Origin of the sequence: Veillonella magna, assembly GCF_959600285.1 — a bacterium.
In the GTDB taxonomy this organism is placed as follows: Bacteria; Bacillota; Negativicutes; order Veillonellales; family Veillonellaceae; genus Veillonella_A; species Veillonella_A magna.
In genome coordinates this window covers 1-104,075 of record NZ_CAUGKU010000009.1, presented here as the reverse complement: position 1 = coordinate 104,075, position 104,075 = coordinate 1, and the positions used below count along the sequence as shown (strand labels likewise).

Below are 104,075 nucleotides of genomic sequence, written 5' to 3'. Positions count from 1 at the left end.
ACGAATTCTCCAGCGAATTGAACAACCTCGGTGTTCGCGTAGCTAACCTTGAAAATAAAGTTGGCAACGTTAAAGTAACCGGCGACGTTCGTTTGCGTTATCAGGGCTTTGAAAAAGAAGGCCAAATTAATAAAACTGGTGAACACCAGGATAAGAAGTCAGTATTCGACTATCGTGGACGTGTACAATTCAATGCTACTGTGAACGAAAACACTAACGCAGTTGTTCGTGTAAGCACTGGTAACACTGAATTTGGTGATGCATCTTCCAGCGACGTGGAATTCGATCGCATGTACGTAAACCATAAATTTGGTAAGGACTTTAATTTAACTGCTGGTCGTTTTGGCGCGTTCGTTGGTAATGGATTGGTATACGATGATACCTTCGATGGTGCTGCATTAACTTATGCTGGTGATAAAGTAACTGCTACTGTAGCACATGGCTATTTCATGGCTGGTGGCTTGTTTGATACCGAAGCAAATGATCGTGATTACGCTGATGGTTACAGCTTTGGTACTAAAGATGCTGATGACAATCTTTCCTTCACTTTGATGCAAGCTAATGCTAAATTGGGTACGCACGCAACCTTAGGTGGCTTCTATGCAATCGGTAACAAGTTAATTGACAACGATATCTATGGCGGTTCTTTAGATCTTAACTTCAACAAAGTATGGATTGGTGGCGAATATGCTACTTGGAAAGACGACTTTGCTAGCGAAGGCGATAAGGATGCATGGGTAGCAGGTATCGGTTATGGCGACTATGATATCGCTAAAGAAGGTACTTGGGGTGTTAAAGTTCAGTACTTCGACGAAGGAAAATACTCTCCGGTAATCAGCTCCACTTGGAACCAGCCGTACAATGCTGACTACAAAGCATGGATGGCTACTGTAGACTATGCATTAGCCAAGAATGTGGGTCTTTCCGCTTACGCAACCTTCAGCGGTGAAGATCAGCAGGGTAATGATGTATCTGATTACTACCGTGCAGAACTTAACTACAAATTCTAATCTTAGACTTGTAGCGTAAATAAAAACAGAGTCTCGAAAGAGGCTCTGTTTTTTGTATGTGAAGAGTCATAAATCTTTTATTAATCTATCAGTCTTTCCAAAATAGTAATGTAGCTACAAACATTCCTCTGCTATAATAAATATGAGAAAAGACTACACTGGCAGTCACAACTTTCCCACTGTTCATTTTGCAATTTCCTTTAGCGATGCTACAATGAGGAAAAGGAAGTGTATTCAAATGAACACAGCAAAGCCTATTGCTTCAATGCATGAAAATTGGGCGTATCAAACTTATGAAGCATCATCTCAAATTCTAGTACACGAAGGTACTAAACGCTACGGTACACATCAATACCTTATGCCATCATGGCAAGATGTGACGATTACAGAAAATTTTCTATTTGAAAAAGTAATGCATAACAAACGCATTTGCAAACGATTGATTGAAAAAATTTTAGGTATCACCATTCAGTCCATTGAATTCCCAGAAGCAGAAAAGTCAATCGTCATTCGTCGCGATAGTAAAAGCGTCCGATTGGACGTATACGTCACCGATAACACAGGACGTGTTTACGATATTGAAATGCAATGTTCCAATCCACTGGATGATGAACTCATCCGCCGTACTCGCTACTATCAAGGCATGATTGATATGGATCTGATCAATAAAGGTCGCAACTATGCAGAACTCAATTCTACATATATCATCTTTATCTGTACCTTTGATCTATTTGGATTAGGTCGTCCGATGTATACATTTCGGAACCTTTGTCTTGAAGATACAAACCTGGAACTCAATGATGGAACGACGAAATTATTTCTTAATAGTACTGCCGTCATTCCTTACGAGTCTCCGGATACATTTCCGTATTCGGACTTAGATGATGATATTTTTTATTTCTTACAATACATTAACGGTCATGCCCCGCAAGGAACGTTTGTAAATGAAATCAACGAAGAAGTAACTAAGGTAAAAGAGAACAAAGAAATGGAGAAATCATATATGACATACGCAATGGAAATCGAAAGACGTGAACGAATTGCCCGGAATATTGGACTTGAAGAAGGCATGAAAGAAGGGATACAGAAAGGGATACAAAAAGGCCTTAAAGAAGGAATGCAAAAAGGTATCAAGGAGGGCGTACAAAAAGAACAGCTTCGTTTTATAATTTCTATGATTAAGAAAAATTTACCCCTTGATGTAATCGCCGAGCTTGCAGAACTATCGGTAGATGATATAGAAAAAATAAAATGTGATTACAATTTATGAGTCGAGAGACTACTCATTGTAAATCTACCACTACTTAACAAGCCGTAGTAAGAGACCACATTCTCCTACTACGGCTTGTTTATATGACTCTATAGCGAAAACACTATTCTTAGTCTCTCTTCACATACAAAAAAACAGAGCCTCTTTCGAGACTCTGTTTTTATTTACGCTACAAGTCTAAGATTAGAATTTGTAGTTAAGCTGTGCACGGTAGAAATCACCAAGATCTTCACCATTCTGATCTTCAGCGTTGAATGCATAGTACGCAGAGAGGCCTACATTCTTAGCCAATGCATAGTTTACCGTAGCCATCCAAGCTTTGTAATCACGGCTATATGGCTGAACGAACGTAGAACTGATTACCGGAGAGTATCTGCCTTCATCGAAGTACTGAACTTTAACACCCCAAGTACCTTCTTTGGACATATCATAATCGCCATAACCGATACCTGCTACCCATGCATCATTGTCATTGCCATAGTCAGGATCGAAGTCTTTGAAGTCACTCTTGAATGTTGCATACTCGCCACCAACCCATACTTTGTTGAAGTTAAGGTCTAAGGAAGCTCCATAGATATCAAGGTCCTCGCCCCACTTTTCACCATTCTGATTTGCTAAGGCATAGAAGGCACCTAAAGTAGCATGAGTACCAATCTTACCATTTACTTGGAATACTGTAGCGGATAAATTCTTATCAGTAGTCAAATTTTCGAAATCGACAGTCTGTGCCTTATCTTTTTCGTTTACAATGCCTTTGAAAAGATTGCCTGCCATAAAGTAACCATGGGTTACACTAGCATTAACCTTTTCACCATTATATGCTAACGAAGCGCCATCAAATACATCGTCGTAAATCAAACCGTTACCGATAAAAGCATCGAAACGACCAGCAGTCAAACTGAAGTCTTTACCAAAGTGATGAGTTACATATGCATTATCGATTTTAGCATCGTTACCTTCAGCAGAGTTACCAAACTCACGATCATCAGTGGTTAAACGAACGGTAGCGCTGGTATTTTCATTTACTGTAGCATTGAACTGGATACGACCGCGGAAGTCAAACTTAGATTTTGCATCTTTATTGGAGCCATCTTCACGAGTAAAATGCCCTTCTTTTTCATAACCTTTATAACGCAAACGCATATCACCGGTTACTTTAACGTTGCCAACTTTGTTTTCAAGGTTAGCTACGCGAACACCGAGGTTGTTCAATTCGCTGGAGAATTCGTCAGCCAAACGGTTGATCATAGCCTGCTGTTCAGCATTAGCACGAGCTTCGTTAGCCATTGCTTTAGCTACCATCTGAGCCATTTCGTAACGAGTGATGTTTTTCTGGCCCTGGAAAGTGCCATCCGGATAACCGTTGATTACACCAGCGGCTGCCAACTGGGAAACACTCTGGTATGCCCAATCGGACGGAGTTACATCGGAGAACGGGTTAGCTGCGAATGCAGTAGTTACACCCAATACAGCAGTTGCTGCAAATACGGCTGCAAAACGTTTTTTCATTGTAAATACCCCTTTCGGAATGAAATAGAAAAAAACTAAATGTCGATTCCATTTCGCTCCCTACTCGCCGTCCATCGACTCGAGGTATTTCCTTAGATGGAGTGTCCACGTTTCCTCACAAATGTTGTACCTGTTATCAATATCTTGCTTTCGTTCGCTCATCGAATCTATACGTATATTACCATGAAACCAAAAGTTTGTAAAGAGTTTTCGTTTTTTACATATGCAACGTACGTCATTTTTGTCCATGGCGTTGGCAAAACAACGAATCCCTCTTCTGCATTTTTTAATTTATTTTGGGGTTGTTCAAGGATAGCTTCGCTACCTTTCTTTGTACTTTCTTTAGAGATGTTTAGTTTAGTTTCGTTTAGTTTAAGTATAGGTGCAAAAGTTTCGTAACTTTTTACCCTAACCTTTGCCGGTAGTATTGCCGGTACCTTTGCCGGTACATCTTTCGTATTGCCTATTTTTACATCATCATTACCGGTAAATTTTGCCGATTCTATTATCAACACATCTTACATTCACACACCGTACTGATGATTACGAAAGTACTATCTTATTGTTTCCCTTTGTATGAAGCGGCGAATCTATGTCCACCTCCATGTACTCTCCCATCAAGCGCGGTATATACACCGTCCAGCAAGAAAGCAAATACAAAGAATAGCTCATGTCACTCAACTCTTCCGTATCCACTTCATCGGCATTGGAAATCATCCCATCTAATTCTTTCATCCACCGCAAAGTATGAACCCCAAGCTTTTTCCCCGCTACTACTGCATAAGATATTTCTTTTGCCAAGTCTATTAACTTCACCGGCTCCGCTCGTTTGGTTGAGGCAAAGGCATTAAAACGTTTTGCTGCTTTTTCATATGCCACTAGTGGCTCCTCATCGATTTCTATGGGTGGTTGTTTATTCTGAATTTTATGCAAAATAGCCAAAACACGGTCTTGCATTTTCATAATTAATCCCATTATCCCTCTTACAACTAGCGCTCCCGGCATTCCTTCATACGTCAATACTTGTATCGACCACTCATCACTAATTGGTTCTTCATAATTGATGGGCAGCAAATGGTGTTTTCTCTCGTCCGGTTCATGTGTAAGTACATCAATTAATACTATTACTTCCATCAATAACAGATTGATATCTGTCCGTAAATCCCCATTATAAATGTGTGCCGTATCTTCAACATCTTCGACTAATCGTTTTACTAGTCTTTTTGTTGCTCCTAACAACAGATGGAATTTTTCTTCCTTTTGTTGTCGTTTTCTTTTAGTTAATTTCACGCTTGAAGTATTTAGTTCTGTTCCCAAACAACTGGCGTCTTCAATCAGTCTGAGCCACACGTTCAGATGCAGAATAAAATCAATCCCCGGTCCCAACTTTTCTTCACTACATAACCGGTTATCTGTTCTATATCTGTCTATGACTTCTTGCATCCTATCTATACAAGAAATAAGGTGATCTCCATATACATCCACTATAAAGTACCACCCTACAGCCCTAATTTTCTTTTCCATGACCCGTTTGTTTTTCTCGGAACCAGTCATCATACGACTTCCTTTCACAGCAACTCTATACCTATACTACAGGATTATTAAACATCAGCTTTCTTGATTCATCGTACTGAAGAGCATAGAAATTCCGGCTAATCCATAGCCGAGAATATTCGTATGGCTGTTAAGCATAGCCGATGCTTGTTCCAAATTATTTTCCTTATCCGCCGCTTCATCGAGTACACGAATAACTTTTAGCACCTGTTCGGCCAATTTATTTTGTAAGCCTACCATAGCATACCACTGCTCAAAAAGTTCGGCTGCCACTACGGCTGTCGGCGCATTAGATAATTTTTCTTCGATTTCTTCACAGGCTGTCTGCATTTTACCGAGAGCCGCTTTAATCGGGATACGCTTACCGGTAATTGCTTTTTTTACTACACTGTGTCGGATAATCATATCCATTTCATCCACAACAAAGCGAACACCGGCTTCGATACAATTCATCACACCGATTTGTTCTTCCTCTGTCATCGACAGGCGATAGCTTACGTTCCCTTGCTTTTTCAAAATTTCCCACATGTCGAGAGGCATATCGGTTTTAACACGCATCTCTTCTAAGTAAATCACCAGGCGGAATAAGAATCGTATCGTCATGTCTAAGCTTCGCGCCGCTTCATCCAAGAACATGCGCGTGCTTTCATTGCGGATGGTTGCAATGAGCTGCACCAATTCGTCCACATGTCCCACTACCGCATCAATCGCAGCGCGACGACGTTTTTCTCCTTCTTCGATGGCTTTTTTCTTAGACTCTCCAATGAGCATTGCTTCTGCATTAATCACCGTGCGCATAGCTTCGTCAATAACATCTACCTGATGCTCGATGACAGCAAAGTTTTCCTGCATCTGCACCAGTTTTTTCATCGCATCTACCCCATCAAGCACGCGATCGACGGCAGCGGCTACTACGACACCGCTAAATCCTAATAAAAAATGCATTTGGCTATCTATGCCACGTTGTAAAGAATACGCTACCTGCTTCACACAAATCTCCTATCTTAATCTCTTACTACCCAAACCAATTAACTGTTATCTGAACAAATTAAAATCATAGACTACATTGCCCAATACATGATCGATGGGAACCGGTCCGATAAAACGGCTGTCGCTCGAATGATTGCGATTATCCCCCATGACGAACACGCAGTTATCCGGCACTTTTATCGGAGTTGCCCGTGAAAAGTCCATCGTCACATCCTTTGTGTAAGGTTCTTCTAATTCCTCACCGTTACGCCATACATGACCGTTTTTAAATTCCAACACATCGCCGGGATGACCGATAACACGTTTTACCCACGCATTATGTTGTTCTGCTTTTGATGAAAAAATAGCCACGTAATTACCGGCTACATCGGTAACATCATCCTTCCAAGTGCGTGGTCGGTTAACACGGCTGTCGATAATAACAATCTGTCCGTAATCCGGCACTTTATTTTGCAGGTGACTCCATTTGGAAACAACCAAGAAATCACCGTTGTGCAAGGTGTTTTCCATGGATTCACCGGATACGCGCGTGATTTGTCCGACAAAAATATGGACAACCATGGCTACTGCCAGCGCGATGACAATGGCATAGACCCACTCCCAAATTTCATGCAAAATCTGACTGCCTACGGATTTATCCTTTTCCATATACGTTTGTGCTCCTTTCCGCACATGCTGTTAGTGAATCGTCTTTTTACCAAACTGACCACCGAATACATCATGTACGTCCGTAATAGTGATAAATGCATTTTCATCCTTTTCATACACGATATCTTTCAGCTTGGTAATTTCCAGACGCGTTACTACTGAGTATAACACTTTTTTAGGTTGTTTTGAATATCCACCTTCACCATACAACACCGTGACACCGCGCCCCAAGCGATGCATGAGCACTTCGCCGATAGCTTCCGGTTCATCGGTAATAATCATAACGCCCTTGGATTCTTCCAGACCGGTAATGGTAATATCGATCATCTTATAAGCAATGAAATAGGCAATCAATGAATACATAGCACTGTTCCAGCTATAAACAAAACCGGCGGCCCCTAAAATAAAAAGGTTGAAGCCCATTACAATTTCACCGACGGAAAAAGTACTTTTCTTATCCAAGATAATAGCTACTACTTCTGTACCATCCAAAGAGCCCCCGTTGCGTATGATGAGACCAACCCCGATACCGAGTATGATACCACCGAAGATACTTCCGAGGAAAGGATCGATCGTTACCGGATTGACCTGATGCATCAACAGCGAGAACAGGGAGATACATAAAATCCCGAACAAGGTGGCAATGGTAAATCGTTTACCGATGAGCTTATACCCTATATACAAGAACGGTATATTAATCAGGACTACAAAAAAACTGAAGGAGTATCCCGATAAGGTAGCTGCCATCAAGGATATACCGACTACGCCACCGTCGATAATATGATTCGGTACCAAAAATACATCCAGTCCGAATGTGTAAACCGCGGCACCAATGATAATCATAATGTATCGCAGTACATAGTCCTTCCATGTTAAATTTTTCGATCGTTTATACGTAGCTGCCATAGAGCCCCTCCTTTTGTAAAAATCGTTCTCCAATTATCCAAGCAGTGAAATCGTCTACCGGTTCCGGCGGATAGAGCATGCCGCGAGGAACAAATCGTTTTAATCCCTTCGGCGGATTATAATCCCAATACCGCTTGCGCGCTTCTTCCGTCGTATGTGCTTCATCGGTAAGTGCCGCCGGTAACTGCGCCTTAGCAGCTACTCGCTGCACTACGGTAAACAGCTTCTTATGATTGGTACCGTTACCGCACACCAAATGTGTTACCCCGTGATTATCCGATTGCGCTCGTTGCACCATAGCCATCAATGCGTCCTCTAAGGTTTGACTGGGAACAATCTTTTTTTCGTACAACGTGCCATCATAAGAAAGACAAGCTATCCCCGTTTTTTCATTACCCGGATCAACCGCTATAATCAGCATACTATCCGCTCCTTTCAAAAATCTGTGCTTTTCTATTGTAACATAAAATCTCGATACAAAAAAACCGTCATAGCTGTAGGCGTGATCGTTGTCGATCATCTGCTTACCGCTATGACGGCTCCCATCGTATTTCGTTATTAACTTACTATATCTTACCGATGAATTTTCAATTCGATTTGTACCGGTCCATCGGTGTACGTGTCCTCACGGGCAATCGCTTCTAATTTGACCGGCCCGTTTATGTCTTCCAACTGACGAATGGTTTCAAACAGTTCATCCCCCGGCAATGATCCTACATCACCGCTCAACGGATCCGGTAATACACCTTTCGATTTTGCTTCTGCATTGACTGCCTTTAAGAAAGACAACACTGCATACTGCGCATCATTTCCGCCTTGCACGACACTGCTGTATATAACATCGCCGCGGTGGAAAATCTGTGCATACGGATACGCACGAATCTCTGCTAAGGCTGCTTCGCCATATATAATATTGGCTGCCGCACTGATGCGAATCGTCATCGGTTCCTTCGATGCCGCAATCTGTTTCGCCACTTCTTGCACATTGGCACGGCTTACATAGATAACCGTCTTATCGTCATCAATGCCCAATCGTTTTAGGATTAAGCCATTCGTGTCGTTAAGAATATGCGCAATCGCCGCTTCGCTTTCTGCTTCCGTCAAATTCGGACGCACCAATGCACCGGACAGTACTTCACCAACGCGGAATAACACCGTGCCTTCACGCATTTGTGTAATCCCTTCTTCCAAGCTCTTCATCGTCACCTGTAGGTCGGATATGTGGGATTCCAAATTTTTACGTTCTTCTTCAAGCCCTTTAATTTCCGATTGAGAATTAGCCAGCTTTGCTTCGGCTTGGGCGTACGCATCCTGTACGGATACTAATTGCCCGCTCATGGCATCACGGGCTGCCCGCGCTTCGTCAAGTTCGGCTTGCGTAGCTTGAATATCTGCTTTCACGGTAGTTAATTCTTTTGTTTTCGCTTCGATATCCTTTTTACTTTGTTCCAATTCCTTATTCTTGGATTCAACACTGGCATTAAGGGCTCGCATTTCTTCCTTCAGCTGTTCCATCCCGAATAAAGCGGTGCGCACATTCTGGGACGCAATACTTAAAATTCCCAAGGTAGCCGCTGCGATAAGAATACCTGTAACAATCGTAACGATAATGGAGGTATGCTTAGGCCGCAGCCCGAATAGTGACATCCGTCGCTTGCCGATTTTAGTTCCTAATTTATCGCCGATAAAGGCAATAATACCACCCATAATCGCGACTATAATAATGATGCGTAAGCCTACAAGCATAGTAACCTCCTTTCGTTATTTAGAAACGCGCCAGTTAAGCCATAAACCGGCGATAACGCCCAAGGTGTCAGGAATGGCCGCCGCTACTAACGGCGGTAATACATTGCCTTTACCGAGAGCTGCCGTAAAGGTCATAACTCCGTAATACACAAATATAATCAACACACTGAGTCCAAATCCGATAGACGAACTGGATCGCTGTTTTTGTAATCCCAACGGCGCACCGACCAAAGCAAATACAAAGCTGGCAATAGGAATGCTAAACCGCTGATACATTTCCATTTCCAATTTAGTCGTGGATACATAATTGGATTTATACGCATCAATTTGATGACGCAATTCTTTAATGGTCATTTCTTCCGGATCCCGTTGCTCTTCGGAAATCTGTTTCGGATCCTTGGCAATGGGAAGCACCTGTTCTTTAAAGTTCATAGTGCGTTCGATGCCGGATCCGTTTTGCGCCAAATCATAGATAACGCCGTCGTGCATAATCCAATAGCGACCGTTCCAATTTGCCGTATTGGCACGTTCCATCTGTGCTACTTCGCCATTATTAAAGATTTGCGCTGCTATGCCCGTCAACTGCTTTGTCTTCGGATCATACTTCTGCGCATACACCAGCGTATTGATTTTATCGCCATCCATTGTTTTTAATACAATATGTGTTTGCGCTTGCGGCGTCACCTGCTTTTTGATTTCTTCCCGGATTATCGTCTGATACGCGTGCGTACATGCCGGCACTACATATTCATTAAACGCAACCGCACCGATGGAAATAAGAAACGCCGTAATATAGATAGGCATAGCTAATCGCAAAAAGCTAAGACCGCCGGCACGCATTACCACAATCTCACTAGTGCTGCTCAATCGCCCGAAAGTAAGCAGCGATGCCAACAACACTGCCATAGGGAAGGTAAGCACCACGATTGACGGCAACGACAGTACAAAGGCTCTCGTAACTGCCCAAATAGAGGCCCCGTATTCCGTAATATATTGTGCAATACGGAACAAGGTTCCGGTACCTACAAATATGCTGGTGAAGGCAAAGATACCGAATAAAAACGGTCCGATGAATGCCTTTAGCATATATTTATCAAGTATACGCAAAACTGTAATGCCTCCATTCCTTACATTCTAAAGTCCTTACCCAAATAGAATTCGCGAGCAATCGGGCTATCCGCTACTTCATCCGATGTGCCTTCCAATAAAATTTTACCTTCATTCAAAATGTATGCCTTGTCAACAATCCCCAATGTTTCCCGCACATTGTGATCCGTAATCAGCACGCCGATACCGCGCTGCTTAAGATGACGGATAATCGACTGAATATCGGCTACCGCAATAGGATCGACACCGGCAAAGGGTTCATCCAACAGAATAAAGCGCGGTGCCAACGCTATACAACGGGCAATTTCTACACGGCGACGTTCACCGCCGGATAGCTGCATACCCATGCGCGACCTTACATGATCGATATGAAACTCTTGCAATAAAGAATTCACTTGTTCTTCAATTTCTTTCTTCGATAGCTCCGTAGTCTGCAGCATAGCTCTTAAATTATCTTCTACCGACAATGACCGAAAGATAGATGCTTCCTGCGGCAAATAGCCGATACCTTGCCCAGCTCTTTTGTACATGGGCATCATAGTAATTTCTTTATTACTGATGAAAATATCTCCGGCACTGGGCTTTTCAATGCCCACAATCATATAAAAGGTAGTAGTCTTGCCGGCACCGTTCGGCCCCAACAAGCCGACTACTTCACCTTCCTGTACGCGAATACTAACGCCGTCAACTACATTACGACCCTTGTACGTTTTTACTAAATTCTTCGTTTCTATATACATGGCCATTCCTCTTATTGCGGTGTAATGACAAGCGTACTGCGACCACCCATGGTCTGTACGGAATTATCTTTCATTTCCAGCTTCAACTGCGGTGCATCAAGGACATTCCCGTTCTGTACGGCGTGTGCGTTGCCCGTTAAATAAGCTACGCCGTCTTCCTGTCCCGGCGTCTGCGTATATACAGCGCTGTCCGCCGTAGCATTCAAGTTATGCTTAGCACTAAACAAGGTAACATTTCCTTTAGCGTTGGCTTTAATTTGATTCATCCAACCTTCAATATAATCACCGGTCAGTACCGAATCCTCCATTACCAATTTGCCATTGCCATTAACCACACCGTAATCGGTAGAAGTATTATAGGTAACTTCATCGCCGTAGACTTGCTTATTATCCTTCTGTAAATGTACGTTGCCGGTTGCTTTGAATTCGTCATTATGATAGCTATGTACTTCTGATGCTGCCATAGACATATTCTGACCAATCATGCTAACACCGCCGGTAAGAATACCTTCTTCGGTTTTGGTATTGTACCACCCGGAAGCACCTGTCATAGTCTTATCTTCACGGGTAATAACAACGCTTCCTACCGCATCGGCACGGCCTGTCTTACCATCGTACGATAATGTATCGGCGGTAATTGTCAAATTCGTAGTCGCTGCCCATACCGGTAGCACCAAGCAGGAAGCCACTGCTACCACAGCAGCTATTTTATTTCGTTTCTTCACTGTTTTTCCTCCTGTTACTGCTTAACCAATTTTGCATGACCCAGCGCCGTTATTTTTTCCAACACCGTATCAGCTTTTACTTTATCACCGGTAATCGTAACATCTTTATTAACCAGTGTAAATGCACCGGCAGATGTCAACTCATGCTTTTTATTGTCAAAGACAAGGGAATCTGTCGTAAAATTCGCTCCCTCTGTATTGACAGCCTTTACCCCGCCGGCCAACTCAAAGGTGCTGCGATCGCCGGCCATATGACCGCGCGGTGCGGTTACTGTCATCACAGTATCTCCTTTATAATATTTGGCTTCCAAATCCGTTGCGTATAATTCGCGCGTTTGCGGGTTTAATTTCATACTTTTAGCTCGCAATGTCCAAACTAATTGATTGTTCTCTACCTCTTTTAACTCCGAACCGTCAAAGGTAACCAGGTTCCCCTTCGGTTGCGTCGGATCCTCATCCTGCGGTGTCGTGCCGCTCATGAGGTACCATATAAAGCCGCAGAGCCCAAGCAGTAGTATTACTACCAATGCTAGCATCTTTTTATTTTTTAGCATGTACGGCCTCCCTAACCTTCAGCTTGTGCTCAATATCTACAATTTCTGGAATCTTCGTGTTCCACCGATGCTGGAACCATAACCACTCATCGGGATGTTCACGGATAAAGGCTTCCGTTACCCGCACGGTCTCTTCCGTCAATCGATACATATCTTCCTCTTCATTTCCCGTATCCTCATAATACAAAGGCGGTAAAATATGAACGATATGTCCGTTTTCTTTGCGAGAAGTAAACACCGGTACTACCGGCGCTTTAAATTTTTGCGCAAAGGTAGCCGGTCCTAACACGGCCGACGAATCCTGTCCGAGGAACATAACCGGTACACCTTGGAATCCGCCGTCTTGATCGGCTAAGAAGCCTAATAATTTTTTCTGCTTCATTGCCTTTACGGCGCGAATCATTTCCGATCCGCCGCGCGCAAATACTTCAAGCCCTACCATTTCACGGTATTCATTCATAAGACGGGTAAATTGTGCATTCGGCTGCTTCTTTACAATAGTTGTCGACGGATAACCATGCGCAGCCAAGGCGGCCCCCATCCACTCCCAGTTACCCACATGAGCAGTGAGAATAACGACGCCACGCTTTTCCGCCAACGCTTTATCCAGGTGTTCCGTACCACGCATTTCAATATGCTCGTAAATAAATTCTTTCGTTAAATTCGGCATATATAAAATTTCCATAGCAGCACGGCCCATATTTTTGAACAATCGTTCAATTAATGCCGTTGCCTCCTGTTCATTCATGGAGAGCCCCAGCATAATATTTTTAATACCACGCTCTTTTTGCTTTTTTCCAAACAAAGAGTACATCGGTCCGATAGTAGCTCCGATGCGAAGTATCGTGCTGTAAGAAAGCTTACATGTCATACGACTTAGCCATTTCAACGTATTATATTGCCATTCGTTCGACATGCGGCACGCACCTCCTTCCACTATTGTCCATATGCATATATTTCTCGTTCATAATCCTCTACCAGGCGATTCCATACGCCTTCTCTTTTTAAGATATATTCTACCGCTTCACGCACGGCCCCGCAACCACCGGAAGCCTGTGTAATATAGTCGGCTCTATTTTTTACATCGGTCACGGCATTTGCCGGAGCAATGGCAAGACCTACCATGGCAAACGCTCCCAAATCATTAAGATCGTCTCCCATATAGGCGATAGCACTTGCATCAATACCGGTTTCTTTCATCAATTCACGGATAGCTTCACTTTTATTGCTGCTACCCATTCTGAGAAAATCAAATTTAAGTTCTCCTGCTCGGCGCTCCACCATCGGCGAAGTCCGTCCCGTAATAATCCCCAAGCGCAAACCGGAGCGTCTCGCCAATGCCAGTCCCAAGCCATCCTGTGCGTTAAAGGCTTTCATCTCTTCTCCGGAGGATGTATAAATTAATTTTCCATCCGTCAATACACCATCTACGTCTAATAATAAACACTGTATTTTCATCATACGATTCCTCGGCGCAACAAATCGGTAATATGTACAAGGCCTAAGCACATGCCATCATCGTCCACTACGGGAAGCACCGTAATCGGGCGCGGTTGATTCTTTTCCATACGATGCAACGCTTCTGCTGCCAGTTTATCCTTGGTAATCGTACGCGGCATAGACGTCATCATATCTTCTACGGGCCATTCCAAGAAATTGCTTCCCGAATCGAGACCACGACGTATATCACCATCAGTAACCAAGCCTATGAGACGACCTTCTTCATCCACAACATTAGCTGCTCCCAAGCCTTTATCCGTCATTACAAACAGAGCATCCTGCACCGTAGATCCTTTATGAACAACCGGATTATTATCACCGCTATGCATAATATTTTCTACGGTCAACAGTAATTTACGCCCCAAGGATCCACCCGGATGGAAAACAGCGAAGTTCTCCGGCGTAAAGTGGTGTCTGTCTAACAAGCATACAGCCAAGGCATCGCCCAGTGCCAAGGCCACCGTTGTACTGGTTGTCGGAGCCAAACCTAAAGGACAGGCTTCCTTTTCAACTTCGACTAACAAAACAATATCCGAATTTTTAGCCAAGGTAGAATTGCGATTTCCTACTACACTAATCAATTTGGCTCCGATGCGACGAAGCGACGGCAATAAGCTAACAACCTCTGCCGTTTCACCGCTGTTAGAAAAAGCAAGCACGATATCCTCGCTCGTTACCATGCCTAAATCGCCGTGCACACCTTCACCGGGATGTAAGAATAATGCCGGAGTACCCGTACTTGCCAGTGTAGCCGATACTTTTCTGGCGATGTGTCCGGATTTTCCCATACCGGTACACACTACACGACCTTTAGAGCCCAATATCATCGTCACTGCTTCTACAAAGCTGTTGTCCAACGTGTCAATGAGTTTTTCTATTGCTTGTGCTTCTTCATGGAGCACCTGTGCTGCTTGTTCTAATACATTCATGGAGCCAATCTCCTTTTAGCCTTTAACTATAGTATCAATTGCCTTTAAATCACGTAATATTGCTTCCAAATCATCGAGGCGAACCATATTCGGTCCGTCGGACAGCGCTTCTTCCGGATTATCATGAACCTCCATAAAGAGTCCGTCCACACCGGCACCTACCGCTGCACGGGAAAGGAAGGGAACAAATTCGCGTTGCCCCGAAGATTTTGTACCTGCCCCGCCCGGAAGCTGTACGCTATGGGTAGCATCAAAAATAACCGGATAACCAAAGTCGCGCATAATCGGGAAGGAGCGCATATCTACCACTAGGTTGTTATAACCAAAGCTTGCACCGCGTTCGGTAAGCATAAGGTTTTCATTTCCTGCTTCTTCCATCTTCTTTAATACGTTAATCATATCCTTCGGTGCCATAAACTGCCCTTTTTTCACATTAACGCATTTTCCTGTTTTAGCGGCACCGTACACTAAATCAGTTTGACGGCATAAGAACGCCGGAATTTGTAACACATCCAACACGTCTGCAGCCGGTTCGATTTGTTCCACCGAATGGATATCACTGACTACCGGGACCTGAAGTTCTTTTTTAATGTGCGCCAAAATTTTTAAGCCTTCTTCGAGTCCGGGACCACGGAAGGAGCTGTAGCTGGAACGGTTTGCCTTATCAAAGGAAGCCTTAAAAATATACGGGATACCCAGGCGATCACAAATTTCCTTTGTACGGTGACCAATCATCAATGTGCGTTCCGGATCCTCGATAACGCAGGGTCCTGCCAACAAAAACAGTCCTTTGCCACCGCCTACCGTTAAGTTACCTATTTTCACTTCTTTCATTCGTATCTACCTCATTTTCCGTTATTTATTATACCTGTTGTTCTTTAAAAATACGATTAACTAATGCTAAATCTTCCGGTGTATCAACACCAACAAAGCGAGACTGTGTAGGAATTACACGAATAGTATAGCCATTTTCCAAGGCTCGTAACTGTTCCAATGACTCTGTCTGTTCTGCCGGTGTAGGTTCCATCGTTGCGTATTGTAGCAAAAAAGGTTTGCTGTATGCGTAAATACCGATATGTTTAAGAGGGCTATTAACAAAATTATGTCGCGGATACGGTATAAGGGAACGAGAAAAATACATGGCATCCCCTTTTTTATTACAAACCACCTTTACTGCCGATGGCTCATTATATTCTTCCTCCGTCAAAAGAGCACCTACCGTCGCCATGTGCGGCGCATCGTCCGCAGCAAACAAATCGGCTAATTCGTCGATTAATGTAGGCTCGATTAAGGGTTCATCACCTTGTACATTGATGATGACATCCACATCCGCTAATCCTTCCGCGACTTCCGCCAATCGATCGGTACCCGTCGGATGATCGTTTCGAGTCATAACCACCTGTCCGCCGAAGGACACTACCGCATCATATACGCGCCGGTCATCGGTAGCTACAATAACCGCATCCGGTCGCTTCGCCTTACTTACTCGTTCGTAAACCCGTTGAATCATAGGTTTACCGGCAATATCTGCCAATGGTTTCCCCGGCAATCGTGTGGAACCATATCTAGCCGGAATTACGCATACAACCTTCATTAATCGTCAGCTCCTTTTATATTGTCCAGTACTTCTTGCACTGCTTTTTCATTGCTTGTAAATTGTATACCGATTGCTAATACGATAATCGGTAATTCGGTCTTACACTCGGAAAGTACGGCTGCTAATTTTACGGCATCTTTTTCCGTCACAGCTATCGCCTCTGCACCGGCTGCCTTCGCCTCCGTCACGGCTTGAAACACATCATCGCGACTGTAATCATGATGATCGCCAAAGGCCTTCATGCCGATTACATCATAGCCGGCTTCCTTTAAGGTACTCACAAAAGATTCCGGCTGACCGATGCCGCTGACGGCCCATACTTTTTTATCTGTATATGATTGCAAAGGAACCAAGGCTTCTCCCTTGGCCCATGCTTCTAGCTCGGAAACACCCACAGGACTGTGCACGGTTTCCGCCAAAGGAATCGTAGGAGCCAATTCTTGTAAGCGTTTTCTCAACACTTCTAATGTCGACGGAGAAACCTGGTTTGTCTTCGTCAAGATAAGCAGGCTGGCCCGCGTTAATCCGGTAAGCGGTTCACGCAAGAGTCCTCTGGGCAATACATGGTCATAGCCGAACGGATTGGCTGCATCAATCAAGACAATATCAACGTCTCTATGCAAGGCTCGATGCTGAAAGCCATCATCCATAACGATAACGTCACTATGTAATTCCCGTATGGCCAGTTCTGCGGAAGTCACCCGCGAACGGCCGATAAGAACGCTACCTTGTTGTAGTCCCCGAGCCAACAGCCAAGCCTCATCACCGGATATAGACGGCGTTACTCGGTATTCACCATTGTGTGCTACTACCATACTCTGCTTGTTATCTGCTGCTTTATAACCTCGACTGACAACAGCCGGATGAAATCCGCGCCGTTCCAACTCGCGGCATAAATAGGCTACCATCGGCGTTTTTCCTGTTCCGCCGGCGGTGATATTCCCTACACTGATGACCGGTGCATTTACACGGCTTACCTTTTGCCCCTTATCGTATGCGGCATTTCTTTTATTAACACCATAGGCATACAGCTTGCTAAGCAACAGTAAGCTTCCTCGAGCCAAAGCTCCCAAGGGGCCGCTTTTTTTACCACTAATAATTTGTTTAAATAGTGCTTCCCCTTCCATAGGTTGCCTCCTCCGATTCACATTCTTGTTATGGAATAATTTGATGCTCCTCAAAAAGCTTACGCAGCTCTTCCGTGTTTCGCTGTGTAGCTCCTCGATTTTCCCGTACCAGTTCTAAACAGTTACGACTCATTTCTTCACGCAATTCTTTGTTGTGACACAGTTCTAACATGGCATCTAACAGTTCTCGTTTATCTTTTACCATACGGCATGCATTGCGAGAGCTTAACAGCGCATAAATTTCTTTAAAATTGAACATGTGCGGCCCTACCAAAATCGGTTTCCCATGAGCAGCCGGTTCCAAAATATTATGACCGCCGGTGCGAACCAATGAACCGCCGACAAAAATAATATCACCTAAGCTGTACAGCCGACCTAACTCACCGATAGTATCCAATACAACTACCGGTGTGCCTTCATGGACCGGCTCCGTCATCTGACTGCGACAGATAGCTTTAAGCCCCTGCGCTTCGGCCAGCTCTTTTACATCATGTCCGCGCATAATTTCACGCGGTGCTATGAGAAGCCGAGCTCCCGGAAATTCCTTTAAAATAACTTTAAAGGCAGACAACACACTTTCTTCTTCCCCTTTATGGGTACTGCCGGCCACGATAATAGGATGGTTACATCCGAAACCGAATTCGTGCTGCAACGCTTCTTTGTCTTCCTTCGTTACCTGCGCGTAGGTTTGGTCATATTTAGTATTGCCTGTTACCGTGATGTGGTTCTTATCGGCTCCCAGAATATTAATATATTCCGAGTCAATCTTGGACTGCATACAAAATTTCTCTATGGATCCCAACATCTCCCGCGTAAACGATTTGATAAACATGTATCGATGCATACTGCGATCGCTGATTCGTCCGTTTACCATCATTACCGGAATCTTTTCTTTCTCTGCAATGCGCAAAAAGTTTGGCCAAATCTCAGTTTCCACCAGTAAAATCGTTATCGGCTTTATCAAATCAAGAATACGTCGGGTCAAAAACGGTAGATCCAACGGGAAAAATATAATTCCCTCTGCTTCCGGAATAATCCGATGCGCCATCGCATGTCCTGTAGCCGTAACCACCGAAACAACAACAACGGCTTCCGGGAATTTTTTCTTAATGTCCTTGACGATAGGGCTCGTTGCCACTATTTCTCCCACAGAAGCAGCATGCAACCATATAGCGCGTCGTCCTTCAATTTTCTTCATTAACGAATCCGGCATAAAACCGGCACTTTGTTTAATACGCTCATAAAAGCCTTCTTCGAATGTCAGTCGATACAAGATGACAGGAATCAGACCGATCCAATAAATAATGAGCAGTATATTATATATCCAATACATTCCCGTTACCCTTTACTCGCAAATTGAACAGAATAGAGATGTTGGTATAACCCGCCTGCCGCTACTAATTCGTCATGGGTACCGGACTCTACCAACTTACCTTCACGGAGTACAACGATTTGATCGGCATTTTTAATGGTGCTGAGTCTATGAGCAATAACGAATGCCGTACGTCCCTGCATCAATCGCTCCAATGCCTCTTGCACCAACTTTTCACTTTCCGTATCCAGTGCCGAAGTGGCTTCATCCAAAATCAAAATCTTCGGATTCTTTAAAATAGCTCTGGCAATCGCAATGCGCTGTCTTTGTCCGCCGGATAAGGAACTACCTCTTTCACCGACCAAAGTGTCCATGCCCTCCGGCAATCGTTCGATGAACTCCAACGCATTGGCGGCCTTTGCCGCTGCATATACCTCTTCATCCGTTCCGTCCAAGCGACCGTATAAAATATTATCTTTAATGGTTGCATTAAAAAGCATCGTTTCTTGCGGTACTACGCCAATCTGCTCGCGCAGCGATTGGAATGTCACATCCCGTACATCAATGCCATCAACGGTAATCGCACCTTCTGTAGCATCGTAGAAACGGGGCAATAAATTAGCAATCGTTGTTTTTCCCGCACCGGACGGCCCTACAATGGCCACCACTCTACCGGCCGGAACATCCAACGAAAAATCATCCAACGCTTTTTTCTCACCGTCGTAACTGAATGATACATGGTCAAATCGCACGCGACCATCTACTTCGGGTAATACAATGGCATTGGTTTTCTCCACGACTTCCGGTTTTGTATCAAGAATCGCAAATACGCGATCGCCGGCAGCCATAGCCTTTTGAATATTACCATACACCTGACTTAATCGCTTTACCGGATTGGAAAGGTTAATAGCATAAATCAAAAAGGCAATCAATGACCCCGCCGTTATAGCACCGGTGACAACAGAATAACCGCCGTACCAAAGTATTACGGTAACGGCTATTGCCGCTGAAAATTCAACTAACGGACTGAGAAGACTTGTAAGCTTCGTAGCTCGCATTACTGCTCGGAAATTACGTTGGTTTTCCCGTTCGAAACGCTGCACCTCATACCCTTCGCGGGCAAACGAACGCACCACCCGCGCACCGGATATGGTTTCCTGTAGTAAGGAGGTAATATCCGCTATACGCCCTTGCACGTCATGACCTGCTATGCGCAGCCGTTTACCGAAAATATTAATAATTCCCAGCACTACCGGCACGATGACCAAGGTTACCAAGGTGAGCTTCCAGTCTAAGTACAACATAGACACCAATGAACCGATAAGCGTAACCCCTTCGGTAATAAAGGACACCAAGTTGTCGACAATCGCCGATTGCAACGCCGCCACATCATTGGTCAAGTTACTCATGATGACGCCTGTCTTGCGTCTATCATAATAGGCTTGATCCAGTCGCTGCAGATGCTTAAACATAGCTTCGCGAATGTCGATAATAACACGCTGTCCGATATACGACATCGTATAGGTTTGTCCATACGTGGCAAATCCGCGAACCAAAAATACGACCAAAATAGAAATGACCACTAAATTCAGCATGTACATATTTTTTTCGGCCAATACCTTATCCACTACATTTTTTATAAGCCAAGGTACAACCAAGTAGGCGGCTGCCGCTATAATCATGCAAACCAGTCCAAAAATCATTCGGCCGATATATGGCCGTACATAAGTTAATAATCGTTTGTAGCTACCCATCTATCGTCCTCCGCCAGCAACTTCCGCAATTACCTGCGCTACGCGCAACACCGCTCCCGGTGCACCTAGGGCTTCTTTTACCTGCCGCAGTTCTTCTTTCATCGTCGAATAGACTTCGGGATTATCTACAATGCGACACAACTCGGTATGCACATTAGCGGCTGTCACGTCGCCTTGAATCAATTCCGGAATGACGCGATGACCGGCCACGATATTAGGCAGTCCTACATCGGGAATCGATACCAACAGTTTCGCCAATGCATAGGTTACGGCAGATAAGCGATACAATAACACGGTAGGCACATTCATCAATGCCGTTTCCAAAGTCGCCGTCCCCGAAGCCGCCAAGCATACATCACAAATTCCCATTAAGTCATAGGTATGGCCTTCCGTAATTGTAACCGGCAAATCAAATCGACAGATGCGCTCTTCCAATAGCTCTCTATCAATCGTATGCGCCCGCGGTACAAAGAAGCGAGCATTCTTATGCGTCGCATAGAAGCGAGAAGCACCGTCCAACATAATGTCCAACAGTCCTATTACTTCCTGCTTACGGCTGCCCGGCATAAGCAATACATTGCATGTATCCTCTGCAGTGCCAAAGTATTCATAAGCTGCCGCTTCGCTCATAGACGGCTGCACAATATCCACTAAGGGATGTCCCACAAACTCTACGGGCACATGGAACTCTTCATAGGCTTTGGCTTCAAACGGAAAAATCGAAGCCACCTTGCTTACATATTTCGCAATATCCTTGCCGCGACTTTTATGCCAAGCCCATATTGTCGGCGCTATATAGTACACCACGGGGATTCCCAGCTCATGTGCTACCTTAGCTAGCTTCATATTAAATCCCGGATAGTCAACGCAAACCACAACATCCGGTTTTTCACGCATCATAGCCTCTTTCAAAAAGCGACGAAGTTTAAAAAATTCCGGTAGTGCTTTCACGATCTCTACAATGCCAATATAGCCGAGATTTTTTATGTCATATATAATATCAACGCCTTGTGCTGCCATGAGATCGCCACCCATGCCGAACATGGTCACGTCGGGACAGATCTGGCGAAGTGCTTTTGCTACACTTGCCGCATGCGTATCACCGGAAGCTTCGCCGGCTGAAAACATTACCTTCATTCGTTACTCCTCATCCGGCCCTTCAACGGCACAAATAACAATACCTTTACGATTGGCTAATTTCAACACATCTTCCTGTTCTACAAAGATGGTGCGATGTGCCTCAATAGCTAGCACCTTACATTCTCCGGCAATCATGGATTCAATTGTTCGAAGGCCCACGGCCGGTACATCAAACCGTACGTCTTGCTCAGGCTTCGCCGTCTTAACCACTACGGCATCGCCACGTCCTAACTCACCGCCGCGGCGAATGCAGGCATCCGTACCTTCAATAGCCTCGATGGCCATAACCGCCAAATGCTTTACGACTACCGTTTGACCGATATCAAGGCCACCCATTTGCTTCGCCACTTCAAAACCAAAACGAATATCTGCCAACTGTTCCTCGGTAGGCTGTTTTTTGGTTAACACCCCCGGTGCCGGCATTAAAGACTTCATATATTTTGTTTGGTCAGCTACCTGAATGCCTTCCTTTGCCAACTCATCGACGATAGCCAGCATGATGGTGTCATCCTTTCGGTTACGCAAAGAGCTTAAAATTTTTATGGCTCGCATGTCAGGCATACGAAGTCCTTTAAAAAGTAATTCCTTCGTTACTTTCCCCAACATGGTAATTTCCGTAACACCTTCTGCATGAAGTGTTTTGAATATGGTATTTACTTTAGCAACATTGATTTCATAGTACGCCTGTGCTTCCTCCGCTAACGCAGGATCCGTATCGGGTATCAGGGCAATGACAACCACTTCGTAACCCGCTGTTTGTGCAGCGCGCATAAACTCTACCGGCAGCTTGCCAATCCCTGCCAACAAACCAACTTTTGCCATTTCAGCCTCCCAGTCATGTATCATCTAATTATATGAAAGCGCATTGCTTTCCATACGCAACAAAGCGTTACACTCTATTATATCAAATAATTATCTAATTTTTAATAATATTTCCCCTTGGCTTACCGTTCAACAAAAAAGGGACCACCAATGATTCACGTATTAAATCACTGGCTAAGCCCCTTAATGTTTAATCGCGACGCGTACGCATAATACCGCGATCGGCATTGCGCAAGAAGCGCAATAAATTTTCAATTTCAACCGATGAATTCAGTTGCAGTTCCATTTCTTCAATAGCCCGCGACAAACTGAACCCGGACCGGTAAATAATACGAAATGCTTTTTTCAATTCATGACGTACTTCTTCGGAAATACCGGCACGCGATAGCCCTACCGAATTGAGCCCGATAACACGAGCCGGCTGACCATCGGCAATCAAATACGGCGGAATATCCTGCACAACCTTTGCCATACCACCGACCATCGCATTGCGACCAATCTTTACAAATTGATGAATACCGGCAATCCCGCCGATGACAACACGATCCTCAACAACAACATGACCAGCTAAGCCTGCACAGTTACTCATGATAACATTATTACCAACAATACAATTATGAGCTACGTGAGTACATGCCTGAAATAGACAGTTGTTACCGATACGCGTTTCCTCACCTTCGCCGGTAGCTCGACTAATGGTAACAAATTCGCGGATCACCGTTTCGTCTCCGATATTACAAAAGCTCTTTTCACCTTTAAATTTTAAATCCTGTGGCTCCAACCCAACGGAAGCACTCGGATAGATTTCACAGTTCTTACCGATGGTTGTCCACCCGCCGATAACAGCGTTAGCACCAATCTTTGTGCCATCACCGATTACCACATTCTCGCCGATAACCGCACCGGGGCCAACGATAACGCCTTTTCCCAACTTGGCATCAGGATGAATTACGGCACTGCTATGTATATTTGAAGTAGCATTTTCCATGCCAACTACGATCATCTATGTCACTCCTTACTCTGCCGAGACGGCGACTTTTTACTCTTGTTTATAGAGTCGTGTAAAAGCTATAAAAAGTGAACTTCCAATTTAAGCTATTTCCCCGCAAAATAATCAAATTCTCAGTCTATTCATATACTTTTACTGATATTGTACTTTATTTCTACGTATTTCTTATTTATCTTCGTGTTTAACTAAAGCAAACATGTATTCGCCACTGGCTACCAGTTTGTCGCCTACATAAGCGCGGCCTTCTACCTTGCCCATGCGGCCTTTAATCTTAACGATATCCACTTCCATACGTACCGTATCACCCGGTTTAACAGGATGACGAAAACGTACCTTATCAATACCGGTAAACATCGGAGTCATTCCTCTGTTTTCTTCAGGATACAGAAGAGCAATGCCGCCTACCTGCGCAATCGCTTCCGTAAGCAATACACCAGGCATAACCGGATTGCCCGGAAAATGACCTTGGAAAAACAGTTCGTTAAAGGTTGCGTTCTTAATACCTACAGCGCGTTTCATCGGTTCCAATTCAATGATGCGATCCACCAATAACATAGGGTAACGATGCGGCAAAATCTCCATAATATCTTCAACAGTCAGAATCATTGTATTAGTCCTCCTTCATTTCATCCAGTATTTTATGTGCTAACGCCGAATTCAGCGCATGACTAGACTTTACAGCAATAATATGACCAGTGATAGGTCCCAGTAAAAATAAGTCCCCCAAGATATCAAGAATTTTATGGCGCACTAATTCATCATCAAATCGTGGCACGGACAAGCAAGTTTCATCATCATATACCAATACATTATCCGTATTGCCGCCCTTTGCCAATCCCATCGCCTGCAGTTGTTCGATTTCTTTAACAAAACCGATGGTTCGCGCCGATGCAATCTCCGTATCAAATACGTCCGGCGTCACCGTAAAATCTGCCTGCTGCGTTCCCAATAAAGGATGCGGATTAATAGACGTAAACGTAACGCGCAATCCATCGTAAGGCATAATGGCAATAAATTTATCACTGTCATATACGGCATGTGACTGTTTCACATGATATAAGGTTCGCTCTGCATCCAATGTTTTGATGCCGGCGTCCTTCATCAGACCTACAAAAACTTCTGCACTACCATCACCGACCGGTGGTTCCGGTGAATCGAGCTCAACATAACAGTTATCTATTTCCAACCCATAAAAGGCAGCTAACAAATGCTCCACAGTTACTACTTTGGCATCGCCGTTTTCCAGCGTTGTTGCTCGCATAGTATTTGTTACGTTCTCTGCTACTGCTTTTACGCAGGGAGCACCCGGTAAATCCGTTCGCACAAACACTATCCCCGTATTGGCTTCAGCCGGCTTTAATGTCATCGTTACCGGTTGGCCACTGTGAAGGCCGGTCCCCTTATACTGAATCTCCTTGCACAAGGTTTTTTGTTGCAGTATCATCAGGGTCCTCCTTTCTCCGAATTCATATCCATGTGATAATTCGTTCTCTATTATATCTCATATACATAGTCTTGTACAAGAAAAAAATATCGCAGCCCTCAGGGTCTATCTTTTATACCCTAAGAACTGCGATATATTTTTACATGTTAAACGGAAATGCTATCATCCATTCTCTATCATTTCATTGGATCTGGAGGAACCTCAATAGAGTCCGCATAATAGCGGCGCGTCCACTTCCATCGATTGTGAAGCCAGAACCAATCTTCCGGATAGCGACGTATGTAATCTTCAATCCATTCATTTAATTTTGTCAGCGTCACTGCGGTATCTCTTTTTTTATCGTCTGTATGCTCCGCATAAAACGGTGCCGATACCGTAATAATATGTTTCTTCTTGTATTCATCGTAATGAATCATCACCGGAATAATCGGCACATCCTTCATACGCCCCATCACAGCCGGACCGACCGGTGTCAATGTTTCATAGCCAAAGAACGGTACTAAGATGCCTTTATCTCCCGGGTCCTGGTCCATAATCAAGCCAATCATACTTCCCTTTTGAAGTTCCCGAACCATTTCACGCACACCCGTTTTATAGGTAACATGCTGATGCATAAGCTCTCTGTATTCATTAATGAAACGATCCGCATCGCCATTTTGCTTCATCGCTACAGAGATCAACGGATACCCTTCGGATGCTAAAATACCACCTAAAAGTTCCCAGTTACCACTGTGAATCGCCATCAACACAGCACCGCGACCGTCTGCCTTTGCATCGTCCAAATATTCGCGGCCCACCATTTCAAACATATCTTTGTATGCGCCGTCTTTAATTTCCGGGTAGCGTAAAACATCGATCATCATGCGACCAAAACGAGTTGTACTCTTCTTGGCAATGCGTTTGGCCTCTGCCGGATCCTCCGTGATTTTACAGAATAATATCTGACCGATAGCCAACCGACGACGCTTCGGCGGCAGCAGCAGCCAAGCAAGCTCGCCAATTATACTGCCGATAGCGTACTGCAAGCTATGCGGCAACATACATATGAATGCACTGAAAAGCTTCATAAACCTATACATATGTCAGTTACTTACCCTCCAATTGCTCCTTTAAGCGTGCCACTTCTTTTTCCAGTTTTTTAACCGTTTTTGCCATATCCGGCAATCTCGATTGATATGCTTCAATCTTAAGCCATTCCTTATGCGGCCTCATCGGGTACCCTGCATACAATCCGTCAGACGGTACATTACCGATAATACCGGTCTTGCCGGCAAAGGTTACATTATCACCGATCGTGATATGCCCGGTACAGCCGGTTTGCCCCGCAAAAATAACATGATTACCGCACTTCGTGCTGCCTGCAATACCGACTTGGGCAATCAAGAAGCAATCTTCACCGATTTCAACATTGTGGCCTAAGTGCACCAAGTTATCTATCTTCGTACCGCGACGCACCAAGGTAGATCCCATCGTTGCATTATCGATACATGAGCAAGATCCTACTTCCACATCGTCTTCCAAAATAACATTACCTACCTGCGGAATATGTGTATGGACACCATTCTCCGTAGCAAAGCCGAAGCCTTCACCACCGATAACCGCTTTTGCACGCAGTACTACACGTTTACCGATGACGCAGTTTTCGTGTACGATAGCCCCTGTATAAATAACCGTATCATCACCGATGCGCGTGTTGTGACCGATATACACATACGGATGCAATACCACATTATCGCCAATAATCGCATTATCATAGACTACACAATAAGGCCCGATGCTTACATTTTCGCCAATGGTAACATTTTTGCCAATAATAGCCGTTTCGTGAATCCCCTTTGGAAAAACTACCGGCGGGTGAAACATCTCCAAAATCTGTGCAAAAGCTACCTTGGCATTTTCCACCACGATAAGCGGCATCGGAGCACCTTCAACAGGTGCCTCTACTATAACAGCCCCGGACTTTGCCTGTGGCACAAATTCACAATACTCTCCAATGGCGAAAGAAATCGCCTGCGGCGCGCCTTGATCCAGGCTGCGCGTCTCTTCAATCACCTTAGCTCCATCACCGATGACGGATCCGTGAACCGCCTTTGCCAGTTCTTCTACCGTGTATTTCACCCTGAAAGTCTCCCTTCGATTCTACTGCTTATTATTTCTGCGCATTATCTGCATTACCACTTTGCCCATTGCTATCTGCTTGTTTCTGAGCATCGCCGTCTGCCTTCTGTCCATCGTCAGTCTTTACTTTACCCATTTTTTCCAACAATTCATTGGTCAAGTCAGTGCCACCGCTCATAATTGCACCCTTTTCCATGACTGCGGTCATACCTTTTTCTTTTGCCAAGGCATTTAAATTACTGTCCACAAACGTACGGAACTCTTTACCCATAGCCTGCTGGTAAATATCAAATTCTTGTTTAGCCTTCATCTGTGTCTGGGCGAATTCTTCTGCTGACTGAGATTGCTGTGCCTGTGCCAAGCGCTGTGAAATTTCTTCATACTTCGCTTTGATTTTAGCTTCCGCATCATGACCTTTCTGACTTTGTGTCATCAATGTCTGCATATCTACATAGCCGATTTGTTCCTGTGCTCCGCATCCGGCTACCAATCCTAAAGAAAGTACCATCATAGCTGTAGCTAACATTCGTTTCGTTCGTTGTGTCATTCTGTCTTACTCCTTTTATTCATAGGATGCGATAATCGCATCCGTAATATCTACGCCTTTAATATTGCTAACCTCATTTGTGACTACCAGTGTTAATCCACGTGACTCGGCTACTACCGCCGCCCGAGTTCTGATATCTTCCAGAATCGCCTCATGCATCGCATCTACGGCTTCCTTTTGTCTATCCAAACGAGTTTGCCATTCTGTATTCCAAGCCACCGGATCGGGCAATGCATTCTGCTGCATATAGGCATCGGCTTTTTCTTGAATCATAGATTGACGACGCTTTGCCAACTCTTCATGCAGTGACTTTGCGTACGCTTCCAATTCTTTTTGCCCTTCATCATGAAGTGGCTTGAGGGCCGCATTCACTCGCGCCTCCAACTCGTTAATCGCTGCGTTAGGTGCTATCTTTCGCTCCGCCAACAATCGATCAAGCTCCGCCTGTTTGGCGGCAATCGCCGCATCTTGCGCCGCTGCTTGTTCCTCATTCACCGTCGGCGCTTTTGTTAATGTAGTCAATTCCAACTGTAAATTAACAATCCGCAAATCAACTTCATTGGGCGCTACCTTCATTTCCTTTTGGTACGCTTCCAAAAGCTCACGTCGTTTGTGTGCCAGCTTCATATTAAGCGCTTCCTGTTTGGCCTCAATTTTTGCTGCCAATTCAGTATTCAAAGAGTCGGTCAGCGCTTGATCGCTTCCGATATTTCGCAATGCCAACGCCTGCTCCTGTGCTTTATCGGTCAGCCCCTGCTGCTGCGCCTTGTATTCCGCTTCGATTTTACTGTATTCATTTTTTAACGCTTCATACTGCGCATAAGAAGGATGCAGCGGGACCACCTTATCCAGCTTAACTACACCGACAACCACCGGCTTTGCATCATTTACTTGCTTTTTTCCTAAAAAGCCGTAAATAGCCATGGCCGCCACTAAAGCCAATACCACTACCAGTCCCAACAGCAACCATCGTTGTTTTAAGTTCATACTATCTCCTACCCGGCCGTAGGCCTGTTACTCACGATTGCTGTATGTGGTCAGTCTATTATTTCGCATCACTCTTGTCGGTAGTATCGGATGCATTACCGGAGCTGCTTTCCAGTTTTTTCTGCACCTGTTCCGTAATATCTACACCACCATACAATACGCTGTTCTTATCCATAACCACGGTAAGTCCCTTAGCATCGCCTACCGATTTAGCCGCCTCGGACACCTTAGTCTGAATGCCTTTTTGCAATTCCATCATTTTATTCTGCATTTTGCCCTGATACTCAGATGCTAATTTTGCTTTTTGCTGATCATCCATATTGGCCGATTCTTTTTGGAACTGCGTATTTAGTTCTTGCTTGTATGCATCCATCTGTTTGGTAGCTTCTGCGACTACCGGAGAATTGCCGTTCAACAGACGCGACGTATCCACAACACCAATATTGCTGGTGTCAGCTGCCATTGAAGGCGTAGCCATTTGCGTATACGCCAGGGCACCGACGCCAAGCACGAAAATCAAGGCTACCAAAAAGGAAACAATTTTTACATTTTTCTTGTTGTTAATTAAACGCATCATAGGAAAACTACCTTCTTTCTTTGTTATATACGGCCGATAACACGAAGCCAATTGTCATGCTCTGCCCATACGTATTCAAGCGTTAAATAGCTGTGCACATCATAGGACACGCCCAGCTCATTGCGATTCGGCTTAAAATCGTGTTGCAGACGCGCGTTCCAACGTCCGCCCAGCGCTTGATCCAAACGCAAACGGCCCGCACTATCACTTATATTATACTGATACGTAAGAGCTGTGTCTTCAGTTATAGCATATTTATATGAAGGGAAGATGTCCCAACTGTAATCCTCCGGATAAAAGTCGGCCTCCATATACCAACTGCCTTTGCCTTGTCGCACACCGGCATATAGGCGAAGCCCTACATTTTTCTCACTTCTGCCCGCATCGAGATAGGCTTCACCGCGGGCAATATACCGCGATGAGTCCGCAGTGATTACTACCGTTACATCCTCGCCGGCTTGCACCTTCGGTGTCATGGAAATACCGAACTGTGTCACTGCCCGACTACGATTTAATTTCATCTGCAGCTCTTCGTTTATATCCGGTACATGACGGGCAACAAATGCTACCGGCATACCTACCATCGCTTCCGCATATTGATCAAACTCACGCTTAGTAGACCAAAACACCGCCGCCGGCAATGTATTTGACACAACTTCAGCATGACCTTTCCGCACGGCTGCCCCTTGCGGAATCACATATATCGTTACCTGCGTCTCTACACCGGGATGCACTACCGTTTGCACGGCAAATTCCGGTAATCGACCGGCTAATTCATCACGTATTGTCTGCTGCGCCACTGTCGATGCCCAGTCCAGCGAATCCAACGGCAAACCGAGCAATAATTGCTCAGCCCGCGCATCAATACCATCCATATCACGCTTCACCAGCTGCCTCGCTTCCGATGAAAGCGTACCATATTCGACGGTCGTTGTAACCGACGTAACCGTATTTCCATACGGAGCAAGACGCAAATGTAACTCAGTTGTCGACCCGGGTGCCACGGTCAGCTGCCGCACATTATATCCGTACAATATGCGATCCACAATGTCTGTTGTAATTTGCCTGTATGACTGCGACTGAGACGTAATCGCATTGCTATCTTTCCCCACATAAATATGTTCGGCCGCCGCTTGAATTCCTGCTTGCATACGCTTCATGACCCCGGAGGGTATGCTGCCTCCCGCCGGTTCTATAGTAACATGAACGCGATGTATAGTTTCGGCCATCGTGTACGTGGGTATGGCGGCTATACACATAGCCGCCACTCCTATACATAATGCCTTTATTTTCATACTTAGAATTGTCCACCAAAGCTAAAGTGGAATTTTTTATCATCCTTACCGATACCATAGTCGAGACGAATCGGTCCGATAGGTGTAGTTACGCGAATACCGGCACCCACCGAAGCATTAAACGATTTATCATCATCATACCAGGTTACATGCGGTGCATCCCAAGCATCACCCACATCGGTGAATACTACGCCGGATACTTTATTCCAAATCGGGAAGCGGTATTCCAAGCTAGCGCTGTACATCTTCTTGCCGCGGAACTGATCATCTTCATATCCACGAAGGCTATCAGCACCACCTAATGTGTACAGCATGCTATACGGCACATCACCCTGCGCCCAACCTACGCGAGCACGGAATGCCAATACCTGTTTGCTGCCCACTTTTTTGTAGCTACGATATTCACCGGTAAATTTGTAGAAGTCAAAGTCACCGCCAAGGCCGTGACCTGCCCACTGGACAGTGGAGGAGATTCGTTTACCACGCGTCGGATCGTATACATTATCGCGGGAATCGTAGGTCTTCTGCCATGCGATACTGTTGGTACGACCGAAGTTATTGTCAATGTAATGATCTGTCGCAAAATTATGCCCTTGGTTAGGACCATAATCACCATCCAAATCATAACGGAAACCGCTCATTTCATCTTCGTCATACTTCCATTCATCTTTGCGGGTTTCCATAGTTACATAATCACGGGTATATTCACCGGTTTGGCGACCTAAGGAAACATTAAACCCTTTCTGTCCTTTTACGTATTCCGACACATCATTACCATGGGCATCATAATCTGTGTAAGAGTCTTCGCGGTCAAAAATACTTACGCCCAACGAAGTGGCTTTATCATCAATCCACGGACGCAAATACGATACGGAATAGTTTTTATACTTCGCCGTACCACCGATTTCCCAGTGTACCTTAATCTTATCACCGGTACCGCGCAGATTATCTTCACCGAGTTCGACGATACCAATCACACCATCGGAATCGGAATAACCGGCACCCAAAGTAATTGTCCCCGTCTTATGTTCCAGCACATCGACTTCAATAACAACACTATCCGGCGTTTTACCTTCCAAAAGGCGTACGTTAACATCATCGAAGAAGCCTAAGTTATATACTTTCTCTACCGAACGACGTACGAGGAATTTATTAAACGGCTGACCTTTCTTCTGATTCATTTCACGAAGAATTACATAATCCTTCGTCTTCTTATTACCGTGAACCGTAATGTCGTCAACAATACCTTCCGTGATATACACCGTCAACGTACCATCTTCAGCAACAGCAATATCCTTTACCCGTGCCAACATATAGCCATCGCGCTGGTAAGCCGCGTTAATCCCTTGAATGCGTTCACCGACGGCTACCGTATTCAATACGGTTCCGGGCTGTACATGAAGATAGTCCACCAAAGATTCCGTGGAGTACACCGTGTTACCTTCAAAATTAATCTTCTTGATTACCGGGTTCACCGTTACCTTATAAGCAACCTTCACGCCTTCCGGCACCTTTGTAAACACCGGATTTACTTCGGAAAATACGCCGGTACCACCGATAGCCGCAATATCCGCTTTAACGCCGTCTGCCGTTAAAGTGTCACCGATTTTTGTCACCAATACCTGGCTATATTGTTCCTGTGCTTCTGCCGGAATGCCTTCGATAGCAATACCCGACACAGTCTGTCCTACAAACGGAGCAATGTCACTATCCTGTACTGCCGAGTAGTATCTGGCTTCCGGCGTAGCAATTTCCGTCTGCACACCGGCTGCCTGCTGTTCTTCCAATTTGGCGCCTTCGCCCTTAGCTACCGTTAATACGGCCTTATCTTTAGTTGCCAAGGAGGAGTTATCCAATCGTTTTTGTGTAGCTGCTTTCTCATCGGCCTTAGCCGCTTCTTCTATACCGCCGCGTGCACGCGCAATGGCTTCTGCCGCTTGTGCATCACGTTCGGCCGCCGCTTTTTCCTTCGGCGTCATTTCTTTTGTCTGCTGGGCCTGCGCTTCGCTAACCGCTGTATTTTGCGTGGTCAAATCCGGCACTGCATTCGTTTGCGTTTGTGCATCGGCAGCCCATACGCTCGTACTGCCCATGGCCGTCAATACAGCGACCGCTAAAAATTTCTTGTAGGCTCTGCTTCGTTTCATTCTCCATCCTCCCAAACTAAATGTCGTTTTATTGGTTACTTACCGCGCAAGCTTCGTTCACCTTCGCGGATAGCTTGCTTAATTTGTGCCGTACTCACGGTCTGAGCACGTTCCGCCCTATGCGGCAATGAATCGTCTACTACAACCGGTTGCACCGGTTCGGCTACCGCATCATTGCGCTCTGTTTTTTCCTGAACCGCTTGTTCTACGGAAGAGTGTACTGCTCTCTCATCGGTTGCAGTACCCTTGTCTTCAACCTCCTTTTGTATCGGTTTCTCCACAACAACCGGCGACCTTTGTTCAGTCACTGTCGATGCTGTCGGCGGTTTAGATTCCGCCGCTGTCTCCGATTCGACGAATCGTATCGTCCAGGTGCCTCCTATGATGAGTAAGCACACACCGACTGCTATGGTCCATTTCGATAAACGCATATACGGTGATCGTTTCTTCTCACTCAAATGCTGCAACTCTGCTTTAGCCAACATCAGCTGCAATTCACCCTTCATGGAAGAATCATCCGCATATGACCGTTCAGCCTTATCAAGCCACGACTTAGCCGTGTGAATTCGTTTTTCAATAGGTCTTTCAGTACTCTTCATAGGTGCCTCCCTTCTTGCTTATACAATCGTAGGAAGCTCTCCTTTTTTGAACAACGAATTTAGTATTAAATCTTTATCATTATAGCATATGATACACATTACATTAAGTATTTCTTTTAATTTCACCTATTTTCGCCGATTATTCACGCCATGCTTTTCGTGTACGAGATAATATACCGCGCAATCGTTTTATTCCTTGCCGATGAAGGCGATAAATATAACTATGACTGGTCTCCATATCTCCGGCAACCTCTCCTACGGCTCTGTCCGCCATGTAAATTTCTTCCATGACACGACGTTCTTGCGCGGGAAGCTTGGCCAGCGCTTCCGTAACAAGGCCTTGGTAGGCGCGCTCCTCAACGGTTGCTTCCGTAGAAGGTCCCTCATCGGGAAGGCGTTCCCACCAATATTCCTCTTCATCCGGCGACCCGCCGAGCACAACACCGGAACGACCTTCTTTGCGAAGAAAATCCACAATGCGCCCTCGTATGCGATGCACTGCATAGAGCGAAAACGCAACGCCCTTTGTCACATCATACCTCTCTATGGCCTCCATCAAACCTACCGTACCTTCCTGTACACAGTCCATTACATCCGCCACCATATGACGATACTCCATGGCCTCGCGAAATACTAACGGTTGGTAATGTTCGATGATACTCATCCGCGCCTCTTCATCGCCCTCTTCATGATACCGCCGCCAAAGCTCATGCTCCTCTTCCGGAGTCAGTAATTTTATTTTTTCCAGTTCTTTCATATAATCACTGAGCACATTACCATCCTCCATTAGAACTCATATCGCCATGCTCCGCCAAAATAGGAGTGCGAATTACTATTATGCCAGCCGTTCAAGCTAAAGCTACGATTAATATCGTATCGTATACCGTACGATGTCAAATCGTTATTAATGCCGCGACTAACCGTTACCATTACATTAGGCAATAAATACTTGCCGATTTCTATATTGTAATATCCGTTTGTTTCCTTATTCGTCGGCTCGTTAGGATCTAATGAACCGGTAGTGATATTAACTAAATCCAATCCCAAGGTATTGCGTACGGCGCCTTCCACATAGCCCAGCGCCACCGATCGAAGACCGGCTGCAAGCAACGCATTGGCATCATCGGAATTAATGCTGCTATTGTTGCCGCCGCTGTAACCAAATGTTAAGAGAGAAATAATTTGTCGTTCTTCCAGGCGCGGTTCCGATGCTAATTTCAACTTCATTTCCGTAGCCGGACCTTCTACCTGTAACAGAATACGGTAGTTCTGTACATTGGCGAATGCCTTCACCTGTAAATTCGGCAAGAAGCTACCCGGAATAAATGTTGCTTTGCCTTCCATGATATTAAATCGATTATTCAAATATTTCACGGTGCCGTTGATAACTTCAAAACTGCCATCAATATCCGGTGACGCCGTTGTTCCGCCGATATGAGCACCGCCGCCGATGCGCAAATCGTAGAGCCCCGACGAATAGAGCTGTACCTTTTTACCCACATTGATAGTGAGATCCAAGCCAAACGGATTGCCCCCTTCGCTGGAAGTTAAATCCAGCGGAATGGCCATGGTCGTATTTTCTAAATCTACATGCCCTATAACGGTAGGCATACCATTAGCTTCGGCAATACCGATTTCACCATTCAAAGGTCCTTTGAAATAATCGTGCTCTACGTCCAGACCATTAAACTGTGCCAAGCCGTAGTAGTGATTAATCGAAGTCCCTTGCCAAGCCAATTCACCGGATAGCCCCATAGATCCTTTACCCATGGTGGCCGATCCCGTAAGCTCCGCTGCATGACCGTTAAATCGCAGAACGGCATTAATCGCTTCCAACGGTTTCTTCACACCTTTGATGCGCACCAAGCCATCCTTCACACCGATCGAACCTTTTACTTCCGGCTGTTCATAGCTACCGGTTATAGCCAGCTTTCCTTTGATAGGGCCTACCCCTTCACTGATGGCGGAGCTCATCATCGGTAAAACTGCTAAATCCGCTTCGCTCATATCCAAGGTAAGATTCATGGCATTACTGTCACCCGGCGGTAAATAGCCGGATGTATAAAAGGCAGCCAGCGGTACATCCCCGCTTAACCGAACCTTATATTCACCGCGCTGTCCTACCAACTGCTGAATATGAATTGTTTTATTTTCCATCGTCGCCAATGCATACGTCCGATCTACGGTTACCCCGTTAATAACAGCATTGGTTACATCCGTCGACAATTCCACTTTAGGATTTCGCGTTTCACCGGTTACGTTAGCAATGAAATTTAAATTACCTTGCAAAGGAATATTTTGGCCAGTCACCGGCGTTACCGCTTCGATTGGCACATTGCTTGCGGCAATTTGTATATCTGCCTCGCCGTCAAGATTGGCCTTGCCCTGTGCTGCCAACACGCCGTTGAGCACCGGAATGCGAAGCGTATTAATGGCTATCTGGCGATCTTGCAATGACAGATCCAAATCCGCTGTTCCCAGCACCGTATCCGCTACGGTAATATCCTTGACCGATCCTTTAACGGTAATATCCGGATTCTTAATCGTACCGCCAAAATCTACGCGGCCATGCAAGAATCCCGTCGTCTTATGTAGGGGCGCCTTCATCAGCTTGGCTAAATCGGCAATGTTACTGTTTTCTACCGTTGCATAGCCAAAGAGACGATGCTCGCCGGTAAGTGACATGCCGCCTTTAACCATAAAGTGCCCGCCATCACCGGCATCCAACGATACCTCGTTAAAATTCACTACCGTCGGATCTGCATAAATAGCGCCATGCACATTCGTCACCGGCGTGCCGTTAATGGCCACCTGTTCGGCACCTATGTTTCCTTGGAATACCGGATGCTGCAGCGTACCGCCGATATGACCTTCCGCCGTCATGTATCCGCGTACATCAGCATACTCTTTTAACCACGGTTCGAGCCAAATGGTTTCTCCTAAGAAATTAAAATCCAAGGCATTGCCTTTTACTGTACCTTCACCGGTGATGGTAGCACCGTAAGCAGATGCATTAAAGCGATGAATACGCACGCCTTGCGGGCCGTAACCGTAAGCAAATTTTATATCCGTAAAGAGCTTGCCGTATATCGATCCGTCCCAAGCGTGAACATAGCCGCGTACTACAGGCGAAGCCATTGTCCCCGTTATGTGGGTTTTCGCCGTCACCCATCCCGTAACAGGTACATCCGTTACTGCCTTGGCCACTTTTTCGATACGTGTCTTTTTCGTTTCCACGATCATGTCCATTGCTTTGTCACCGGTTAAATCAATATAGCCGTTACCTACGTAAGCACCACCGTCCGAAGTTTGTAGCGCTATAGGCGATACTGTTACTCGCTGATTTTTCAAATCGAATACAGCATAGGCACTGCTAAAGTCCATGCCGGCCGCGGAAATATCATGCACGGCCATATGCCCGTGCGCCGTAGGATTATCCATCGTGCCGGTAATGTCCGCATATACGCCGACGCGTCCTTTCAGAGGCTTACCCACATAGCCGGACAAGGCGGCTAACGGCAATTCCGATCCATTAGCGTGAATAGCAAGCTTCCTACCGTTAATCGTACCATAAGCAGTCAGTGCCCCTTCACCTAAGGTAGCATTGGCATAGGTAATGATGTAATTCCCTTGCCCGCCTGATACCTGCACATCGGCCGTATCAAATTGCAATTCTCCCGTTCCGACATGTTCGCCGTGCAAGGTAGCCTTCATAGCGGTAATATCCGCATGTTGCCCTTTCGCATACACACCGCCTGACACGGTGCCATACACCGGTTGTCCGATCACATCACTGAGTATACCTATCGGCAATGCCACTGCATTGGCGCGCACTTCAAAACTTGTATCCGTCGTATCATATAACGCCTGTCCAGTAACATGACCATCATTGATATCCGCATCAAATTCTTCGGCCTTAACTAAGCCATTCTTGTACGAAATATCTGCACCGACTTCGGTAATCGTGTATCCATCGTAACCGATATTTCGTCCTGTTACGCGCCCGTATATGTCAGGTGCTTCCGTTGTTCCTCGCACATATACCTCGCCACCGACGCGACCGGTGACACCTATATTGGCCAAGGCTGCCACATCAAGCTCATGTCCTTGTACACGCAAATTAAAACGAGGCGTATTGCCCTCCAGCGTAATGACCCCATTGGCAAACAACTGCTGATCATTAACGGCCATCCTACCGTTGGCAATCGTGACGGTATCGCCATCAAGCATAATTCGCGCATTGCCATTGCGTAGTTGATAGCTATCGTAATCAATAGCCACATCCTTAATGGTAAGCCCTCCACTGTAGCGATACACACCGTCTTCACGACGTACGGTAGCTGCTATATCGGTGGCCTTCCCGTCTGTAAGCTTGCCTTGCAAGGAAGCGGGCAACACATCATTTACATAAGAAAGCGCAATGCTCGGTGCATCGATGTACAACGAGAAGTCAGCCGCTTCATTTGCTGTATAGGAGCCTCGTAAATTTACTTTTTGTCCATCCGCAACAGCACTGATCCCGGCCTTCATTGTCGGATACTCACCAAAATCGACGGCACCATTAATCTCTTTGATAGGAAGTTCGCGACCATTGGCCAGCCGTAAATCCACTTCACTGTTTTTAACCGTCACCGTTCCTCTGTAATCCATAGAAGAGCTTTCCTTGTCCGAGCGAATTAACGACAAGATGTTCCATTCCGTTTCACTTTCTTGAACGATGCGCAGCTTAGCATCAGCTACCGTAACATCACTGATAAGCGATGCGGCCGGTGCTCCGGTCCAAAGCATAGAAACGGCCTTCCAAGGTGATACGGACACAGTGATTGACGGTACCTGCACAATCGACTGTTGCTTCCTGTCCTTCACTTCTACACCGGTAAGCTTCACCGTACCATTCCATTGGATAGCCAACGAATCATATGTCGCCGTACCATTAATAGCTGTATTTAATTGTTCTTCTATCATCGGCTTTAAATACGTTTCACCTACCGGCCTCAGTAGCTGACCGCCTCCGATAGTTAGTGCGGCGGCTGCCAACAGGGCCAAGCTGATTCGTTTTTTCTTGCTCATCCGCTAACCTCACTTACTATAAAAAAAGGTCTCCTCCTCTGGAGTCTATGCTCTTGACGGGAGGAGACCGCTAGTGAATTCGCTTATTATCTCATACTACTTAGTCTCATTTGTTACCATGTTAGCCAACTCTTGTGGCGCATTACTGTTTGCTACGATAGCAGCACCACCACCGATAGGCGTATCTACCGGTACACCCATCGCCTGTTCCAAGGTTGCTACTGCAATATTATAATTGTACAATGCATCGACGTAATTATTGCGCGCCGTGCTAAGTTTCGTTTCTGCATCGAGTACATCGAGGTTGATGCCCACGCCGGCACGATAACGAAGGGTAGCAATGCGGAAGTTTTCCTGACCTTGTTCAACGGCTACGCGCGTACTGTTAATGGTCTGTTCCGCTGCCTTCATATCAAGGTAGGCTTGATGAACCTGTAAAGCGACAGCATCAATCTGTTCTAAATTAGCTTCCTTGGCCGCTTCCAGATTTGCTTTCTGCACTTTGATGCTTTCGTTCGTAGCACCGCCGTCCCAGATACTCCATGTCACACCGGCACCGATCGTCCAGCTGTTGCTATCACCGGTACCGCTCCAGCTATCGCCGCCCCAAGATTTCGATAAGGAGCCGTCTACCGACGGCAAATGACCGGCCTTAGCCTTGTTTACATTTTCTTCTGCCTGTTTAACAGCCATGGCCGCTTCTACCAATTCTGCACGATGCAGCATCGCATAGGCACGAGCCTGTTCCAATGTCACATTGTACGGTGCATAGCCCAGTTCTCTGTCGGCCGTTTCCACCTTAGTAGCTACCGGCAAGCCAATATATTTATTCAATGTCGATTCTGCAATATCAGCGGCATTTTTAGTGCTAACCAAGTTCGTCTGCGCTTCTGCCAAGGACGTCTTCGATGCCAATACATCAGACTTAGCTACAATGCCCACCGCATACTGCTGATTAACATTCGTTAAATGTGCATCATAATCACGCACCGACTGCTGCGCAATATCTACCTTATTACGATTCATAATTAATCCGTAATAGTCCTTAGCTGCCTGCAATTTAGATGTTTGATATTGTGCTTCCAAGGCAGCACCTTTACCTTCACGGGTATAGCGAGCTGCTTCCACCGCCGCATCACGTGCTGCGCTGTAGATAGGTACCGTTACAGCAAATTGATTGCCAAAGGATTTACTAGTACCATTTTGTAACGCATTTTGCCCATTTACACTCGATCTTTTAGCATTATACTCATACCCAACACTCGGGTTCTTAGCCGCGGCCGCCTGACTCACACCGGCCTTAGCCGCTTCATAGGTCCACTGTGCCGATTTTACGCTGTGGTTATTCTGCAATGCCAAATCAATGGTGCGCGGCAAGTTAAGCGATACCTGTGTGGGAATCGCTGCATCATCGGCTATTTTAGCAGCCACCGTCTGCTGCGCCGTTGCTAATGCCTTTGCCTGATAGGATGCCAATTTACTGTCCTTTGCCTGATCGGCCGCAAATACGCCGGTAGTTGCCAGAGAAAGCACCACTGCCATGGAAAGTGCTTTTGTATTCATAGATTATTACCTCCATTATCTAAAACACACGCTTTATGCCAAAATAGTTTCCTCCGTTTTCGGCGCTATACGGTCGAACAAACTGAGCAACTGCATAGGTATCATCAAAAAGTTCAAATTCGCCACGAATCCGATACCTTTGATCGTTCGGATCCATAGCTGATAAAGAAATCATAAACGGTGAGCCGTAGCCATAATCAACGCCAATGCCTACATCGCCATCGAAAAGGCCACCGCGCAACAACCACTTATCCGTCAAGAACTTACCATAGGTAAGTTCTAAATTACCACCGTCACCAATATGCGTGCCGCCTAAGCTAACTGCCGATTGACCTGCACGAAGACGAAATTCAAAGTTGGGGCTGTATCGATCGGTTTGATTATTGTAGAGCATTTCCAGACCCGTCTGCGCCTGGAGTCCGAACTTTTTTCCCGAAGACGAGCCTCCGGATTTAGACTCCCCCGTGGCGGTATCCACCACATCGCCGCCGGTAAGGCGATTCAACTTCGTCGATAGCTGAGCCGTATTATGTAAGGTGGCTTTAATATCTGCCGCGCTTTGCGGATCCGTTACAACACCTTCCATCGAGCCGGCCATATGCTGAATGCTTTCCGTCGTTTGTTTTAAATTCGTCAAGATGGCCCGCATATCATTACCGGCCTGTCCGTCACTGTTAAACTGCTTCATGGACGAATCGAATTGGTTTGTAATGGATGCCATATCATTGGTAATTTTAACCATATTTGCCGCCATTTCATTGACATTGCCGCGATTATCCGACAGCATCGCATTCATTTGTCCCGTGAGGGCTGCCGTATTATTGGCGATCACCTCGGTGGTACGAAGCATATTTCGCAATGATGTTTGCGTCTGTTTATCGCCGATCACGGCATTGATGGAAGCCAACGTTTTATTGGCTTCCTTCATCAACTCCGATGCTTGCTGCATGGTCTTGTCAATGGCACTGTCGCCTTCACCGGTCACCGTCGCCCCGTCCTTCAGATAGGTTTGCGATTTCCCCGGTGTCACCTGTATGTACTTATCGCCTAAGATGCCGTCATTGGCCAAGGAAAACTGTGAGTCCTCCGGAATCTTTGTATCTTCTTTTATCTCCATTGCTACCGTAACACCTGTATCCGTTACGGTCATGTCCTTGATGCGCCCGATAGACACACCGGAATACTTAACTTGATTGCCCGGCTTGAGTCCGTTTACCGACTTAAACTCACCGGTAATATGCATTTGCGGTGGCTGGAACAATTCGATACGTCCCAAAAAAATGATGCACATAGCAAACAAGACGATACCGATAACTGTAAACAGCCCCACCTTAGCTTCTGTTGTCCACTTCATTTCACAAATCCCCCTACATCTTCTTCCGTTACCATATCAAGACCATGGATGAATTGCTGTACCAACGGATTCTTCGACTGTTTAAATTCTTCCGTCGGTGCCACCTCCACGAAATGGCCCTGATGAAGAAGAGCTACTCGATCGGCTACATAAAACGCCGACTCCATATCATGGGTAACTACAATAGAGGTGCAATGCAAGTGAGCCTGCATACTGCGTATTAAACGACTGATCGTGCCGGATGTAATCGGATCCAGCCCCGATGTGGGTTCATCGTACAAAACGATAGTAGGATTTTGTGCAATAGCCCTTGCCAAGCTAATTCGCTTTTTCATCCCGCCGGACAGCTCATTGGGCATGTATGCCTCTGTGCCCGGTAAACCGACTAACGCTAATTTTTCTTTTACAGCTGCCTGTATATCCGCTTCGGAAGCATCTGTATGTTGTCGTAAACCAAATGCTACATTTTCGCCGACTGACATCGAATCGAACAAAGCGGAGTACTGGAATACCATCCCCATCTTTTGTCGTACCCGATTAAACTCGTCCTCCGTCAAGGTAGTAATATCCACATCATCTACCCAAATGTGTCCCGCATTAGGTCTCTGCAATCCGATAATTAGCTTCAAGATGGTACTTTTTCCGGCACCGCTTCCGCCAAGCACTGCCAATGTTTCGCCGTCATTGATGGTTAGATTAACCTTGTCCAGTATGACGCGCTCATCATAGGCAACCACCACATCTTCCAATCGTATCATTCGTTGCTCCACCCTCGCATATGTTACACGCTTACATCATTACGGCTAACACCGTTGATGTTCATTACCAAATTCACTCTTCTATCTCATTATTAACCCGTCATTCCAAGTCCATAGCAGTCATTACCCGAGGTAGGAACCCCGTTAAGCTTAGCTAGAATACGTATATAAAAGCGTATGTAAACGCTTATATATTAATACAATAATAAGGATAAGAAATAATTTAATACAAACACTAATATAATGCTGGTCACTACCGAGCTTGTTGTCGCATTACCGACAGCGGCAGCTCCCATCTTAGTATACATTCCTTTATAAGAACCTACCAAAGCAATTACCGCACCGAACACGCTGGCTTTAATAAGGCCATAGGTGAGGTCACTCATAACCGCAAAGATTTGAATAGAGTCGGTATACGTCATACCGGCCAGTCCCTTCACCATGGTAGCTACGAAATAGCCGCCGCCAATACCAATGATAACACCGTAAAACGCCAAGATAGGAACCATGATCATACATGCAATAACGCGGGGAACTACCAGATAACCGATAGGATTCACCGCCATAACTTTTAACGCATCAATCTGTTCCGTGACGCGCATCGTTCCCAGCTCCGCCGTAATGGCTGCACCTACGCGTCCGGCCAAGACAACGCCGACCAATACAGGTCCCAGTTCACGTCCCATAGCAATGGCCATGATGCCACCGACGGTACCTTGCGCACCATACCGAATCAATATGTCCGTAATTTGCAACGTCATTACCGCACCGGCAAATAACAACGTCAACCCAATGATAGGCAGGGAGTCTACACCAAGATGAGCCATTTGTCTGATGACGTGCCACCAATTCACGTGACGCAACTGACGAAATGTTTGCCCAATCAAAATGACCGCTTCGCCACATTGTTCCAAACTATGAATAACAAAGCGACCGATACTCTCTAACAAATTCACGCCCCCTTCCTATAATTGCTACGTTTGATTTTACCACAAAACTACACCCCTTGTCACCAGTACCACAAGCAATTCACTGGCCTTACCGGCCCTTCTTACACTACCCCTATACCGGTTAATTTTATTATTCGCTTCTATTGTACACCATCTTAACTGAATGCTTAATGAAATTTTTTATAAATACTAAAAATTTACTACGCCCAATACAAAAAGACAAACTCTCTCTTCTATCAGACTACTATAGTATTAGCATTTTTTCATATACAAAATATCATATTGTCTTACATTTTTAGAATTTTGTCCGTACTTTTTAAGTCTACACTATGACATAATGGATAGAGTAGTAGTAGTTTTAAAGGGGAGTGTGTTCATGGATACAGAAAAAGAAGATCGTCGTTTATTACAGTCGGCACTGACCCGCGAAACAATAAAGGATGCATTTTTGAAATTACGGTCCACCATGTCTTTTTCTAAGATACGGGTAACCAACATCTGCTCGGAAGCGCACATCACGCGAACCACATTTTATTATCACTATTGTGATATTTTTAAAGCGGTAAATCAAAAATTATGTTGGGCCGATGGTGACGACTATTATAAAATCCAAATGGTATTATTGCGTTTTATCTTAGGTGGCTACAAAGCCTTGTTCTCTCACAATTCTAGTAGCAACAATGTCAGCATCGGAAAATTACTGCACACGTCATCACTCACTGCGTTTGATACAGCGAAGGATGACTCTTCCCCCAAAAAAAATAATAAAAAAGCAGTGATGCCCATCAGCATCACCGCTTTTTGTACGTTATTCCTCTTCTTCCGGAAGCTCTGCGTTGTGATATACATCCTGCACATCATCAAGCTCATCCAAAGCATCCAACAAGCGCTGCATCTTTTCGGCTGCTTCGCCTTCAAGCGACACATTGCTGTCAGGTACCATAGTAATCTTGCTTACTTCCGTTTCAATATTTGCTTCGGCCAATGCACTTTCAACGGCATCGTAATCTTCCGGAGCTGTATAAATGACAAAGGAGTCTTCTTCCGTTTTCAAATCTTCCGCGCCGGCTTCCAATGCCAAGAGAGTCAACTCTTCTTCGTCATGACCTTCCGCGTCGATAACGAATACACCTTTGCGCTGGAACATCCAAGCAACACAACCGGTTTCACCCATGTTACCGCCGTTTTTGGAAAATGCGTGACGCACATCCGCTGCCGTACGATTGCGATTATCTGTCAAACATTCAACCGTAAGCGCCGCACCGCCGGGGCCATACCCTTCATAGGTAATTTCTTCATAGCTATCCATATCCGTTGCGCCTACACCTTTGGCGATAGCACGCTGGATATTGTCCTTAGGAATATTATTTTCACGCGCCTTCTGCAATGCTAATTTAAGACGCATATTACCCACCGGGTCACCACCGCCCATACGAGCTGCTACCGTAATTTCACGGCTGATTTTCGTCGTAATCTTTGCTTTCAGCGCATCGGTTTTGCCCTTTTTGTGCTTAATGTTTGCCCATTTTGAATGTCCGGACATACGTTACCTCCTACTTCTTAGCCCACCAAGCCTCGCCGCGCAACCGATCCAAAATAATGGATACCGCACTGCGTACCGACAAATGGTTGTATTCGCCGGGACCGTAAATAGGCTCTAAAATATAATCAAACTCCTGCATGGTTTCTTTCGTCATACCATAACCGGTACCAAATAATACTAACACAGGGCGGTCGCCTTTTTCAAGCGTTTCCCGCATCCACGCATAACTTACCGTATTATCGTAGGTCCGTGCATCGGTAGTAACAATCAGTGGCTTTACCCCTTCGGCCGCTTCCACCTGTTCCACGGCACTACGAATGGACGATACTAATTCCACACCGGCAAAGGCATCCTTTCGATCCGGATTATAGGTGCTGCCAAATCCCGTCTGCCAATGAGACATAATCGTCTTAGCCAATTCGCGCTGCGCCGGAATATTGTGAACTACAAAATATTTTTTTACTTCGTAGGTTGTCGCCGCACGGGCAATGTCATGTATATCATAATTTGTAATGGCCGTAGTGATAACCTCATAGTGCTTGTTATAAATGGGATAATGCACTAACCCAATATATAAATTTGCCATATCCTTACCCCTGTTTCTGTCAAAAACAAGTTGAGGCTACATGGATAACCATGCTCCACACAGCCTCAACCTTTTTTTATGCCTTCCTCATCACTGCCATCCGCAGGCGACAACATCCGGCGTACTGCCTCCTCGCCGAGTTCTAGCTTCTTTGCCATTTTCGCATTCTCGCGCAATAGCCGAACCAAGCGTTCCGCTTTTTCCTTATCGCCGAGAACCGCTTGTAACGCTGCCAGCTCCTCTGTCGACATAGCACGGGCCAACAAATCCGGTCGACAGGTAATTGTTCGCTTGATTGCTTCTTGCAAACGCCAATCGGCAATATGTTTATGATGACCGCTGCGAAGCACCTCCGGTACCTCCCAATCTCGATACACCTGTGGTTTCGTATACTGCGGCCCTTCTAACATCGGACGATAGAACGAATCTTCCACCGCTCCGGAAGCCGCGCCCAACACACCGGGTATCATACGCGCCACCGCATCGGCTACTACCATAGCCGGCAATTCGCCACCGGTCAACACATAATCACCGATGGAAATCGTTTCATCCACCAAGTGCTCTTCTACGCGATAATCCACGCCTTCGTAGTGACCGCACACCAAGATAAGTTGATCATAGGTGGCCAGCTGGCGGGCCTTTTCCTGCGTAAACGGTACACCCGCCGGCCCCAAGAAAATTACGCGACGCCGCACCTTTTCTTCCTGCGTCACCGACTCGACAGCTTCAAAAATAGGCGGTGCCATTATAAGCATACCGGCACCACCGCCATACATCGTGTCATCTACCTGATTATGCTTATTGTGAGCAAAATCACGAGGATTTGTAACGGACATAGTCAGGCGATTGGCCGCAATAGCCCGCTTGATAATGGAGTGATCAAAAAAAGCGGAGAAAAACTCCGGAAATAATGAGATAATATCTATCTTCATGGCTTATATCCATTCGGGCGGATCGACTATCATCAGCTGCTTTTCCAAATCAATGGAAAGAACAACGTCCTTCAGCGCCGGTAATAATACATCCGGAACCCCTTCCTTGGCCACCACATATACATCGTTGGCACCCGGCTGAAGTACTTCTTTCACTTCGCCGAGGTAGTTCCCGTCCGTATCTTCTACGCGCAGTCCTTCAATCTCGAAAATATAATACCGCCCTTCCGGTAACGGCATTAATTCTTCGCGCGGCACCTTGATTTCCTTGCGTGCCAACAGCTCGGCTGCATTGCGGTCGGGTACTTCCTTAAACGTTGCCAACACAAATTGTTTATGAAAACGAGCAGATGCAATATGGTATTCCTTACCATCTATGTAGCAGGCATCCATCGTTAAAAACCGATCGGGAAAATCGGTTTGGGGCACTATACGAAGATCACCCCGCACACCGTGCGGGGCTACAATAGTGCCTATGGTAATGAATTCTTTCGTATCCATCACTTACTGACGGAACGCAATAATTTTGCCGTCTTCCAACAAAATTTCAGAGCCCATCAACGCATCAAGATTGTCGCCAACCTTAATGGTCACTGTCTGCTCCATCGTTCCCTGTGCAATTTCGGATCCGATTTCAAGCGCCTGCGCATCCTTCAATTTAGCTGCTACTTCTGCCTTGAAGTTCATGCGCTTTTGCTTTTCTTCTTCAATCTGCTGACGCAACTGGATTAATCCCTGTGCATCAATTTTGGCTTGCTCACTTAACAAGCGTTTTGCTTGGAACTCGATTTGCTGTAAATCTTGTTCAACCATGTCAAGACGCTGCTGAAGATCGGCGATCAGCTTTGCCTTCAGACTTTCCGTTACCTTAGACTTAATCGTCACCGGTACGCGTACTGTCATTTCTTCCATGTTTTCCACACCCTTCAGACAATATCCACGGATATTTTCTTATTTTCTTTAATAGCCGCCGCTTTGGCAACAGAGCGAATTGCCTTAGCAATTCGGCCCTGTTTTCCTATCACTTTGCCCATATCCTCAGGAGCTACATGGATTTCATAGACCTCCACGTTACCCTTGACGGTCATGGTAACAGAAACGGCTTCAGGCTGCTTAACCAATGACTTCGCAATTAATGTAATTAATTCTTTCATCATAGTATGCCTCTCTCCGAATTACTTCTTAGCTTCAGCGAATTTCTGCATTACACCGTGCTGTTTGAAAAGGGAGCGAACCGTGTCAGTCGGCTGTGCACCTTTACCCAACCAAGTCAACGCTTTTTCTTCGTCGATGTTTACGATAGCCGGATTTTTAGTGGCGTCGTACTGACCGATGGTATCAACCGGACGACCTTCACGCGGAGCGCGGGAGTCAGCCACAACGATACGATAGAAAGGAGCTTTTTTAGCACCTAAACGAGTCAAACGAATTTTTAACATTACTATTTCACCTCCTTATCAGGATTTCCATCTATAGACTAGCCCATAAACGGCAGCTTCGGTAACATACCGCGCTTACCTTTGCGCATAGACTGCATTTTCTTCATCATCTTTCGAGCTTCCTCGAATTGTTTCAACAAACGATTTACATCTTGCACCCGCATACCGGAACCTTCGGCAATGCGTTTGCGACGTGAACCGTTGAGGATATTCGGATTCGTCCGTTCCGCCTTCGTCATGGATTTGATGATGGCTTCGATACGGCGAATTTCCTTGCTATCCATATCTATATCCTTAAGCTGATCCTTAATCTTGCCCATCCCCGGCAACAAGCCAAGAATGTTTTGCAACGGACCAAGCTTACGAACCTGCTGCATTTGGCTGAGGAAATCATCTAAGGTAAAGTTATTCTTGGCCATCTTCTTGGCCATTTCCTTTGCCTCTTCCTCATCAATGGCACCCTGTACACTTTCGAGCAATGACTTGAAGTCACCTAAATCAAGAATGCGCGATGCCATTCGGTCCGGATAAAATACTTCGAGACCGTCCATCTTTTCACTGGTACCGGTGAACTTAATCGGTGTCCCCGTCACAGCCTTGATGGAAAGTGCGGCACCACCGCGCGCATCCCCGTCAAGCTTAGTAAGGATAACACCATCCAGACCCAGCTTTTCATTAAAGGTTTCTGCTGTCGTCACCGCATCCTGACCAATCATGGAGTCCACAACCAACAAGATTTCATGCGGATGTACGGCGCCTTTAATATTAACGAGCTCGTTCATCAACTCTTCGTCAATGGCCAAGCGACCGGCCGTATCGATGATGACAACATCCTTGAGCATATGCGTGCTGGCTTCAATCGCTTCCTTCGCAATATCCACCGGATTCGCACCGGCTTCTTCCTTGGCAAACACCGGCACATCGATTTGTGCCCCCACTACCTGTAATTGCTTAATAGCTGCCGGACGATACACGTCGGCGGCTACCAACATAGGATGCTTACCTTGTTTGCGAAGATACACGGCGAGCTTACCGGCCGTTGTCGTCTTACCGGCCCCTTGCAAACCGACAAGCATAATAATTGTCGGAGGCTTTGAGGCAATCATAATACGACTTTGCGTACCACCCAATAACTCAGTCAACTCATCATTAACGATTTTTACAACCGTTTGAACCGGGTTTAACGAACCGAATACTTCTTCACCCAGTGCTTTCTCCTTGATGCGAGCGATAAAGTCCTTAGCGACCTTAAAGTTAACGTCCGCTTCCAGCAAGGCTGTACGCACTTGGCGAAGAGCCCGGTTAACATCATCTTCGGAAATTTTTCCTTTACTCTTCAAGGATTTAAAGGCTTCCTGCAGTTTATCCGTTAAGCTTTCAAAAGCCATGTTATCCCTCCATCTGTGCTACTAATGCGCTTAGGCGATCCTTCGAAAGAATCGGCTTTGCCAATTCACTGCGAAACTCAGCAATGACTGCTTCCCGCCTTGTATACTGTGCTACCATGTGAAGCGTATCTTCATACCCTTCCAACAGTTGCATCGCCCGCTGCATATTATCGTGAACAGCCTGCCGTGAAATTCCCAGCTCCTCGGCGATTTCACCGAGTGACATATCATCTTCATGATGTAATACCAAGCATTCACGTTGCCGTTTCGTCAAGAGTGCCCCATAGAAATCGAGTAACAGGCTTACTGTAATTCTGTCTTCCATAAGGTCACCTCACTTCTCTTTACTGTCAAGCTAAAAAACTTTACACGTTATTCTAGCAAAGACAAGAAAGACTGTCAAGCAATTTTACTTAACAGCCATTTCTTTTTACTTTTTTTCTTTATTGGTCAATGCTATCCTTCTTACCTTTCTTTATAGAATTTCTTTAGAGATTGTTTTGTTTAGTTTTGTTTAGGAATGCGCTCGGTCTGTGGCTCGGTTGAAGAAAAATTATTTACGCTACTCTTTACCGTCACCCGGTCTGTAGTTCGGATACGTATTCATTTTTTCTCTCATTCTTTCCCTCACGCTTTCCATCGTTCTTTCCATCACGCTTTCCATCATGCTTTCCATCGCTCTTTCCATCATACTTTCCATCGCTCTTTCCATCATGGTTTCGCTATGCGTTCTCTCCGAGTCTGTAGCGCATAAGGGAAATCGGTTGAGCGATGGCGTTATGAACGGCTATTTTCCATATAACGAAAGTGTTGGTACTACATTTATTTTTTTGATGAACCATTTACACCAATGACTCTAGCTATTTTTTGCATATCACGTATAGCCCCACCTCGACTATCAATATCATCATTCATAATGCATATCACCAAAGGAGTTCCTTCCCGAACAACAATTCCGCCATCATCATAGAGCCCTACTAACTCCCCCGTTTTATGAGCAATCTTTCCTTGAGGAAATGCCTGTGGCAAACATTCCGTATCCGTCTGTTCATATAGCCAAGTCAGCATTTGTTCCCTTGTTCCCGCTGTCATTCCTTCGCCTTTCCACAGGCGCGTAAAGAAATGTCCAAGGTCCGCAGGTGATGTTATATTTTCGCGTCCTGCTTCTGCCGCCGCTGTATCCATCATTTTGCGTTGCAGTTTAGTTTCACCATAGCCTTCTTGACGGATATATTCGTTAACGGCCTCCATACCTAAACGATCAATCATTAGATTAGTTGCTGTATTGTCACTTTCCGTAATCATCAACCTAAGTAACTCCCTTACCGGTATATCTGTTCCGTCAGCCCAACCGGCAATTATGCCGGCTCCCCCTACCTTATCGTTCGCTTTCAAAGTAATCATTTCATCAAGAGACAACCGTCCTCGTTCCACCTCTTGCATGGCCTTTCCCATAATAAAAACCTTAATCATACTGGCCGACCGCATGGGACGCGACTGTATAATCAAAGGAACTGTGTCCGCAGTAGGATAAAAAGCGTATATACCATATTTACTTACTTCATCCCCAAGGATTTGACCTATTGCCTTCTTCGCATCCTCATGCCATGCCGGAATACTTGAGGCATTACCAGAGGCAGTTCGAGCCGTTATCGTTTCTACTGTTTGGACATCCTTTGCCGATTGTTCTTCATTCTCTGCCGGTACCATCGCACAGCCGGATAAAAAAATACTCATTACTAGCGCGCTTCCCACTACATGACGCACATATCTATATGTTTTCCGATGCATTAGTCCATAGTGCAAATTTTGTCGTCCGAAGAATCTACTCATTGTACATTATGCGCCTTCTTAAACGCATCTAATTTAGCATAGTACTGATCATAGTAATTGCCACCTACTGCATACTGCGATGTATCGCCTTGTATGCCTTTTGCCATGAAGTTGGCTCGCTGTGTTTGAATCGAATACAACGCTTCCACATCATTAACAATTGAAGAATCTGCTGGTGCTGTCATCTTCTTTAAATCGGCTCGACGACCTTCAATGCGCGATACCACATTGGCTTCTTCATTTAGTAATGTAGATGTCATGTAAACGCCCGAATTGATCATATCTGCCAAGCTCTTCAAATCACGTTCACCCGCATCAAGCTGACTTAACGCCTTTTGGATATACGCCGACGTAATTTGAGATTGTTGCTTATCGTTTTGTTCCTTGGCGGCCTTTTCCTCAGCTTCCTTCTTAGCCTTCGCTTCCTCGGCAGCCGCCTGCTCTGCTTGCATCTGTTCAATCTTCACCTGTTGCTGATGATAATAGTAATAACCACCACCGGCTGCAGCGACAAGGATGGCTATAAGTATTCCTATAATGACAAACTGTTTATTCTTAGAATGCTCCGTTCCCATTTGTTTATGGGTATTCACCATCGAATATGATGCGCCTTCCTGCCTACCAGGCTCGGCACTGCCTACCTGCTGTACGCCGTTACCGTTTGAACTGTTAGCAGCTACTGCTGTACCACAAGACTTACAAAACTTTATTCCCTCATCTAAAGGAGCTCCACAGTTTTTACAAAATTTGGCCATGTCTTACATACCTCCTAGTCATTTTCATTAATTTTCTGTGCCGGAATTTGTATTGATACATCTGTCGGATCTTCTTGTTCTACAATCCCTTGACATACGCCTTCTGCTGACACATAATCACCGATGTGCAACTTATTAAGCTTACCGGCCATCTTCGAAGGAATTCTTAATAATACATAATATGATTTACCGGCAGCCATGCGACGTCCGACAGTTACATAGTAATCTTGGCTATTCCTATACTGTCCTTTAGAGGATACCTTGCCTGTTAACTCTATCTTTTTATCCTTGTATTCTTTTTCTGCCTTTGCTTGGTCCCTAATGTAATCATCAATTATAGTTTCTGCTTTTACGGATATTGCCTGTGTCTCTTCAGCCTTCTTAACCGCACCTTTATTCTCACCGACACCATTAAAGATAGCGATTACTAAAAAAAGAACCACGAGGACACCTACAGCAATACTTATCATCTGACTGGTGGTCCACTTTTTCTCTTCTTTCAATTCCGTAACAGGTGTTGCTTTGATTACCGGTCTCTCAGTTTGCTGTTTGTTAGGATCTTCATACTTAGCACCGCACTCGCCACAAAACAGCGCATCCTTTTCAAGCAATGCACCGCACTGTTTGCACAGTCTTACCTCCGGCTGTTGAGCACCACACTCTGTACAAAATCCTGCATCGTTAGGTAAGTCTGTTCCGCATGATACACATTTCTTTGCCATAATAAACCTCCTAGCACATAGCAAAAGGTGCAATGAGAGGCACATTTGCCTTCATTGCACCTTTTCATCAAACCCTTACAACTATAAAATTCAGTACATCACGTATCCTACCCGATACGACCTACTATACTTTTATTCTTACATAACTTCTATCAAACGGTAACGACTAAACTTGTACAAAATCCACCTAATCATGTCGCCTCATACCACGGCCATCTTTTACCATCTTTCCTTTCTCCCCGACAACCTAACCGTGCATAGCTTTTTCCATTACGATGCATTACCATCTATGATAAAATACAAGTAATCATCCTATTCTAACTGTTAATGGATCGACAAAGGAGAGAGGATTATGACTGCTACTAATATTTTTCAAGACTCATTACACTATTGTAAAACTGCTTGGCAACTCGTCACGCATCCGTTTATAACTATTCGCGCGCTTGCCTCAACGGAACCGGACCGTAATGATGTGTTCTTATATATCCTTAACTGTATTATACAACTCCTTCCCAATCTGCTTGCCACATTGACCACATTGTTCACGGCTCACTCTCTTGACATGGGCGGTTTCTCATTGCTTATGCTCTTTTTAAATACCATAGGTCTCCCTATCATGATCTTCCTTAGCTATTGGCTATGGCGACTATGCGCCTTTATTCTTTGGAAGCTTCTCTTCATCATGGGCAGCAATGGTACGTCGATCAATGTGCGTACCGGACTCCTTCATTTTTTATTGCTATCCAATCTGTTAAACCTCATCATTCCTATTCTATTATGCGTGAGCGCCTTTGTTATCTTCATCATTACCTTAGTCTCTTCATCTGCCTTCACAGCCTCTATGCTTTCCGGCATCATCCAAGGGCTTAGCATTCTTGCTATAGCCTTCTTCCCCATTTCCCTTTGGTTCTCATACCTGGCCATTCGCTTCCTTAAAGAAAGCAGTCATTTAAGCTATGGTCGTACCATCCTCGCTTTGGCGTTGCCTGCATTTATTTTGTTTCTTATCGCATTTGGTGCGAGCCATATGTAGTCAATCAAAAACAATAAAAAGGCTGTACGAAATGAACTCACATTTCGTACAGCCTTTTCTATGTTTACCTATTACTTTCTACTAACTTTTTTTAATAGCCTCTTACTTTCTGCTAGCACTTTTCAATAGCCTCACACCTATTGCAAATCAGCGTTTAACTTTTTCTCAGCCAATGTTTTTTCCATCGTATCATGCAACAGCTTAGCATATTCTTTTATACCCTCATCATTGGGATGAATACCATCCTCGCTGAGCCACTCCGGATGCTTGGCCGCTAGGTCATGCCAATTTACAATCACAATATTGTCGCGTTCCTTCGCCAGCTGTTCCAAATATTCGTTATTCGGCTTTTCCCATTCTAACTTCGGTCCGTACACGTTTACCCAGAAAATCATCCGATCCGGTCCCAAGTAATTGACTAAGTCCTTCGTTTCATGTTCATAGTAACCGGTAATCGGACCGTTTGTGCCAAGACCGATAACAACAACATGGCCCAACCGATTCTGCTCCGCCAATCCTCTGGCAATATCAAGACCGGCCCCCACATATCGCGACACCTTAGCATCAATATAGACACCGGGCAACACCTTGCGCATCGCCGGCGAAGCACCGAGCATGACCGAGTCGCCGATAGCCGATACGCCGGTTAACGACGCTTCTACCTCCGACTGCTCCTCTGCCGTAAGCTGCCGCGCCTTTTCATTTTCTGCCTGTTGCTCTTCTGCATTGGCCTCTAAGCGCGCTTGCAACTCACTCATGTCTGCCGCCTTTTCATCGGATGCACTAAACACGGCCACCACCCCAAAGCACATCACCACACAGGCTACGGCTGTAACGAGCCGCATAGACACCCCGCGCAGCCAACTGCAAAAGGATCGAAACGTAAACCCTTGGCTAAGTTTGCCTACCACGGAATCCGACCATACCGTCAAGGCAATAATCAGTGCGATGATACAACCGTTATATACAAAGGGATTGCCCACATACTCTGCCACCTTACACTGTTGGAATAAGTAGAGTACCGGATACTGCCAGAGGAAAATACCGTAGCTTCGTTTCCCCAGCCAAGCGACCGCGGGCCAATTAAGGAAGCGGGCGACTGCTAAGCGATCATATTCGCATAGCAGTATGAGCAGTCCAAAGCCAAAGGTAGCCGCCAACATCATGTATTGATATACGATGGGATTTTTGCCATCCAGCAAAGCATAGCAAGCAATCACTCCAGCCAACAACGCCAAAAATACAATAGAATTAATAGCTTGCCGAACCCGCGACCACTCATCCCCCTGCATGTGCATGGAACGACGTATCCCCAAAAACGCGCCGAAAAGCAGCGCGTATATCCGTGTATCGGTTCCGTAATACAGCCGCGTTACGTCATCTCCCGGATGATACTGAATGGTCATCAACAAGGAAGATCCTAAGGCAACAAACGCCAACACGGCCATGGCTACCCGATAGCTTAGCCGCCGACACAGCCATATAAATATACCGAATAGTAGCGGCCAAATAATGAAATACTGCATTTCAATGCCCATAAACCACAAGTGGGTAAACGGCGACACATTAATGAGCCGCGTAAAATAATCAGCATCTTGTGCAATTTGCCAAAAGTTATTATAGCCAAATACAATCGACATCAATTCGGGGCGAATGCCATTAAGACTATTGGGCAATAACAATCCATTCACGCCTACCGTCACCAACAGCATAATGAGAAGCGGCGGATAAATGCGGCGAATACGATGCCACAAATATTGTGTAACACTATACGCATGCTGCCTTAACCTATTACTATCCGAGAAGGCCAATAAATAACCGGTAATGACAAAAAAGAGCGACACCCCCATGTACCCGCCCGGTACATCCTGCGGCAACATATGGAATAGCGTTACCCCAATAATCGCTATCGCTTTTAATCCGTCAATACCGGATAAATTACCTGGCTCGCGTTTCTTTAACCGCTGCTGATTTGAATTGCTGTCCATACCTATACTACCTACTTCACTTCGTCCTACTACTACAATCGTTTTACATACTTGTCCATTATAATCCTATCTACTTATTTTTTCTACACTGTTTATCTAAAGTGGGGAATATATTTTCACCGCAGTTCAAGAAAATAAAGATGCAAAATTTACTTTCATAATAAACCCACTATTTAATTTTAATATGAAGTGCTAAGATACACGGTACGTATAAGAAAAGGAGCTGTAGCCGAAATGTGAGTTAAAAAACTCAATTTCGTTACAGCCTCTTTTACAGTATAGCTATTTTATACTAAGTCCGTTCAAATGTTTTTGTTTCGTATCATCCTATAATACTAAGGCCTACAGCTTCTTTTTACAACGTAACCCTATTTCTATCAGCCTCTAAAAATAACGGTCATATCGGAAAACAAATAGCCGCACTAAGTCAACATTCCTTTTTCTCAGAAAAAATTACATCATTTCTAGAGAGAAGATATACACAATACTGATTCATACTAATTCCTTCTTTCTGAGAATGTTCTGCTAACCTCCTGTGCAAACTTCTTGGAATTCTTAATTTAAATTGTCCCGAATATTTTTCTAAGCTATCTGGCTCACGAATTTCTATGCCATCCTCAAGCGCCGCCTCAAACCACGCTTTTTTTGCGTCTACTGCATTCGCTACTGCAAGTTCTATTGTCTCACCGCAAGTAATGCAACCAGGCAAATCTGGATAAGAAATCACAAATCCTCCCTCATCCCTATCTTCCACAATTTCCATGCGATATGGCATTGCCATATAATCATTCAGCACTTTCATTGTTTTTCGCCTCACTTTCTACAATTTTCCTTACCATTTCAACATATATTCTTTTTATTGGTTCATGTTTGGGTATTGTTATTGGCATACATCCAGCCTTTCTAAATGTATAATGACTACTTCCGTCTCGTGGAGAATTCATTTCATACCCGTAACTTTCCAAAACCTTTCTTAACTCATCGAATCGGAGGCTTTTAGATAAATTATAAATACGCGCTAGTAGCTTATCCCATTTTGACATGTCCTACCTCCTTTTCCTCAGTATAGTCGATACCGTATATGGTGTCAATATTTCTCTTTTTACTGTATGCAAAAAAAGGCAGGTTAGTTCATTAGAACCAACCTGCCCCATCCGTTAGTATAATTTTCTCATAAGTATTTCAAATCGCATACTACTAACGGCGTAAGAAAAACAATACATTAGGTTATTTTTCTGCTACAGTTTTTATTTTATCTTTATCCTTTGCTTCCTGTACTGCTTCCTTTACTGCCTGCATGACATCCTTTTGATGTTCCTTTTTGCGCTTGGCCAATTCTTTATCGCGATCGGCGGGCGACATAATGTGTAACACAAATTGTCCGTCGCCACGGATAACGTATTCCGTGTCCACTTTTGCTTCCTGCGGTTCCTTATCGTCCCCCAGTACGTCAGACACATCCGTCTTGGCTTTTGGCTTTTTCACATCGCCCGGTAACGGAGTTTCTTCGATATCTTCGATCTTAGCTTTCTTGCCGTTGCTATCACTGCCGTCATCAACCATGCTAACGCCATCCTGCAAAATTTCTACCACCAACTGATTGTTCGTGTCCGTCTTGCGCAAGTCATTATAGAATTCGTCAAAATCTTTATAGGTCTTTAAGCGACGAATAATTTCGTCCGTCAAATTATATTTCTGCTTCTCCAATAAATACGGAAGCGGCACTACGCCACCGCCGCGCACTTCCAGCGTTGCCTTGCCCAGCGGCTGATCCTTGGGAATGGTGTAAAAAATTTCTTTTTCCACCGGCTCGCCTCTAAACGGTTGCAGCTTTACATTAACCACAATGGTATCTCCCGGCGAAGCCACACCCGGCGATAAGGTTGCATCACCGATAACGGCCGTCTTCGTATCCTTGGTCACATCTGCCTGTACGGCGATGTCTGCAATTTCATACGCCTTAAAGCGATTATTCATCAGCACATCCAGCAGATTATAAAACTCATCCACACCTTTTAGCGTAATGGATTCGGAAGAGTAAAACATATTGCGACGCTCCAAGGGTTCGATGGTGGCATCCCGCGGCGTAATGCGCACGTTCACCGTCGCCGATCCTTCACCGCTGCGATCTACCGTTTTGTTCATAAGGCTGTATAGGGATGTGGCTGCCAAGGCCGGTGTCATCTCGTTGGCCTCGATGACTTTCAGTACCGACCGGCGCGATTTTCCCGTGTCGAGGTCGCGCACATCGACGGTAAGAGGAATCCCTTTGGCCACGATGCCTTCCTTACCGGCAATGCCGGCACCGCGGTCTTCCGTAACCGCTCCCACTTCGGCACCCATAGACCCCAATTTAAATCCGGAGTCCACACTTTTTACTACCGTAAAAATATGAGCATTGTGCATGAAGTAGTCAACACTGCCACGTTTTAAAAAGGGATGACCAAAGGCCACGATATGATCGTTGTCTACATAGGTAACTGTACCGATGGCACCCAGCTTCATATCGCCGGATACCAGCAAGGCCGCTACGGATCCGCCTGCTTCCAGCGGTTTCTTTACACCATCACTGTCTGCAGCTGCCGTATCGTACGTGCTGTAACCGTACTCCGGCAATTTTGATTTCATATAATCTAACGATGTTTTATCAAAGCCGTACGCCATAAGCGGCGTTCCTAAGGGGATTAATCGTTCATCGCGCCACGGATTGGCAACTTGCTTTTCATAGGGAATGTTCCACAGCGATACCATATCCGCAATCGGTGTAATCATGCCGATAGTCCCATCGGCAAAGCCCCATCCGTAGGCTACCGCTCCGGCCAGTTTGCCATCTAGATACACGGGACTGCCACTCATGCCGTGAACAATGCCGCCGGTTTGATCAATCACCGGTCCGGAAAATTTGGCAAGAATCAAATCGCCGGATGGGCCTCTATCTTTCATAACGCCCAGCACTTTCACATTAAAGCTGGTAATGGCATCACCGTCTACTACTGTTTTTGCATATCCTTCCATGCCGGTATGCACCGAGTCCACAGGCATAAAGTCTATCGCCTCGGCACCTGCGGTTACAGACCAACAAAAAAGGAGCGCCAGCACGCCTTTCCCGTACCGACGCATTGAACGAAATGGCTTCATTCAAATCTCCTCTCTACTTACCATCGACAACCGCAACCACTTGGCCGCGCTGTATCGAATCATTTGCTTTTACATTTACCTGGGTAACTACACCGTCTACATTGGAACGAGCCGCTACCATAGGACCTGTAATTGTCTGTACCGTCACCAGTGTGTCACCTTCCTGTACGGACGTGCCCACGGAAACGGTGGAAACAACCTTACCGGTTAATACTGTTTCTTGATTTACATTCGCTGCGGAGGCCACAGATGCACTTCCGGCTAATATAGCAAAGCTAAGTGCCACCGGCAGTAATGCGAGTACTCTTTTTTTCATAAATACCTCCTCCTTTGTTCTCATTATATCATACAAAATTATTTTTCAATAGAAGAAACTATCCTTAGCCAACGGTAAGCACCTCTTGGTATTCCGTCGGCTGATTGGCAACGTATTCATGTACATAGGCGCCGTCACCGAATATATCGACTGCGCCCTGACCGATGAGTTCCATAGCGTTCACCGCTCCTAGCGAGCGCAACAGTTCCGCCCCTTCCGCTGCCGTAACACCTACCGAGTTGACATGACGGTCTACGGCCATAACCAATAGGCTGCCGTCACCGACCGTGCCTAACAGGGTACGCGCTTGCACTATATCGGGTCCTTTCGCCATAATGCGTCCGTTTTCCAGTACTGCTGTACCGCCGCGATACCACCGTGAACCGGCAGGCCCAACCGTTGCTATCGGGGCTTGCTTGGTAATCACTAAAGGCATCCCTACCAAGACCGACTCCAACAATTTTGCTTTGTCACCGTGTCCGGACAGTACGATGCTGCCGGGAGTCAGTGGCGCATTTTGCTTGTAGGCACCAATGACAATGTTATTTTTTACGGCCACTTCAAAACCATATTGATTGGTTCCCGTCGACGGTCCGTTATCTACAGTATACGCAATCAGTTCGTTTTCATGCCGTTCTCGGTTGATTCCGTTAATCGTATATTCCATGCCATTGATTCGTGCATGCAGTACCGGCTCTTCACTATGTATACTATAGCCGCTGCCCGGTGTAAAGCAAAGCTCCGCCTGTGGTCTTAGGTCGTTTTCCTTTAACGCACCGGTTGTCACTGCTTGTTTGCCTGCCGATAACGCTGTCTTGGCCCCGATATATATTGGCTGTGGTGTTGTCATCGCTTGACCATCGCCTCGCACCACTACGACCTGCGGCTTGGCAGCTGCCAGCTGTTGCAATGATTTTGCCGGTACAACGGCTTCCGACTGAAACGGTGTATCCGCCGTGACTGTCACAACGCTTGCTTCTACCCGTCCTTTGTCCGAGCTGGTGTGCCATTTTGTCAAAGCCACGCCGTCGGTAAGATGACGAACTAGCTTTTGATCGTAATCCGTAAATAAATCCACTATCATTCGATCGGGATTTTCCAGTGTAATAATATGATGTTTTATACTTCTGTCTGCTTGCATCTCGATTGCCGTGCCGCCGAGTTCCGGTTGCAAGCGAATACCTTTGAGTACACCTTCTCCCTGTCCACGACGTTCCATGGGAGAGGTAACCTTATTTGATGTGTCGTGTAAATGTATGGTCATTGTATGTGTGTCGCCGTGATACGCCGTACTATATGTATCCGGCAAGCCATCCATATCCATAACCAAGCGTGTATGTCCTACATTGTCTATGGCTGTTAATGCCGTAATATCTGCCGCCTCGGCCACGGGATGAGCCCAACAGCAAGCAGCTATTGTCATACCGCCAAATAACCAATGTCGCCAGTGCTTCATATGTCCTCCCGTCTGTATATTGCTAGTATGTAGTATATATGATAACTATGAAAATTATATGATATACATTATGTTCTCTCATTTATTATAGCATAGGATACAAAAAAGGCGTGAAGTCAGCAATTGACTCCACACCTCATGTAACCATAACAACCGGCACATGTTAGATGCACATGCCAAGGGATTACGGATATTATTGTAACTCTTCCAGCGTATCCTGCAAATGCCCCATTTCACGAAGGGCACGTCCCGTTCCAAGGATAACAGAATACCTTGGGTTATCTACTAAGTAGGCAGCTATACCGGTAACGCGGGTGATCAAACGATCAAGTCCGTTTATCATCGCTCCACCGCCGGTTAAAATAATTCCGTGGTCGATAATTTCCGCCACTAATTCCGGTGGTGTTTTTTCCAGCATGTCCTTAATGCCTTCGATAATTTTTCGTACCGGTCGTTCTAAGGCACGCTGCACATCCTTGGACGTAACCATGACAGCCTTCGGCAAACCGGTAACCGTATCACGTCCGCGCACTAGAGTTTCGCTTCCCTGTGCTTTGCGATCCACGGTACCGATCTGAATTTTCAGTTCTTCCGCTGTCACCGTTCCGATTAACAGTTTGCTGCGTCGACGCAAGTGATTAACGATGGCTGCATCAAACAAATCACCGCCTACGCGCAGCGATTCACTGAGAACCACACCGGTACTGCACAACACGGCAATATCCGTTGTACCGCCACCGACATCTACCACCATGGCGCCTTGTGATTTTGCTTTATCCAGTCCCGTACCGAGGGCAGCTGCCAGCGGTTCTTCTATAAGTACCGTTTTACGGGCACCGGCCTGCAGAGCTGCCTCCAAGACGGCACGCTTTTCAACCGGTGTAATGCCCGACGGCACGCAAACAACAATGCGCGGTCTAAACAGCATCGATGCCGGTAAAATACTTTTAATATAATAGCGCAGCATAAATTCCGTTGTATCGTAGTCAGCGATAACACCATCCTGTAACGGTCGGATAACCTCAATATCCTCCGGCGTACGCCCCAGCATAATGCGGGCTTCTTCGCCTACGGCTACCACTTCATGTGTCTTGGTGTTACGCGCCACGTAACTGGGCTCATCAAGTACGATACCCTTGCCCTTCACGTAAACCAAAACATTGGCCGTTCCCAAATCTATGCCAATATCATAGGCCGTCATCAAAGCTAACCGTTCGAAGAATGATGGCGAACGACGCTCCCGCAACGGTCGTTGTTTCACCGATGTATCGGAAATAGGTTTCGTTTGTTTTTTTCGTCGTTCTTCTCTTCGTTGCTGTACACTCGCCGCTGTAGGTTTCTGTTTTTGCTTCTGCTTTTTCTTATTCGTCCACCCGAACAATATCAGCACCTAACCTTTTTAATTTTCCCACCAAATCGTCATAGCCGCGATCGATATGGGACAACTGTGTTACCTTCGTTTCACCATCTGCTGCCAAGCCTGCACATACCAGTGCCGCACCAGCTCTGAGGTCTGTAGCTCGCACTTCGGCTCCGTGAAGTCGTTTTATACCATCCACAATAGCTCGACGATCTTCAATGCGAATCTGTGCACCCATCTTCTTGAGTTCATCTACGTGCATAAAGCGATTTTCAAATACCGTTTCCATAACCGTACTCGTTCCTTCGGCAATGGTCGTCAACGCCATAAACTGCGCCTGCATATCTGTCGGAAATCCCGGATACGGCAATGTTTTTATGTCCGCGGCCTTCAAGGTGCCGTCACTGATAACACGAATACCGTCAATGTGTTCTTCTACCGTCACACCGGCTTCTTTCAGTTTAGCCACCACCGGTTTTAAATGTTCCGACAACGCATTTTCCACATATACGTCACCGCCGGCCATCGCTGCTGCAATTAAATACGTACCGGCTTCAATGCGATCCGGAATCACCGTATGCACCGCACCTTTTAATTCAGGCACGCCTTGAATGCGGATAATATTTGTACCGGCTCCGCGAATGTTGGCCCCCATACTGTTAAGGTAGGTTACCAAATCAACAATTTCCGGTTCTTCCGCAGCATTTTCAATCACTGTTTTGCCTTCGGCCATGGAAGCAGCCATGATTACATTTTCCGTAGCGCCTACACTGGGAAAATCCAAATAGACTTGATTGCCCTTTAATCCATTAGGTGCCTTTGCATGTACATAGCCATCGCCCATTTCAATGGTAGCCCCCAACGCTTCGAAAGCTTTCAAATGTAAATCAATCGGACGGCTTCCGATAGCACAGCCGCCGGGCAAGGAAATACGCGCTTCACCGCAACGAGCCAATAACGGTCCCATCACTAAAAAGGACGCACGCATGCGTCGTACCAATTCATACGGCGCTTCCGTAGCTGTCAGCGTAGCCGCATCAAATATAATTTCTTGTTTCTTATCATCAACGGTTACCTTCACACCTAAGGATGAAATGACTTCACAAATCGTATGCACATCCTCTAAGTGGGGAACCTCTAATAAACGACTGGGTGTCGAAGCCAGCATCGTTGCTGCAATAATAGGCAACACCGCATTTTTAGCACTGCTGACACGTATACGTCCGTTCAACGGCTTGCCACCGTGAATAACAAGCTTTTCCAACAATATTCCTCCCATAACGCTACGTTAACAGGAATCGTAGCTGCTAATGTCATCATAAATTCTCATTCCTTAGTATACTATTAAAGGCCCGTTACTAGCAAGGGGGCTTTGCCAATTTTAGCAAAGTCGCTTTCCCATTCCCCGCCTATAATCGCAAAAAGGCCTGACTACCGGTTGCCTTGTCACTCTCCTTACAGGTGAGTCTACAATGCATGTCAGGTAGCAGACCTTTTAGGGATTTACATCAATCGCTATTGCAAATTAGCGTGCCTTCATAGATTTCAATTTACGATCCAACCGATGAATGGTATCAACAAAGCGAACTGTACCGGTACGATAACGCATAACTACGGATTCCGTACGAGCACCGCCGGCAAAGTATTTAATGCCGGACAAGATATTGCCTTCCGTAATAGCCGTAGCTGCGAAAATAACATCTTCGCCATGTACTAAATCATCAATGGTCAATACTTTATTTAAGTCCGTAATGCCCATGGCATGACAACGACGTACTTCTTCGTCTGTTTCCGGCAACAAGCGAGCCTGCATGTCGCCACCGGTACATTTCAAAGCAGCAGCTGCCAATACACCTTCCGGTGCACCGCCGGTACCGATAACCATGTGAATCCCGGATCCTTCAAGACCACATTCCATAGCCGGATTCACATCGCCGTCGGTAATGAGGCGAATGCGGGCACCTGCTTCACGGCATTCCTTCATAATATCCTGATGACGTTCACGATCGAGCATAACAACCGTTAAGTCATCAATACCACGTTCCATTTTTTCTGCTACACGGCGCAGGTTTTCCGTTACGCTGGCATTAAGATCAATAACGCCTTTTGCTCTAGGACCTACACACAGCTTTTGCATGTACATATCGGGAGCATGCAGAAGACCGCCTTTAGGCGCAATGGCCAATACGGCAATAGCACCATTTTGCCCTTTAGCAATCAGATTCGTACCTTCGATCGGATCTACCGCAATATCTACCGCTTCTCCGCCGGCACCTACATGTTCACCAATATACAACATCGGCGCTTCGTCAATTTCACCTTCTCCGATAACGACCGTACCGGAAATAGGCACTGTGTCAAAGGTTTGGCGCATAGCGTCAACTGCTAACTGATCCGCATCATCCTTAAGTCCGCGACCCATTAAACGACCACTGCGCAATGCGGCGGCTTCCGTTACTCGTACAAATTCTAATGCTAATGTTCGATCCACTGTTGTTCCTCCTTATCAACGCCCGTTATTCGGGTGATTCGGCTATTGTAACTATGAAACAGCTTATTTATTAGCCGCTTCCCAATCGGCTAGGAATCGTGCCAAGCCGGCATCCGTCAACGGATGTTTCATGGATGCCATAAGTACCTTGTAAGGTACCGTAGCGATATGCGCACCTGCCTTAGCACACTGCGTCATGTGCATCGGAGTACGTACGCTGGCTGCAATGATTTCAGTCTTAATATCATGTACCATGAAAATTTCTGCAATGTCTTCGATTAAAGTAATTCCGTCCATACTGATATCATCAATACGACCCACGAAGGGGCTTACAAACGTAGCACCGGCACGAGCCGCCAACAACGCCTGATTAGCAGAGAAAATCAAAGTTACATTTGTTTTAATGCCTTCTTTGGCCAATACCGCTACTGCCTTCAAGCCTTCCGGCGTCATCGGTACTTTAATGACAACATTGTCACCCAATTTTACTAATTCATGGGCTTCTTTAATCATTTCCGGCGCTGTCGTAGCAATCACTTCGGCACTTACAGGGCCGTCTACGAGAGCAGCAATCTGCTTGATGACTTCCTTCAAATCACGTTTTTCTTTAACGATGAGAGAAGGGTTCGTAGTAACACCGGCAACAAAGCCCATTTCATAGGCTGCCTTGATTTCATCAAAATTAGCGGTGTCGATAAAAATCTTCATACTGTCACCTCTTTATTTTTTAACTTCTCTATGTCTTACAATTTCTTTATTTATTGCAACTTTACTATTTGCTACAACATCTTTATTTTTTAATAACTTCTAAACCGCCCATATACGGTTGCAATACTTTTGGAATGCGTACCGATCCGTCGGCTTCTTGATTGTTTTCCAAAATAGCAGCTACCGTACGACCTACGGCAAGACCGGAGCCATTCAAAGTATGTACAAATTCCGGTTTTGCTTTTGCTTCACGGCGGAATTTGATATTTGCACGTCGTGCCTGGAAGTCGGTCATGTTAGAGCACGACGAGATTTCACGGTAACAATTTTGGGCCGGCATCCATACTTCCACATCATAGGTCTTAGCCGAACCAAAACCGATATCACCGGTGCAAAGTGTAATAACGCGATGCGGTAATTCTAACAAGCGAAGCACTTCTTCGGCATTATCCGTTAGCTTTTCCAATTCGTCGTAGGAAGTTTCCGGTGTAGCAAATTTAACCATTTCAACCTTATTGAACTGATGCTGACGAATCAACCCACGCGTATCTCGACCGGCCGATCCTGCTTCTGCACGGAAGCAAGCAGTGAATGCAGTATAGTATTTCGGTAAGTCTTCTATGCTCAGGATTTCGCCGCTATGGAAATTAGTCAACGTAACTTCCGCTGTCGGAATCAAGAAGTAATCAAGTCCTTCCAACTTATACATGTCTTCCGCAAACTTCGGTAATTGTCCCGTATTCGTTAAGGTCTGACGAGTCACCATGTACGGTGTCATCATTTCTGTATAGCCTTGTTTATCAACATGCAAATCAATCATAAAGTTAATCAACGCACGTTCCAACCGAGCACCTACACCCTTATAAAAAGTGAAGCGCGCACCGCTTTCCTTAGCAGCACGTTCCCAATCGAGGATATCCAAGCTTTCGCCTAAATCCCAATGCGCTTGAATAGGAAAATCAAATTCACGGGGTGTTCCCCAGCGACGATTTTCCACATTATCGTTTTCATCTGCTCCTACCGGTACAGATGCATCGCACATATTCGGCAGCATGTAAGCAATTTTATCAATAGCCGCTTCCGTTTCCTTTACCTTTGCGTCCAATGCGTCAATTTCATCGCCGACTTTTTTCATTTCCGCGATTTGCGCATCTGCATTTTCCTTGTTGCGTTTTAAACGACTGATTTCGGCTGTCACCGTATTGCGCTGTGCCTTCAACTGTTCAACGGCCTGAATCAACTCTTTGCGTTCATCATATAATTTTGCAAAGCTGTCTAAATCGCCTGTATTATGACGATTTTCAAGGTTTTGTTTTACCGCGTCGAGATTGTCTCGTACAAATCGTAAATCTAACATATACGTAACCCCTCATCTTCTAATCTTAGCTGCCGTGTAGCTATCTACATAGCCTTTTATTTATTTACACCTTATCATACCACAGTTATCAATTTTTTTCTACAAAAAGAGCCGCCGTGCCAACTAACACGACAGCTCCCTATTGTTACTTATTCTTTTTCGTTTGTTTCTTCTTCTTCGGTAGTTTCCGTCGGTGCATCCGTTTCCGGTTTCATCAACGGGAAGAGCAATACATCACGGATCGATGCCGAATCGGTAAGGAACATAACGAGACGATCAATACCGATACCGAGACCGGCTGTTGGCGGCAAGCCATATTCCAAAGCAGCTACGAAGTCTTCGTCCATACGATGTGCTTCATCATCGCCGGCTTCGCGTTCCTTCAACTGATTTTCAAAACGTTGTTTCTGATCGATCGGGTCATTCAATTCCGAATAGCCATTAGCTAACTCGCGACCATAAATGAATGCTTCAAAGCGTTCCGTTGTTAACGGCTTTTCGCGATTCTGTTTAGCCAACGGGGAAATTTCCAGCGGATGACCATATACGATAGTCGGCTGAATCAAGTTTTCTTCTACATAATCTTCGAAGCAAAGATTAATAATTTTGCCGATACCGTCATTCGGTGTGTATTCTACATTCAAGCGATCCGCAATGGCTCTCGCCTGTTCAATGGTTTCTACAGCATCAAAATCTTCACCGGTATATTTCTTAATACCTTCCTGCATCGTAATACGATTCCATGGCGGCGTTAAATCGATTTCCGTACCTTGGTAATTAATCGTCGTGGTACCTAACACCTCTTTAGCACAATACGCTACGATATTTTCCGTCAACGCAATGGCATCTTCAAAGTTACCATACGCCTGGTACGATTCCATCATAGTGAATTCAGGGTTATGACGATTATCAATACCTTCGTTACGGAAGGAACGGTTAATTTCATAAACCCGTTCCAAACCACCTACGATAAGGCGTTTCAAATATAATTCCGGAGAGATACGCATATAGATGTCAATATCCAAAGCATTGTGATGCGTAATAAACGGACGAGCCGCTGCACCACCCGGAATAGCATGCATCATCGGCGTTTCTACTTCCATGAATTTATGACTGTTCAAATATTCGCGAATCTTAGCCACAATTTTCGTACGTTTTACAAACGTATCGCGTACATCCGGGTTCACGATAAGGTCAACATAACGCTGACGATAACGCAATTCGGTATCTTTGAGACCATGCCACTTTTCCGGTAACGGACGGAGAGATTTAGAAAGGAGTGTTAATTTTTCTACCTTAACCGTGATTTCTCCCATATGAGTGCGGAAGACATGACCTTCAATACCGACAATATCCCCCATATCAAGCATCTTCACATGCTTGTATTCGTCTTCGCCAAGAATGTCCTTGCGGAAATATACCTGGATATCTCCGGATAAATCGCGGATGTTAGCGAATGCCGTTTTACCATGCGAACGAATCGTCATAAGACGACCGGCCACGGTAACCGGCTGATCTTCAAAATCGCGGAAATTATCCTTAATATCCTTTGCATGCTGCTGTACAACAAAGCGCTGACCGAACGGATAAATACCGTCTTCTTCATACTGTGCCAGCTTGTTGCGGCGAATCAACATCTGATCGTTTAAATCCTTAAGCTGCTCCTGAGCAGAAGCTTGTTTAGTATCGCTCATTACAGTGCCTCCTCGTCTGTGTCTCACCAACTGATTAGCTGATTTCCAATACTTCAAAGATAACCGGACCATCCGGCGTGCTTACTTCTACTTCATCACCTTTTTTGCTACCGATGATAGCACTGCCGACCGGAGATTCGTTAGAAATACGGCTGTTAAACGGATCGGCTTCGGAGGAACCGACAATTACATATTCAACTTCTTCATTGTATGCCTTATCAAGCAAGCGTACTTTACTACCTACCTGCACTGTATTACGGCGCGTAGTTTCATCAATAATCTTAGCCGTATTAATTTTATTTTCCAAGTCAATGATATGACCTTCGATAAAGGCTTGTTCATTTTTAGCATCATCGTATTCGGAGTTTTCGCTGATATCACCTAAAGCGATAGCTGCCTTCAAACGTTCGGCTACTTCCATACGACGAACGGATTTAAAATGTTCCAATTCCTGCTTAAGCTTTTCTAAGCCTTCAGCAGTTAACAGTGTTTCTTTAACTTCTGCCATGGTACTTCTCCTTTAATTTATCCGGTTATAAAGAAAAAGTGTCAATACCATGACACCTTTGCTCTATAATCACATATTTTCATGTAATTTGCAGGTAATATTATACCGTCTTTGTCTTTGACTGTCAATTTTTCGTTATATCCCGACGATATTCGCCAATAGCCGTTTCAAAGCTTTCTGCGGTGTGCACCATATTAATGCGATTGCGCCACTTCGCCGCTTCCGGCAGGCCTTTTATATACCAACCTGCATGTGTTCTGATTTCACGAGCCGCCAAGCTTTCACCTTTATAGTGGCACAGAAGATGGAAATGGCGTAGCAACATAGTCAGTTTCTCATCAGCCGACGGCTCCTGTATGATTTCACCGGTTGCTAAATAATGATTAATGCGATTAAAAATCCATGGATTTCCCTGCGCACCGCGGCCTACCAGTACCGCATCGCAGCCGGTTTCTTCCAGCATAGCCTTCGCGGAAAGAGGATCGACCACATCGCCGTTCCCTAGCACGGGAACCGACACAGCTTCCTTCACCGCCTTAATATAACTCCAATCCGCACTGCCGCTATACATTTGCTCGCGGGTACGCCCATGCACAGCAATAGCCGCAACTCCCACCGATTCCATGCGCTTAGCCATATCAACGACATTTTTATGTACCTCATCCCATCCCAGTCTCAATTTAACCGTAACGGGAATCGTTACCGCCTTTACCGCACTCTCTGCTACGCGCACGGCCAAATCAGGTGTCTTCATTAACGCCGATCCGTCGCCGGATGAAACAATTTTTTTTACCGGACAGCCCATATTGATATCTACAATATCTGCACCGGCTCGTTCCACAGTCTTTGCAGCCAACCCGATGGCTTCCGGATCAGAACCAAAAATCTGCATTGATACCGGATGCTCCGCGGCTTCCATAAACAACAAATCCTTCGTATGTTCATTCTCATACTTAATACCCATGGCACTTACCATTTCCGTGCACACTAACGCAGCCCCATGTTCCTTTGCCAGTAGTCGATACGCTATATCACTGACTCCGGCCATAGGTGCCAATACAGCACGCCCGGTAATGGCAACATCGCCGATATACCAAGTATCATTATTTATTTTTTTCATAGAGTAGTCGTAATCCCTCCAGAGTTAACATCGGTTCAATATGATCAATTACATTTGTTTCCGCATTAATTAAATGCGCCAAGCCACCGGTAGCGATGACTTTCACCCCTTCAGGCAGCTCCGCTTTCATGCGGGCTACGATACCCTCTACTTGACCTACATAACCGAAAAGTACTCCGGATTGCATCGAACTTACCGTGGTTCGGCAAATCACCTGTCCCGGATTTCTTACCTCAATACGCGGCAATTTAGCGGCTCGTTGAAATAATGCTTCCGCGGAAATTTGAATGCCCGGTGCGATAGCGCCTCCGATATAATCGCCGTTTTCCAAGATCGCACAATACGTGGTAGCCGTACCAAAGTCGATAACGATTAACGGCCCACCATATTTTTCGTAAGCTGCTACTGCATTGACAATACGGTCTGCCCCTACTTCTCGCGGGTTATCGTATTTAATGGCCATACCGGTTTTAGTTCCCGGACCGACAATAATCGGAGCCACATTAAAATAGCGTAGGCAAACACGTTCCAGGGTAGGCATCATGGGCGGTACAACCGAAGAAATAATGATTGAATCAATATCGCTTACATTTACCTTGCGATCATGGAAGAATAAGTTCATGATAAGCACACCGTATTCATCCGTCGTGCGCACTCTATCTGTAGAGATTCGCCAATGACCAATTAACTTCTTCTTATCATACACACCTAATACAATATTCGTATTGCCTACATCAATCACCAGTAGCATACTTGCCCTCCTAAATTACTCTTATACCGGTCGAATCGACACATCGCCGGCTACTACGCGTTCAACTTGGCCATTATCTGCACGTTCTACAATTAAGTTTCCGTCCCGATCTAAATCAACAGCGTGGCCAATATAATCTTCTCCCGGTGCTTTTACCGTTACATCCTTATTAAGGGTAATACTATATAGTTTCCATTCCTCTAATGTGCTGTCAAAGCCTTCGGTGCATACCTTTTTATACTGCATTTCCAAACAGCGCAATATCACATCTAACGCATGCCGTCTATCTACCTGCACACCTTCCACTGCAAAAGATGTGCCTATCGATTGTAACTCTTCCGGGAAATCCTTTAATTGTGAACTTATATTAATACCTATGCCCATCACGATATAATCGATGGCTTCCATGGAACCACTCATTTCCGTCAGGATTCCTACCAGCTTACGTCCATGAACCATAATATCATTCGGCCATTTAATCCCTGCCGTCGTCAGTCCCAATTCACGAAAAGCCTTAATCAAGGCCACTGCCGCCATCAATGTGCACTTTGGTGCTTCAATAGGTGGAAAGGTCGGGCGTAACACAACGCTAAACCACAGCCCCTTTGCGTATGGCGAAAACCAACCGCGATTCAAACGTCCCCGTCCGGCTACCTGTTCCTCGGTAATAACCACGGTTCCCTCCGGAGTTCCTTCCTCCGCCAACCGACGTGCTTCCCGATTCGTAGACTCTGTCCGTTCAATATATTCATAGGTTCGTCCAAACGTTTCAGTAGTTAATATATCTTCCATTTCCAGAGGACTCACCAAGTCCGGTTCTTCCAATAAACGATATCCACGCTTAGTAAAGGACTCTATTTTATACCCCTTGCTACGCAACACCTCGATATGCTTCCACACCGCTGTACGCGACACTTGACAAGCCTCGGACATACTCTGTCCCGACGTAAAGCTGCCCTTGTTTTTCCGCAAGAATTCTAAAATCTCATCCCTCATGGTATCTTAGTCCTCCTTCATTAGCACCAAAGTTTACATTACGATTGTACAGGTCGCGTCGTTAAAAAGCAAGTGCGAAAGCATAAAAAAGGAAGGCCTTTTATAGCCTTCCTTTTTAGTATTAACTCTGTTCAACACTATGCCAACGCATTATGCCTTGGGTTCGTCATTCGTAGCAGACGGTTCCGCCGGAATGGAATCCGGCACAATGATACCGGCCGCTTCCAATGCTGATTTTGTTTCGTCCTTGCTTTCTTCTTCCGGTGCATGGACAGAACCGTACTTATAAAGATTTTCAATCTGTTTGTGATCAATGGTTTCTTCTTCTAGCAACGCATTGGCCATATTATGCAAGAAATCGATGTTTTCAGCGAGCATCTGCATAACATCATTATAGGCATCGGCAACAATAGCATGCATTTCTGCATCTATCTTTTCGGCTACCGCTTCGCCATAGTTGCGTTCATGACCCAAGCTACGTCCGAGGAATACTTGTTCCTGATGTTCGCCGAAAACCATCGGTCCGAGCTCATCACTCATGCCGAGACGGGTAATCATATGGCGAACAATATTTGTTACTTGCTGCAAATCACCGGAGGCTCCGCTACTGATTTCCTTCAATACCAAGGCCTCTGCACAGCGACCGCCCAACGCTACACGAATTCGCGCTAACAACTGCGACTTCGTCATATAGTTTTGTTCTTCCGTCGGCAACATCATGGTATAGCCGCCGGCACGACCGCGCGGAATAATCGTTACCTTATGTACCGGATCTGCATCAGGCAACAAATGCGCCACAATAGCATGACCCGATTCGTGGTACGCCGTCAAACGACGTTCTTTTTCGCTTACAATATGACTGCGACGTTCCGGACCATAACTTACCTTTTCACTGGCTTCTTCTAGATCGTCCATCGTCACTGTTTTCTTGTTCTGGCGTGCTGCCAATAAGGCTGCTTCATTAAGCAAGTTGCTTAAATCGGCTCCCGTAAAGCCCGGCGTTTTCTTTGCAATTACCTTCAAGTCCACATCATCGGCTAACGGTTTATTACGGGCATGCACCTTCAAAATCGCTTCGCGTCCGCGTAAGTCTGGTTTATCTACGGTAACCTGACGGTCAAAGCGTCCCGGACGGAGCAATGCCGGATCAAGAATATCCGGTCGGTTAGTAGCCGCAATCGTAATAATTCCTTCGTTAGCACCAAAACCATCCATTTCTACGAGCAACTGATTCAACGTTTGTTCACGTTCATCATGTCCCCCGCCAAGGCCAGCACCACGTTGACGCCCTACCGCATCAATTTCGTCGATAAAGATAATGCAAGGCGCATTCTTCTTTGCTTGATTAAACAAATCACGTACACGCGAAGCACCTACACCGACAAACATTTCCACGAAGTCAGACCCACTGATACTAAAAAACGGTACGCCTGCTTCACCGGCTACGGCACGGGCCAATAAGGTTTTACCGGTACCCGGAGGTCCAAAAAGCAAAACCCCTTTAGGAATTTTCGCTCCGATAGCATTAAACTTACCGGGATTGCGCAAAAATTCAACAACTTCTTCCAGCTCTTGTTTTGCTTCATCTGCACCGGCTACGTCTTTAAAGGTAACATTTACCTTGCCTTCACCCTGCATCTTGGCGCGACTCTTGCCAAAGTTCATTACGCGTCCGCCCCCACCTTGGGTTTGCTGCATAATGAAGAACCATACCCCGATTAACAATATAATCGGTAATATGGAGGTGAGCATGCTCATCCACCACGCCGGCTGTTCCGGCGGCTTTGCCGTTACTTCCACGCCATTCTGCACCAATTGCGGAATCAGATTAGCATCCGTCGGCGCATACGTAGTGAAATCCGGTCCATTCTTAATCTTACCTACAATCGCGTGGTTATCCGTTATCGTTACACTTTCAACCTTCTTTTGCGAGACCTGTTGCAGGAAGCTGGTATAACTCATTTCCGACTTCGCTGTATTAGAGCCTGAGAAAGAATCAATAACCGTTACTGCCGCTACGATAATAAGCAAGTATAGCAACATGTTCTTTACAAATCGACTCAATCTATTACCCCTTTCAATATTCTTATTACTGTTATTTCATTAGCTAAGTGTACGAATATACACCTAGATAATATAGTATCACATTTTTATCTTGCACACAATATATCTTCGCCCATTACAGTCATCTCGGTCTACAGGCGCTTATTGATATACTTCTTCTTTCAAGACACCGACATAAGGTAACTGGCGATATTTTTCATCATAGTCAAGACCGTAGCCTACTACAAAGTAGTCCGGAATTACAAACCCTTGGTAATCCACGTGTACATCTACTTTACGGCGATCCGGTTTATTAAGCAATGCTGCCAAGCGCACGCTCTTCGCATTACGTGATTTTAAATTCTTAAGTAAGTAATGCAACGTTGTTCCCGTATCAACGATATCTTCTACGACAACAACATTCTTTCCTTCCACCGGTCGATCCAAATCTTTCAAAATTCGGACAACACCGCTGCTAACCGTACTGCTTCCATAGCTGGAGCAAGAAATAAAATCAAGCGTTACATTGCCTGTTATATGGCGTGCTAAATCGGAGAAAAACATAACGGCCCCCTTCAATACACATACCAATACAACATCCTCACCACGGTAATCTTCCGAAATTTGCTTTCCCAATTCCGCTACACGTTGTTTTAATTCTTCTTCAGAAATCAATACTTCTTTCACTACGTCTAACATGATTCTACCTCCTTGAAGGCGCCTATAATATAGGTCGCTTCACTTTCGCTCCGTATACAAACGGGCCTATCTGCCGTAGCCGGGCCAAATACAGTATTACTATCCTTAGCCGCCAAGAACATAATCGTATCACGCTCTTGCCGTGGAATTTTTCTGTCAATGCACCAGTCCTTTAATTTCTTCCGACCTCTGCATTGACCGGTAGCATCCACTATATAAATACGATCACCGGCTCGGCGCGTTCTTACTTCTACGCCGTCCGGAGCCATTACTGCCGGCACCATAAATAATGTATTGGTCCGACAATGCTCCATTAAGGCAGCACCATTCCCCGTAACGCATTCTACGGCCTCAATACACACAGTACGATGCAACTTCGTTTGTGCATCTTTTGCGTGATTGGCAATAAGTCGTTCGACTTGTATTATATCATATTGTACGCTAACCTTCACCTGACCCACGGAAAATTGTTTATCCCCGCCGTTATGTGCCATGCGCTCCACTATCTCCGCATGTGCGGCTGAAGGTATCTGCGATGCAATCATCCAAAACCAACGGCGCCACAAACGATAACGAACCGCAGCCGATTCTTTAAGAAACGCTTGTCGATTCACCTGAATACCATTTTCCACTACCCGTTCCAGCTTAGTCGCACGCCGCACTACCTCAGCCCTTAGAAAATCTTCATCCATAGCTGCAGCTTCGCCTAGTCTCACCAATGCCTCTGTTACAGCCGGATTTATTTGTTTGAGCATCGGTATAATCTCCAATCGCAAACGATTTCTGGCATACATGGGTAATTCATTGGTTTTATCATGGGCAACCGTCAGTTGTTTATCAGCCACATAAGTCGCGATTTCTTTCTTTGTCACACCTAAGAAAGGACGCCACAATTCTCCGTCCAATACCTTCATTCCCTGCAAGCCTTTAGTGCCGCTGCCACGCAGGATATGCGCCAAAATACTTTCCGCTTGATCATCACGATGATGTGCCGTCGCTATATATGTGTACCCATGAATGTGTGCTGTCTCATAAAGAAATGCATAGCGTCGTTCACGACTTACCGTTTCAATGGATTGTCCGCTTGCTTTTGCTGCCTCTTTTGCATCAAAACGCATCGTATAGCAGGGTATATGTAAATGATCGGCATGTGCCTGCACCAGTGCTACTTCCTCTACACTTTCCGGACGCAGCGAATGATCGACGACAGCTACCGCCAAGCGACCTTGACCGCTGGATTCACTGGCTTGCCACCATGCCAGCCAATACAGTAATGCCACCGAATCAGGTCCTCCCGAGCAAGCCACCAAAATGTCCGCTTGTGGATTCAACCGGCCATGCCGCTTCACATAGTCTGCTACCCGTTTTTCAAAAGCAGCTATTTCAGACATGTTTGTTCGCCACCAATTCTGCTTGCATTCCTTCCATGCCGTCGCGATCGCTGACGACTAAATAACCAATGTCGTAAGCATCCATAAACGATGTAACAATCTCTGCACCGGCTACGATAATATCCGCACGTCCCGCCGGTAATCCGGGAACATGGCTTCGCTCTTCTGCTGTCATATACCGTAGCTCCATAACCATGCCTTCGATTGCTTCTCGCGTAAGACGATGCCCTTGTACCTTCATCGGGTTGTATGCATTTAACGTTAGATGAATCGCTGCCAAGGTCGTAATCGTACCGCCAATTCCAATATATTCTCCAAAAGGGCCGGCAATAGGCATAGGGTCCCACAGGAAGCGTGTTTCTTCCCACACAGCTTGAGGTCCTTCCTCAGCTATTGCTTGTAGGCGCACTGCCCCCACCGGATACGACCGCCGCCAATACACCTCATGAATATCACCTAACGCAAGTTCTGTACTACCGCCGCCGACATCAATCAAAGCGTAATGTTTTTCATCCCCTAAATAGTCACCGACGGCTCCACGAAAACCATAATAGGCTTCCTCTTCGCCGGTTAAAATTCGGCCTTCCATGGGACATATCTTTACGGCCTCTTTCATAAACTCTTCTCCGTTCGGCGCTTCACGAACAGCGCTTGTTGCCAATCCGATAACCTTCTCAGCACCATATGCCTGTACCGCTTCCTTGATGTCCCGCAAAGCGTCCAAGCCTTTTTGTATTGCTTCTTCCGTAAGATAACCGTTGGCATCGCGGTTCCCTAATCGCGTTGTCCACAATCGTTTTAGTTCATTATGCCACTGTCCATCAATATATGTTCCCAATAATAAGCGAAATGAATTTGACCCAAGATCGATAATCGCTGCTTTCATAATAACTCCTTTCCACACACTGTTATGTGCTGTAGATGAAAAAAGATGATGCGAGCTGTTCGCATCATCTTTAAGATTTAATCTCTGCGACCGCCTCGACCGCCGCGTTTTGATTCTGTATTACGTTTTAAATCTGTTAACCGTTCTTCGCTGTCCTTAAGAAAACGGCTCATTTTATCTTCAAACGATAAATTGCTATGTGCTTTTCGCTCAAAGGATCCTCTGTGATGACCTTCAAAGCTTCCCTTACCGCCATCCCCATTACGACGACCGTGGAATTCCTTATGCTCTTTGAATTCACGCTTACCCGGACGTTCTGCCTTTTCCGGCTTCGGCTGCGTTTGTTTAATTGATAAACTAACCTTGCCCTTTTCGTCTACGCCGAGAACCTTAACCTTTACTTTATCCTGTTCTTTAAGGAAATCATGAATATCTTCTACATATTCATTGGCAACTTCCGAAATGTGAACTAATCCTGTTTGCTTGTTACCTAAATCTACAAACGCACCAAATTTTGTAATACCCGTTACCGTGCCTTCAAGAACACTACCGACTTCAATGGCCATGCTAAACGATGCCCTCCCAAATTAGTTAAAATTACGTATGTGTCATATATACTTATACACATACGATAATTATAAGGGGGCGCGAAAAACCTTGTCAATATGTCAATTTATTTTATATAGGGTACCTCACCGGGACGTACTAAGCCCAATTCGTCACGAGCCACGCTTTCAATATATTTAGGATCGCTCAGCTTTGCCTTCTCCGCTTCCAACTCCTTGTTGCGTTGCTGCAATTGCTCTAGCTGTTGCTGTACATGTTGTTGCTCTTGATAAATCTGCATCATTTCATACCCTTGTACAATAAGGATACAAAAAAAGATAACAGCCACAATAACTGCGCCTACCGTCGTATAACGTATAACCTGTCGTTGCTTTCTGCGACTTTGGGCGCCTGGTGCCGTGATTCGTTTTTTTTGTGCCATGCCGGCCACCTCACTCCGTTAAATGTCAGTTTCATTATAGCATAGAAATCCTACCTTCAATAGTATATAATAAGTGTATTGTTAGTGCGCAACCATACATGTTGTGCGTACAGATTCAACAGTCCCCTATAGGATAGATTAAAGCAGTTATCTTACTCATTACCATAACCAAGGAGGTATATATGTCTGTTCAAACACGAAAAGTAGCTATTATAGGAACCGGCCATGTAGGTTCTCACGTAGCCTTTGCACTTGCTACACAAGGTGAGGTTGATGAACTCTACATGTCGGATATTGATAAAGAAAAAGCGCTGTCGCAAGCCACCGACGTAAACGATGCCGTCAGTTATCTGCCGCACCACGTAGAAGCCAAAGCCTGTGATATCGAAGACATCGGTACATGCGATATTCTCGTAATCTCTGCCGGACCGTTGCCCGATCCCAATAAGGATAGACTAGAATCCCTCGGCGATACAGTAGCTATTCTGAAAGATGTCCTTCCGCGAGTAAAAGCATCCGGCTTCAACGGATGTATTCTCAGCATTTCTAATCCGGCTGATGTCGTAGCTGCTTATATACAACGTGTACTTAATTATCCAAAGCATAAAATTATCTCTTCCGGTACTGCCTTGGATTCGGCTCGACTTCAACGCTTATTATCCGAAACGTTGCAAGTAAATCGTCGTTCGCTCACTGCATTCGCCATGGGAGAGCATGGTGGCAGTGCTATGGTTCCATGGTCACATGTTACTGTAGGCGGTAAGCCTTTAATCGATTTACAGACCAGTATGCCGGAACGCTTTCCTTCTTTTGATCACGATGCTATGACTGAAGCTATGAAATATGGCGGTTACCTGGTTCTCAAAGGAAAGGGCTCTACCGAATTCGGCATTGCTTCTTCAGCGGTAGAAATCATACGCGCTATTTTTCATAATGAGCACAAAATTCTACCCGTGTCCTGTCTATTGGATGGTGAGTACGGACAGCACAATGTCTTCGCATCTGTACCGGCAATGCTGGGCAAAGACGGGGTAGAACTCATTGTAGAGTTAAACTTAACTGCTGATGAACAGGAGCGCTTTGCTGCTTCTTGTAATCGTATTCGCGAATACTTAGCCAAAGCTGATACGTTCTAATTTCTAAGTGATGCATGCTCTTTTTCATAACACAGCTATTATCGGATAGTATCCGACAATAGCTGTTATCCCCATACTGCTTTATTTATTCTTGTCACTAACTACCAAAAAGGACTGTAATGAAATGATATTTACATCGTTTCATTACAGTCCTTTTCAGCTATCTGCTTTTAATTGTCTAATGCGCTCATATATATTCACGCCGTTATATGCTAGTTGAGGATACAACTCTGCCAAAGGCTCCAACACAAAAAGCCGATCCCAAAAATACGGGTGTGGCACTTGAAGTGTATCGGTATGCCACGTAAGCGGTGTTGAGACATGCAAGAGTTCCTCCATCTTCTCAGCCCAAACAATGTCGAGATCCAAAGTGCGCGGCCCCCAATGAATTTCACGAGTACGACCGGCCTCTTGTTCTAATGTATGTAAATAATCCAACATGACCTCCGGTTGTAAGGAAGTGCTTACCTTAATGACACCATTTAAAAAGGGCTCTTGATGTACATTCCCCCATGGTGGAGTATCATACCACGACGATCTGTGAACACGATATATATCCGGATGCCGAGCCAGCCCCGTTACTGCTGCTTGTAAGTAGCCGTAGCGATCACCTATATTTGATCCTACACCAATATAATATGTATACATATGCTACCTCAAATCTGACCTCGTGTAATCGTCACTTCCACATAATCCAACATACCACTAATAGGCACAGAAGGCTTGCGTACGGTAACTGCCAAGCCTACAATACCTTTATTAGAATTCCACAACTCGTCAGCAATGAGAGATCCTACTCGTTCCAGTAATTTACACGGCGTTTCCGTCATAATACGTTCTACTGTATCGTAGATATCTACATAATTGATAGAATCCTCCAGCTGATCCGTCTGTCCCGGCTTTGTCAAATCAGCCAACACCGTAACATCTACAAAAAAGCGTTGTCCTTGTGTTGTCTCGGAAGGCAAGTTACCATGATACGCGTAAAATCCCATATTTTTAAGAACTATTTTATCCATACTACTCACCTCGCAGTAATACATCTGCTACGGTTAAGGCCTTTTTATGCATATCCACATTGTGAACCCGTACCATATCCACGCCTTGAATAATCCCCGTAATACATGCGGCTACCGTACCTTCATCACGTTGATCCGCAGGTATATCATTCAATATGGTGCCAATAAATCGCTTGCGACTGGGTGCCAACAAGACGGGATATTCATAGGCTGTAATTTCTCCGAGTCTTTGCAGGACCTCAATATTTTGTGCGCCAGTTTTACCGAAACCAATCCCCGGATCGAGCCAAATATTTTGTGGCTTAATGCCTTCCTTCAGGGCAATATCTACAGACGCAAAAAAGAATGCCTTCATATCCTCGATAATGTCTCCGTAATTAGTGTCATTCTGATTATGCATAATAATGACCGGTACATTGTATTGTGCTGCTACTGCAGCCATATCCCGATCGTAACGAAGCCCCCAAATATCGTTCAGAATATGAGCTCCTTTACTCAAGGCATATTCCGCAGATTTGGCCCGATACGTATCTATCGATACCGGTACCGTCGAAACATCTAATACCGGCTCTAAGATAGCCTTCATCCGTTCTATTTCTTCGTCTACGGAAATTTGTGTATGTCCCGGTCTGGTAGATTCTACACCTACGTCGATGACATCAGCCCCCTGTGCAATCATCTCTTCAGCATGCGCCACGGCCGCTTCCGTAGTATTATACCGACCACCATCGGAAAAAGAATCCGGTGTCCCATTAAGAATCCCCATGATAAGGGTGCTATCATCCAGCTGTAATTGTTTTCCGTCACTCCACTTATAACTCCGGCGTTTGAACATAGTCTGAACCTCCCAATATGGCCAGCGCTTCTTCACGCAAGGCTCCTGTTTTACTCAGTATACCGCGACTTTCCAATGTCGTCACCTTAGTGCCCGGCTGCAATTCGCCTTTCATCAGCATACACAGCTGTGTACCGGTTACCCGTACCATAACTCCGTCCGCCAATAAATCCCGTTCAATGGAATCCGCAATTTCTCTGGTCAATCGTTCCTGCAACTGCGGTCTGCGCGCATATAAGTCTACGATATCACCAATTTTACTCAGTCCCGCTACGCAACCTTCATGAGGCTGATAAATCACATCAGCTACACCGAAAAAGGGCATTAAGTGATGCTCACATACCGAATAATAAGGTATATTGGTAACCGCTATCAAGCCTTTATATTCCGTGGAAAAAATCTCACCCCATACAGCTCTACTGGACCCCATTCGTCCGCGAAACAACTCTTCGAACAAGGCCACCACTCGTTCCGGCGTTTTCTCCATGCCTTCTGCAGTTAAATCTATACCCAAGCCTTCCAAGAACATAGTCATACCCTCTACGGCCTGACGATTCATAGCTAGGACCTCCTACATCATTCCTTCTGCTGCACAACACTATACTATTTTTGTCGTCCAGTCCTCAACATTCCAAATATCCGTCACCCATGATTCATAAAACTCCGGTTCGTGGCTGACTATAATAACCGTTCCTTTAAATGCCTGTAAAGCTGCCTTTAATTCTTCCTTGGCATCCACATCTAAATGATTCGTCGGTTCATCTAATACCAATACATTATATGATTCCTGCATCAGCTTACATAATCGTACTTTTGCATTTTCGCCGCCGGATAACACACGCATTTGACTTGTAATATGCTCGTTTGTCAATCCACATCGTGCTAATGCAGCGCGTACCTCCGCATTAGTCATCGCCGGATAAGCATCCCAGATGTATTCTAATGCTGTTCTGGTATTCTGTGCCGTATCTTCTTGAGCAAAATAACCAATTTGTAAAAATTCGCCTCGCTCAATCGTGCCCTCTATTGCCGGTTGCATACCAAGCAATGTTTTTAAGAGCGTTGTCTTCCCCAGACCGTTTACACCGCGAATAGCTAGCTTTTGCCCTCGCTCGATAACTACGTCCACAGGTCGTGTCAACGGTTCGTCATAGCCTAACACCAATCCTGTCGCCTCAATAATATAACGACTCGGTGTACGCCCTTCTTTAAATCCAAAGGATGGTTTAATATGTGTTTTCGGCTTACTCAGAAGTTCCATTTTTTCCAACCGCTTAGCTCTGGAATTGGCCATCCCACGCGTAGCAACGCGCGCTTTATTACGGGAGATAAAGTCCTCCATGCGCTCAATTTCCTGTTGTTGTCTTTCATAGGCTTTAATGGCTTGTTGCCGCTGTACTTCGTAGGCCGCTAAGAACTGATCATAGTTGCCTGTATAGCGAGTTAATACGGCCTGTTCAATATGGTAAATTACATTAACCACCGCATTTAAAAATTCCATATCATGCGAAATGAGAATAAATGCATTTTCATAATTCTGCAAATATGTTTGTAACCATTGAATATGTTCCGCATCAAGATAATTGGTCGGTTCATCCAATAATAAAATCGTCGGCTGTTCTAAGAGCAATTTCGTTAACAATACCTTGGTGCGCTGTCCGCCGCTTAGCTCCGTAACATCGCGATCGAGTCCGATATCTACAAGGCCCAGCCCTTGCGCCGTCTTTTCGATGGTAGCATCGATCTCATAAAAGCCTCGTTGCTCCAATAGTTCTTGCCATTCACCGGTCTGTTCCAGCAATTCGTTCATCCGCACTTCATCGCAGTCTGTCATTTCATTGTAAGCAGCTTGCATCTGCTCTTCTATTGCGAACAGCTCTTTAAAGGCATCGCGCAATACATCGCGAATCGTTTGCCCTGCCGTAAGCACACTGTGCTGATCCAGATAACCTACGGTTACCTTATTCGACCAGGTTACAGTTCCTTCATCCGGCATTAGCTTACCCGTAATAATATTTAAAAAGCTCGACTTGCCCTCGCCATTGGCACCGATCAAGCCTACATGCTCTCCCTTTAACAAGCGGAACGATGCATCATCTAAAATTTGACGAGCCCCGAATCCGTGGGTCACGTGAGAAACAGTTAATACGCTCATTCTTACTCTCCAAACACAGTATAGGTATTTGAAAAGCCGCCTTCAACAAGACGGCTTTTCTTCAATTTATTCTCTTATTTTACCTTTATTTCCACGGTATGTCAAAAAGCTCCGTTTTTCGGCATAATCAACAATGTATTGACAATGCCCCTAAAAGTAATACACCTGCCTATAGGAAGAGAGAAATAATTGTCCGATCCTGCGCCTGTGACATAACAAATTATCGGCTCCGTATCATCATGTCGGTGGGCCTTCTCTAATCCGAAAAGTAACTTCTCGGTAAGAAGTGCCCACAAGTCCTCTTCGTCGCCTGCCTCTTCTTCCCCTATTGAACCATCTACACAAACGGTAGCATAAGGCAGTATCACACCGGATACCCATTTTCCCATGGAGCCGGAAGTCATTGTCTCTACCCATCGATTGGTATGAGCCCAATCACCGTAAAAATCTACCGGCAAAATCATAACCGCCTGCCGTTCACTCTCTATAAACTCGCGCCATTGATACTCCAGGCCATCTAATGTCCCCACCACCAGGCGCCCACCTTCATGCAATGCCGATATATAACCATGCGGCGGTGCCGGCAATGGTTCAAGAGCACGTACCCGGTCAAAACATACTTGCTGTAATTGCCATTGCGCCATTGGATATGTTTCCAATGTCGCCACATCGGTAAGTATTACCTCTCTATGGTAATGATATTGTACATACATTCCTACATCAACTAGCGAAGTGTCAACCAATAACAAACCTTCTTTCACTATGTGTAATTCATTATACAAAGCTTCGGCCCACAGCCCGATATGCTCCGGTGAAACTGTTTGATCCGTCAAAAAAATCCAATGGTCACCTATTCTTTTTCGATGCAAACGTATGGTGGCTTGTTTATTATGATTTCTCACTGCTTCATCCTCTTTACTGCTTACTCTGTCCTATGTATTTTATCGTTTCTGTATATTTACGCCCATCCACTTTATCAGTACAATACGAACCATACCGGTTAATACCTTGTATAAATTTCAAATTTTCACAAGGTCCTTCGCGATATTTTTACATTATTATATATTTGTTATACAGGATGTGGTAGTATGAATCAATCTCCGGTACCTAATTTACTAACAATACAAGACATGAGCTCGGTAGGCCGTTGCTCCCTAACGGTAATGCTTCCTATTGCGGCCGCTTTAGGTTGCCAAGCAATCCCCTTGCCGACAGCCGTCTTATGTAATCACTTAGAGTACCCACGCTATGAACTGGTAGACTTTACGGACTCCATGACACCGTTTATGAATTGCTGGCAAGCCAATGGCATCACCTTTGACGGAATCCAAAGCGGCTTCCTTGCCTCGCCTGAGCAAATTCATCTGGTCATCGATGCCATCGATCGCTTTGCTACACCGTCAATGCCGATTATTGTAGACCCCGCTATGGCAGACCACGGTCGACTGTACAGCGTATACACCTCAACTATGGTGGAAGAAATGAGAACCCTGATTAGTCGTGCTACGATTATAAAGCCTAATTTTACGGAAGCCTCGTTCCTTCTTGATCGACCGTATAGCACGGATGTTTTATCGCAAGAAGCCGTAGCCGACTATTGCCGTGCTTTACACGCTATGGGGCCGCGCTATATTATTCTGTCCAGCGTTCCCGCCGAAAGCGATGCCTTGGTGGCCGTGTATGATGGTAAGCTCGATTTGCTTCGCTTTGTTCGTACGCCTTTACTACCGGTAACACCGCACGGCTCGGGTGATATTTTTACAGCTGTTCTCAGCGGTGCCATTCTGAAAGGTGCCGACGTATATGATGCGGCCCGCTTAGCCTCCGTCTTCACCACCGACGCATTACGCTATACCGTTGATTCCATCGGTTCTCTTCGCGATGGCCTTCTATTTGAGCCTTTACTCCATCGTTTGACAAATCAACAATGGTAGGAATAAACGATAAGACCCTTACAGCCGGGTACCTCCCGGATGCAAGGGTCTTTTACTATGTATTAGTTACAACTTCATTTCTATATATCGACAGCTATATGCGTTATATGTATTACCGTTCCTGTGTCTGTAGTTCATAGGCCGGCATTAATTGTAACTTGTGAAGATTCATCCTATGCAACCGATCAATACGCTCCTTCGTAGCCGTACTTTCACATTCACCGGTCAGTATATAGTGATCCAGCTCAGCATAGGTAAATCCTAATTTGTCCTCATCGGACAATCCACTTAAACCATCGGAAGGGCATTTGTATACTAAGTCATGCGGCACTCCCAATACTTCACCCAACTGCCGTACTTCATGGACCAACAGCTGTTGAAGAGGGCTGAAGTCACCGGCTGCATCACCGTATTTAGTGGAATAACCAACATAATCCTCCGATGCATTGCAGGTATTGACTACTCTTGCTCCACCGGGAAGCGATTGTGCTACCGCATATAATGTAGCCATCCTAATTCTAGCGGGCAAGTTAATTTTACTATCGTCAGAAATACCATTGCTCAGTACATCACAGCCCTCTGCCGTTGCAACAGCATGCAGCAAACCATTGACTGCCTCTGCTATATTTACCGTTACAGTGCGAATTCCCAAATGACGAGCTATTTGTTTAGCATCCTCAATATCCTTTTGTACTCCGTTGGGCATTAATACACCAATAACACGTTCACAGCCTAACGCCGTTACACATAACGCAGCCGTCACCGAGGAATCCTTACCGCCGGATAAACCAATAACAACCTTTGTCGTCTCTCCGGCTGCTGACATATAGGTACGAATCCATTCACATAACGAAGCCGCTGTCTTTTTTGCATCCCGTAACATTGTAACGCCTACCTCTCAGTGCTTATCCATGGCATCCAATAAATCCATCTTCATCTCATAATAGGCCGGGCTCATATCCAAATAATGTACATGCGGATTTGAGAAGCGTTGTTCTTCCGGCCAAATCTCAAAGTCCAGCTGATGCGTGACATAATCGCGTATTTCATCTAAGGTAGGCAACGTACCTACACGCTTACCATCACGGATAACCGGTACTTGCAATTCTCTTGCCGTGCAATTTTCATAATACATCGTCTTCCAAGGCTTCCGCGGATCCACATAGCGATACGGGGCCTTGACATTAGGCGGTGCTTCCGTCGCCAACGTAATCAAATCGGCAATCGCATTCCCCGATTCATTATAAATGCGATATAATTTCTTCTTCCCCGGATTAGTAATTTTTTCTACGCTTTCCGATACCTTAATGCGCGGTTCGCAAACGCCGTTCTTTATGACACCGGCAATTTTATATACACCGCCAAACACGGGATCTGATTTTGCCGTAATCAATCGTTCACCGACACCAAATGCGTCAATCTGTCCGCCTTGTCGAAGAATCGATCCGATAGTATATTCATCAAGGCTGTTGGAGGCTACGATAATGCAATCCGTCAAGCCGGCTTCATCTAACATTAACCGCACCTTTTGCGACAAGTACGCTAAATCACCGGAATCTAGGCGCACTCCTTTTAGGCGCTTGCCCATCGGTTCCAATACTTCTTTTGCCGCTTGAATCGCATTGGGAACACCGGACCTAACCACATCATACGTATCTACCAACAGCACGGCATTATCCGGATATATACGGCAAAACTGAGCAAAGGCTTCGTATTCGCTGTCATAATACATTACCCAGCTATGGGCCATCGTTCCACTAACGGGAATATTAAACATTTTTCCCGCCAGAACAGTAGCTGTATTGGCCGCCCCTCCAATGTACGCTGCCCTTGCGCCATACACGGCTGCATCTACATTATGTGCCCGCCGAGCACCAAAATCGGAGACGCTGCGCCCCTTGGCAGCCCGTACAATACGACGCGCCTTAGTAGCAATCAATGATTGATGATTAATTTCTGTTAATATTGCTGTTTCTACTAACTGTGCATCAATAAGAGGGGCCGTAATCGTCACCAACGGTTCATGAGGATACACGATGGTTCCTTCCGGCACCGCATCAACAGATCCCGTAAAGCGATAGTTTTTTAAATACGTTAAAAACGCTTCACTGTATAATCCAAGCGAGCGCAGATACTCAATTTCTTCCTCATCAAAATGAAGATTTTCTATGTATTCAACGACCTGTTCCAACCCGGCAAATACGGCAAAGCCTCCCTTATCGGGATTTTTTCTGTAAAATACATCGAATACTACTTGCTCTGAACAATCGCGATCTTCATAATAGCCATTCGCCATAGTCAGTTCATATAAATCCATGCACATGGATATATTTCTTTGACTGCACTGAGGCATGTCCGCACCTCCTTAAAATGCCGCATGTACACAATATACGGTTTATTCTATTATAATAGGATTCAAGAAAATGAGCCATACATTTCTATGCAATCAGCCACTTGATGAGAAAAATTCATCAAGTGGCTGTCATATATAAGCACACCGGTCTTACGAGACCCTCGTCTCTGTCTCATCCGGTGCATTAACCTATATGCTGTTCACACTCCTTGGCAATACGGTCTTCACCGGCCTGCATTGCTTGCAGTGTCTTCGTCAATAACTCATCAAGCTCCCAACCGAGCATGTCCGCACCACGCTTAATAACATCGCGCGAACAACCGGCAGCAAATTTTTTGTCCTTAAATTTCTTCTTTAGACTTTTTAATTCCATGTCCTTCGTCGATTTTGAAGGGCGCATCAAAGCAGCGGCACCGATAAGCCCTGTTAATTCATCGGCTCCGTATAACACCTTTTCCATGAGATCCTTCGGTTCCCAATCATTGTGAAGTTCATAGGCATGGCTACAAATAGAATAAATCATATCTTCCTCTACACCGGCTGCCTGTAATAATTCTATAGCCTTTACGCAGTGCTCCTCCGGATACATTTCAAAGTCAATATCATGAAGCAAGCCTACCATCCCCCAATAGTCTACTTCATCGGCACGCCCCAATTCTTCAGCGAACCAACGCATCACTGCTTCCACTGTCAAACCGTGTTGAATATGAAAGGGCTCTTTATTATATTGTTTTAAAGCATCTATAGCCGCTTCTCTAGTAATCGTACAAGTTCTCATGGGACTTTCCTCTCTTTCTTTTATACATAACTTTTCTTGCCATTGTATCACACACCAATCGTACTTTCAAGGTAGACACATAGACACTTACCCGACATAATAAAGTACTTACTAAAGAAATCGATTAAAATACCACTACCGTAAAAAGGGGGCTGTAACCGAAATACGAGTAAAAAACTCAATTTCGTTACAGCCCCTTATCCTATTAATTATTGTTGTCTAAATTCATATTTTTTTAACAAATCCAACAAGCGTGCCTTATCATTGGCACTCCATGAAGACATCGCCTCTATAACAAACTGGCGACTACTGGGCAAAGCTTCTTCGATAACTGCTTGTCCTAACGGCGTAGTCAGGTGAAGCATAGAGCGACGGCGATCCTTTTCATCCGTATACCGTTCTACATATCCTCTTTTTTCTAAATTTCGAATAATAAGGGGAATCGTTCCGGTAGTACTGAAAATTTTGCGTTGCACTTCACCTACCGTCAAATCACCTTTTACATATAACGCTTCTAATACACCGTACTGACCTATTGTTAAGCCGTACTTCGCCAATACGCGAGCCAGCTGACGATCAATATCATTGAGTACTCTATTTAAGCCAATGAGCAGCTGCAACTCTACCGGTTTTTCTGCTTGATTCATACATATTACCTCCATACACAACTCTCACAATGATTGCCTGTGTTCATCAGTGCCACCGACAGTATACGGCAATGGTCACTTGCCCCTCGCAATCAATATAACACGGGACTTACGCCCTCTCTCCTTGTCTCAATCCCAACCACCTGTTACGTGCTGCTATCGCACACGACCAGATTGCACCCTCCCGACAAGTACAATCTTTCCGTAATGAACTCCACTAAAAAAACTCGATAGTTATCATTAATTCTTCAGGTTATACTTATGAGATTGTTTAATTATAACATATATACTCATGTAATTCACTTGCCTTTATCACCAAAATTTAAAATTTTATATGCATTCATTTTCATGCTATAATAAGGAACAAAGTTTAATGAAAAGGAAGCGTACTCATACTCATGGACGTGTTATTTATCATCGGTCAAACCTTTATTTTGGGCATTATCGCGCTCTTCATCATAAAATGGGGACATGCTCATTCCGTGGCTATTTTACGTCTGCGCGGACGTCTTAATCGCTTGCAATTTGTATTGGGATTATTCGCACTTTATGCATTACTAATTTTATTCTCCATATTCACCAAATCGCTAATGGAAAGCGTTGTCATTCTTCCCGCTTATTGGGGCGTACGGCTTTTGATATATGCCGGTCATATTCTTCTGTTACCCTTTTTTTATGTCCTGTACGTACGACGTTTACACGATTTATCCCTACCGGGATTGCCCGGCATTCTTTGGAGCGTCTTTATTATTTTTACCCATTCCTATTTTTCCGTAAAAGCCACCATGATTCTTTTTAGCGTCATTATGATCTTAGTTAATTTACTACTCGCTTGTATTCCGGGATCATCACGACCTAATAAGTATGGCCCGCCTGCTATATGGCCTCGCAAAGCGCGTCGTGTTACTACGCCGTAATGTCTATCTAACAAAAGGCGATATTGCTCTCATAACCTAGAGAAGCAATATCGCCTTTTATTTTTTCTTTTCCTATGTTTATTGTCTAAACCTTCTTATCAATGGATGAGTAACATCCATTCTAACAATGTACAGCCAATGTACGCAATAATAAATTTAACCTTTTGCTTGCGATCACGATCTTCATCGGCAATCTTCAGGCGTTGTGCCAAGAATCGCTTATCTCGAATTTGCAACAGCAAATCCCTTATACGCTCTTGTCCTTTCGCATCCATTTCATGACCGTCATTTAACAGCGCCGCTTGTTGGATAAAAATTCGTCGATGCAGCTTACGCATTTGAATTTTTATATTATTATGAACAAACGCACTTTGCCACTTCTTCCGATTGTCAAAATACATATAAATGTATCGTGGAATATTCATAACTATAAAACTAATCATCAATATCCCCAAGGAAATCAAGAAATAGGTCGAAAATGAAAATTCAATGGTCTCTGTCGGCAAATAATGATGAAGTATGACAAAACTAATCCATACGCCGATAGGCAAAAGCAATGCCGCTGCCATATCAATAGAACGCACCCAACTTGTTTTAACCGGAATATCTTTCATGCTGTAGGTTTCTACTGGTTCATGGAATGCATAGTATTCCAACTGTAATACGGACTGTTGCGTCTTAGCATTCGTCAGCAAAATGGGACCTTCACTATTCGCCGGTCGTTCCGGGAAAGGTATTAATCGACGAATCTCACTGTCCGGAGATAAATCAAAACGAATGATTCCTTTCTTTTCAAAACGGAATCCTGAGCCGTCATTACCTATGATAAAGGGATTAAAAAATGTTCCCAACAGGCTCAAGCTCCAATTACCTAATAAATGAACAATCGTATTTAATACAAAGCCGCCCATATCTACATCAGCCATATTTAATTTAACTTCAAAACCTGAAGAATAATCATCAAACCACAAATCTTCAATGGTAAATTCCGCGTTAATCACATTGCCTAAGGTTGTGATAATACCTAAGTACACTTTATTATTCGGTTCAAATTCAAAAGTAACAGAATGAAATAACCAGTGATTTCGTAAGCGCGCCCGAAGAATTCGATTAATGACATCCTCTTCGATTGTAATCGTGCCGTGATCATACAAACATTTAGGATTCACCAAATCACCATTCGGTATCGAGTCGGCCACATTATGATGCGGTGCTTCCTTACCGGACGGTTTGTTGGTAACTCCTTCGGCCAGTTCTAACAATCGTGTGACTATTGTATTCATAGACACCCCCTATGGGTGAAATTACCTGATTAACAGAACAATTATATCACAATTTATCCAACTTTAAAACCGAGGTTCCTCTAACGAAGAACCTCGGTTCTATTCTTGTCTTACTGTAGTGAGCTTTCAGTTGTATGGAATACCCTACTAGTGATTTCCGATTATACCTGTTCCATGGATAGCCGTCGATATCGATAGAATGCACCGCGTTGTTTCATAAGATCGGCATAGGTTCCTTCTTCTGTAATACGACCGTCTTCCATAAATATAATACGGTCCATGATTTCAAGTCCGTTTAAATCATGAGTAATATACAATACGGTCTTACCTTGCATCCCTTCTTGCAATGACTGTTGTAATCGATTGCGAACTAATTGATCTAACCCTTCAAGCGGTTCATCCAACAACCAAATAGAAGTATTGCGCAAATATAAACGCGCTAAGGCAATACGTTGTCGTTCGCCACCGCTTACATTGGCACCTCCACTGCCAATCATAGTTTTTAAACCGTTAGGCAACGAAGCAACCCAGTCGGTCAGTTCTGCTTTATCTATAGCTGCTGCTATCTCCGCCTCATCGGCACTAGGCTTCGCTAATCGTATATTATCTTCCAAGGTAGCATGAAACAGATATGTATCTTGAGTAAGCGCGCTTATTTCACGTCGCGCATCGTCCGGCTTCATGCACCGTATATCTTGTCCATGTATTAAAATGCGACCGCTGTATTCATAAAATCGTTCCAATAGAGAAAACAGAGTCGTCTTACCTGAGCCACTCGGTCCAACAATAGCTACATGTTCACCTTTCCTCACTCGTAACGAAAGCGATTGGTAGATTGACTTTGCATCATAAGCAAAAGATACACGATCAACTAGTATGGAATCTGTTTCATCGTCTTTCGTACGCTTGTCGTCACTTTCCGTCGGAGCAGCAACTACCATGGTTGGCTCCATGGCTAATGCCTGCAGTCGTCTTACTGCCGCATAGCTTTCCTTGCCGTGATGAAACGCTGCCATCATAGGCGAGGTTGCTTCAAAATACGACTGTAATGCGATGGCTACAACAGCAATATAAATTCCCGTCACCGGCGATGCACCATATAAAGGAATCATGGCTAGCGCACCAGCCACCATAGTTAGCTGTGCAATACCGGTAAATACACTATCACCGACATTGTTCCCGCGATGAATGATTTCCTGTTCAGACTGCAACGCTGCAAAATCTTTTTTTATACGTTGACTAAATTGCGTTTCCTGACGGTATAACAAAATATCCATCATGCCACTCAATACGTCAACTACAGTTTCTTTCGCTTCACCGCGCTTGGTCAGCGCCGCATCAACGGCTCTACGATTATGGCGATAAACGAAAAGCGGTAAGATAATAGCCGTAAGAACAAAGGCTACCACTAAAATCATAACTGCCTTATAGCTAAATTGTTGCAAGAAAATAACACCGATAATCGTCAGCAGCAACGCACCCACCGGAGGAATAAGAACCCGTAAATAAAAGAACTGCAGTGTTTCAATATCCGCCATGATGCGTCCCAGTAAATCACCGCTCCCCCATCGACTAAATATAGCCGGGGCTAACGGTTCAATGCGTTCATACAACCACACGCGCAGTCCGTACAGTCCTTGAAATGCCATATGATGAGAAACATAACGTTCCAAATAGCGACAAACCGCACGGCTGATACCAAAGAAACGAACGCCTACAATAGCTATACTCAACGCCGCCAGTTCCGGATGCAATGCCGCGGTTGTAATCAACCATGATGAGGTTGTCAGCAAACCAACGTTCATAAAAACAGTCAAGAACCACAGTGCCATGCTCAACCATAATGAATGCTTTGCCGGTCCCAACACAGTAAATAATAATCGTAATGCTGCTGATACCGATAAAGCAGAAGATGTCGTTAACACCTCCGGCTGTGTCGGTTCCGATTCGACTTGCTCCTTATGTACACACGCAGAGGGGACTATGCCTTCACATGATTTTTTGTTTTTTACGTAGCCCGCCTCTTCGCTATGCAATCCATCGGCTATATGCAACGCATGCGTTGTATTAGCTTCGGGTCGTCTTAGCAAATCACGCATAGCAGTCTCTCCGATGCCGGCCTTGACCAATTCATAGAAATATCCTTTGTTTGCCAGCAATTCATTGAAGCTACCTTGCTCCTCAATACGGCCATGGCGCATAACCAATAGCGTATCGGCCCAGCGCATAGTTTCCAACCGATGTCCAATCAGTAAAACAATCTTCCCTTTCATCAATCGTCGCAGTGCCCGTGCCAAACTTTGTTCCGTTCCTACATCAAGATGAGCTGTAATCTCATCAAGAATAAGAACCGGTGCCGATTTTAGAAAAGCCCTTGCCAGGGCAATGCGTTGTCGTTGTCCTCCGGATAGTCCAAGACCACCTTCGGCTAACACGGTATCATACCCATTCGGCAGTGCCTCAATAAATTCATCCGCTTCGGCTGCCCGTGCCGCTGCTCGCATTGCTTCCTCATTCGTTTCTCTACCAAAACAAATATTTTCACGAACTGTTCCTTTAAACAGATGGGGCTTTTGCGGTACATAGACAATGGATTCACGCCAATGATTTCTTTCTATATCCATTAAATCCGTATCATTAATAATGATGCACCCTTCTTTCGGTGTAAGCATACGCATGACTAACTGGGCAATCGTACTTTTCCCTGCACCGCTCTGACCGACCAGCATGGTTACCTTATCGGGCAGTAATTCGGCAGATATACCACATAGCGCATTTTCCTGACGCTGCTCGTAACGATACCCTACATTTTCCAACGCAATCCGTCGTATCGGCTGTGACAAGACAATGCTGCCATTGGCAGGTTCATCCGACGTTAACGCCATAAATTCTTCTATACGTTCAAGGCTGACATGACCGGCCATTCCTGTATGAAAGGCGGCCCCCAATTGACGAAGCGGCGCATAAAATTCCGGTGCCAGTAGCAACACAAAGAATGCCGGTAGAAATTCAACTTCGCCGTACAGTAAGGCAACCCCCATATAGACAGCTACCAATGCCGTACTGATTGTACCGATTAGTTCCAGCACCAATGCGGATAAAAAAGCTACGCGCAATACACGCAGTGTAGAGTCCCTAAACTCCGCCGATAGCTTTGCGATAACCTCCCGTTGCTCCACTGCACGGCCAAATAATTTCAACGTCACCAAACCTTGCAGTACATCCAAAAAATGACCGCTTAAGAAACTCATGCGTTCCCATTGCCGAGCATTCATTTGCTCTGCTTTTTTCCCAATTAAAATCATAAAAAAAGGAATCAAAGGAAAGGTAATCAATAAAATAATAGAAACCCATGGTTCTGAATCAATAATAGCAAATGCCATCATCAACGGAACCAAAATAGCATACATCATCTGTGGAACATAGCGAGCTATATAGGACTCTACATTTTCCAATCCGTCCGTCAGTAAATGAACCACATCTCCGTGACGCTCTCGAAGCCCCGCTCCCAGAGCAAACAGCTTATCCAAAATCATATCACGCAAATGCTTTTTTGAAGCAGCGGCTAACGAGCCTGCTGTTTTTTCTTGGCAATACATTGCTATCATTCGTACACCGATGGATACCAATAGCAAAGTAATAATTCCCGTAACCTCAGTAATACCTTTACCTGCCAAAAAAGTTTCATCAATAAGTCGCGCAAAGAACCAGGCCTGACCGATAATGGATCCTGCCTGAAGTACCGCGAACAAAACAAGTAAAATCAATTTTGTCCGATACAATAGTAATTCTTTGCGTGCCAGTGAGTTAAACACAATATACCTCCTTTAGCACTGTAAACGTATATCTCTTATACCATATGTTTTAATTTTACTACACTATCACGCATTCGTATATAAAATAAAAGGCGCGCCTTAAGGCACGCCTTTTACTGCTAGTGCAATGATTAGTAATGTAAATCTTTTTCGCTGACACGATGACGGAATGTCCAGTATGTCCATGCCTGATAAATCAAAACGATTGGCACGAAGATAAGAGCAACAATTGTCATCAACGTAAGAGTGTACTGCGACGAAGCTGCATTAGTAATCGTCAAGCTCCACGCCGGATCCAAGCTGGATACCATAATGCGCGGGAACAAGCCTGCAAAGTAAGCTACGGTTACCAAGATAACAGTCAAGCAGCTAAAGAAGAAACCTTTACCGGTAGAACGAGTACGAGCAAAGGCCCAAGAAATCAAGAAGCAAACGATGGCCAAGCCAAACGCTACTGCTGCTAACGTGCTGTTAAACAAATCAGTGTAATAGTAAGTAGCACCTACCAATACAAGTGCGCCTACAGCAGTAATAACACCTTCCACCAAAGCCGTGGCACGGGCTCTTTCAGAAATAGCACCTACCGTTTTAATAGATGTATACAATGCACCATGATATACAAATACCAAGATGAAAGCAATACCGCAAAGAATTGTATACGGGCTCAACAAATCAAAGAAACCGCCTACGAAATTCATATGCGCATCAATCGGCGTACCTTGAATCAAGTTTCCCACCGTAACACCCCATAAGAGTGCCGGTATCAAGGAACCAAAGAAAATACAATAGTCAAAGGTCTTACGCCATGCCGGTGCTTTATCTTTGCTGCGGAATTCAAAAGCAACACCGCGCGCAATCAAAGCTGCCAACATCAAGAACAATGCCAAGTAAAAGCCGCTGAACAAAGTAGCATATACTTGCGGGAACGATGCAAACGTAGCACCGCCGGCTGTAATCATCCAAACCTGGTTTCCATCCCAAACCGGGCCAACCGTATTAATCATCTGACGGCGTTCCGTATCACTTTTACCAAGGATTGGCAACAAGATACCTACACCGTAATCGAAGCCTTCCAACATGAAGAACCCACAGAAGAGTACACATACGAGGATGAACCATACCACATCTAAATGTTGCATAATTATTTCCATAATGTAGCCTCCTCTTTCACTTCTACCACATCATGGGCATCATTGCCTTCCGGCCCTTTCTTAATGTGTTTTACAGCTAAGTAAAGAGCAGCAATGGCTGCCAAGATGTACACGGCCGTAAAGCCGAGAATTGTCGTCCAAATTTCCGGAGCCGTAACAGTGCGAGATGCACCATCAAATGTTTTCTGTAAACCGTATACCAACCACGGCTGACGACCTGCTTCGGCCACATACCAACCGGTAGAGTTAGCAATATACGGTAACGGAAGCATCCAGAACACCCACTTAAGCATAGCGCGGGAATTTTCCAATTTACCTTTCTGATGCATGAAGAGAGCAATGATTGCTACTAAGAACATCAAGCTACCTGCTGCAATCATAGCGCGGAAAGACCAGAACACAGACGTTACATGCGGAGTATAATCGCCAGGGCCATACTGAGCTTCCGCTGCTTTCTGAAGATCTTTAATACCTTCTACCTTCCCCTGTGTAAAGCTATTATGAATCATAAGGCTCAAGCCACCGGGGATTTCAAGCGCACCGCTGTTCTTCTGTGCTTTTTCGTCAATACCTGCAAACACCGTAAACGGTGCCGGTTCAGCAGTTTCCCAAAGGGCTTCCATAGCAGCCATCTTCATCGGCTGAACTTTAGCTACGTACTGCCCTTGCATATGACCGGCGCCCATAGCCAAGATACCGCCTACCAAGGTTACCACAAGGCCCCAGCGGATGGAGCGATTGTAGAAATCGGTAGCATTTTTGCGGAGCAAGTGCCATGCACTGATAGATGCAATAATAACACCGGCTGTCATAATGCCGTCAAAGAAAATATGAGAGTACTGTCCCGGAACATATCCGTTGGAAAGAATATCAGCAAAGCTATTCATTTCCGCACGGCCGTTACGGAGCACGTAGCCCACCGGATGCTGCATAAAGCTGCTGGCCACCAAAATCCAAAATGCAGATAAATTAGTACCGATAGCGACCAACACAGCTACGATAGCATGTGCCTTTGCGGACAATTTGTCCCAACCGAAAATCCAAGCTCCCATGAAGGTTGATTCCAAGAAGAACGCCGTCAAAGCTTCCAATGCTAGCGGTGCCCCAAAAATATCCCCCATGAAGCGGGAATATTCTGCCCAGTTCATACCGAAATGGAATTCCTGTACGATACCGGTTACAACCCCCATCGCAAAGTTAATCAAGAACAGTTTGCCCCAGAACTTTGCCATCTTTTTGTACACTTCATTCTTTGTCGTTACATAGGTAATTTCCATAATCGCAACGACGACTGTCATACCCAGTGTCAATGGTACAAACAGCCAATGGTAGATCGATGTTAACGCAAATTGCCATCGAGCTAGCAGTACTGCATCCATCATGTGTATTCCTCCTCACTTTTAAACTACGCCTGAGCGGCCTTGGATGGACTGGTATTACGAACATGTATTTCTCGTTCACGCTTCGCCAAGGTTTCAAAATCCACAGCATCTAACTCTTTTACCAAGTTGTATTGTATGGATCCAAAAGCTTCCTGTACGGAACAACGACCATGACAGCCGCGCGAGCAGCTTTCGCTATCATATAAGCAGCGCTGCAGATATGTTTTCCCTTCTACAGCTTCGATGACAGATAATAAAGTGATATCCTTTGGCTTCTTCGCCAATGCAAAACCACCGTCGACCCCACGGAAGGACTGCATAATCTTTCCGGCAATCAAATTGCGCATGATTTTAAGCAAAAAGCGGTCCGGAATATTCTGAGCCTTTGCCAATTCTCCCCCTGTGATTTTTGTACCATAAGGCAGTAAAGACATGTGCAATACCATTCTAAATGCGTAGTCGGTTGCCTGGTTCAGTTTCATATGTTTCCTCCTGTAATCTAAATTCATGGGTATCCCATAATTTCGATGCCCATGGCGCATCCCTCGTACACTACAACATTAGTATACATTATTAGCATAAAAAAATGCTCAGAAATACGAGCATTCCTTCATTTCACCTTCATTATAGAGTATAAAGAGATGAATTGCAATAGTTTATTTCTCAATTAGCAAACTCTTATGCACTTTCAATCATAATAAAAAAGAACCGATACCTGCTATAAATTGGTATCGATTCTCACTTTTATAAAATTGTTGCTACACCATCCATTATCAAGTAGATAATGCCCGAAGCTAATGCACTTAAAGGAATGGTAACAAACCATGCTAACACCATGGAGCGAGCAACGCCCCAGTTAACGGCTTTGACTCGTTTCGCCGAACCTACCCCCATAATAGAGCCGCTAACCACATGCGTAGTCGATACCGGTAAGTGCAAAAAGGTAGCCGTAAAAATAGTAATAGCCGAATTTAAGTCCGCCGCAAAACCATTTATGGTTTCCAATTTAAAAATCTTAGTCCCCATTGTGGAGATAATACGCCAGCCACCGGCCGCTGTCCCCAATGCCATCGCCGTCGCACATCCCAGCTTTACCCACGTCGGTACATCCAAGGTATCAATATAACCACCGCTGAGCAATGTCAGTGTAATAATCCCCATTGCCTTTTGCGCATCGTTGGAACCGTGAGAGAACGCCATCAACGTCGCCGACAACAGCTGCATGGTACGAAAACGATCATTTAACGCAATCGGAGAAAATCGGCCGAAAATCATCAATAGCACATGCATAACAATATAGCCGAATACCATGGCAATAATCGGTGACAGTACCAAGGATAAGAAAATTTTTCCGATACCGCCGTAATTTAAAGCCGTGTGACCTACCGAAACAATAACGGCTCCGATGACACCACCAATCAATGCGTGGGAAGAAGAACTGGGAATACCAAACCACCAGGTAACCAAGTTCCATATGATAGCCCCAAAAAGGGCCGCGCTGATAACTTCCGCATTAATCAAATCGGCAGATAACACCAAATCACCGCCGATAGTCTTGGCCACCCCGGTACTCACCATAGCGCCTAAAAAGTTTAACACCGCCGTCATCATAACGGCCTTTTTAGGATCGATAGCCCTTGTGGATACAGATGTCGCTATAGCATTGGCCGTGTCATGGAACCCATTGATATAATCAAAGGCCAGCGCCAATAATACTACCAGCCATATCATCCAATGATCAAGCATACTTCAATACTACCCGGCGGAATGTACCAACCAAATCTTCGCAACCGTCGATAACTTCTTCGATGGAGTTGAGGATTTCCTTCCATTTGATAATTTCGATAGGATCTTTACATTCACTGAAAAGCTTAGCCATTTCTTCGTGGTACACGCCATCGGCTTCTTCTTCCAGACGCAGCACTTCCAAAGCACGACCTTCCACCTTAATATAATTTTTCTTAAGGCTCCCCATATACGAAATGGATTTTGTAATATGCTTCAAACATTTCGCCACGATTTCCGATAAGCGGATGGCACCCGGTGTAGGCTCGCCAACTTGGTACATACACATTTTGTCCATGATATCCTTCATGCTATCAATCGTAGTATCTAATTGATCGATTAACAGCTGGATATCTTCGCGATCCATCGGTGTAATAAATGTCTTACGAAGACGCTCTACCGTCTGATTTACTAACTCGTCCGCGCGCTGTTCTTTTTGATCGATTTCCGCCAGCGCCTCTTGCTTTTCAATCTCTCCCTTAAAAGCTTTTTCCATTACTTGTCCCGCTTCATGGCATAAATGAGCGTGACTGTTCAAAATACTAAAAAACTTCTCTTCTTTGCCTTTTAAATTGAAAGCCATAACTTCCTCCAATACATCAATATGTGTGTTATCATTCAAAAGAACGAATCAGTAACATGTAAAATAATTATATCATACCTATTTGTGTATTTCATAGACTAAGTGACGCACTTCCGGCAAGATTAATTTTGTCATTCCCAACGTAACGGCACCTACCGATCCGGGTAATGAAAATAACAAGACATCATCAGCCACACCGGCAATAGCCCTGGATGCCATTGCTTTTGTTCCAATATCTTCGGTAAAACTCAAATAACGGAATAATTCTCCAAACCCGGGAATCTCCTTATACAATAGACTTGTCGTGGCTTCGATAGTAACATCTCGCTTTGCAATTCCCGTACCACCAGTCGTTATGATTGCATCTAAATGTTCAACAGCCAACCATCGACGCATAACATCGGTGATTTGATCGAAATCGTCCTTTACTATAGTGCGCACCTTAATCATATGACCGGCTTCATCCAACAAACGAGTCACCGTATCGCCGCCTTTATCTGTTTCCGGCGTACGAGTATCCGAAACAGTAATGACTCCAAAAATCAGAGGTCTGTCCTGTACCTCATTCATTGACATACTCTCATCAGCTCCTATCCAATCCGCTGTAATTATATTTCAGTGAATATAACGCATTCATATAAGTTTATTATATAGCACTTTCACTATACGTCCAACCGCTTTGCGACATATATCACGCTACATACTATGCCTATTTATACATTACAGTATGCATATATGAAAAGGAGAAGCCACTCTTACTGAGCGTGCTTCTCCTTCCATTCAATAAACATATGACGTAATACCATCATCGGAGAGTCAAACAATAAACGAGGCCCGCCGTAACGCATAATTTCACGAATGCGTTCACGGTACGTTGTCTCATAACAATGTGTTTTGCAGGTACTGCAAAATGTTTTATGTGCCATATGCGGACACGCATTGATGCGTTGCTGCGCATACTGCCACACATCATTACAAGCGTCACATAATGTTCCATCACAATGTGAATGCTTCTTCCGACAATAAATATGAATAATTTTCTTCATTGTTACCAACTCAAGCTGGCGTTTTTCCTCTGTTGTCACCGCAGCACTATCCTCCGTAGTATCTAGCATGAATTATGAATATTGTCCTGACAGTGTATAATTAGTAATCTTATTTTCTATCACACAATAATCATAGCAAACTACTATAAATAATACGGTATCCATGGCTACATAACACAGGAATCTAAAATTTTAGTAAGAACCAACGATTCATAGCACCATGCTCTGAACCTTCAATAGGCGATTCCAGCAGAGTAAAGCCATATTTTGAATATAACTGATTGGCTCTATCGAGAATATCTGTTGTTTCTAGGTAAAGTGCCGGAAAATGCCGACGCGCAAATGCTATTGCTGCTTTCATCAGCGCATGACTATATCCTTTTCCTTGCGCCTCCGGCATGATGTATAATTTTTGTAATTCACCAACTGACGGATTTCCCACAAAAGGGGCAACACCAACACCGCCAACAACATGACCGTCTTCTTCTACTACCCAATACTGCCCTTTCTCTTCTTGTTCATAAAATTCATACAGCGCTCCCAGTTGAGGATCAAAATAGGCCGTGCCGGGTATATCTAAGCCATAGCTTTTCAACACTTGCTGAATAATTTGATGCATTACGGAATTATCCGCTTTTTCTATAGGCCGTATAATCATCTTACTATTGCCCCCTAAATAAAAAAATTCTCTCGCTTTTTTATTGTGCCGACGGATCTTCATTGGCATGCTTATCTAACCAGCGCAATGCAAATTCGGCATATACTGCCGAAGCATCGGATAAAACAGAATCATCCATATTAAAGTTATTATTGTGATGTGCATATACAGCCCCAACCTCCGGATTGGCAATACCTACAAATGCAAAGCTACTAGGCTTATCTAATTGATATGTTGCAAAATCTTCTCCGGCCATAATTTTCTCCATCGGTGCCAAGGCCTCTTCTCCCAATACGGCCGCCACAGCTTCTACACCGACCTGACTAGGTTCTTCTTCGTTAATAAGAGGCCAAGCCACATGCTGGTATTCGAGGGTAGCCGTAGCTCCATACGCAGCAGCCGTATTTTTTACAATGCGCTCAAACTTCTCCATAATATCGGGACGAACTTCACGGCGAAAGTATCTGGATGTCCCTTCTAATTCTGCTTCTCCCGGTACGACATTCCACGTGTTCCCGGAAGTGATGCGAGTAACACTGAGCACTACACTGTCCAAAGCACTATAGTTCCGAGATACAATACTCTGCAAATTCATAACGATAGCGGAAGCTACCAAAACAGAATCAATACCTTCATGCGGCCGTGAGCCATGTGCATTTTTCCCGGTAATTTTTACTGTCCATTTATCGGTTGCTGCCATGCGTGGACCGGCTTCAATATTCACCTTTCCTGCCGGCAAATCAACCCAAACATGACCACCGAAAATACAATCCGTTTTTTCATACCAATCCCCGTATGTACGCATAAACTCTGCTCCGGTGCCTACTTCCTCCGCCGGTTGGAATATCAAATACACGCGACCTTGAATTCTATTTTTTACCTCTAACAGCATTCGTGCTGCTCCTAATACAATTGCCGTATGTCCGTCATGACCACATGCGTGCATTACTCCATCCTGTTTTGATGCAAAATCAAACGTATTTGTTTCCTGTACCGGTAAGCCATCAATATCTGCCCGTAGCGCTACCGTTTTCCCCGGCATGTCACCATCAATCCACGCTACAATACCTATATTCCTATCTGTAATTTCATAGGGAATTCCCATATCATCTAATTCACGAGCAATCCGTTTTGTCGTTTCAAATTCTTGATAGCTCAACTCCGGTTGTTCATGAAGCTCCCGTCGTAATCGCTGCACATAACCTTGATACGAATCCTTAATATCTCTTATTTCCATTTTGTCACCCCATCATCGCATATAGCTAAAAAATATACACACCTGTTGATATCACACAAAATACTATTTGTTATAACTATTTTGTAGTCTACCTATTATTGCCCCGTTTATTATTCAGTGATAATTATGACGCAATCACTACTTCACTATCATTACCCCTCGACGATTGGTAAATATTCTCCGTATCCGGCCTTCTCCATTTCTTCCTTAGGGATAAAACGCAAAGCCGCCCCGTTGATACAATAACGTAATCCACCTAATTCTTTTGGGCCGTCTGTGAACACATGACCTAAATGTGCCTTAGATAACGTCGCTGTTACTTCCGTTCTAATACGATTAAGGCTTCGATCTTCATGTTCCGACAGCAACTCCTTACTAATAGGCTGTGAAAAAGCCGGCCAACCACAACCTGAATCAAACTTATGCGTTGAAGCAAAAAGCGGTTCACCACTAGTACGATCCACATAAATGCCTGCTCTAAATTCATGATCCAACGGACTACTAAAGGGCAATTCTGTTCCTTTATTTTGCGTTACCTCATATTCCAACGGCGTAAGCTGTTCTTTTAATTCTTCTTTCGATAATACGTTATACTTGTTCATACTGTCTCTCCTTTTTTCTCTCTTACAATGATAAGGCTACCCTCAATATAGACTTTCAATTATTTAGGCATATAGTATTTAATTATCTCTCTTACGAGCAACTCTATTCAATCATAAACATAGCTCTATAAATTCCAGATAGATTAATACCTACTATATAAAAAGGATTATAACACACCCTTTATTATCTCTACAAGAAAGCAGGGATGACACTTCACCCCTGCTCTTATCGATGCATATATACTTATTAAATCTGATAGTCTTCTATTCGTTTACTATTCCCTTCTAATTCTTGCTGAGGTAACCACATATTTATGATTGACCCTCATATAAACAACTCGTTATTTTTTCGTACCTCACAAATGGGTCTAATTCGTTCTCGCAGTGCCTCATAACCATCAAAGTCAATTTTTCTGGCTTCATGCGGACACAAGCTAATACATCTCATACAGAAAATACATTTACTACTATCTACCGTATCTGTATTTTCTACGGTAATAGCACCCGTCGGACAAGCAAAGGAACACATGCCGCACTTTGTGCAATTTTCTGTAACATAGGGAATTAAAGGTCGTGCACTACCTTCCTTATATGGATACTTTCCAGGAATGGCTGGCTGCTGCACTACACCTGCACGTATTTTCTCTACAATTGTCTTCATAAACGACTGTAGTTCTGTTTTGTCTTCTTTATCCGGACGATTTGCTGCAAACTCTCTAATTATTGAGTGTTCGGCTATAGCTGCCACACCTGCCACAACAGTAAATCCGGCTTGAATAGCCGTATCACGCAATTCGATAAGGGTATCCTCATAATCTCTGTTGCCGTAAACAGCAACAATAACTGCACTCGCTCCATTACCATGCATCTGTAGTAATCGTTCTACCGCTACTTTAGGAACACGGCCACTATATGAAGGCATCGAAATTATACAAACATCGTCTTTAGTAAAATTATATACTGAAAAATCAGTAGTTCGGTCAGTCGTATCAATTTCAAAAAATTCTGAACTTAGCTCATTAGCCAATATATCCGCTACACGTTTTGTTCCACCTGTTGGACTAAAAGTGATGTTATATATACTCATATATATCGCCCCCTATATCGAAAACTTTGGGTATATTTGTATTGTAACATGATACACAAAATTAATCTATGTATTATGCTAAACTTACATATATCTTATTTAATTTTCTTTATACATAAATAACAAAAGCGTCAACCCTTCGGTTGACGCTTTCTTTCCAATCAGCGACTTCCTATCCTCCCGGGCCGTCTCC

General features: G+C 44.9%; 103 protein-coding genes. 6 read left to right on the top strand and 97 right to left on the bottom strand.

What is annotated here, in order from left to right; translation table 11 throughout:
- The coding region (locus Q5873_RS06660) for a putative porin (RefSeq protein ID WP_303060002.1) at positions 1 to 1,010 on the top strand (1,010 nt) is incomplete at its 5' end.
- Between the two features lie 238 nt (positions 1,011 to 1,248).
- Positions 1,249 to 2,280 carry an Rpn family recombination-promoting nuclease/putative transposase gene (locus Q5873_RS06655; protein ID WP_303060000.1) on the top strand — a complete coding sequence of 344 codons (1,032 nt, stop codon included), beginning with the start codon at positions 1,249 to 1,251 and terminating at the stop codon, positions 2,278 to 2,280.
- 183 nt (positions 2,281 to 2,463) lie between these two features.
- Here Q5873_RS06655 and Q5873_RS06650 read toward each other — a convergent pair whose 3' ends face one another.
- The 52 genes from Q5873_RS06650 to Q5873_RS06395 form a co-directional block, all read right to left on the bottom strand.
- Positions 2,464 to 3,789, bottom strand: a complete 1,326-nt coding sequence (locus tag Q5873_RS06650; protein ID WP_303059998.1) for a porin — start codon at positions 3,787 to 3,789, stop codon at positions 2,464 to 2,466.
- A 167-nt stretch (positions 3,790 to 3,956) separates the two neighbouring features.
- On the bottom strand, positions 3,957 to 4,304 hold the full coding sequence (locus Q5873_RS06645; RefSeq protein WP_303059996.1) for a hypothetical protein: 348 nt from the start codon (positions 4,302 to 4,304) through the stop codon (positions 3,957 to 3,959).
- Positions 4,305 to 4,332: 28 nt separating this feature from the next.
- Positions 4,333 to 5,346, bottom strand: coding sequence for a hypothetical protein (locus Q5873_RS06640; protein ID WP_303059995.1), 1,014 nt, complete (start codon positions 5,344 to 5,346; stop codon positions 4,333 to 4,335).
- 51 nt (positions 5,347 to 5,397) lie between these two features.
- Positions 5,398 to 6,333 (bottom strand): hypothetical protein, encoded by a 936-nt coding sequence (locus Q5873_RS06635; protein ID WP_288300615.1) that lies wholly within the window; start codon positions 6,331 to 6,333, stop codon positions 5,398 to 5,400.
- Between the two features lie 45 nt (positions 6,334 to 6,378).
- Positions 6,379 to 6,981: a signal peptidase I gene (lepB, locus tag Q5873_RS06630; RefSeq protein ID WP_028255066.1), complete on the bottom strand. Its 603-nt coding sequence runs from the start codon at positions 6,979 to 6,981 to the stop codon at positions 6,379 to 6,381.
- Between the two features lie 30 nt (positions 6,982 to 7,011).
- Positions 7,012 to 7,887 (bottom strand): YitT family protein, encoded by an 876-nt coding sequence (locus Q5873_RS06625; protein WP_303059994.1) that lies wholly within the window; start codon positions 7,885 to 7,887, stop codon positions 7,012 to 7,014.
- Positions 7,871 to 8,308, bottom strand: coding sequence for a RuvC family protein (locus Q5873_RS06620; protein ID WP_303059992.1), 438 nt, complete (start codon positions 8,306 to 8,308; stop codon positions 7,871 to 7,873). The genes Q5873_RS06625 and Q5873_RS06620 overlap by 17 nt, the downstream gene beginning before the upstream one ends.
- 152 nt (positions 8,309 to 8,460) lie before the next feature.
- Positions 8,461 to 9,633, bottom strand: coding sequence for a DUF3084 domain-containing protein (locus Q5873_RS06615; RefSeq protein ID WP_205087864.1), 1,173 nt, complete (start codon positions 9,631 to 9,633; stop codon positions 8,461 to 8,463).
- A gap of 15 nt (positions 9,634 to 9,648) precedes the next feature.
- Positions 9,649 to 10,740: an LptF/LptG family permease gene (locus tag Q5873_RS06610; protein WP_205087865.1), complete on the bottom strand. Its 1,092-nt coding sequence runs from the start codon at positions 10,738 to 10,740 to the stop codon at positions 9,649 to 9,651.
- Between the two features lie 20 nt (positions 10,741 to 10,760).
- Positions 10,761 to 11,480, bottom strand: a complete 720-nt coding sequence (gene lptB / locus Q5873_RS06605; RefSeq protein ID WP_303059989.1) for an LPS export ABC transporter ATP-binding protein — start codon at positions 11,478 to 11,480, stop codon at positions 10,761 to 10,763.
- Positions 11,481 to 11,491: 11 nt separating this feature from the next.
- Positions 11,492 to 12,205, bottom strand: coding sequence for an LptA/OstA family protein (locus tag Q5873_RS06600; RefSeq protein WP_374014740.1), 714 nt, complete (start codon positions 12,203 to 12,205; stop codon positions 11,492 to 11,494).
- A 14-nt stretch (positions 12,206 to 12,219) separates the two neighbouring features.
- Complete coding sequence (gene lptC, locus Q5873_RS06595; protein ID WP_303059987.1) at positions 12,220 to 12,759, bottom strand: LPS export ABC transporter periplasmic protein LptC; 540 nt, start codon at positions 12,757 to 12,759, stop codon at positions 12,220 to 12,222.
- Positions 12,746 to 13,675, bottom strand: coding sequence for a lysophospholipid acyltransferase family protein (locus tag Q5873_RS06590; protein ID WP_288190614.1), 930 nt, complete (start codon positions 13,673 to 13,675; stop codon positions 12,746 to 12,748). Before Q5873_RS06590 ends, lptC begins: the two co-directional genes overlap by 14 nt.
- Before the next feature lie 20 nt (positions 13,676 to 13,695).
- Complete coding sequence (locus Q5873_RS06585; protein WP_303059984.1) at positions 13,696 to 14,220, bottom strand: KdsC family phosphatase; 525 nt, start codon at positions 14,218 to 14,220, stop codon at positions 13,696 to 13,698.
- Positions 14,217 to 15,188: a KpsF/GutQ family sugar-phosphate isomerase gene (locus Q5873_RS06580; protein WP_205087871.1), complete on the bottom strand. Its 972-nt coding sequence runs from the start codon at positions 15,186 to 15,188 to the stop codon at positions 14,217 to 14,219. The genes Q5873_RS06585 and Q5873_RS06580 overlap by 4 nt, the downstream gene beginning before the upstream one ends.
- A gap of 15 nt (positions 15,189 to 15,203) precedes the next feature.
- Positions 15,204 to 16,022 (bottom strand): 3-deoxy-8-phosphooctulonate synthase, encoded by an 819-nt coding sequence (kdsA, locus tag Q5873_RS06575; protein WP_303059982.1) that lies wholly within the window; start codon positions 16,020 to 16,022, stop codon positions 15,204 to 15,206.
- A 28-nt stretch (positions 16,023 to 16,050) separates the two neighbouring features.
- The gene (gene kdsB, locus Q5873_RS06570; RefSeq protein WP_303059980.1) at positions 16,051 to 16,782 is read right to left on the bottom strand and encodes a 3-deoxy-manno-octulosonate cytidylyltransferase; all 732 of its coding nucleotides are present in this window, start codon (positions 16,780 to 16,782) and stop codon (positions 16,051 to 16,053) included.
- Positions 16,782 to 17,912 (bottom strand): tetraacyldisaccharide 4'-kinase, encoded by a 1,131-nt coding sequence (gene lpxK, locus Q5873_RS06565; RefSeq protein ID WP_303059979.1) that lies wholly within the window; start codon positions 17,910 to 17,912, stop codon positions 16,782 to 16,784. Before lpxK ends, kdsB begins: the two co-directional genes overlap by 1 nt.
- Positions 17,913 to 17,940: 28 nt before the next feature.
- On the bottom strand, positions 17,941 to 19,245 hold the full coding sequence (locus Q5873_RS06560; protein ID WP_028255053.1) for a 3-deoxy-D-manno-octulosonic acid transferase: 1,305 nt from the start codon (positions 19,243 to 19,245) through the stop codon (positions 17,941 to 17,943).
- 5 nt (positions 19,246 to 19,250) lie between these two features.
- Positions 19,251 to 20,978, bottom strand: a complete 1,728-nt coding sequence (msbA, locus tag Q5873_RS06555) for a lipid A export permease/ATP-binding protein MsbA (RefSeq protein WP_288300604.1) — start codon at positions 20,976 to 20,978, stop codon at positions 19,251 to 19,253.
- Complete coding sequence (gene lpxB, locus Q5873_RS06550; RefSeq protein WP_303059977.1) at positions 20,979 to 22,115, bottom strand: lipid-A-disaccharide synthase; 1,137 nt, start codon at positions 22,113 to 22,115, stop codon at positions 20,979 to 20,981.
- Positions 22,116 to 22,118: 3 nt separating this feature from the next.
- Positions 22,119 to 22,940 carry an LpxI family protein gene (locus tag Q5873_RS06545; RefSeq protein ID WP_028255050.1) on the bottom strand — a complete coding sequence of 274 codons (822 nt, stop codon included), beginning with the start codon at positions 22,938 to 22,940 and terminating at the stop codon, positions 22,119 to 22,121.
- A 190-nt stretch (positions 22,941 to 23,130) separates the two neighbouring features.
- Positions 23,131 to 23,943 (bottom strand): acyl-ACP--UDP-N-acetylglucosamine O-acyltransferase, encoded by an 813-nt coding sequence (gene lpxA, locus Q5873_RS06540; RefSeq protein ID WP_028255049.1) that lies wholly within the window; start codon positions 23,941 to 23,943, stop codon positions 23,131 to 23,133.
- Between the two features lie 171 nt (positions 23,944 to 24,114).
- Complete coding sequence (gene fabZ / locus Q5873_RS06535) at positions 24,115 to 24,555, bottom strand: 3-hydroxyacyl-ACP dehydratase FabZ (RefSeq protein WP_028255048.1); 441 nt, start codon at positions 24,553 to 24,555, stop codon at positions 24,115 to 24,117.
- A 4-nt stretch (positions 24,556 to 24,559) separates the two neighbouring features.
- Positions 24,560 to 25,393, bottom strand: coding sequence for a UDP-3-O-acyl-N-acetylglucosamine deacetylase (lpxC, locus tag Q5873_RS06530; protein ID WP_303059973.1), 834 nt, complete (start codon positions 25,391 to 25,393; stop codon positions 24,560 to 24,562).
- Between the two features lie 176 nt (positions 25,394 to 25,569).
- The gene (locus Q5873_RS06525) at positions 25,570 to 26,472 is read right to left on the bottom strand and encodes a lysophospholipid acyltransferase family protein (protein ID WP_205087878.1); all 903 of its coding nucleotides are present in this window, start codon (positions 26,470 to 26,472) and stop codon (positions 25,570 to 25,572) included.
- Positions 26,473 to 26,479: 7 nt separating this feature from the next.
- Positions 26,480 to 27,511, bottom strand: a complete 1,032-nt coding sequence (gene lpxD, locus Q5873_RS06520) for a UDP-3-O-(3-hydroxymyristoyl)glucosamine N-acyltransferase (RefSeq protein ID WP_303059971.1) — start codon at positions 27,509 to 27,511, stop codon at positions 26,480 to 26,482.
- A 31-nt stretch (positions 27,512 to 27,542) separates the two neighbouring features.
- Positions 27,543 to 28,058 carry an OmpH/Skp family outer membrane protein gene (locus Q5873_RS06515; protein WP_288191028.1) on the bottom strand — a complete coding sequence of 172 codons (516 nt, stop codon included), beginning with the start codon at positions 28,056 to 28,058 and terminating at the stop codon, positions 27,543 to 27,545.
- Between the two features lie 15 nt (positions 28,059 to 28,073).
- The gene (locus Q5873_RS06510; protein ID WP_303059968.1) at positions 28,074 to 29,045 is read right to left on the bottom strand and encodes a hypothetical protein; all 972 of its coding nucleotides are present in this window, start codon (positions 29,043 to 29,045) and stop codon (positions 28,074 to 28,076) included.
- Between the two features lie 58 nt (positions 29,046 to 29,103).
- Positions 29,104 to 29,622, bottom strand: a complete 519-nt coding sequence (locus Q5873_RS06505) for an OmpH/Skp family outer membrane protein (RefSeq protein ID WP_303059967.1) — start codon at positions 29,620 to 29,622, stop codon at positions 29,104 to 29,106.
- Between the two features lie 23 nt (positions 29,623 to 29,645).
- Positions 29,646 to 30,881 (bottom strand): hypothetical protein, encoded by a 1,236-nt coding sequence (locus tag Q5873_RS06500; protein WP_303059965.1) that lies wholly within the window; start codon positions 30,879 to 30,881, stop codon positions 29,646 to 29,648.
- A 38-nt stretch (positions 30,882 to 30,919) separates the two neighbouring features.
- Positions 30,920 to 33,064, bottom strand: coding sequence for a BamA/OMP85 family outer membrane protein (locus Q5873_RS06495; protein ID WP_303059963.1), 2,145 nt, complete (start codon positions 33,062 to 33,064; stop codon positions 30,920 to 30,922).
- 35 nt (positions 33,065 to 33,099) lie between these two features.
- On the bottom strand, positions 33,100 to 33,663 hold the full coding sequence (locus tag Q5873_RS06490) for a hypothetical protein (RefSeq protein WP_303059961.1): 564 nt from the start codon (positions 33,661 to 33,663) through the stop codon (positions 33,100 to 33,102).
- Positions 33,664 to 33,802: 139 nt separating this feature from the next.
- Positions 33,803 to 34,450: a sigma-70 family RNA polymerase sigma factor gene (locus Q5873_RS06485; protein WP_303059959.1), complete on the bottom strand. Its 648-nt coding sequence runs from the start codon at positions 34,448 to 34,450 to the stop codon at positions 33,803 to 33,805.
- Complete coding sequence (locus tag Q5873_RS06480) at positions 34,450 to 38,733, bottom strand: translocation/assembly module TamB domain-containing protein (protein ID WP_303059957.1); 4,284 nt, start codon at positions 38,731 to 38,733, stop codon at positions 34,450 to 34,452. The genes Q5873_RS06485 and Q5873_RS06480 overlap by 1 nt, the downstream gene beginning before the upstream one ends.
- Before the next feature lie 96 nt (positions 38,734 to 38,829).
- On the bottom strand, positions 38,830 to 40,296 hold the full coding sequence (locus Q5873_RS06475) for a TolC family protein (RefSeq protein WP_303059955.1): 1,467 nt from the start codon (positions 40,294 to 40,296) through the stop codon (positions 38,830 to 38,832).
- A 19-nt stretch (positions 40,297 to 40,315) separates the two neighbouring features.
- Positions 40,316 to 41,650 carry an MlaD family protein gene (locus Q5873_RS06470; RefSeq protein WP_303059954.1) on the bottom strand — a complete coding sequence of 445 codons (1,335 nt, stop codon included), beginning with the start codon at positions 41,648 to 41,650 and terminating at the stop codon, positions 40,316 to 40,318.
- The gene (locus Q5873_RS06465; protein WP_028255034.1) at positions 41,647 to 42,408 is read right to left on the bottom strand and encodes an ABC transporter ATP-binding protein; all 762 of its coding nucleotides are present in this window, start codon (positions 42,406 to 42,408) and stop codon (positions 41,647 to 41,649) included. The genes Q5873_RS06470 and Q5873_RS06465 overlap by 4 nt, the downstream gene beginning before the upstream one ends.
- 194 nt (positions 42,409 to 42,602) lie before the next feature.
- Positions 42,603 to 43,364 (bottom strand): MlaE family ABC transporter permease, encoded by a 762-nt coding sequence (locus tag Q5873_RS06460; protein ID WP_028255033.1) that lies wholly within the window; start codon positions 43,362 to 43,364, stop codon positions 42,603 to 42,605.
- Between the two features lie 802 nt (positions 43,365 to 44,166).
- Complete coding sequence (locus tag Q5873_RS06455) at positions 44,167 to 44,901, bottom strand: YebC/PmpR family DNA-binding transcriptional regulator (RefSeq protein ID WP_028255032.1); 735 nt, start codon at positions 44,899 to 44,901, stop codon at positions 44,167 to 44,169.
- Positions 44,902 to 44,911: 10 nt separating this feature from the next.
- Positions 44,912 to 45,487: an RNA methyltransferase gene (locus tag Q5873_RS06450; RefSeq protein WP_303059950.1), complete on the bottom strand. Its 576-nt coding sequence runs from the start codon at positions 45,485 to 45,487 to the stop codon at positions 44,912 to 44,914.
- Positions 45,488 to 45,552: 65 nt separating this feature from the next.
- Positions 45,553 to 46,419: a tRNA (guanosine(37)-N1)-methyltransferase TrmD gene (gene trmD / locus Q5873_RS06445; RefSeq protein ID WP_438364094.1), complete on the bottom strand. Its 867-nt coding sequence runs from the start codon at positions 46,417 to 46,419 to the stop codon at positions 45,553 to 45,555.
- Positions 46,420 to 46,422: 3 nt separating this feature from the next.
- Positions 46,423 to 46,920, bottom strand: a complete 498-nt coding sequence (gene rimM / locus Q5873_RS06440) for a ribosome maturation factor RimM (RefSeq protein WP_205087893.1) — start codon at positions 46,918 to 46,920, stop codon at positions 46,423 to 46,425.
- A 3-nt stretch (positions 46,921 to 46,923) separates the two neighbouring features.
- Positions 46,924 to 47,331, bottom strand: a complete 408-nt coding sequence (locus Q5873_RS06435; RefSeq protein WP_028255029.1) for a YlqD family protein — start codon at positions 47,329 to 47,331, stop codon at positions 46,924 to 46,926.
- A 14-nt stretch (positions 47,332 to 47,345) separates the two neighbouring features.
- The gene (locus Q5873_RS06430; protein ID WP_028255028.1) at positions 47,346 to 47,573 is read right to left on the bottom strand and encodes a KH domain-containing protein; all 228 of its coding nucleotides are present in this window, start codon (positions 47,571 to 47,573) and stop codon (positions 47,346 to 47,348) included.
- Positions 47,574 to 47,594: 21 nt separating this feature from the next.
- Positions 47,595 to 47,858, bottom strand: a complete 264-nt coding sequence (gene rpsP / locus Q5873_RS06425) for a 30S ribosomal protein S16 (RefSeq protein ID WP_028255027.1) — start codon at positions 47,856 to 47,858, stop codon at positions 47,595 to 47,597.
- Between the two features lie 38 nt (positions 47,859 to 47,896).
- Positions 47,897 to 49,246, bottom strand: coding sequence for a signal recognition particle protein (ffh, locus tag Q5873_RS06420; protein WP_205087894.1), 1,350 nt, complete (start codon positions 49,244 to 49,246; stop codon positions 47,897 to 47,899).
- Position 49,247: 1 nt separating this feature from the next.
- A complete protein-coding gene (gene ylxM, locus Q5873_RS06415) occupies positions 49,248 to 49,571 on the bottom strand; it encodes a YlxM family DNA-binding protein (RefSeq protein WP_028255025.1) in 324 nt (107 codons plus the stop codon).
- Between the two features lie 237 nt (positions 49,572 to 49,808).
- Positions 49,809 to 49,946, bottom strand: a complete 138-nt coding sequence (locus Q5873_RS06410; protein ID WP_303059946.1) for a hypothetical protein — start codon at positions 49,944 to 49,946, stop codon at positions 49,809 to 49,811.
- Positions 49,947 to 50,068: 122 nt separating this feature from the next.
- Entirely contained in the window at positions 50,069 to 50,983 is a 915-nt protein-coding gene (locus tag Q5873_RS06405) for a serine hydrolase (RefSeq protein WP_303059944.1), read from the bottom strand.
- Between the two features lie 92 nt (positions 50,984 to 51,075).
- Positions 51,076 to 51,834, bottom strand: a complete 759-nt coding sequence (locus Q5873_RS06400; protein WP_303059942.1) for a zinc ribbon domain-containing protein — start codon at positions 51,832 to 51,834, stop codon at positions 51,076 to 51,078.
- Between the two features lie 14 nt (positions 51,835 to 51,848).
- Complete coding sequence (locus Q5873_RS06395; protein ID WP_288300576.1) at positions 51,849 to 52,556, bottom strand: OB-fold protein; 708 nt, start codon at positions 52,554 to 52,556, stop codon at positions 51,849 to 51,851.
- A 352-nt stretch (positions 52,557 to 52,908) separates the two neighbouring features.
- On the opposite strand from Q5873_RS06395, the gene Q5873_RS06390 reads away from it, so the two are divergent.
- On the top strand, positions 52,909 to 53,589 hold the full coding sequence (locus Q5873_RS06390) for a hypothetical protein (RefSeq protein WP_303059940.1): 681 nt from the start codon (positions 52,909 to 52,911) through the stop codon (positions 53,587 to 53,589).
- A gap of 137 nt (positions 53,590 to 53,726) precedes the next feature.
- Here the strand turns inward: Q5873_RS06390 and Q5873_RS06385 are convergent, their stop codons facing one another.
- The 22 genes from Q5873_RS06385 to ftsL all read right to left on the bottom strand — a co-directional run bounded on the left by Q5873_RS06385 (position 53,727) and on the right by ftsL (position 77,479).
- The gene (locus Q5873_RS06385) at positions 53,727 to 55,577 is read right to left on the bottom strand and encodes an acyltransferase family protein (RefSeq protein WP_303059938.1); all 1,851 of its coding nucleotides are present in this window, start codon (positions 55,575 to 55,577) and stop codon (positions 53,727 to 53,729) included.
- 427 nt (positions 55,578 to 56,004) lie between these two features.
- Positions 56,005 to 56,379: a type II toxin-antitoxin system HicB family antitoxin gene (locus Q5873_RS06380; RefSeq protein WP_303059936.1), complete on the bottom strand. Its 375-nt coding sequence runs from the start codon at positions 56,377 to 56,379 to the stop codon at positions 56,005 to 56,007.
- Positions 56,363 to 56,620 carry a type II toxin-antitoxin system HicA family toxin gene (locus Q5873_RS06375; RefSeq protein ID WP_288759129.1) on the bottom strand — a complete coding sequence of 86 codons (258 nt, stop codon included), beginning with the start codon at positions 56,618 to 56,620 and terminating at the stop codon, positions 56,363 to 56,365. Before Q5873_RS06375 ends, Q5873_RS06380 begins: the two co-directional genes overlap by 17 nt.
- Before the next feature lie 184 nt (positions 56,621 to 56,804).
- Positions 56,805 to 58,715: a SpoIVB peptidase S55 domain-containing protein gene (locus Q5873_RS06370; protein ID WP_303059933.1), complete on the bottom strand. Its 1,911-nt coding sequence runs from the start codon at positions 58,713 to 58,715 to the stop codon at positions 56,805 to 56,807.
- 13 nt (positions 58,716 to 58,728) lie between these two features.
- Positions 58,729 to 59,031, bottom strand: coding sequence for a DUF2118 domain-containing protein (locus tag Q5873_RS06365; protein WP_302225561.1), 303 nt, complete (start codon positions 59,029 to 59,031; stop codon positions 58,729 to 58,731).
- A gap of 64 nt (positions 59,032 to 59,095) precedes the next feature.
- Positions 59,096 to 60,487 carry a phosphodiester glycosidase family protein gene (locus Q5873_RS06360; RefSeq protein WP_303059929.1) on the bottom strand — a complete coding sequence of 464 codons (1,392 nt, stop codon included), beginning with the start codon at positions 60,485 to 60,487 and terminating at the stop codon, positions 59,096 to 59,098.
- Between the two features lie 193 nt (positions 60,488 to 60,680).
- Positions 60,681 to 61,874 carry a rod shape-determining protein gene (locus Q5873_RS06355; RefSeq protein WP_420864498.1) on the bottom strand — a complete coding sequence of 398 codons (1,194 nt, stop codon included), beginning with the start codon at positions 61,872 to 61,874 and terminating at the stop codon, positions 60,681 to 60,683.
- Positions 61,849 to 63,111, bottom strand: a complete 1,263-nt coding sequence (murA, locus tag Q5873_RS06350) for a UDP-N-acetylglucosamine 1-carboxyvinyltransferase (protein ID WP_276789206.1) — start codon at positions 63,109 to 63,111, stop codon at positions 61,849 to 61,851. Before murA ends, Q5873_RS06355 begins: the two co-directional genes overlap by 26 nt.
- A 261-nt stretch (positions 63,112 to 63,372) precedes the next feature.
- The gene (glpX, locus tag Q5873_RS06345) at positions 63,373 to 64,338 is read right to left on the bottom strand and encodes a class II fructose-bisphosphatase (protein WP_028255009.1); all 966 of its coding nucleotides are present in this window, start codon (positions 64,336 to 64,338) and stop codon (positions 63,373 to 63,375) included.
- A 63-nt stretch (positions 64,339 to 64,401) separates the two neighbouring features.
- Positions 64,402 to 65,046 (bottom strand): fructose-6-phosphate aldolase, encoded by a 645-nt coding sequence (gene fsa, locus Q5873_RS06340; RefSeq protein ID WP_028255008.1) that lies wholly within the window; start codon positions 65,044 to 65,046, stop codon positions 64,402 to 64,404.
- 82 nt (positions 65,047 to 65,128) lie between these two features.
- Positions 65,129 to 66,403, bottom strand: coding sequence for a serine--tRNA ligase (serS, locus tag Q5873_RS06335; protein WP_288190091.1), 1,275 nt, complete (start codon positions 66,401 to 66,403; stop codon positions 65,129 to 65,131).
- 149 nt (positions 66,404 to 66,552) lie between these two features.
- Positions 66,553 to 68,097 (bottom strand): lysine--tRNA ligase, encoded by a 1,545-nt coding sequence (gene lysS / locus Q5873_RS06330; protein WP_303059927.1) that lies wholly within the window; start codon positions 68,095 to 68,097, stop codon positions 66,553 to 66,555.
- A 34-nt stretch (positions 68,098 to 68,131) separates the two neighbouring features.
- Positions 68,132 to 68,605 carry a transcription elongation factor GreA gene (gene greA / locus Q5873_RS06325; RefSeq protein ID WP_028255005.1) on the bottom strand — a complete coding sequence of 158 codons (474 nt, stop codon included), beginning with the start codon at positions 68,603 to 68,605 and terminating at the stop codon, positions 68,132 to 68,134.
- A gap of 124 nt (positions 68,606 to 68,729) precedes the next feature.
- Positions 68,730 to 69,725: a tRNA dihydrouridine synthase DusB gene (dusB, locus tag Q5873_RS06320; RefSeq protein ID WP_303059924.1), complete on the bottom strand. Its 996-nt coding sequence runs from the start codon at positions 69,723 to 69,725 to the stop codon at positions 68,730 to 68,732.
- Entirely contained in the window at positions 69,709 to 70,476 is a 768-nt protein-coding gene (locus tag Q5873_RS06315; RefSeq protein ID WP_028255003.1) for a type III pantothenate kinase, read from the bottom strand. Before Q5873_RS06315 ends, dusB begins: the two co-directional genes overlap by 17 nt.
- Positions 70,477 to 70,497: 21 nt before the next feature.
- Entirely contained in the window at positions 70,498 to 71,472 is a 975-nt protein-coding gene (locus Q5873_RS06310) for a biotin--[acetyl-CoA-carboxylase] ligase (RefSeq protein ID WP_303059922.1), read from the bottom strand.
- A 150-nt stretch (positions 71,473 to 71,622) separates the two neighbouring features.
- Positions 71,623 to 73,536, bottom strand: coding sequence for an ATP-dependent zinc metalloprotease FtsH (gene ftsH / locus Q5873_RS06305; protein ID WP_028255001.1), 1,914 nt, complete (start codon positions 73,534 to 73,536; stop codon positions 71,623 to 71,625).
- Positions 73,537 to 73,677: 141 nt separating this feature from the next.
- Positions 73,678 to 74,214: a hypoxanthine phosphoribosyltransferase gene (gene hpt, locus Q5873_RS06300; RefSeq protein ID WP_028255000.1), complete on the bottom strand. Its 537-nt coding sequence runs from the start codon at positions 74,212 to 74,214 to the stop codon at positions 73,678 to 73,680.
- Positions 74,208 to 75,605: a tRNA lysidine(34) synthetase TilS gene (gene tilS / locus Q5873_RS06295; RefSeq protein WP_303059919.1), complete on the bottom strand. Its 1,398-nt coding sequence runs from the start codon at positions 75,603 to 75,605 to the stop codon at positions 74,208 to 74,210. Before tilS ends, hpt begins: the two co-directional genes overlap by 7 nt.
- Positions 75,598 to 76,491, bottom strand: a complete 894-nt coding sequence (locus tag Q5873_RS06290) for a Ppx/GppA phosphatase family protein (protein WP_303059917.1) — start codon at positions 76,489 to 76,491, stop codon at positions 75,598 to 75,600. Before Q5873_RS06290 ends, tilS begins: the two co-directional genes overlap by 8 nt.
- Positions 76,492 to 76,568: 77 nt before the next feature.
- Positions 76,569 to 77,057, bottom strand: a complete 489-nt coding sequence (locus Q5873_RS06285) for a S1 domain-containing RNA-binding protein (protein WP_276626930.1) — start codon at positions 77,055 to 77,057, stop codon at positions 76,569 to 76,571.
- A gap of 107 nt (positions 77,058 to 77,164) precedes the next feature.
- Positions 77,165 to 77,479 (bottom strand): cell division protein FtsL, encoded by a 315-nt coding sequence (gene ftsL, locus Q5873_RS06280; protein ID WP_051245724.1) that lies wholly within the window; start codon positions 77,477 to 77,479, stop codon positions 77,165 to 77,167.
- A 182-nt stretch (positions 77,480 to 77,661) separates the two neighbouring features.
- Between ftsL and Q5873_RS06275 the strand changes: the two genes are divergently transcribed.
- A complete protein-coding gene (locus Q5873_RS06275; RefSeq protein ID WP_028254996.1) occupies positions 77,662 to 78,615 on the top strand; it encodes an L-lactate dehydrogenase in 954 nt (317 codons plus the stop codon).
- A gap of 156 nt (positions 78,616 to 78,771) precedes the next feature.
- Here the strand turns inward: Q5873_RS06275 and folK are convergent, their stop codons facing one another.
- The 6 genes from folK to Q5873_RS06245 all read right to left on the bottom strand — a co-directional run bounded on the left by folK (position 78,772) and on the right by Q5873_RS06245 (position 83,526).
- Positions 78,772 to 79,263 (bottom strand): 2-amino-4-hydroxy-6-hydroxymethyldihydropteridine diphosphokinase, encoded by a 492-nt coding sequence (gene folK, locus Q5873_RS06270; protein WP_303059913.1) that lies wholly within the window; start codon positions 79,261 to 79,263, stop codon positions 78,772 to 78,774.
- 8 nt (positions 79,264 to 79,271) lie between these two features.
- Entirely contained in the window at positions 79,272 to 79,634 is a 363-nt protein-coding gene (gene folB, locus Q5873_RS06265; protein ID WP_028254994.1) for a dihydroneopterin aldolase, read from the bottom strand.
- A gap of 1 nt (position 79,635) precedes the next feature.
- Positions 79,636 to 80,469: a dihydropteroate synthase gene (folP, locus tag Q5873_RS06260; RefSeq protein WP_303059911.1), complete on the bottom strand. Its 834-nt coding sequence runs from the start codon at positions 80,467 to 80,469 to the stop codon at positions 79,636 to 79,638.
- Positions 80,447 to 81,028, bottom strand: a complete 582-nt coding sequence (folE, locus tag Q5873_RS06255) for a GTP cyclohydrolase I (RefSeq protein ID WP_028254992.1) — start codon at positions 81,026 to 81,028, stop codon at positions 80,447 to 80,449. The genes folP and folE overlap by 23 nt, the downstream gene beginning before the upstream one ends.
- 39 nt (positions 81,029 to 81,067) lie before the next feature.
- Positions 81,068 to 82,624, bottom strand: coding sequence for an ABC-F family ATP-binding cassette domain-containing protein (locus Q5873_RS06250; RefSeq protein WP_303059903.1), 1,557 nt, complete (start codon positions 82,622 to 82,624; stop codon positions 81,068 to 81,070).
- A 101-nt stretch (positions 82,625 to 82,725) separates the two neighbouring features.
- Entirely contained in the window at positions 82,726 to 83,526 is an 801-nt protein-coding gene (locus Q5873_RS06245) for a hypothetical protein (RefSeq protein WP_303059901.1), read from the bottom strand.
- Positions 83,527 to 83,712: 186 nt separating this feature from the next.
- Here Q5873_RS06245 and Q5873_RS06240 point away from each other — a divergent pair, with 186 nt between their 5' ends.
- Positions 83,713 to 84,558, top strand: a complete 846-nt coding sequence (locus Q5873_RS06240; RefSeq protein WP_028254989.1) for a pyridoxamine kinase — start codon at positions 83,713 to 83,715, stop codon at positions 84,556 to 84,558.
- Positions 84,559 to 84,670: 112 nt separating this feature from the next.
- Here the strand turns inward: Q5873_RS06240 and nadE are convergent, their stop codons facing one another.
- From nadE to Q5873_RS06220, 4 genes are all read right to left on the bottom strand, one after another.
- On the bottom strand, positions 84,671 to 85,441 hold the full coding sequence (gene nadE / locus Q5873_RS06235; RefSeq protein ID WP_303059898.1) for an NAD(+) synthase: 771 nt from the start codon (positions 85,439 to 85,441) through the stop codon (positions 84,671 to 84,673).
- A gap of 15 nt (positions 85,442 to 85,456) precedes the next feature.
- A complete protein-coding gene (locus Q5873_RS06230; RefSeq protein ID WP_303059897.1) occupies positions 85,457 to 86,911 on the bottom strand; it encodes a nicotinate phosphoribosyltransferase in 1,455 nt (484 codons plus the stop codon).
- Between the two features lie 184 nt (positions 86,912 to 87,095).
- Positions 87,096 to 87,689: an HDIG domain-containing metalloprotein gene (locus Q5873_RS06225; protein ID WP_289089275.1), complete on the bottom strand. Its 594-nt coding sequence runs from the start codon at positions 87,687 to 87,689 to the stop codon at positions 87,096 to 87,098.
- Between the two features lie 209 nt (positions 87,690 to 87,898).
- On the bottom strand, positions 87,899 to 88,336 hold the full coding sequence (locus Q5873_RS06220) for a MarR family winged helix-turn-helix transcriptional regulator (RefSeq protein ID WP_303059894.1): 438 nt from the start codon (positions 88,334 to 88,336) through the stop codon (positions 87,899 to 87,901).
- Positions 88,337 to 88,734: 398 nt separating this feature from the next.
- Between Q5873_RS06220 and Q5873_RS06215 the strand changes: the two genes are divergently transcribed.
- Positions 88,735 to 89,253 (top strand): DUF805 domain-containing protein, encoded by a 519-nt coding sequence (locus Q5873_RS06215; RefSeq protein WP_288190744.1) that lies wholly within the window; start codon positions 88,735 to 88,737, stop codon positions 89,251 to 89,253.
- Positions 89,254 to 89,351: 98 nt separating this feature from the next.
- Here Q5873_RS06215 and Q5873_RS06210 read toward each other — a convergent pair whose 3' ends face one another.
- The 13 genes from Q5873_RS06210 to Q5873_RS06150 form a co-directional block, all read right to left on the bottom strand.
- Positions 89,352 to 90,536 carry a hypothetical protein gene (locus Q5873_RS06210; RefSeq protein ID WP_028254983.1) on the bottom strand — a complete coding sequence of 395 codons (1,185 nt, stop codon included), beginning with the start codon at positions 90,534 to 90,536 and terminating at the stop codon, positions 89,352 to 89,354.
- A gap of 161 nt (positions 90,537 to 90,697) precedes the next feature.
- Entirely contained in the window at positions 90,698 to 94,351 is a 3,654-nt protein-coding gene (gene cydD / locus Q5873_RS06205; protein ID WP_303059892.1) for a thiol reductant ABC exporter subunit CydD, read from the bottom strand.
- A gap of 131 nt (positions 94,352 to 94,482) precedes the next feature.
- Positions 94,483 to 95,502: a cytochrome d ubiquinol oxidase subunit II gene (gene cydB, locus Q5873_RS06200; RefSeq protein ID WP_205087920.1), complete on the bottom strand. Its 1,020-nt coding sequence runs from the start codon at positions 95,500 to 95,502 to the stop codon at positions 94,483 to 94,485.
- A complete protein-coding gene (locus Q5873_RS06195) occupies positions 95,493 to 96,884 on the bottom strand; it encodes a cytochrome ubiquinol oxidase subunit I (protein WP_288190757.1) in 1,392 nt (463 codons plus the stop codon). Before Q5873_RS06195 ends, cydB begins: the two co-directional genes overlap by 10 nt.
- A gap of 23 nt (positions 96,885 to 96,907) precedes the next feature.
- A complete protein-coding gene (locus Q5873_RS06190) occupies positions 96,908 to 97,366 on the bottom strand; it encodes an RrF2 family transcriptional regulator (RefSeq protein WP_205087922.1) in 459 nt (152 codons plus the stop codon).
- Positions 97,367 to 97,628: 262 nt separating this feature from the next.
- Entirely contained in the window at positions 97,629 to 98,630 is a 1,002-nt protein-coding gene (locus Q5873_RS06185) for an inorganic phosphate transporter (protein WP_303059889.1), read from the bottom strand.
- Positions 98,623 to 99,252, bottom strand: coding sequence for a DUF47 domain-containing protein (locus tag Q5873_RS06180; RefSeq protein ID WP_028254977.1), 630 nt, complete (start codon positions 99,250 to 99,252; stop codon positions 98,623 to 98,625). Before Q5873_RS06180 ends, Q5873_RS06185 begins: the two co-directional genes overlap by 8 nt.
- A 78-nt stretch (positions 99,253 to 99,330) precedes the next feature.
- Positions 99,331 to 99,828, bottom strand: coding sequence for a MogA/MoaB family molybdenum cofactor biosynthesis protein (locus Q5873_RS06175; RefSeq protein ID WP_303059886.1), 498 nt, complete (start codon positions 99,826 to 99,828; stop codon positions 99,331 to 99,333).
- 179 nt (positions 99,829 to 100,007) lie between these two features.
- Positions 100,008 to 100,337 carry a nitrous oxide-stimulated promoter family protein gene (locus Q5873_RS06170; protein ID WP_288759174.1) on the bottom strand — a complete coding sequence of 110 codons (330 nt, stop codon included), beginning with the start codon at positions 100,335 to 100,337 and terminating at the stop codon, positions 100,008 to 100,010.
- A gap of 145 nt (positions 100,338 to 100,482) precedes the next feature.
- Positions 100,483 to 100,956 (bottom strand): GNAT family N-acetyltransferase, encoded by a 474-nt coding sequence (locus tag Q5873_RS06165; RefSeq protein WP_303059883.1) that lies wholly within the window; start codon positions 100,954 to 100,956, stop codon positions 100,483 to 100,485.
- Positions 100,957 to 100,996: 40 nt separating this feature from the next.
- Positions 100,997 to 102,193, bottom strand: a complete 1,197-nt coding sequence (locus Q5873_RS06160; RefSeq protein WP_303059881.1) for an amidohydrolase — start codon at positions 102,191 to 102,193, stop codon at positions 100,997 to 100,999.
- Between the two features lie 152 nt (positions 102,194 to 102,345).
- Positions 102,346 to 102,795: a peptide-methionine (R)-S-oxide reductase MsrB gene (gene msrB, locus Q5873_RS06155; protein ID WP_288300542.1), complete on the bottom strand. Its 450-nt coding sequence runs from the start codon at positions 102,793 to 102,795 to the stop codon at positions 102,346 to 102,348.
- 325 nt (positions 102,796 to 103,120) lie between these two features.
- Complete coding sequence (locus Q5873_RS06150; protein WP_288300540.1) at positions 103,121 to 103,882, bottom strand: EFR1 family ferrodoxin; 762 nt, start codon at positions 103,880 to 103,882, stop codon at positions 103,121 to 103,123.
- Positions 103,883 to 104,075 lie beyond the last annotated feature (193 nt).

What these genes read in the sequence shown, in the direction of transcription:
- Q5873_RS06655 (WP_303060000.1), top strand. Translation starts at nt 1,249, where the DNA reads ATGAACACAGCAAAGCCTATTGCTTCAATGCATGAAAATTGGGCGTAT.
- Q5873_RS06650 (WP_303059998.1), bottom strand. Translation starts at nt 3,789, where the DNA reads ATGAAAAAACGTTTTGCAGCCGTATTTGCAGCAACTGCTGTATTGGGT.
- Q5873_RS06640 (WP_303059995.1), bottom strand. Translation starts at nt 5,346, where the DNA reads ATGATGACTGGTTCCGAGAAAAACAAACGGGTCATGGAAAAGAAAATT.
- lepB (WP_028255066.1), bottom strand. Translation starts at nt 6,981, where the DNA reads ATGGAAAAGGATAAATCCGTAGGCAGTCAGATTTTGCATGAAATTTGG.
- Q5873_RS06625 (WP_303059994.1), bottom strand. Translation starts at nt 7,887, where the DNA reads ATGGCAGCTACGTATAAACGATCGAAAAATTTAACATGGAAGGACTAT.
- Q5873_RS06620 (WP_303059992.1), bottom strand. Translation starts at nt 8,308, where the DNA reads ATGCTGATTATAGCGGTTGATCCGGGTAATGAAAAAACGGGGATAGCT.
- Q5873_RS06615 (WP_205087864.1), bottom strand. Translation starts at nt 9,633, where the DNA reads ATGCTTGTAGGCTTACGCATCATTATTATAGTCGCGATTATGGGTGGT.
- lptB (WP_303059989.1), bottom strand. Translation starts at nt 11,480, where the DNA reads ATGTATATAGAAACGAAGAATTTAGTAAAAACGTACAAGGGTCGTAAT.
- lptC (WP_303059987.1), bottom strand. Translation starts at nt 12,759, where the DNA reads ATGCTAAAAAATAAAAAGATGCTAGCATTGGTAGTAATACTACTGCTT.
- Q5873_RS06590 (WP_288190614.1), bottom strand. Translation starts at nt 13,675, where the DNA reads ATGTCGAACGAATGGCAATATAATACGTTGAAATGGCTAAGTCGTATG.
- Q5873_RS06585 (WP_303059984.1), bottom strand. Translation starts at nt 14,220, where the DNA reads ATGATGAAAATACAGTGTTTATTATTAGACGTAGATGGTGTATTGACG.
- Q5873_RS06580 (WP_205087871.1), bottom strand. Translation starts at nt 15,188, where the DNA reads ATGAATGTATTAGAACAAGCAGCACAGGTGCTCCATGAAGAAGCACAA.
- kdsA (WP_303059982.1), bottom strand. Translation starts at nt 16,022, where the DNA reads ATGAAAGAAGTGAAAATAGGTAACTTAACGGTAGGCGGTGGCAAAGGA.
- kdsB (WP_303059980.1), bottom strand. Translation starts at nt 16,782, where the DNA reads ATGAAGGTTGTATGCGTAATTCCGGCTAGATATGGTTCCACACGATTG.
- lpxK (WP_303059979.1), bottom strand. Translation starts at nt 17,912, where the DNA reads ATGGAAGGGGAAGCACTATTTAAACAAATTATTAGTGGTAAAAAAAGC.
- Q5873_RS06560 (WP_028255053.1), bottom strand. Translation starts at nt 19,245, where the DNA reads ATGTATTGGATATATAATATACTGCTCATTATTTATTGGATCGGTCTG.
- msbA (WP_288300604.1), bottom strand. Translation starts at nt 20,978, where the DNA reads ATGGGTAGCTACAAACGATTATTAACTTATGTACGGCCATATATCGGC.
- lpxB (WP_303059977.1), bottom strand. Translation starts at nt 22,115, where the DNA reads ATGAAGGTAATGTTTTCAGCCGGCGAAGCTTCCGGTGATACGCATGCG.
- Q5873_RS06545 (WP_028255050.1), bottom strand. Translation starts at nt 22,940, where the DNA reads ATGGCAAAAGTTGGTTTGTTGGCAGGGATTGGCAAGCTGCCGGTAGAG.
- lpxA (WP_028255049.1), bottom strand. Translation starts at nt 23,943, where the DNA reads ATGATCGTAGTTGGCATGGAAAATGCTACTTCAAATATACATAGCAGT.
- fabZ (WP_028255048.1), bottom strand. Translation starts at nt 24,555, where the DNA reads ATGATTCTGACTGTTGAAGATATTATGGAGATTTTGCCGCATCGTTAC.
- lpxC (WP_303059973.1), bottom strand. Translation starts at nt 25,393, where the DNA reads ATGATACTGCAACAAAAAACCTTGTGCAAGGAGATTCAGTATAAGGGG.
- Q5873_RS06525 (WP_205087878.1), bottom strand. Translation starts at nt 26,472, where the DNA reads ATGTATAGGTTTATGAAGCTTTTCAGTGCATTCATATGTATGTTGCCG.
- Q5873_RS06515 (WP_288191028.1), bottom strand. Translation starts at nt 28,058, where the DNA reads ATGACACAACGAACGAAACGAATGTTAGCTACAGCTATGATGGTACTT.
- Q5873_RS06510 (WP_303059968.1), bottom strand. Translation starts at nt 29,045, where the DNA reads ATGAACTTAAAACAACGATGGTTGCTGTTGGGACTGGTAGTGGTATTG.
- Q5873_RS06505 (WP_303059967.1), bottom strand. Translation starts at nt 29,622, where the DNA reads ATGATGCGTTTAATTAACAACAAGAAAAATGTAAAAATTGTTTCCTTT.
- Q5873_RS06500 (WP_303059965.1), bottom strand. Translation starts at nt 30,881, where the DNA reads ATGTGTATAGCCGCCATACCCACGTACACGATGGCCGAAACTATACAT.
- Q5873_RS06495 (WP_303059963.1), bottom strand. Translation starts at nt 33,064, where the DNA reads ATGAAACGAAGCAGAGCCTACAAGAAATTTTTAGCGGTCGCTGTATTG.
- Q5873_RS06490 (WP_303059961.1), bottom strand. Translation starts at nt 33,663, where the DNA reads ATGAAGAGTACTGAAAGACCTATTGAAAAACGAATTCACACGGCTAAG.
- Q5873_RS06485 (WP_303059959.1), bottom strand. Translation starts at nt 34,450, where the DNA reads ATGGAGGATGGTAATGTGCTCAGTGATTATATGAAAGAACTGGAAAAA.
- Q5873_RS06480 (WP_303059957.1), bottom strand. Translation starts at nt 38,733, where the DNA reads ATGAGCAAGAAAAAACGAATCAGCTTGGCCCTGTTGGCAGCCGCCGCA.
- Q5873_RS06475 (WP_303059955.1), bottom strand. Translation starts at nt 40,296, where the DNA reads ATGAATACAAAAGCACTTTCCATGGCAGTGGTGCTTTCTCTGGCAACT.
- Q5873_RS06470 (WP_303059954.1), bottom strand. Translation starts at nt 41,650, where the DNA reads ATGAAGTGGACAACAGAAGCTAAGGTGGGGCTGTTTACAGTTATCGGT.
- Q5873_RS06465 (WP_028255034.1), bottom strand. Translation starts at nt 42,408, where the DNA reads ATGATACGATTGGAAGATGTGGTGGTTGCCTATGATGAGCGCGTCATA.
- Q5873_RS06455 (WP_028255032.1), bottom strand. Translation starts at nt 44,901, where the DNA reads ATGTCCGGACATTCAAAATGGGCAAACATTAAGCACAAAAAGGGCAAA.
- Q5873_RS06450 (WP_303059950.1), bottom strand. Translation starts at nt 45,487, where the DNA reads ATGGCAAATTTATATATTGGGTTAGTGCATTATCCCATTTATAACAAG.
- trmD (WP_438364094.1), bottom strand. Translation starts at nt 46,419, where the DNA reads ATGAAGATAGATATTATCTCATTATTTCCGGAGTTTTTCTCCGCTTTT.
- rimM (WP_205087893.1), bottom strand. Translation starts at nt 46,920, where the DNA reads ATGGATACGAAAGAATTCATTACCATAGGCACTATTGTAGCCCCGCAC.
- Q5873_RS06435 (WP_028255029.1), bottom strand. Translation starts at nt 47,331, where the DNA reads ATGGAAGAAATGACAGTACGCGTACCGGTGACGATTAAGTCTAAGGTA.
- Q5873_RS06430 (WP_028255028.1), bottom strand. Translation starts at nt 47,573, where the DNA reads ATGAAAGAATTAATTACATTAATTGCGAAGTCATTGGTTAAGCAGCCT.
- rpsP (WP_028255027.1), bottom strand. Translation starts at nt 47,858, where the DNA reads ATGTTAAAAATTCGTTTGACTCGTTTAGGTGCTAAAAAAGCTCCTTTC.
- ffh (WP_205087894.1), bottom strand. Translation starts at nt 49,246, where the DNA reads ATGGCTTTTGAAAGCTTAACGGATAAACTGCAGGAAGCCTTTAAATCC.
- ylxM (WP_028255025.1), bottom strand. Translation starts at nt 49,571, where the DNA reads ATGGAAGACAGAATTACAGTAAGCCTGTTACTCGATTTCTATGGGGCA.
- Q5873_RS06410 (WP_303059946.1), bottom strand. Translation starts at nt 49,946, where the DNA reads ATGGAAAGTATGATGGAAAGAGCGATGGAAAGCATGATGGAAAGCGTG.
- Q5873_RS06405 (WP_303059944.1), bottom strand. Translation starts at nt 50,983, where the DNA reads ATGAGTATTTTTTTATCCGGCTGTGCGATGGTACCGGCAGAGAATGAA.
- Q5873_RS06400 (WP_303059942.1), bottom strand. Translation starts at nt 51,834, where the DNA reads ATGGCCAAATTTTGTAAAAACTGTGGAGCTCCTTTAGATGAGGGAATA.
- Q5873_RS06395 (WP_288300576.1), bottom strand. Translation starts at nt 52,556, where the DNA reads ATGGCAAAGAAATGTGTATCATGCGGAACAGACTTACCTAACGATGCA.
- Q5873_RS06390 (WP_303059940.1), top strand. Translation starts at nt 52,909, where the DNA reads ATGACTGCTACTAATATTTTTCAAGACTCATTACACTATTGTAAAACT.
- Q5873_RS06385 (WP_303059938.1), bottom strand. Translation starts at nt 55,577, where the DNA reads ATGGACAGCAATTCAAATCAGCAGCGGTTAAAGAAACGCGAGCCAGGT.
- Q5873_RS06380 (WP_303059936.1), bottom strand. Translation starts at nt 56,379, where the DNA reads ATGAAAGTGCTGAATGATTATATGGCAATGCCATATCGCATGGAAATT.
- Q5873_RS06375 (WP_288759129.1), bottom strand. Translation starts at nt 56,620, where the DNA reads ATGTCAAAATGGGATAAGCTACTAGCGCGTATTTATAATTTATCTAAA.
- Q5873_RS06370 (WP_303059933.1), bottom strand. Translation starts at nt 58,715, where the DNA reads ATGAAGCCATTTCGTTCAATGCGTCGGTACGGGAAAGGCGTGCTGGCG.
- Q5873_RS06365 (WP_302225561.1), bottom strand. Translation starts at nt 59,031, where the DNA reads ATGAAAAAAAGAGTACTCGCATTACTGCCGGTGGCACTTAGCTTTGCT.
- Q5873_RS06360 (WP_303059929.1), bottom strand. Translation starts at nt 60,487, where the DNA reads ATGAAGCACTGGCGACATTGGTTATTTGGCGGTATGACAATAGCTGCT.
- fsa (WP_028255008.1), bottom strand. Translation starts at nt 65,046, where the DNA reads ATGAAGATTTTTATCGACACCGCTAATTTTGATGAAATCAAGGCAGCC.
- serS (WP_288190091.1), bottom strand. Translation starts at nt 66,403, where the DNA reads ATGTTAGATTTACGATTTGTACGAGACAATCTCGACGCGGTAAAACAA.
- lysS (WP_303059927.1), bottom strand. Translation starts at nt 68,097, where the DNA reads ATGAGCGATACTAAACAAGCTTCTGCTCAGGAGCAGCTTAAGGATTTA.
- greA (WP_028255005.1), bottom strand. Translation starts at nt 68,605, where the DNA reads ATGGCAGAAGTTAAAGAAACACTGTTAACTGCTGAAGGCTTAGAAAAG.
- dusB (WP_303059924.1), bottom strand. Translation starts at nt 69,725, where the DNA reads ATGAAAAAAATAAATAATGATACTTGGTATATCGGCGATGTTGCCATT.
- Q5873_RS06315 (WP_028255003.1), bottom strand. Translation starts at nt 70,476, where the DNA reads ATGCTACTGGTGATTGATGTAGGCAATACGAATATTGTATTAGGTGTG.
- Q5873_RS06310 (WP_303059922.1), bottom strand. Translation starts at nt 71,472, where the DNA reads ATGAGGGATGAGATTTTAGAATTCTTGCGGAAAAACAAGGGCAGCTTT.
- hpt (WP_028255000.1), bottom strand. Translation starts at nt 74,214, where the DNA reads ATGTTAGACGTAGTGAAAGAAGTATTGATTTCTGAAGAAGAATTAAAA.
- tilS (WP_303059919.1), bottom strand. Translation starts at nt 75,605, where the DNA reads ATGTCTGAAATAGCTGCTTTTGAAAAACGGGTAGCAGACTATGTGAAG.
- Q5873_RS06290 (WP_303059917.1), bottom strand. Translation starts at nt 76,491, where the DNA reads ATGAAAGCAGCGATTATCGATCTTGGGTCAAATTCATTTCGCTTATTA.
- Q5873_RS06285 (WP_276626930.1), bottom strand. Translation starts at nt 77,057, where the DNA reads ATGGCCATTGAAGTCGGTAGTGTTCTTGAAGGCACGGTAACGGGTATT.
- ftsL (WP_051245724.1), bottom strand. Translation starts at nt 77,479, where the DNA reads ATGGCACAAAAAAAACGAATCACGGCACCAGGCGCCCAAAGTCGCAGA.
- Q5873_RS06275 (WP_028254996.1), top strand. Translation starts at nt 77,662, where the DNA reads ATGTCTGTTCAAACACGAAAAGTAGCTATTATAGGAACCGGCCATGTA.
- folK (WP_303059913.1), bottom strand. Translation starts at nt 79,263, where the DNA reads ATGTATACATATTATATTGGTGTAGGATCAAATATAGGTGATCGCTAC.
- folB (WP_028254994.1), bottom strand. Translation starts at nt 79,634, where the DNA reads ATGGATAAAATAGTTCTTAAAAATATGGGATTTTACGCGTATCATGGT.
- folP (WP_303059911.1), bottom strand. Translation starts at nt 80,469, where the DNA reads ATGTTCAAACGCCGGAGTTATAAGTGGAGTGACGGAAAACAATTACAG.
- folE (WP_028254992.1), bottom strand. Translation starts at nt 81,028, where the DNA reads ATGAATCGTCAGGCCGTAGAGGGTATGACTATGTTCTTGGAAGGCTTG.
- Q5873_RS06250 (WP_303059903.1), bottom strand. Translation starts at nt 82,624, where the DNA reads ATGAGCGTATTAACTGTTTCTCACGTGACCCACGGATTCGGGGCTCGT.
- Q5873_RS06240 (WP_028254989.1), top strand. Translation starts at nt 83,713, where the DNA reads ATGAATCAATCTCCGGTACCTAATTTACTAACAATACAAGACATGAGC.
- nadE (WP_303059898.1), bottom strand. Translation starts at nt 85,441, where the DNA reads ATGTTACGGGATGCAAAAAAGACAGCGGCTTCGTTATGTGAATGGATT.
- Q5873_RS06230 (WP_303059897.1), bottom strand. Translation starts at nt 86,911, where the DNA reads ATGCCTCAGTGCAGTCAAAGAAATATATCCATGTGCATGGATTTATAT.
- Q5873_RS06225 (WP_289089275.1), bottom strand. Translation starts at nt 87,689, where the DNA reads ATGAGAACTTGTACGATTACTAGAGAAGCGGCTATAGATGCTTTAAAA.
- Q5873_RS06220 (WP_303059894.1), bottom strand. Translation starts at nt 88,336, where the DNA reads ATGAATCAAGCAGAAAAACCGGTAGAGTTGCAGCTGCTCATTGGCTTA.
- Q5873_RS06215 (WP_288190744.1), top strand. Translation starts at nt 88,735, where the DNA reads ATGGACGTGTTATTTATCATCGGTCAAACCTTTATTTTGGGCATTATC.
- Q5873_RS06210 (WP_028254983.1), bottom strand. Translation starts at nt 90,536, where the DNA reads ATGAATACAATAGTCACACGATTGTTAGAACTGGCCGAAGGAGTTACC.
- cydB (WP_205087920.1), bottom strand. Translation starts at nt 95,502, where the DNA reads ATGGAAATAATTATGCAACATTTAGATGTGGTATGGTTCATCCTCGTA.
- Q5873_RS06195 (WP_288190757.1), bottom strand. Translation starts at nt 96,884, where the DNA reads ATGATGGATGCAGTACTGCTAGCTCGATGGCAATTTGCGTTAACATCG.
- Q5873_RS06190 (WP_205087922.1), bottom strand. Translation starts at nt 97,366, where the DNA reads ATGAAACTGAACCAGGCAACCGACTACGCATTTAGAATGGTATTGCAC.
- Q5873_RS06185 (WP_303059889.1), bottom strand. Translation starts at nt 98,630, where the DNA reads ATGCTTGATCATTGGATGATATGGCTGGTAGTATTATTGGCGCTGGCC.
- Q5873_RS06180 (WP_028254977.1), bottom strand. Translation starts at nt 99,252, where the DNA reads ATGGCTTTCAATTTAAAAGGCAAAGAAGAGAAGTTTTTTAGTATTTTG.
- Q5873_RS06175 (WP_303059886.1), bottom strand. Translation starts at nt 99,828, where the DNA reads ATGTCAATGAATGAGGTACAGGACAGACCTCTGATTTTTGGAGTCATT.
- Q5873_RS06165 (WP_303059883.1), bottom strand. Translation starts at nt 100,956, where the DNA reads ATGATTATACGGCCTATAGAAAAAGCGGATAATTCCGTAATGCATCAA.
- Q5873_RS06160 (WP_303059881.1), bottom strand. Translation starts at nt 102,193, where the DNA reads ATGGAAATAAGAGATATTAAGGATTCGTATCAAGGTTATGTGCAGCGA.
- msrB (WP_288300542.1), bottom strand. Translation starts at nt 102,795, where the DNA reads ATGAACAAGTATAACGTATTATCGAAAGAAGAATTAAAAGAACAGCTT.
- Q5873_RS06150 (WP_288300540.1), bottom strand. Translation starts at nt 103,882, where the DNA reads ATGAGTATATATAACATCACTTTTAGTCCAACAGGTGGAACAAAACGT.